General features: G+C 64.7%; 104 protein-coding genes and 1 pseudogene (1 of these 105 cut by a window edge). 55 read left to right on the forward strand and 50 right to left on the reverse strand.

Annotated elements, in window-relative coordinates; all coding sequences use genetic code 11:
• On the forward strand, positions 1–236 hold the 3' portion of the coding sequence (locus G8O24_RS11210; RefSeq protein WP_188099138.1) for a VanZ family protein. The gene continues 148 nt to the left of window position 1, outside the view; 236 of the gene's 384 nt are visible here — the last part of the coding sequence; its start codon lies beyond the left edge, outside the window; the stop codon is at positions 234–236.
• 55 nt (positions 237–291) lie between these two features.
• Here the strand turns inward: G8O24_RS11210 and G8O24_RS11215 are convergent, their stop codons facing one another.
• The 5 genes from G8O24_RS11215 to G8O24_RS11235 all read right to left on the reverse strand — a co-directional run bounded on the left by G8O24_RS11215 (position 292) and on the right by G8O24_RS11235 (position 6,423).
• Entirely contained in the window at positions 292–675 is a 384-nt protein-coding gene (locus G8O24_RS11215) for a DUF1236 domain-containing protein (RefSeq protein WP_188099140.1), read from the reverse strand.
• Between the two features lie 114 nt (positions 676–789).
• Entirely contained in the window at positions 790–1,677 is an 888-nt protein-coding gene (locus tag G8O24_RS11220) for a 2-hydroxy-3-oxopropionate reductase (protein WP_188099142.1), read from the reverse strand.
• A gap of 209 nt (positions 1,678–1,886) precedes the next feature.
• Positions 1,887–2,672, reverse strand: coding sequence for a hydroxypyruvate isomerase (gene hyi, locus G8O24_RS11225; RefSeq protein WP_188099144.1), 786 nt, complete (start codon positions 2,670–2,672; stop codon positions 1,887–1,889).
• A gap of 11 nt (positions 2,673–2,683) precedes the next feature.
• Complete coding sequence (gene gcl, locus G8O24_RS11230; RefSeq protein WP_188099146.1) at positions 2,684–4,468, reverse strand: glyoxylate carboligase; 1,785 nt, start codon at positions 4,466–4,468, stop codon at positions 2,684–2,686.
• Between the two features lie 152 nt (positions 4,469–4,620).
• Positions 4,621–6,423 carry an adenine deaminase C-terminal domain-containing protein gene (locus G8O24_RS11235; RefSeq protein WP_188099148.1) on the reverse strand — a complete coding sequence of 601 codons (1,803 nt, stop codon included), beginning with the start codon at positions 6,421–6,423 and terminating at the stop codon, positions 4,621–4,623.
• Positions 6,424–6,655: 232 nt separating this feature from the next.
• On the opposite strand from G8O24_RS11235, the gene G8O24_RS11240 reads away from it, so the two are divergent.
• A complete protein-coding gene (locus G8O24_RS11240) occupies positions 6,656–7,867 on the forward strand; it encodes a metalloprotease (RefSeq protein WP_188099150.1) in 1,212 nt (403 codons plus the stop codon).
• Here the strand turns inward: G8O24_RS11240 and G8O24_RS11245 are convergent.
• A complete protein-coding gene (locus G8O24_RS11245) occupies positions 7,848–8,711 on the reverse strand; it encodes an IclR family transcriptional regulator (protein ID WP_188099152.1) in 864 nt (287 codons plus the stop codon). The genes G8O24_RS11240 and G8O24_RS11245 overlap by 20 nt on opposite strands.
• A 130-nt stretch (positions 8,712–8,841) precedes the next feature.
• The gene (locus G8O24_RS11250; protein WP_188099154.1) at positions 8,842–10,971 is read right to left on the reverse strand and encodes an acetate--CoA ligase family protein; all 2,130 of its coding nucleotides are present in this window, start codon (positions 10,969–10,971) and stop codon (positions 8,842–8,844) included.
• Positions 10,972–11,317: 346 nt separating this feature from the next.
• On the opposite strand from G8O24_RS11250, the gene G8O24_RS11255 reads away from it, so the two are divergent.
• The 4 genes from G8O24_RS11255 (at position 11,318) to G8O24_RS11270 (ending at position 15,786) form a co-directional block, all read left to right on the forward strand.
• Positions 11,318–12,013 carry a GntR family transcriptional regulator gene (locus G8O24_RS11255; protein WP_188099312.1) on the forward strand — a complete coding sequence of 232 codons (696 nt, stop codon included), beginning with the start codon at positions 11,318–11,320 and terminating at the stop codon, positions 12,011–12,013.
• Positions 12,014–12,074: 61 nt separating this feature from the next.
• Positions 12,075–13,808 (forward strand): oxalyl-CoA decarboxylase, encoded by a 1,734-nt coding sequence (gene oxc, locus G8O24_RS11260; RefSeq protein WP_188099156.1) that lies wholly within the window; start codon positions 12,075–12,077, stop codon positions 13,806–13,808.
• Between the two features lie 64 nt (positions 13,809–13,872).
• Positions 13,873–15,150 carry a formyl-CoA transferase gene (frc, locus tag G8O24_RS11265; RefSeq protein ID WP_188099158.1) on the forward strand — a complete coding sequence of 426 codons (1,278 nt, stop codon included), beginning with the start codon at positions 13,873–13,875 and terminating at the stop codon, positions 15,148–15,150.
• 453 nt (positions 15,151–15,603) lie between these two features.
• On the forward strand, positions 15,604–15,786 hold the full coding sequence (locus tag G8O24_RS11270; protein WP_188099314.1) for a hypothetical protein: 183 nt from the start codon (positions 15,604–15,606) through the stop codon (positions 15,784–15,786).
• A gap of 14 nt (positions 15,787–15,800) precedes the next feature.
• Here the strand turns inward: G8O24_RS11270 and G8O24_RS11275 are convergent, their stop codons facing one another.
• The 6 genes from G8O24_RS11275 to G8O24_RS11300 form a co-directional block, all read right to left on the reverse strand.
• On the reverse strand, positions 15,801–16,025 hold the full coding sequence (locus G8O24_RS11275) for a hypothetical protein (protein WP_188099160.1): 225 nt from the start codon (positions 16,023–16,025) through the stop codon (positions 15,801–15,803).
• A 39-nt stretch (positions 16,026–16,064) separates the two neighbouring features.
• Entirely contained in the window at positions 16,065–16,307 is a 243-nt protein-coding gene (locus G8O24_RS11280) for a transcriptional regulator (RefSeq protein WP_188099162.1), read from the reverse strand.
• A 98-nt stretch (positions 16,308–16,405) separates the two neighbouring features.
• Positions 16,406–16,615, reverse strand: coding sequence for a cold-shock protein (locus tag G8O24_RS11285; protein WP_188099164.1), 210 nt, complete (start codon positions 16,613–16,615; stop codon positions 16,406–16,408).
• A 293-nt stretch (positions 16,616–16,908) separates the two neighbouring features.
• Positions 16,909–18,033, reverse strand: a complete 1,125-nt coding sequence (locus tag G8O24_RS11290) for an alpha/beta hydrolase family protein (RefSeq protein ID WP_188099166.1) — start codon at positions 18,031–18,033, stop codon at positions 16,909–16,911.
• A gap of 278 nt (positions 18,034–18,311) precedes the next feature.
• Positions 18,312–18,551, reverse strand: a complete 240-nt coding sequence (locus G8O24_RS11295; RefSeq protein WP_188099316.1) for a helix-turn-helix domain-containing protein — start codon at positions 18,549–18,551, stop codon at positions 18,312–18,314.
• An 11-nt stretch (positions 18,552–18,562) separates the two neighbouring features.
• Positions 18,563–19,129, reverse strand: a complete 567-nt coding sequence (locus G8O24_RS11300; RefSeq protein WP_188099167.1) for a DUF2975 domain-containing protein — start codon at positions 19,127–19,129, stop codon at positions 18,563–18,565.
• Between the two features lie 138 nt (positions 19,130–19,267).
• Here G8O24_RS11300 and G8O24_RS11305 point away from each other — a divergent pair, with 138 nt between their 5' ends.
• Positions 19,268–19,705 carry a DUF2147 domain-containing protein gene (locus G8O24_RS11305; protein WP_188099169.1) on the forward strand — a complete coding sequence of 146 codons (438 nt, stop codon included), beginning with the start codon at positions 19,268–19,270 and terminating at the stop codon, positions 19,703–19,705.
• A gap of 152 nt (positions 19,706–19,857) precedes the next feature.
• Positions 19,858–20,301, forward strand: a complete 444-nt coding sequence (locus tag G8O24_RS11310) for an SRPBCC family protein (RefSeq protein WP_188099170.1) — start codon at positions 19,858–19,860, stop codon at positions 20,299–20,301.
• A 253-nt stretch (positions 20,302–20,554) separates the two neighbouring features.
• On the opposite strand, the gene G8O24_RS11315 is transcribed toward G8O24_RS11310, so the two are convergent.
• Positions 20,555–21,880: an Hsp70 family protein gene (locus G8O24_RS11315; RefSeq protein ID WP_188099172.1), complete on the reverse strand. Its 1,326-nt coding sequence runs from the start codon at positions 21,878–21,880 to the stop codon at positions 20,555–20,557.
• Positions 21,881–22,161: 281 nt separating this feature from the next.
• Here G8O24_RS11315 and G8O24_RS11320 point away from each other — a divergent pair, with 281 nt between their 5' ends.
• Positions 22,162–22,299 (forward strand): hypothetical protein, encoded by a 138-nt coding sequence (locus G8O24_RS11320; protein ID WP_188099173.1) that lies wholly within the window; start codon positions 22,162–22,164, stop codon positions 22,297–22,299.
• 247 nt (positions 22,300–22,546) lie between these two features.
• A complete protein-coding gene (oxlT, locus tag G8O24_RS11325; protein ID WP_188099175.1) occupies positions 22,547–23,836 on the forward strand; it encodes an oxalate/formate MFS antiporter in 1,290 nt (429 codons plus the stop codon).
• Between the two features lie 6 nt (positions 23,837–23,842).
• Here oxlT (G8O24_RS11325) and G8O24_RS11330 read toward each other — a convergent pair whose 3' ends face one another.
• Positions 23,843–24,031: a hypothetical protein gene (locus G8O24_RS11330; protein ID WP_188099177.1), complete on the reverse strand. Its 189-nt coding sequence runs from the start codon at positions 24,029–24,031 to the stop codon at positions 23,843–23,845.
• Positions 24,032–24,097: 66 nt separating this feature from the next.
• Between G8O24_RS11330 and oxlT (G8O24_RS11335) the strand changes: the two genes are divergently transcribed.
• The 12 genes from oxlT (G8O24_RS11335) (at position 24,098) to G8O24_RS11390 (ending at position 37,802) form a co-directional block, all read left to right on the forward strand.
• Positions 24,098–25,432 (forward strand): oxalate/formate MFS antiporter, encoded by a 1,335-nt coding sequence (gene oxlT / locus G8O24_RS11335; RefSeq protein ID WP_188099178.1) that lies wholly within the window; start codon positions 24,098–24,100, stop codon positions 25,430–25,432.
• A 179-nt stretch (positions 25,433–25,611) separates the two neighbouring features.
• Complete coding sequence (locus G8O24_RS11340) at positions 25,612–26,040, forward strand: CBS domain-containing protein (RefSeq protein WP_188099180.1); 429 nt, start codon at positions 25,612–25,614, stop codon at positions 26,038–26,040.
• A 102-nt stretch (positions 26,041–26,142) separates the two neighbouring features.
• Positions 26,143–27,162, forward strand: a complete 1,020-nt coding sequence (locus G8O24_RS11345; RefSeq protein WP_188099182.1) for a 2-dehydropantoate 2-reductase — start codon at positions 26,143–26,145, stop codon at positions 27,160–27,162.
• Positions 27,162–27,947: a fumarylacetoacetate hydrolase family protein gene (locus G8O24_RS11350; protein ID WP_188099184.1), complete on the forward strand. Its 786-nt coding sequence runs from the start codon at positions 27,162–27,164 to the stop codon at positions 27,945–27,947. Before G8O24_RS11345 ends, G8O24_RS11350 begins: the two co-directional genes overlap by 1 nt.
• A 138-nt stretch (positions 27,948–28,085) precedes the next feature.
• Positions 28,086–29,492: a coiled-coil domain-containing protein gene (locus G8O24_RS11355; protein WP_188099185.1), complete on the forward strand. Its 1,407-nt coding sequence runs from the start codon at positions 28,086–28,088 to the stop codon at positions 29,490–29,492.
• 56 nt (positions 29,493–29,548) lie between these two features.
• Positions 29,549–30,265: a hypothetical protein gene (locus tag G8O24_RS11360; protein ID WP_188099187.1), complete on the forward strand. Its 717-nt coding sequence runs from the start codon at positions 29,549–29,551 to the stop codon at positions 30,263–30,265.
• Positions 30,266–30,432: 167 nt separating this feature from the next.
• Positions 30,433–30,636: a hypothetical protein gene (locus G8O24_RS11365; RefSeq protein ID WP_018647766.1), complete on the forward strand. Its 204-nt coding sequence runs from the start codon at positions 30,433–30,435 to the stop codon at positions 30,634–30,636.
• A gap of 40 nt (positions 30,637–30,676) precedes the next feature.
• The gene (locus G8O24_RS11370; RefSeq protein WP_188099189.1) at positions 30,677–31,327 is read left to right on the forward strand and encodes a hypothetical protein; all 651 of its coding nucleotides are present in this window, start codon (positions 30,677–30,679) and stop codon (positions 31,325–31,327) included.
• Between the two features lie 326 nt (positions 31,328–31,653).
• Positions 31,654–32,649, forward strand: a complete 996-nt coding sequence (locus G8O24_RS11375; RefSeq protein ID WP_188099191.1) for an NAD(P)H-dependent flavin oxidoreductase — start codon at positions 31,654–31,656, stop codon at positions 32,647–32,649.
• A 25-nt stretch (positions 32,650–32,674) separates the two neighbouring features.
• Positions 32,675–33,646, forward strand: a complete 972-nt coding sequence (locus tag G8O24_RS11380; RefSeq protein ID WP_188099193.1) for a zinc-binding dehydrogenase — start codon at positions 32,675–32,677, stop codon at positions 33,644–33,646.
• A 239-nt stretch (positions 33,647–33,885) separates the two neighbouring features.
• Positions 33,886–35,259, forward strand: coding sequence for a cation-efflux pump (locus G8O24_RS11385; RefSeq protein WP_188099195.1), 1,374 nt, complete (start codon positions 33,886–33,888; stop codon positions 35,257–35,259).
• Between the two features lie 227 nt (positions 35,260–35,486).
• Complete coding sequence (locus G8O24_RS11390; protein WP_188099197.1) at positions 35,487–37,802, forward strand: PAS domain-containing sensor histidine kinase; 2,316 nt, start codon at positions 35,487–35,489, stop codon at positions 37,800–37,802.
• Between the two features lie 3 nt (positions 37,803–37,805).
• Here G8O24_RS11390 and G8O24_RS11395 read toward each other — a convergent pair whose 3' ends face one another.
• Positions 37,806–38,699: a LysR family transcriptional regulator gene (locus G8O24_RS11395; protein ID WP_188099199.1), complete on the reverse strand. Its 894-nt coding sequence runs from the start codon at positions 38,697–38,699 to the stop codon at positions 37,806–37,808.
• A 224-nt stretch (positions 38,700–38,923) separates the two neighbouring features.
• Here G8O24_RS11395 and G8O24_RS11400 point away from each other — a divergent pair, with 224 nt between their 5' ends.
• From G8O24_RS11400 to G8O24_RS11420, 5 genes are read left to right on the forward strand one after another with little or no spacing between them, the layout of a single operon-like run.
• Entirely contained in the window at positions 38,924–39,400 is a 477-nt protein-coding gene (locus tag G8O24_RS11400; protein ID WP_188099201.1) for a formate dehydrogenase subunit gamma, read from the forward strand.
• Positions 39,397–40,953 (forward strand): formate dehydrogenase beta subunit, encoded by a 1,557-nt coding sequence (locus G8O24_RS11405; protein ID WP_188099203.1) that lies wholly within the window; start codon positions 39,397–39,399, stop codon positions 40,951–40,953. The genes G8O24_RS11400 and G8O24_RS11405 overlap by 4 nt, the downstream gene beginning before the upstream one ends.
• A 10-nt stretch (positions 40,954–40,963) precedes the next feature.
• Positions 40,964–43,837, forward strand: coding sequence for a formate dehydrogenase subunit alpha (gene fdhF / locus G8O24_RS11410; RefSeq protein WP_188099205.1), 2,874 nt, complete (start codon positions 40,964–40,966; stop codon positions 43,835–43,837).
• Positions 43,838–43,841: 4 nt separating this feature from the next.
• On the forward strand, positions 43,842–44,672 hold the full coding sequence (gene fdhD, locus G8O24_RS11415; protein ID WP_188099207.1) for a formate dehydrogenase accessory sulfurtransferase FdhD: 831 nt from the start codon (positions 43,842–43,844) through the stop codon (positions 44,670–44,672).
• The gene (locus tag G8O24_RS11420; RefSeq protein ID WP_188099209.1) at positions 44,659–44,895 is read left to right on the forward strand and encodes a formate dehydrogenase subunit delta; all 237 of its coding nucleotides are present in this window, start codon (positions 44,659–44,661) and stop codon (positions 44,893–44,895) included. The genes fdhD and G8O24_RS11420 overlap by 14 nt, the downstream gene beginning before the upstream one ends.
• On the opposite strand, the gene G8O24_RS11425 is transcribed toward G8O24_RS11420, so the two are convergent.
• The 14 genes from G8O24_RS11425 to G8O24_RS11490 all read right to left on the reverse strand — a co-directional run bounded on the left by G8O24_RS11425 (position 44,861) and on the right by G8O24_RS11490 (position 62,271).
• Entirely contained in the window at positions 44,861–47,839 is a 2,979-nt protein-coding gene (locus G8O24_RS11425) for a bifunctional [glutamine synthetase] adenylyltransferase/[glutamine synthetase]-adenylyl-L-tyrosine phosphorylase (protein ID WP_188099212.1), read from the reverse strand. The genes G8O24_RS11420 and G8O24_RS11425 overlap by 35 nt on opposite strands.
• Positions 47,836–49,296, reverse strand: a complete 1,461-nt coding sequence (locus G8O24_RS11430) for a sensor histidine kinase (RefSeq protein ID WP_188099214.1) — start codon at positions 49,294–49,296, stop codon at positions 47,836–47,838. The genes G8O24_RS11425 and G8O24_RS11430 overlap by 4 nt, the downstream gene beginning before the upstream one ends.
• Positions 49,280–49,960, reverse strand: coding sequence for a response regulator transcription factor (locus tag G8O24_RS11435; RefSeq protein WP_188099318.1), 681 nt, complete (start codon positions 49,958–49,960; stop codon positions 49,280–49,282). Before G8O24_RS11435 ends, G8O24_RS11430 begins: the two co-directional genes overlap by 17 nt.
• Positions 49,961–50,248: 288 nt before the next feature.
• Positions 50,249–51,826 carry a Do family serine endopeptidase gene (locus G8O24_RS11440; RefSeq protein ID WP_188099216.1) on the reverse strand — a complete coding sequence of 526 codons (1,578 nt, stop codon included), beginning with the start codon at positions 51,824–51,826 and terminating at the stop codon, positions 50,249–50,251.
• A 223-nt stretch (positions 51,827–52,049) separates the two neighbouring features.
• Positions 52,050–53,393 carry a methyl-accepting chemotaxis protein gene (locus G8O24_RS11445; protein ID WP_188099218.1) on the reverse strand — a complete coding sequence of 448 codons (1,344 nt, stop codon included), beginning with the start codon at positions 53,391–53,393 and terminating at the stop codon, positions 52,050–52,052.
• Positions 53,394–53,542: 149 nt separating this feature from the next.
• Positions 53,543–54,025 (reverse strand): cytochrome c-type biogenesis protein, encoded by a 483-nt coding sequence (locus G8O24_RS11450; protein WP_188099220.1) that lies wholly within the window; start codon positions 54,023–54,025, stop codon positions 53,543–53,545.
• 4 nt (positions 54,026–54,029) lie between these two features.
• On the reverse strand, positions 54,030–56,012 hold the full coding sequence (locus tag G8O24_RS11455) for a heme lyase CcmF/NrfE family subunit (protein WP_188099221.1): 1,983 nt from the start codon (positions 56,010–56,012) through the stop codon (positions 54,030–54,032).
• The gene (ccmE, locus tag G8O24_RS11460) at positions 56,009–56,530 is read right to left on the reverse strand and encodes a cytochrome c maturation protein CcmE (RefSeq protein ID WP_188099223.1); all 522 of its coding nucleotides are present in this window, start codon (positions 56,528–56,530) and stop codon (positions 56,009–56,011) included. Before ccmE ends, G8O24_RS11455 begins: the two co-directional genes overlap by 4 nt.
• 37 nt (positions 56,531–56,567) lie before the next feature.
• Positions 56,568–57,683, reverse strand: coding sequence for a c-type cytochrome biogenesis protein CcmI (ccmI, locus tag G8O24_RS11465; protein WP_188099225.1), 1,116 nt, complete (start codon positions 57,681–57,683; stop codon positions 56,568–56,570).
• Positions 57,684–57,813: 130 nt separating this feature from the next.
• Positions 57,814–58,083, reverse strand: coding sequence for a hypothetical protein (locus G8O24_RS11470; protein WP_188099320.1), 270 nt, complete (start codon positions 58,081–58,083; stop codon positions 57,814–57,816).
• 100 nt (positions 58,084–58,183) lie between these two features.
• A complete protein-coding gene (locus G8O24_RS11475; protein WP_188099227.1) occupies positions 58,184–59,587 on the reverse strand; it encodes a hypothetical protein in 1,404 nt (467 codons plus the stop codon).
• 149 nt (positions 59,588–59,736) lie between these two features.
• The gene (locus G8O24_RS11480; RefSeq protein ID WP_188099229.1) at positions 59,737–61,113 is read right to left on the reverse strand and encodes an ATP-binding protein; all 1,377 of its coding nucleotides are present in this window, start codon (positions 61,111–61,113) and stop codon (positions 59,737–59,739) included.
• Between the two features lie 106 nt (positions 61,114–61,219).
• Positions 61,220–61,885, reverse strand: coding sequence for a response regulator transcription factor (locus G8O24_RS11485; protein ID WP_063195961.1), 666 nt, complete (start codon positions 61,883–61,885; stop codon positions 61,220–61,222).
• Between the two features lie 230 nt (positions 61,886–62,115).
• Positions 62,116–62,271, reverse strand: a complete 156-nt coding sequence (locus G8O24_RS11490) for a hypothetical protein (RefSeq protein WP_188099231.1) — start codon at positions 62,269–62,271, stop codon at positions 62,116–62,118.
• 235 nt (positions 62,272–62,506) lie between these two features.
• On the opposite strand from G8O24_RS11490, the gene ku reads away from it, so the two are divergent.
• The 10 genes from ku to G8O24_RS11540 all read left to right on the forward strand — a co-directional run bounded on the left by ku (position 62,507) and on the right by G8O24_RS11540 (position 73,062).
• A complete protein-coding gene (ku, locus tag G8O24_RS11495; protein ID WP_188099233.1) occupies positions 62,507–63,493 on the forward strand; it encodes a non-homologous end joining protein Ku in 987 nt (328 codons plus the stop codon).
• A 58-nt stretch (positions 63,494–63,551) separates the two neighbouring features.
• The gene (locus G8O24_RS11500; RefSeq protein ID WP_188099235.1) at positions 63,552–63,788 is read left to right on the forward strand and encodes a hypothetical protein; all 237 of its coding nucleotides are present in this window, start codon (positions 63,552–63,554) and stop codon (positions 63,786–63,788) included.
• 141 nt (positions 63,789–63,929) lie between these two features.
• The gene (locus G8O24_RS11505) at positions 63,930–64,160 is read left to right on the forward strand and encodes a hypothetical protein (RefSeq protein ID WP_191093141.1); all 231 of its coding nucleotides are present in this window, start codon (positions 63,930–63,932) and stop codon (positions 64,158–64,160) included.
• A 185-nt stretch (positions 64,161–64,345) separates the two neighbouring features.
• Positions 64,346–64,510, forward strand: coding sequence for a Flp family type IVb pilin (locus G8O24_RS11510; protein ID WP_188099324.1), 165 nt, complete (start codon positions 64,346–64,348; stop codon positions 64,508–64,510).
• A gap of 105 nt (positions 64,511–64,615) precedes the next feature.
• Positions 64,616–66,157, forward strand: coding sequence for a thymidine phosphorylase family protein (locus G8O24_RS11515; protein ID WP_188099237.1), 1,542 nt, complete (start codon positions 64,616–64,618; stop codon positions 66,155–66,157).
• Positions 66,154–67,074, forward strand: coding sequence for a ribose-phosphate pyrophosphokinase (locus tag G8O24_RS11520; protein ID WP_188099239.1), 921 nt, complete (start codon positions 66,154–66,156; stop codon positions 67,072–67,074). Before G8O24_RS11515 ends, G8O24_RS11520 begins: the two co-directional genes overlap by 4 nt.
• The gene (locus G8O24_RS11525; RefSeq protein ID WP_188099241.1) at positions 67,071–68,666 is read left to right on the forward strand and encodes an MBL fold metallo-hydrolase; all 1,596 of its coding nucleotides are present in this window, start codon (positions 67,071–67,073) and stop codon (positions 68,664–68,666) included. The genes G8O24_RS11520 and G8O24_RS11525 overlap by 4 nt, the downstream gene beginning before the upstream one ends.
• 166 nt (positions 68,667–68,832) lie before the next feature.
• Complete coding sequence (locus tag G8O24_RS11530; RefSeq protein WP_188099243.1) at positions 68,833–69,261, forward strand: hypothetical protein; 429 nt, start codon at positions 68,833–68,835, stop codon at positions 69,259–69,261.
• Between the two features lie 123 nt (positions 69,262–69,384).
• On the forward strand, positions 69,385–71,019 hold the full coding sequence (locus G8O24_RS11535; RefSeq protein ID WP_188099245.1) for a thiamine pyrophosphate-requiring protein: 1,635 nt from the start codon (positions 69,385–69,387) through the stop codon (positions 71,017–71,019).
• Positions 71,020–71,100: 81 nt separating this feature from the next.
• Positions 71,101–73,062, forward strand: a complete 1,962-nt coding sequence (locus G8O24_RS11540; RefSeq protein ID WP_188099247.1) for a GAF domain-containing sensor histidine kinase — start codon at positions 71,101–71,103, stop codon at positions 73,060–73,062.
• A gap of 104 nt (positions 73,063–73,166) precedes the next feature.
• Here G8O24_RS11540 and G8O24_RS11545 read toward each other — a convergent pair whose 3' ends face one another.
• Positions 73,167–74,756, reverse strand: coding sequence for an MDR family MFS transporter (locus G8O24_RS11545; protein WP_188099249.1), 1,590 nt, complete (start codon positions 74,754–74,756; stop codon positions 73,167–73,169).
• Positions 74,757–74,917: 161 nt separating this feature from the next.
• The gene (locus G8O24_RS11550) at positions 74,918–75,433 is read right to left on the reverse strand and encodes a YcgN family cysteine cluster protein (protein WP_188099251.1); all 516 of its coding nucleotides are present in this window, start codon (positions 75,431–75,433) and stop codon (positions 74,918–74,920) included.
• Positions 75,434–75,728: 295 nt separating this feature from the next.
• On the opposite strand from G8O24_RS11550, the gene G8O24_RS11555 reads away from it, so the two are divergent.
• From G8O24_RS11555 to G8O24_RS11565, 3 genes are read left to right on the forward strand one after another with little or no spacing between them, the layout of a single operon-like run.
• Positions 75,729–78,023: a transglycosylase domain-containing protein gene (locus G8O24_RS11555; RefSeq protein WP_188099253.1), complete on the forward strand. Its 2,295-nt coding sequence runs from the start codon at positions 75,729–75,731 to the stop codon at positions 78,021–78,023.
• 9 nt (positions 78,024–78,032) lie between these two features.
• The gene (locus G8O24_RS11560) at positions 78,033–78,611 is read left to right on the forward strand and encodes a DUF1214 domain-containing protein (RefSeq protein WP_188099255.1); all 579 of its coding nucleotides are present in this window, start codon (positions 78,033–78,035) and stop codon (positions 78,609–78,611) included.
• On the forward strand, positions 78,608–79,192 hold the full coding sequence (locus tag G8O24_RS11565; RefSeq protein ID WP_188099257.1) for a DUF1254 domain-containing protein: 585 nt from the start codon (positions 78,608–78,610) through the stop codon (positions 79,190–79,192). The genes G8O24_RS11560 and G8O24_RS11565 overlap by 4 nt, the downstream gene beginning before the upstream one ends.
• Positions 79,193–79,545: 353 nt before the next feature.
• Here the strand turns inward: G8O24_RS11565 and G8O24_RS11570 are convergent, their stop codons facing one another.
• Entirely contained in the window at positions 79,546–80,292 is a 747-nt protein-coding gene (locus G8O24_RS11570) for an alpha/beta fold hydrolase (protein ID WP_188099259.1), read from the reverse strand.
• A 311-nt stretch (positions 80,293–80,603) separates the two neighbouring features.
• On the opposite strand from G8O24_RS11570, the gene G8O24_RS11575 reads away from it, so the two are divergent.
• The gene (locus tag G8O24_RS11575; RefSeq protein ID WP_188099261.1) at positions 80,604–81,833 is read left to right on the forward strand and encodes an NAD(P)/FAD-dependent oxidoreductase; all 1,230 of its coding nucleotides are present in this window, start codon (positions 80,604–80,606) and stop codon (positions 81,831–81,833) included.
• A gap of 381 nt (positions 81,834–82,214) precedes the next feature.
• On the forward strand, positions 82,215–82,544 hold the full coding sequence (locus tag G8O24_RS11580) for a phage integrase N-terminal SAM-like domain-containing protein (RefSeq protein ID WP_311972240.1): 330 nt from the start codon (positions 82,215–82,217) through the stop codon (positions 82,542–82,544).
• Positions 82,545–82,719: 175 nt separating this feature from the next.
• Here the strand turns inward: G8O24_RS11580 and G8O24_RS11585 are convergent, their stop codons facing one another.
• Positions 82,720–84,324 carry a winged helix-turn-helix domain-containing protein gene (locus G8O24_RS11585; protein ID WP_188099263.1) on the reverse strand — a complete coding sequence of 535 codons (1,605 nt, stop codon included), beginning with the start codon at positions 84,322–84,324 and terminating at the stop codon, positions 82,720–82,722.
• Positions 84,325–84,545: 221 nt separating this feature from the next.
• Here G8O24_RS11585 and G8O24_RS11590 point away from each other — a divergent pair, with 221 nt between their 5' ends.
• Positions 84,546–85,292: an SDR family NAD(P)-dependent oxidoreductase gene (locus G8O24_RS11590; protein ID WP_188099265.1), complete on the forward strand. Its 747-nt coding sequence runs from the start codon at positions 84,546–84,548 to the stop codon at positions 85,290–85,292.
• Positions 85,293–85,338: 46 nt separating this feature from the next.
• Positions 85,339–86,082 (forward strand): 3-oxoacyl-ACP reductase family protein, encoded by a 744-nt coding sequence (locus G8O24_RS11595; RefSeq protein WP_188099267.1) that lies wholly within the window; start codon positions 85,339–85,341, stop codon positions 86,080–86,082.
• 38 nt (positions 86,083–86,120) lie between these two features.
• Here the strand turns inward: G8O24_RS11595 and G8O24_RS11600 are convergent, their stop codons facing one another.
• From G8O24_RS11600 to G8O24_RS11610, 3 genes are all read right to left on the reverse strand, one after another.
• Complete coding sequence (locus tag G8O24_RS11600; protein WP_188099326.1) at positions 86,121–87,299, reverse strand: MFS transporter; 1,179 nt, start codon at positions 87,297–87,299, stop codon at positions 86,121–86,123.
• A 77-nt stretch (positions 87,300–87,376) separates the two neighbouring features.
• Positions 87,377–88,732, reverse strand: a complete 1,356-nt coding sequence (locus G8O24_RS11605; protein ID WP_188099269.1) for an NAD(P)-binding domain-containing protein — start codon at positions 88,730–88,732, stop codon at positions 87,377–87,379.
• Between the two features lie 50 nt (positions 88,733–88,782).
• Complete coding sequence (locus G8O24_RS11610) at positions 88,783–89,100, reverse strand: ArsR/SmtB family transcription factor (RefSeq protein WP_188099270.1); 318 nt, start codon at positions 89,098–89,100, stop codon at positions 88,783–88,785.
• A gap of 125 nt (positions 89,101–89,225) precedes the next feature.
• Here G8O24_RS11610 and G8O24_RS11615 point away from each other — a divergent pair, with 125 nt between their 5' ends.
• The 3 genes from G8O24_RS11615 to arsC are packed head-to-tail and all read left to right on the forward strand — an operon-like array spanning position 89,226 to position 90,732.
• Complete coding sequence (locus tag G8O24_RS11615; RefSeq protein ID WP_188099272.1) at positions 89,226–89,633, forward strand: ArsR/SmtB family transcription factor; 408 nt, start codon at positions 89,226–89,228, stop codon at positions 89,631–89,633.
• Positions 89,633–90,334 carry an aquaporin gene (locus tag G8O24_RS11620; protein WP_188099274.1) on the forward strand — a complete coding sequence of 234 codons (702 nt, stop codon included), beginning with the start codon at positions 89,633–89,635 and terminating at the stop codon, positions 90,332–90,334. Before G8O24_RS11615 ends, G8O24_RS11620 begins: the two co-directional genes overlap by 1 nt.
• Entirely contained in the window at positions 90,331–90,732 is a 402-nt protein-coding gene (arsC, locus tag G8O24_RS11625; RefSeq protein WP_188099276.1) for an arsenate reductase (glutaredoxin), read from the forward strand. Before G8O24_RS11620 ends, arsC begins: the two co-directional genes overlap by 4 nt.
• Before the next feature lie 35 nt (positions 90,733–90,767).
• Here arsC and chrA read toward each other — a convergent pair whose 3' ends face one another.
• The 4 genes from chrA to G8O24_RS11645 form a co-directional block, all read right to left on the reverse strand.
• A complete protein-coding gene (gene chrA, locus G8O24_RS11630; RefSeq protein ID WP_188099277.1) occupies positions 90,768–91,952 on the reverse strand; it encodes a chromate efflux transporter in 1,185 nt (394 codons plus the stop codon).
• Between the two features lie 64 nt (positions 91,953–92,016).
• Complete coding sequence (locus G8O24_RS11635; RefSeq protein ID WP_188099328.1) at positions 92,017–92,202, reverse strand: hypothetical protein; 186 nt, start codon at positions 92,200–92,202, stop codon at positions 92,017–92,019.
• Positions 92,203–92,346: 144 nt separating this feature from the next.
• Positions 92,347–92,601 carry a hypothetical protein gene (locus tag G8O24_RS11640; RefSeq protein WP_188099279.1) on the reverse strand — a complete coding sequence of 85 codons (255 nt, stop codon included), beginning with the start codon at positions 92,599–92,601 and terminating at the stop codon, positions 92,347–92,349.
• 62 nt (positions 92,602–92,663) lie between these two features.
• Positions 92,664–93,290 carry a LysR family transcriptional regulator gene (locus G8O24_RS11645; protein WP_188099280.1) on the reverse strand — a complete coding sequence of 209 codons (627 nt, stop codon included), beginning with the start codon at positions 93,288–93,290 and terminating at the stop codon, positions 92,664–92,666.
• A gap of 130 nt (positions 93,291–93,420) precedes the next feature.
• Between G8O24_RS11645 and G8O24_RS11650 the strand changes: the two genes are divergently transcribed.
• Together G8O24_RS11650 and G8O24_RS11655 are read left to right on the forward strand one after the other, a co-directional pair.
• Complete coding sequence (locus G8O24_RS11650; RefSeq protein ID WP_188099282.1) at positions 93,421–94,113, forward strand: L-2-amino-thiazoline-4-carboxylic acid hydrolase; 693 nt, start codon at positions 93,421–93,423, stop codon at positions 94,111–94,113.
• A 60-nt stretch (positions 94,114–94,173) separates the two neighbouring features.
• Positions 94,174–94,617 carry a GFA family protein gene (locus G8O24_RS11655; RefSeq protein ID WP_188099284.1) on the forward strand — a complete coding sequence of 148 codons (444 nt, stop codon included), beginning with the start codon at positions 94,174–94,176 and terminating at the stop codon, positions 94,615–94,617.
• Here the strand turns inward: G8O24_RS11655 and G8O24_RS11660 are convergent.
• A complete protein-coding gene (locus tag G8O24_RS11660) occupies positions 94,614–95,375 on the reverse strand; it encodes a hypothetical protein (RefSeq protein WP_188099286.1) in 762 nt (253 codons plus the stop codon). The genes G8O24_RS11655 and G8O24_RS11660 overlap by 4 nt on opposite strands.
• Positions 95,376–95,391: 16 nt before the next feature.
• On the reverse strand, positions 95,392–95,580 hold the full coding sequence (locus G8O24_RS11665; protein WP_188099288.1) for a hypothetical protein: 189 nt from the start codon (positions 95,578–95,580) through the stop codon (positions 95,392–95,394).
• Between the two features lie 253 nt (positions 95,581–95,833).
• Here G8O24_RS11665 and G8O24_RS11670 point away from each other — a divergent pair, with 253 nt between their 5' ends.
• On the forward strand, positions 95,834–96,811 hold the full coding sequence (locus G8O24_RS11670) for a DUF2336 domain-containing protein (protein WP_188099290.1): 978 nt from the start codon (positions 95,834–95,836) through the stop codon (positions 96,809–96,811).
• A 109-nt stretch (positions 96,812–96,920) separates the two neighbouring features.
• Here the strand turns inward: G8O24_RS11670 and G8O24_RS11675 are convergent, their stop codons facing one another.
• The 3 genes from G8O24_RS11675 to G8O24_RS11685 all read right to left on the reverse strand — a co-directional run bounded on the left by G8O24_RS11675 (position 96,921) and on the right by G8O24_RS11685 (position 99,913).
• Complete coding sequence (locus G8O24_RS11675) at positions 96,921–97,265, reverse strand: DUF1491 family protein (protein ID WP_188099293.1); 345 nt, start codon at positions 97,263–97,265, stop codon at positions 96,921–96,923.
• Between the two features lie 64 nt (positions 97,266–97,329).
• Positions 97,330–98,064, reverse strand: coding sequence for a peptidoglycan-binding protein (locus G8O24_RS11680; RefSeq protein WP_188099295.1), 735 nt, complete (start codon positions 98,062–98,064; stop codon positions 97,330–97,332).
• Complete coding sequence (locus tag G8O24_RS11685) at positions 98,057–99,913, reverse strand: ATP-binding protein (RefSeq protein ID WP_188099297.1); 1,857 nt, start codon at positions 99,911–99,913, stop codon at positions 98,057–98,059. The genes G8O24_RS11680 and G8O24_RS11685 overlap by 8 nt, the downstream gene beginning before the upstream one ends.
• Before the next feature lie 409 nt (positions 99,914–100,322).
• On the opposite strand from G8O24_RS11685, the gene G8O24_RS11690 reads away from it, so the two are divergent.
• The 3 genes from G8O24_RS11690 to G8O24_RS11700 all read left to right on the forward strand — a co-directional run bounded on the left by G8O24_RS11690 (position 100,323) and on the right by G8O24_RS11700 (position 102,571).
• The gene (locus G8O24_RS11690; RefSeq protein ID WP_188099299.1) at positions 100,323–100,766 is read left to right on the forward strand and encodes a DUF5330 domain-containing protein; all 444 of its coding nucleotides are present in this window, start codon (positions 100,323–100,325) and stop codon (positions 100,764–100,766) included.
• 200 nt (positions 100,767–100,966) lie between these two features.
• Positions 100,967–102,052, forward strand: a complete 1,086-nt coding sequence (locus G8O24_RS11695; RefSeq protein ID WP_188099301.1) for an outer membrane protein — start codon at positions 100,967–100,969, stop codon at positions 102,050–102,052.
• Positions 102,053–102,142: 90 nt separating this feature from the next.
• Positions 102,143–102,571, forward strand: a complete 429-nt coding sequence (locus tag G8O24_RS11700; RefSeq protein WP_188099303.1) for a SufE family protein — start codon at positions 102,143–102,145, stop codon at positions 102,569–102,571.
• Positions 102,572–102,698: 127 nt separating this feature from the next.
• Here G8O24_RS11700 and G8O24_RS11705 read toward each other — a convergent pair whose 3' ends face one another.
• Both G8O24_RS11705 and G8O24_RS44020 read right to left on the reverse strand, forming a co-directional pair.
• Positions 102,699–103,118 (reverse strand): Ros/MucR family transcriptional regulator, encoded by a 420-nt coding sequence (locus tag G8O24_RS11705; protein WP_188099305.1) that lies wholly within the window; start codon positions 103,116–103,118, stop codon positions 102,699–102,701.
• Positions 103,119–103,278: 160 nt separating this feature from the next.
• Positions 103,279–104,121 (reverse strand): DUF308 domain-containing protein, encoded by an 843-nt coding sequence (locus G8O24_RS44020; protein WP_188099307.1) that lies wholly within the window; start codon positions 104,119–104,121, stop codon positions 103,279–103,281.
• Positions 104,122–104,433: 312 nt separating this feature from the next.
• On the opposite strand from G8O24_RS44020, the gene G8O24_RS11715 reads away from it, so the two are divergent.
• Positions 104,434–106,083, forward strand: a complete 1,650-nt coding sequence (locus G8O24_RS11715; protein WP_188099309.1) for a glycosyltransferase family 39 protein — start codon at positions 104,434–104,436, stop codon at positions 106,081–106,083.
• A 193-nt stretch (positions 106,084–106,276) separates the two neighbouring features.
• A complete protein-coding gene (locus G8O24_RS11720) occupies positions 106,277–107,056 on the forward strand; it encodes a class II aldolase/adducin family protein (RefSeq protein ID WP_128967330.1) in 780 nt (259 codons plus the stop codon).
• Positions 107,057–107,264: 208 nt separating this feature from the next.
• Here the strand turns inward: G8O24_RS11720 and G8O24_RS11725 are convergent, their stop codons facing one another.
• Both G8O24_RS11725 and G8O24_RS11730 read right to left on the reverse strand, forming a co-directional pair.
• Complete coding sequence (locus tag G8O24_RS11725) at positions 107,265–108,659, reverse strand: M20/M25/M40 family metallo-hydrolase (RefSeq protein WP_188099310.1); 1,395 nt, start codon at positions 108,657–108,659, stop codon at positions 107,265–107,267.
• 43 nt (positions 108,660–108,702) lie between these two features.
• Positions 108,703–109,056: pseudogene (locus G8O24_RS11730) on the reverse strand (hypothetical protein); the annotation flags it as partial.

Raw genomic sequence — 109,056 nt, forward strand, 5'->3', positions numbered from 1 at the left:
TCCTGGTCGGGCTGGCTTTCGGCCTCGCCTATCGGCGGCGCCGCCTGTCGGTGACCGCCGTCGCGATCGTGCTGATTGGCCTGCTCGAACTGATGCAGCTCTGGGTGCCCGGACGCCATGCGCGGCTGGAGGATTTTCTCGTCGATGCCGGCACTGCCTGCATCGGCTTCGCGTGCGCGGCCGTTATTGATTGGGTCATGACCCGGTCTCGAGCAAGCTCGGCCCTGACAAGTTGAGGCCCTGCGCAGCGATGCTCCGCAGGGCCCTTTTCTTCAAAGCCAGTGACGCCGATCAGTCGATGATCTTGATCACGCGGCGCGTACGCGGCTCGACGATGACGCGGCGATCATTCACGACGGCATAGCGATACTGGGTGTAGTTCGGGACCGGACGCAGCACCACGGTATCGGGCAGCGGTTCGCCGACCACGACGCGCTCATGCACAACGACGGAGTCGTCGCGCGGGATGCCGCCCAGAATCGCATTCGGAATCTCCAAACCGGCGCCGACGGCTGCACCGACGGTGCCGCCGACCATTGCGCCAACAGGGCCTCCGATATCGCCGCCCGCACGCGCGCCATTCGCGGCGCCCTCGGCGGTCGTCGACTGAGCAAAGGCTGCACTCGACGCCAGCAGCGACGCAGCAGCCAACGAAATCGCAAGACGGGTTCTCATGTCCTGATGTCTCCAGTGATTGTTGTGCGCCATCAACTGCGGAGCTGGAGCAATGTTCCGGTTCCCGTGCTGATACGCACATTCCCCCCTGGAAGAGTGTTACCGCGTAACAGTTCAACCGGCCGCGATCTCGTGGCCTGCCATCAGTTCCAGCGCCCGCACCATCGCCGAATGATCCCAGCCCTTGCCGCCATGCGCCGTGCAGGACGAGAACAATTGCTGCGCCACCGCCGTGCTCGGTAACGACAGGCCGAGGGAACGTGCGCCTTCCAGTGCGAGGTTGAGATCCTTCTGGTGCAGCTCGATGCGGAAGCCGGGATCGAAATTACGCTTCACCATGCGCTCGCCATGCACCTCGAGAATCCGCGACGAGGCAAACCCACCCATCAGCGCCTTGCGCACCAGCGCCGGGTTCGCGCCGGCCTTGGAAGCGAACAGCAGCGCCTCGCTGACCGCCTCGATGGTCAGCGCGACGATGATCTGATTGGCGACCTTTGTCGTCTGGCCGTCGCCGTTGCCACCGACATGGGTGACGTTCTTGCCCATCTTGTCGAAGACGGGCTTCATGGTGCCAAAGGCCCGCTCGGGACCACCGACCATGATGGTAAGGCTCGCAGCTTTCGCGCCGACCTCGCCGCCCGACACCGGCGCATCGAGATAGTCTGCGCCCAGAGCCTCGATCTTCCTGGCGAACTCCTTGGTCGCCAGCGGCGAGATCGAGCTCATGTCGACCACGATCTTGCCTTTGGAGAGGCCGCTCGCGACACCGTCCTTGCCGAACAGCACGGCTTCGACATGCGGCGTGTCAGGCACCATGATGATGACAGCATCGGCCTCCTCCGCGACCTCCTTGGCCGATTTGCAGGCGACACCGCCAGCCGCGATCAGCTCCGGCGCGACCGGCGCCACGTCATGCAGGAAAACGCGGTGGCCCGCGGCCAGGAGATGGCCGGCCATCGGCCGTCCCATGGTGCCGAGCCCGATGAAGCCGATGTCGATCATGTCTGACTTTCTTTCAGTTGGATTAGCGAAATTTCGGCCGCGAGCTTGGTGCACCTCTCCCGCTTGCGGGAGAGGTCGGCACGCAGTGCCGGGTGAGGGTTCTGTCCGCGTTGGGATTGTCTCCTCGAAACTCCCATTGCGGAGATACCCTCTCCCCAGCCCTCTCCCGCAAGCGGGAGAGGGAGCCCACCGACGCTGTGGCTAGGTTCTCAGGTCTCAAAGGTCTGCGCGGCGTGCCAGGCGAGGCCTTCCAGCGTCGTGGTGCGCGGCTTGTATTCGCAGCCGACCCAGCCGCGATAGCCAATCGCGTCGAGATGGCGGAACAGGAAGGGATAATTGATCTCGCCGGTGCCGGGCTCGTGACGGCCCGGATTGTCGGCGAGCTGGATATGGGCGATCTCAGGTAGATATTCCTGCATGGTGCGGGCAAGATCGCCCTCCATGATCTGCATGTGATAGATGTCGTACTGGATGAACAGATTGTTCGACCGCACTTCCGAGATCAGCTGCACCGCCTGCTCGGTGCCGTTGAGAAAGAAGCCGGGAATGTCGAGCGTGTTGATCGGCTCGACGAGCAGCTTGATGTTTTCCCTTGCCAGCGTCGAGGCGGCGAACCGCAAATTGCCCACCAGCGTCTCCTGCAGTTCGCGCGGTTCGGCGTCGGCAGGCGCAATGCCGACCAGGCAGTTGAGCTGCTCGCAATCGAGCGCCTTGGCGTAATCGATGGCGCGGAACACGCCGTCGCGGAATTCGGCAGTGCGATCGGGCAGGATCGCGATGCCGCGCTCGCCCGCGGCCCAGTTGCCGGCGGGCAGATTGTGCAGCACCTGCGTCAGCCCGTGGGCCTCGAGCTGCTCGCGCAGCTGCGCCTTGTCGAAATCATAGGGGAAGAGATATTCGACCCCGGCAAAGCCGGCTGCTTTCGCAGCACTGAAGCGATCGAGGAACGGTATCTCGTTGAAGAGCATGGTGAGGTTGGCGGCGAATTTCGGCATGCTACTCTCCCCTATTCCGCCGGCTGTAGCACGCGCTTGGTTCCGAGCTCGTCGAGCGGCAGATCCAGCACCTCCTCGAACTCGACGATATTGTCGATCTCCGTGCCCATCGCGATGTTGGTGACGCGTTCGAGGATGAACTCGACCACCACGGGCACGCGGTGTTTCGCCATCAACTCGCGTGCGGTTGCGAACGCGGCTTGCGTATCCTCAGGGCGGGTGACGCGGATTGCCTTGCAGCCGAGGCCTTCAGCGACCGCAACATGGTCGACGCCATAGACGCCGATCTCCGGCGCGTTGATGTTCTCGAAGGAGAGCTGGACGTGATAGTCCATCTCGAAGCCGCGCTGCGCCTGACGGATCAGGCCGAGATAGGAATTGTTCACGACGACGTGGATGTAGGGCAGATTGAACTGGGCCCCGACCGCGAGCTCCTCGATCAGGAACTGGAAGTCGTAATCGCCCGACAGCGCGACGATGTCGCGGTCTGGACACGCCGCGCGCACGCCGAGCGCTGCCGGCAGCGTCCAGCCGAGCGGACCCGCCTGCCCCGCATTGATCCAGTTGCGCGGCTTGTAGACACCGAGGAACTGGGCGCCTGCGATCTGCGACAGGCCGATCACCGTGACGTAGGTGGTGTCGCGGCCGAACGCTTTGTTCATCTCCTCGTAGACGCGCTGCGGCTTGATCGGCACGTTGTCGAAATGGCTCTTGCGCAGCATGGTCTTTTTGCGATCGCGACAGGACGCCGGCCACGCCTGGCGCTCGCGCAGCCTGCCGGAGCGTCGCCATTCCCTGGCGACGGTCACGAAGAGTTCGAGCGCGGCCTTGGCGTCCGAGACGATGCCGAGATCAGGATTGAACACGCGCCCGATCTGGGTCGGTTCGATGTCGACATGCACGAAGGTGCGGCCCTTGGTGTAGGTCTCGACCGAGCCGGTGTGACGGTTGGCCCAGCGGTTGCCGATGCCGAGCACGAAATCGGATTCCAGCAGCGTGGCATTGCCGTAGCGGTGGCTAGTCTGCAGACCCACCATGCCGGCCATCAGCACGTGGTCGTCGGGGATCGCACCCCACCCCATCAGCGTCGGCACCACGGGCACGTTGGCAAGCTCGGCAAACTCGACCAGCAGGTCCGAGGCATCGGCATTGATGATGCCGCCGCCCGCCACGATCAGCGGCCGCTCGGCCGCGTTGAGCATGTCCAACGCCTTCTCGACCTGCTTGCGCGTCGCGGCCGGCTTGTAGACTGGCAAGGGTTCGTAGGTCTCGTCGTCGAACTCGATCTCGGCGAGCTGCACGTCGAGCGGCATGTCGATCAACACCGGGCCCGGACGGCCCGAACGCATCACGTGAAAGGCCTGGCTGAACACGCGCGGCACCAGCGCCGGCTCGCGCACCGTCACCGCCCATTTGGTCACGGGCTTTGCGATCGACTCGATGTCGACGGCCTGAAAATCCTCCTTGTAGAGTCGCGCGCGCGGGGCCTGGCCGGTGATGCAGAGGATCGGAATGGAATCGGCGATCGCCGAATAGAGCCCGGTGATCATGTCCGTGCCTGCTGGACCCGAGGTGCCGATGCAGACGCCAATATTGCCGGCCTTCGCCCTTGTATAGCCCTCGGCCATGTGCGAGGCGCCCTCGACATGGCGGGCCAGGATGTGGCGGATCGAGCCGCGCTTCTTCAGCGCCGAATAGAGCGGATTGATCGCCGCGCCGGGAACGCCGAAGGCAGTCGAGATGCCTTCCTTCTCCAGGATACGCACGGCAGCATCGACAGCTCGCATCTTCGCCATATCGGACCTCGCTCAAATTGCGTCAGCGAGCGAGATCATCGGGCGCATGGACGCCGATCTCAACGAGATCGATTTTATTTTCCACGATGCGGCAGCCGCAAAAAAAATCGCGGCCGCTTCAATCGGTTAGATTGAGATGCGGGTGAAAGCGGTCACTCGAACAACGGCGCCAATTCCATCTGCGGCACCAGCACGAGACCCTTGTCGGTGATGCGAATTTCCGGAATGACCGATAGGGGAATCAAATTGAAGCCCATGTAGGGAATGGTGCAGCCGGCGTCCGTCCATTCCTTCTTCAGCGCCTTGACTTCTTCAGCCACCTCGGTGACGCGCTTGTCGGAAAGCAGGCCCGCGATCGGCAGCGGCACCAGCGCCCTCACCCTGCCGTCGGCGACGACGCAGACGCCGCCTTGCTGCGCCTTGATCGCTGAGATCGCCACCTGCATGTCCGCTTCGTTCGTACCGGCGACGATGATGTTGTGGCTGTCGTGGCCGACGCTGGAGGCGACTGCTCCGCGCTTCAGGCCGAAATCCTTCAGAAGACCATAGGCGATATTGCCGGCTGACTTGCCGTGGCGCTCGACCACGGTAACGAAGCACAGGCCGTAGCGCGCGAACAATTCCGGCCAGTCCTTCGCCGGCTCGATCGCGACTTTCTCGTGGATCAGCGTGATGCCGGGCAACGCGGTCTTGATCGCATTGACGGTGCAGGCCTTCGCCGGCAGCTCCGGCGTCAGCTTCATCGTCTCCGGCAGCTTGACGGTGACATAGGCCGCATCAGGATATTGATAGCGCTGAGACAGCGCCCGATCGAGACGCGACGTGATCTTGCGGTTCTCGACCATCAGCTCGCCGCCATACCAGGTCGATTGCGGCTTGAGCTGGTCGTCCATCAGCACGAGGTCGGCGCGGCGGCCGCCGCCGAGCCCGCCGATATCGCCTTCCATGCCGAAGCGCGTTGCGCCGTGCAGCGAGCCCATCGACCAGGCCTGCTCCGGCGACATCCCCGCCTTCACGGCTTCGCGCACCACCCAATCGAGGCCAAACAGCAGAAGGTCATCGGCGTCGCGATCGTCCGTGCACACCGCGGTGCGCTTGTGCGAGGCGCCGAGTTCGGTGATGGTCCGGATCGCCTGCGGCAGCGAATGCCACGGTGTCGTTGGCGGGCCGCCGCGCAGGAAGACCCAGACGCCGGCGTCGAGCAAATCGTCGGCGATATCGCGGTCGATCGCTTCATGGGTATCGGTGACGCCTGATGCCGCGTAGGCCGCGACGAATTCGCGGCCGTAGACATGGCCGGACACCGGCCGCCCGCGCTTCAAGGCCGCGGCCAGGATGGCGTGGCTGCGCTCGTCGCCCATGGTGACAGGCACGAAATCCATTTTCTCGCCGAGCGCCACTGCTTCCGGCCAGCGGTCGAACAGCCCGGCGATCTTGTCGGGCGTAAGATCGCCGCCGGCGGTCTCCAATTCCGCGGAGGTCGCGGGCACCGTCGAAGGCACCGTCAGGAAGATCGAGAGCGGCGCCTCGCGGGCATCCTCCAGCATTGCCTCGACGCCGGCGACGTCCATCACGTTGCCGATCTCGTGGCTGTCGCAGAAGATCGTGGTGGTGCCGTTGAGCAGTGCGGCTTCCGCATAGGCGCAGGCCGTCACCATCGAGGATTCGATATGGATATGCGGATCGACCAGCCCCGGCGCGATGATGCCGCCGGCGGCATCATACAGCGGCACGTCTCTCCATGCCTTCTTCGCCGTGCCTGACGGCTTCACCGCGGCGATGCGGCCGCCTGATATCCAGACCTCCCGTCCCGGATGGATCCGCTCCGAATAGGTCGAAAGCACCCGGGCGCCCGTGATGACGAGGTCGGGCGCGAGGCGCGCGGATGCGACATCGGCAAGACGGCGCGTCATCGCATGCAGCGGCGCGACGGAGAAACGGGTGAGTTTAGTCATCGGAACTCCCGGCTGGCAGGGGGTCGTCCGGCAATGGTTGCGCCCTCGGACGGCAGGGGCAACTCAATTAAAACGGCACTTCTGCTTACGCATTGGGCATGACCTGCAACCGGCGTGCGCGACCGCCACGGCCCATCGACGGCCGCGGAAGCTTAGCACAGTACCTCCGCCTTCCCAGATCCGATACAGCTTCAAATGAACTTCCCCCTGACAGCTGCGACCAACTCAGGCCATGCTGAGACTCCTCGCCCTTCCCATCGAGATATTGCGGATCGCCTTTTATGCGTTGCAGGGTCTTGTCGACGCGCTGCGGGCGCGCAACCGGCTGAATCTGGAATTCAACGTCCTCGTCAACGCGCCGCGCGATGCGGTGTGGCAGTTCAGCACCGCTGATCGCATGGTGCTGGATGGCCCGCCCGTGCTCGAAATCTCGCGCGAACCCGTCCCCGACAGCGACGGTCTTTGGCTGACGCGCCTCCTTGTCAGCGGCCAGCCCCGGACCCAGGGCGTTTCGCGCGAGCTCGTACGTGACGAAGCCAAGGGCGTCATTGTCGCGCAAGCGGTGGCGCACGAGCTCTCCGTGCCTCCTGAAGGCGGCCGCAACGTCAAATCGGGGATGCGCATCGAAGCAACGGCGCAGGGTACATCGCTCACCGTTTTCAGCGAGATGACGGTGAGCTCCTTCCGCGACCGCGTCATCTATCCGATTGGGCTGCAGCGAATGGCCATTCTGATCAAGCAGCAGTGTGAGGCCCAGGCCGGCACGCACAGTCGCGCCGCTGCCCTGGCCAATAACGGCCTGGTGCTGTCGCTGCTCGCGCTCTTGAGCTTCTGCTATCTGTTCGGCTGGAAAGAAGGCCTCATGCTGGCGATCGTCGTCGCCATCCATGAGGCGGGACACGTCGCGGCGATGCTGATGGCGGGCGTCGGGGTCCGTGGCATCTACCTCATCCCCTTCTTCGGCGGCGCCGCCGTTCCCAAGACCGCCTACCGCAGCGAGGGCCGGCTCGGCTTCATCGCCCTGATGGGGCCGGGCTTCAGCCTCATTCCGACGCTCGGCCTGTTCGCGATGTATCGCGCCGATGGCGGAGCCGATCTCCTCGAAGCGGCGCAGATGTTCGCGATCATCAACGCCGCCAATCTGCTGCCGATCTATCCCCTCGACGGCGGCTTGATCCTCAACGCATTGATCGGTTCGGTGAGCCGCAGCTTTGCGCAGATCGTGGGCTGGATCGGCGTGCTTGTTGGCCTCGGGCTGGCGCTCTATTTCCAATCCTTCCTGATCGGCATTCCGTTCCTGCTGTTCGCGCTCCAGCGCTCTTTGTCCAACAGCAAGACGTTTCAGCTCGAGAGGCTGTCCGTCGCGGGCGGGTTCGCGCTGGCATGTGCCTCAATCACGACCTTCGGTCTGTATGTCTACGTGATCAGGGCCGTGCTCCATTAGCCCCCTTCGGCTCCGGCGTCACGCCGCCCAGGGCCGCCGTAAGTTCCGCCGCCACCTCGCGCACCATGCGCCCCACCTCCGGCAATCGCACATCGGTGATGCGGCTGGTCATGCCGGACACGGAGATCGCGGCGAGCGGCTCGGCGAGCGCGTTGTAGACCACCGCAGCGACGCAGCGCAGGCCCATCTGCGCTTCCTCATCATCGACCGCAAACCCCTGCTTACGAATGGCCGCGAGCTGCCTGAACAGGTCGCTCGGCCGCACGATGGATTTCTCCGTGAGCCTTGGCATGCCGTGGTGACGGATGACGGCGCCGACATCCTCGTCCGAATAGGTGGCGAGCACCGCCTTGCCGACGCCCGAGGTCACCATCGCGACGCGGCCGCCGACCTTGGTCAACGAGCGCATGATCTCGCGGCTCTCCATGCGGGTCAGCACGATGATGAACTCGTCGTCGACGACCGCGAGATTGGCGGTCTCGCGGGTGAGATCGCGCAGCTTGCGGAGATAGGGAATCGCCTGTGCGGTGAAATTGCGCCGTCGTGCAAAACTCGCGCCCACGGTAAAGCCGCGCACGCCGACGTGCCATTTGGATTCGGCACGGTCGAACTGCACGAAGCGGCGGCTTTCAAGCGTCGCCAGGAGGCGGTGTACGGTCGAGGGCGATAGGCCCGTGCGGACGGCGAGATCGCTCAGGCGATAGCCCTCGTCGTCCTCGGCCAGCGTCTCGAGGATCGACAGCGCGCGATCGACGGACTGCACGCCGCCGTCACGCGCCTCGTGCTCGGTCTCCACCGGCGCGTGAGGTTCGAGCGATTTGCGTCGGATCACGTTCTTGCCCATCGCGTGCGACCGTCATTCCGGGATGGTGCGCCGGGACTGCGCGCAGCGCGGGCCTGGCGTACCAGACCCGGAATCTCGATATCCCGGGTTCGATGCTCCGCATCGTTCCGGGATGACAGGAGAGACAGCCTCAGAGCAACCCTGCCCCACGCGCCCATTTGTACTTCGCGCCGAGCACCTCGACCGGCAGCTCGGTCGAATAGGCATAGGCCGGGATGCCGTTCTGGTAGAGATATTCGGCGGCTTCCTCGACCTCGACGTCGCCGGCGAGCGAGGCGACCATCGGCTTCACGAAGCCCTTGGCCTCCATCTCCTTCTTCACCTCGACCATGTTGCGGGCGAACACCATCGGCGGCGTGACGATCGTGTGCCAGTAGCCGAGAATCAGCGCGTGGATGCGCTCGTCGGAGAGGCCGAGCTTCACGGTGTTGACATAGGTGATCGGCGGCTCGCCACCGGTGATATCCACGGGATTTCCGGCCGCACCGAACGGCGGGATGAACTTGCGGAAGGCCGCATCCAGATCCGGCGGCATCGACATCAGCGACAGACCGTTGTCGACGCAGGAGTCCGACAGCAGCACGCCCGAGCCACCGGCACCGGTGATGATCAGCACGTTCTCGCCCTTCGGCGTCGGCAGCACCGGCACGCCGCGGGCGAATTCGAGCAGCTGGCGCAAGCTGCGCGCGCGGATCACGCCCGACTGCTTGAACACATCCTCGTAGATGCGATCGTTACCGGCGAGCGCGCCGGTGTGCGAGGAGGCCGCCTTGGCGCCGGCCGAGGTGCGGCCGGCCTTGAGCACGACGACCGGCTTCTTCTTCGAGACGCGTTTGGCCGCTTCGGCAAAGGCGCGGCCGTCCTTGAGATCTTCGCAGTGCTGCGCGATCAAATTGGTGTTCGGGTCCTGCTCGAAGAAGGCGAGCAGATCGTCCTCGTCGATGTCGGACTTGTTGCCGAGGCCGACGATCGCGGAGACGCCCATCTTGGCCGAGCGGGAGAAGCCGATGATGGCCATGCCGATGCCGCCCGACTGCGACGACAGCGCCGCGTGGCCCTTGACGTCATAGGCGGTGCAGAAGGTCGCGCAGAGATTGGCGGGCGTATAATAGAAGCCGTAGATGTTCGGCCCCATCAGGCGGATGTCGTACTTCTTGCCGACCTCGACGATCTCGGCCTGCAGTTCCGGCGCGCCGGCCTCCGCAAAGCCCGACGGGATCAGCACGGCGCCCGGGATCTTCTTCTCGCCGCACTCGGTGAGCGCGCCGGCGACGAATTTGGCGGGAATCGCGAACACCGCGACGTCGATCACGCCGGGCGCATCCTTGACGCTCTTGTAGGCCTTGTAGCCGAGGATCTCGGCGGCCTTGGGATGGATCGGGATGATCTCGCCCTTGTAGCCGCCATTGATGAGGTTCTTCATCACGGAGTTGCCGATCTTGCCGTCTTCGGCCGAGGCACCGATCACGGCGACCGCCTTGGGCTGCATGATGCGGTTCATCGCGGCCACGATCTCTTCGGTCGGGCGCGGCTTCGGCTTGGGCTTATAGGCGAAGTCGACGACGATGCGCACGTCGGCGGCAGTTGCATCCTTTGCGGTGGCAAACACTGGATTAAGGTCGAGCTCGACGATTTCAGGAAAGTCGGTGACGAGCTGCGAGACCTTGACGATGACGTCGGCGAGCGCCGCGCGATTGACCGGCTCGCCGCCTCGCACGCCCTTCAGGATCTCATGCGCCTGGATGCCGTCGAGCATCGACAGCGCGTCTTCCTTGGTCGCGGGCGCGAGGCGGAAGGTGATGTCCTTGAGCACTTCGACCAGCACGCCACCGAGGCCGAAGGCGACCAGCTTGCCGAACGAGCCGTCGGTGATCGAGCCGACGATGACCTCCGTGCCGCCGGCCAGCATCTGCTGCACCTGGATGCCCTCGATCTTGGCATCGGCTTTGTACTTCTTGGCATTGCCGAGAATGGTCTCATAGGCCTTCTCGGCATCCTCAGCCGTCTTGACGCCGACGATGACGCCGCCGGCTTCGGTCTTGTGGAGAATGTCCGGCGAGACGATCTTCATCACCACAGGGAAGCCCATCGCGGACGCCATCTTGCCGGCTTCGCCCGCCGACTTGGCCACGCCCTCTTTCGGTACCGGAATGCCGTAGGCGTCGCAGACCACCTTGCCTTCCGGAGCGGTCAGGCTGGCGCGGTTGTCGGCCTTGACCTGGTCAAGGACCTTGCGGACGACGTCTTTGGAATTGGACATATGACTTCTCCCTTGACCTTCAGTTCTTGCTTTGCAAAGCGCGCATGATGCGCCTGCCCGTGATACTGCCATCGCCGCGCCCTGTTCCATCCGGCGGAACGGAGCGGCGAAACGGCCTGGACGACTCCGCCAGCTTGGATCAAAAATGGCTAGCGATGGCATTTGGTATGCCAGAAGCCAACTTGTCAAGCCAGAGCACCATCCAGAAGCGCGCAAAAAATCGCCGCCTTGACATTCTGGCATGTGGTATGCCAAAAACTTTCCGGTAAATATTCCTGTAAAAGACGACTCCCACTGGAGGAGAATCGTCGTGTCACTGCGGAAACCAACCAAGGCGTTGCCGAACATGGCCGAGGCAGACATCGCAATCGTTCGTATTGCCCCGGAGAGCAGCTTCAAGAACAAGGCGTACGACGCCTTGAAGGAAGCCATCCTCAAGATGGACATCTATTCGACGCCCGAGCCGGTCATGCTCGACGAGCGCGCACTGTCCGAACGTCTGGGTGTCAGCCGCACGCCGATCCGCGAAGCCATTGCCATGCTCGAGCAGGACGGTTTCGTGAAGACCGTGCCGCGCCGCGGCATCATGGTGGTGCGCCGGACCAAGAGCGAGATCGTCGACATGATCCGCGCCTGGGCGGCGCTGGAGAGCATGGCGGCCCGCCTGATCACCACCACCGCGCGCAAGAAGGATATCTCGGCACTGCGCGACTTCTTCAAGGATTTCGGCAAGGACCGCCTGCCCGAGGATCACGTCGAGGAATATTCCAGGGCCAACATCGCCTTCCACCAGGCGCTGATCTCGCTGTCGGAATCTCCCGTGCTGGTCGACCTCACCAACGACCTGCTCTTGCATGTGCGCGGCTACCGGCAATTGACCATCGGACGCAAGGACCGCACCGCAACGTCCCTGCCCGAGCATCTCGGCATGATCGAAGCGCTGGAGGCGCGCGACACCGAGCTCGCCGAGAAGCGTGCCCGCGACCATACGCTTGGCCTCGCCGCTTACGTCGAAGCGCACGGCCAGGAATTATTCACCTAGCAACATTCACCAGAAGGGCGAGAAATTCGCCCCGTATCTTGAGACCAGGGAGACAAGGCCCATGCTGAATACCGCGACCAAGTCCGAAGCACCGGGCACCGAGCAGGAACTGACGGATGGCTTCCATCTCGTCATCGACGCGCTCAAGCTGAACGGCATCAACACCATCTATAATGTGCCGGGCATCCCGATCACGGATTTGGGCCGCATGGCGCAGGCCGCCGGCATTCGCGTGATCTCCTTCCGCCACGAGCAGAATGCCGGCTACGCCGCGGGCATCGCCGGTTATCTCACCAAGAAGCCCGGCGTCTGCCTCACGGTGTCCGCGCCCGGCTTCCTCAACGGTCTCACCGCGCTCGCCCATGCCACCACCAATTGCTACCCGATGATCCTGGTCTCGGGCTCCTCCGAGCGCGAGATCGTCGACCTGCAGCAGGGCGACTATGAGGAAATGGACCAGCTGGCGATCGCAAAGCCGCTGTGCAAGGCGGCCTATCGCGTGCTGCACGCCCAGGACATCGGCATCGGCTTTGCCCGCGCCATCCGCGCTGCGGTCTCGGGCCGTCCCGGTGGCGTCTATCTCGACCTGCCGGCAAAACTGTTCGGCCAGGTCATGAACGCCGAGGCCGGCCACAAGTCGCTGGTCAAGGTGATCGACGCTGCGCCCGCGCAGATCCCCTCGCCCGCGTCGGTCAAGCGCGCGCTTGATGTTCTGAAGAACGCAAAACGTCCGCTCATCATCCTCGGCAAGGGCGCGGCCTACGCGCAGGCTGATGAGGAGATCAAGAGCTTCGTCGAGAAGAGCGGCGTGCCGTTCCTGCCCATGAGCATGGCCAAGGGCCTGCTGCCCGACACCCATCCGCAATGCGCCGGCGCTGCCCGCTCGACCGTGCTGAAGGATTCCGACGTCGTCATGCTGATCGGCGCGCGGCTGAACTGGCTGCTCTCGCACGGCAAGGGCAAGAGCTGGGGCGATGCGCCGAAGAAGTTCATCCAGGTCGACATCGAGCCGAAGGAAATGGACTCCAACGTCGAGATTGTCGCCCCCGTCGTCGGCGACATCGGCTCGGTGGTCTCAGCCTTCAACCAGGCGATGGGCGCTGGCTGGACCGCCCCGCCCGCCGACTGGACCAAGGCCGTCTCGACCAAGCGCGAAGAGAACGTCGCCAAGATGGCGCCGAAGCTCATGAACAACAAGTCGCCGATGGACTATCACGGCGCGCTCGGCGTCTTGAAGAACGTCATCAAGGAGAACCCCGAGGCGATCCTCGTCAACGAGGGCGCCAACACGCTCGACCTCGCCCGCGGCGTCATCGACATGTATCGCCCGCGCAAGCGTCTCGACGTCGGCACCTGGGGCGTGATGGGCATCGGCATGGGCCAGGCGATCGCCGCCGCGCTCGAGACCGGCCATCCGGTGCTGGCGGTGGAAGGCGACTCGGCCTTCGGCTTCTCCGGCATGGAGGTCGAGACCATCTGCCGCTACAACCTTCCGATCTGCGTCGTCATCTTCAACAATGACGGCATCTATCGCGGCACCGACGTCAACGGCGCGAACTCCGATCCGGCGACCACCGTGTTCGTCAAGGGCGCGCGCTACGACAAGATGATGGAAGCCTTCGGCGGCGTCGGCGTGAATGCGACCTCGCCGGACGAGCTCAAGCGCGCCGTGAACGAGGCGATGGCCTCGCGCAAGCCGACGCTGATCAACGCGGTGATCGATCCGGCCGCGGGCTCGGAGAGCGGCCGCATCGGCAACCTCAATCCGCAGAGCGTTCTGCAGAAAAAGAAGTAAGTCCACCCCTTCAACCCTTTATCCCTGTGGTTCGCAGGGGCAGACAGAGTACGGAGCAAACACGATGACCAAAGCGCTCGAGGGCGTTCGCATTCTCGACTTCACCCACGTTCAGTCAGGGCCGACCTGCACGCAGCTGCTGGCATGGTTCGGCGCCGACGTGATCAAGGTGGAACGCCCGGGCGTGGGTGACATCACCCGCGGCCAGCTGCAGGACATCCCGAACGTGGACAGCCTGTATTTCACCATGCTCAACCACAACAAGCGCTCGATCACGCTCGACACCAAGAACCCGAAGGGCAAGGAAGTCCTGACCGAGCTGATCAAGAAGTGCGACGTGCTGGTCGAGAATTTCGGCCCCGGCGTGCTCGACCGCATGGGCTTCCCCTGGGAGAAGATCCAGGCGATCAACCCGAAGATGATCGTCGCGTCGATCAAGGGTTTCGGCCCCGGCCCTTACGAAGACTGCAAGGTCTATGAGAACGTCGCGCAGTGCACCGGCGGCGCCGCCTCCACCACCGGCTTCCGCGACGGCCTGCCGCTCGTGACCGGCGCGCAGATCGGCGATAGCGGCACCGGCCTGCACCTGGCGCTCGGCATCGTCACCGCGCTCTACCAGCGCACGCATTCGGGCAAGGGCCAGCGCGTCACCGCTGCGATGCAGGACGGCGTGCTCAACCTCTGCCGCGTCAAGCTGCGCGATCAGCAGCGGCTCGAGCACGGCCCGCTCAAGGAGTACAGCCAGTTCGGCGAAGGCGTGCCGTTCGGCGATGCCGTGCCGCGTGCCGGCAACGATTCCGGCGGCGGCCAGCCCGGCCGCATCCTGAAGTGCAAGGGCTGGGAGACCGATCCCAACGCCTACATCTACTTCATCACCCAGGCTCCGGTCTGGGAGAAGATCTGCGACGTGATCGGCGAGCCGACCTGGAAGACCGATCCAAACTACGCCAAGCCGGCGGCCCGCCTGCCGCGGCTGAACGAGATCTTCGCCCGCATCGAGCAGTGGACGATGACGAAGACGAAGTTCGAGGCGATGGAGATCCTCAACAAGGACGACATCCCCTGCGGCCCGATCCTGTCGATGAAGGAGATCGCCGAGGACCAGTCGCTGCGCGCGACCGGCACCGTGGTCGAAGTCGATCACCCGACCCGCGGCAAGTACATCTCGGTCGGCAACCCGATCAAGCTGTCGGATAGCCCGGCCGACGTCACCCGCTCCCCGCTGCTCGGCGAGCACACCGACGAGATCCTGCGCTCGGTGCTCGGCTTCAGCGACCACCAGGTCGCCGACATCCACAAGTCGGGCGCGCTCGACCCGCCGCAGAAGCAGGCCGCCGAGTAGACGAAGCCGCTTCGATCAAGACAAAGGGCCGCCTTCCGGGCGGCCCTTTTTCATGCGCCAAGCAGTGGGGCCACAGGCTCAAATCGAGACTCGAAAACAACCCCATGCACAGTAGGCACTCCCTTGGCCCGAATGAATATTTTCGTATTTCGCGAATTTTTGTTGACGCGTCGGGCAAAATAGCGGTATTGTGCGATCGTTCGGGAAAGTTGCCGCGATGCCGTGCTCGGCTGCAACGATCGTCTCGTGGCCGCCGCGTGGCTTCGAGGAACCAAAGCGGTTGCGGTCCGTTGTCTCTCCGACGCAAAACGGCGCCTCGCGATCGAGCCGCCTGCCGTCTCAAAGAGATCTCCTTCTCCGCTGCAGCAGAGCGCCGTTTTGTCGGCCCGCGACGATGGGACTGAGCATCAGCGCCTTCGCGGCCCGCACGCTATCAACCACATCGAGGACAACATGTTGAGAGATCAATCATCTGATCGGGCGCGGCGCGACGCAGACAAAGCGTTCAAGTCCCCGCAAACGCCAAAGCCCATAACAGACTATGCGAAGGCCCAGCACTCCTTCAACGAGAACCGCGAGCGGCTGAAGGCGGAGCGATTGGCCCGCGAAGCCGCGCCGAAGGACCGCTCGAAATAGAAGCGACGCGACAGCTACAGCATCGACAGCACGACGACGCCGTCTTCGAGCTCGCCGGTATCCAGCCGGGCCCGCGCCATGCGCTCGAACTCGGTGCGGTATTTGTGAAGATAGCTGAAGGCCTGCTTCTGCGTCTCGAAGGTTGTCGCCAGTCGGCACATCTGCCGGCCCGCACCGAGTGCGAGGAAGAAGGTAATGGTGCCGCCGCCGTCCAATTTGAGTCTGGGCACGATCCGCACTCCTCACCCTCTCGCGTCCGGTGACGATATCGACGTCGGCTATTGCCGCGGCTTTCTCTTGCGCTTCGCCGGGATCGGCGCCGGCAGCGAGGCTTGCAGAGTGGCGTCGTCCGCTTCCCTGGCTTCACGCAACTCTCGAAGCCGCGCCATGTTCTGGCGGATGTCGGCGGCCCGCTTTTCGGCATCGGCCATCGCCCGCGCGCCTTCCTCAGCCGCCAGACGTTGCCGGTTCAGGCGCGCGAAGCCTTCGGGGGACGGTTCGGGCGACTTCTTGGCGCTCATCTTCACCCCTTCTGCAGCGAGCAAAACCCGCTCAATCCCTTACGATCGAGCGGGCCGCACGGCCGTTTCAGTACATCCGTGAAACGGCTCTCCAGAGCTCAAGCCAGCGAGAGATTCTCGGCGCTGACCTTGCCCCGCATCTTGTCGGTCTTGACCTCGAAGTTGACCTTCTGGCCCTCGCCGAGACCCGCAAGGCCAGCCCGCTCGACCGCGCTGATGTGAACGAACACATCGTTGCCGCCGTCGTCGGGCTGAATGAATCCGAAGCCCTTCTGGCCGTTGAACCACTTCACGGTACCTGTCGTCATTTCTCTTCTCCAAAGCGCACACGCGCGCATTCCGCGTGACGCTCACGCAGAACCGATTCAATTCGTCGATGTCTCTGGAAAAAGGAGCCCGCGGGCGCATTCAACAAGGCACAGCGGCTGAACGAACACGTTTACGTTATACCCCATCATGGGCAATAGCAAGGCTCCGCCAGATCGAATTGCGCCCGGCTTGCATGGAACATGTCCGGCTTTGGAGAGCCGAGGCACGCTCGCGCGTCGATCTGAGATGTGCCGTCAGGATCTCAGCCAAGGTCTCAGCCCGGCGCAAGCGCTTAGCCGACTGCGTAGAGCGAACATTCCTTCCAGGCAGCCACGCATTGACGCATCGCCTCGCGCCTGGCGTCATCAACCGTTCGCTGAGCCGCGGTGACCGATGAACAATGCCCGTCGCGATTCCAGGCATAGGCCTTGGCATCGGTCCACGCCTTCACATAAGCATCGAAGTAACCCGCGCACGCCGCGTTGAGCGGCGTCGGCGGCGGGATGGAGGCGCGCGCCGGCAGCTCGACCAGCACTGCCGTCGGCAAGCGCAGTTGATTCAGAAAACCTTCGACCGCCGGCCGCCAGGCGTCGGAAGGGCCCATCGGCACCATGGCATGCCCGTCGACACCGAAGGACGGCAAGATCTGGAATTGCGCCGGCGCACCTGAAGCGGCGTAAGCGTCGAACATGCGACGGCCCAACGCCGGCGGCACACTGCGATCGTTCTCCGAATAAACCCACAACGCCGGAATTCGCGCGGTGCGGCCAAAGATGCCGGCGTCGGCGACCAGATGATCCGGACTGCACGTATGACCCGGGACAGAGCCGTGGGCGCCTTCGAAATTGAGAACGCCGACGACGCCGGCCGGATTGTCCGCAGCGGCGGCCGTGACCGCAAAGCCGCCGGTTGAATGCCCCATCAACAGGACCCGATCGGATTCGACCCATGGCCCGACCGATGGCTCGCCGCGGAGTGCGGCGAGCGCGCCGGTCACGTCCTCGGCGGCGATCCGCGCGACGGCGAGATAGTCGCGGTCGTCGCAAGGTCCGGACAGCGTCTCCGCAAATGGTCCGTCTGAACGACCAAAGCCCCGACGCATGATCGATGCGACGACATAACCACGTTGAGCAAACGCCACAGCCGGATTGAGCAGGCTGGCCGGCGTCTCCTGCGCCAGCGCCGCGCGAAGGGCATCCCCCGTCCCGGGAATTGTACCGTGGACCAGCAGCACCAGCGGAAACCGCCCGGGCCGATCAGGACGCAGGATCATGGTCTCGAGCCTGACCTGATGGCCATCGGCCAGCGTGATCGGCAGCATCAGGTCTTGTCGAACAAGGCCCGGCAGCGAGGGGTCGGCCGCGGCCGGCGACAGCAGGAGCATCAGCAAGCCGATCACGCAGCCAAGTCGCCTCATCCTCGCCTCCTCTTCGAACGTGAAGCTCACCGATCTCCGCCAGCGAGCTGCTCTTGAAAGAACCTGACCATCCGAATCCCCGCGGTCCTGGCGGATGAGCCAAGACAAAGCAGCGCGATGGCGTAAGCCAAAGTCAGCCTGCGCAAAAGACCCCCCCGATTTCGCGTCGGAGTTGAGCGGGCAACGAGAGCGGAATTGTGGCTTCAGACGCGATCAACCGTCGGCGTACCGGCTCTCGCACCCAACATCAAGACGAACAAGCCCCGCACGGCACGGGCTCAGGCCCCCTCGCCGGCATTGCCATCGCTCTCCTCGCCCGCGACATATTCGAGAATGTCGCCGGGCTGGCAGTCGAGCTCGCGGCAGATTGCAGCCAGGGTCGAGAAGCGCATCGCCCGCGCCTTGCCCGTCTTCAGGATCGACAGGTTCTGGATGGAGATGCCGATGGCGTCGGCGAGGTCACCGAGGCGGCGCTTCCGCTTCGCAAGCATGACATCGAGATTCACGACGATCGGCACCAGCATTCACCTCAGATCGTCAATTCGTTTTCGGACTGCAGCAGGATGGCGTGATCGATGACGAATTTCAGCGCCATCAGGAACACCCCGCCCGCGATCGTGCCGATGTCCAGATTGTAGGACGGCAGGAAGAACTTGATGTCGCCGAGTTCATGCAAGGCGTAAGCCACCGCGTTGCTGGTGATCAGATCAATGAACGGCCAGATCACCAGAATGATCCCCATCCACCACACCCCCTGGAGCGTCTCGGACACGAAGATCCGCCCGCGCGCGAATCGATGCACCATGCGGTGAAGGATGGCGGTGAACACGGCAAAGAACGACAGCTGAAACAAGAATAACGTCCAGAACAGCATCTGCCCCTTGCGCGACATGTCGAGCGGGTTGGTGACGATGCCCGCGCATTTCGCCTGCTCGGGACTGAGGCTGGCTGCAATCGACGCGGAGGCGGTCGTGTTGTGGCGATAGGCAAGCCATATCACCACCGGGAATGCCGCCCAGATCATCCAGAACGCAAGATCGAGGCGCCGAAACCAGCGTTGCCGGGCCTCGCGCACCGACGTCCCCACCACAACCATCTCCGCCCACTCCGCAATGCAAGGGTCATCTCTGGGAATCACTATGCCCACTCCTTCTACTTGACTCAACCTAAAGCGAGATATATTGATCGTTTATCATGAAATAATTCATGATAATAACGCCAATCGGGAGCTCCCATGCGTTCCACCCTCGTCCGGCACGTGCTCGCAGCCCTGCTGTCCATCTCGCCGCTTGGAGATGCCAAAGCCGCAACGGCCAGCGATCCCGCCGGGGTCTGGCTGACCCAATCAGGCGATGCGAAGGTGAAGGTTAGCCGTTGCGGCAGCGCGCTGTGCGGCCGGGTGGTCTGGCTGAAGGAGCCGATCGACAAGAAGACGGGCAAGCCGCAGCTCGACGACCACAATTCCGATCCGGCGCTGCGCGGCCGCAAGATCATCGGCATCTCCCTGTTCATCGACATGCAGGCGGCCGGTGCCAACAAATGGTCGGGCCGGATCTACAATGCCGACGACGGCAAGACCTATGTGAGCACGGTGACCTTGCTGCCGTCGGGCCATCTCAGCGTCCAGGGCTGCATGGGAACGCTGTGCGCCGGTGAAGACTGGACGCGGTGAGCGGCAGAACAATCACTCCACGGCATGAGCCGTCGGTTCCGTGGCTGCAAAATCGTCGCAGCCCTGTCGGATCGACGGCGCTCCGTTCGTCCTCGGTGCATGAAGGGGGCAACACGCTAACGTCGAGCCCATCAGTTCATGAGGATACGATCATGCCCAGCACCGTCCGCCTGCACCGCGTTCTCACCACCAGCCCGGAGAAGGTCTATCGCGCCTTCCTCGAGGCGGATGCGCTGGCGAAATGGCTGCCGCCGAACGGCTTCACCTGCTCCGTGCACCATTTCGAGCCCAAGGTCGGCGGCACGTTCAAGATGTCGTTCCGGAATTTTACGACGGGTAACGGCCATTCGTTCGGCGGCGAATTTCTCGAGCTCGTTCCAGGCGAACGTCTCCGCTACACCGACAAGTTCGACGATCCGAACCTGCCGGGCCTGATCGAAGTCACCGTGACCCTGAAGAAAGTCCTTGTCGGCACCGAGGTCGATATCACGCAGGCCGGCATTCCCGACGCAATCCCGCCGGAGGCCTGCTATCTCGGCTGGCAGGAATCGCTGCGCAATTTGGCGCGGCTCGTCGAGCCGGAGATCAATCAGTAGCGGCAACGTTCGTCTCGCAGCGACGTTAATCTCGTAGGGTGGGCAAAGGCGCGCCCTCCGCGCGCCGTGCCCACGAACTTTCCGCTATGACGACGGATTCGTGGGCACGCTCCGCTTTGCCCACCCTACGCACTCGCCACGCAGGGACATTCTCCGCAATCCCCGGCAATCCCGACGCGGAGATACCCTCTCCCCAACCCTCTCCCGCAAGCGGGCGAGGGAGCGCACCTACTGCTTGGCGACAATCGCGCCCCTACCCGCTCTTCTTCAAGCCGCCGTCCGCAGTCCAGCGGTCCGGCTCGGCACTGTGTCCGATCAGCGCGAGACCGTAGGCGATCGATTCGAACTGGTCCCCCGACATCAGCCGCTCGTTGCCGAACCGGTCGGCGAACAGTTGTCGCACCGCCGGCACGAACGAGGTGCCGCCGGTCAGGAACACCTTCTCGATCTCGCGCGCGGTGATGCCGGCCTCGCCCAGCACCTTGTCGACGGTGGCCCCGAGCCGCGCGACGTCGTCGGCGATCCAGGCGTTGAATTTCTTCCGTGTGATGGTCGAGCCGATCTCGACGCCGCCGCCCTTGAAGCGGAAGTCGACCTCCTCGCCGGCCGACAGCGCGACCTTGGCATCGGAGACCGCGCGGTACAGCGCAAAGCCGAGATCGAGATCGACGATGGTGATGAAATCCGCGAGCTGGTCAGGCTTCAGCGCGGTGCGCGCAAGTTCCCTGAGCTCGCGCAGATTGCCATTGCTCTTCATCAACGCGAGCTGATGCCAGCGCGCGAGGTTGGTGTAATGGCTGTTCGGGATCGGCAACACCTTGTCGAACGAGCGGAAGCTCGAGCCCTTGCCGAGCCGCGGCGAGACGACGTGATCGACGATGCGATAGTCGAACGTGTCGCCCGCGATGCCGATGCCGGCGTGACCGAGCGGCTCGGCGCGCAAATGTCCGCCTGATCGCGAGAAGCGCATCACCGAGAAGTCGCTGGTGCCGCCGCCGAAATCCGCCACCAGCACGGTGGCATCGCGCTCGAGCCGACGGGCGAAGGAGAACGCCGCGCCCACCGGCTCATAGACGTAGCGGGCATGACCGGCCCCCAGGCGCTCGAACGCGGCGCGATAGCGCTGCATGGCGAGCCCGTCGTCGGGATTGCCACCGGCAAAGCGCACGGGACGCCCGACCGTGATGTTGGCCGCCTCGAAGCCGAATTTATCGCCGCCATGGCGCGCCAGCGTGCGCAGGAACGCCGCCAGGATGTCCTCGAACTTGAAGCGCTGCCGGAACACCTGCGTGGTGTTGAAGCTCGAACTCGCCGCAAACGTCTTGAACGACTGCAGGAAGCGGTAGACGTGGCGCCCTTCCAGGAACTGCTCGATCGCCCACGGCCCGCCTTCAGCCTGGGCGCCGGCGCCCGGCCGGTCCTCCCAGAAGCACAGCGCCGAGACATAAGTGCTGTGGCGCTGTCCGCCGTGGTCGAACCTGACAGCCTCGACCCGGCGGTCGTCCGCCGCCAGTGCAACGACGGTGTTGCTGGTCCCAAAATCGATACCGATCGAGACGGCGGGCGAGGCGCTCGACATGAACCACTCTGACGGATTGATGGAAGGGGGGCGAACGTCTAGCCGTTTTGCACTGCGGTGCCAAGGGCCGGGCCGACGCTTGTTCCGTACCAGGCCCTTTTGCCGGTTTCAGCCGAAATCGCGGGTTTAGAGCCCCCGGGTCTTTTAACGAAGCGTTATGCTGCAATGCGGCAATTCGCATGCTGCTATGCAATGGCATGCATAGACCTTGGCATCTGGTATACGTAAATTGGCCCCTGAAATGAGACAGCATTGCTGACTGTCCACGAAAGGAAATTCCCATGTCCAAGACCGCTTCCGTCGCGCTCGCGCCCTCCGCTTCGCTGTTCGCCCGCTTCATGGCGGCCCTCGACCGCTTGCTGATGGCCAGCGCCGAGATTTCCAATCACAACGGCGACCTGCCCCGCTTCGGCCTGTAAGTTGGGAGGCGAGGCCCGGCGCGTCGAATTGTCGCGCCGGTTGTAAAAGCAGCGAACTCCTACTTTCGAAGAATGGCCCTGCTCTGCGGGGCCATTTCTATTTGGCATCAGGCACATTCGCGCAACCTCGCAAACGAGGTTGCGTCATAAGCGCACAATGGGCCCGCGCGCGCTTGAAGCTTGGCATAATGAATACAAGAATGCCGCCAACGCTCGCTCAAAAAACAGAAGCGCTATTGGAGGATTCATGACGGACATGGTGCAGACATCTACGGCTGCTGCGGCCGCACGCGTCAGCGACACGTATCGCTGGGCGCAATTGGCGATCGGCGTAGCGGCCATGGTGATGATCGCCAATTACCAATATGGCTGGACCTTCTTCGTCCCCGACATCCAGAAGACGTTCGGTTGGGATCGCGCCTCGATCCAGTGGGCCTTTACTCTGTTTGTTTTGTTCGAGACCTGGCTGGTGCCGGTCGAAGGATGGTTTGTCGATAAATACGGTCCGCGCATCGTCGTGCTGGTCGGCGGCGTGCTCTGCGCGATCGGCTGGGCGATCAACGCACAGGCCACCACGCTCAACGGCTACTATCTCGGCATGATCATCGCAGGTATCGGCGCCGGCGGCGTCTACGGCACCTGCGTCGGCAATGCGCTGAAATGGTTTCCCGACAAGCGCGGTCTGGCTGCCGGCATCACGGCCGCCGGCTTCGGCGCGGGCTCCGCGCTGACCGTCGCGCCGATCCAGGCCATGATCAAGGACTCTGGCTTCCAGACCACCTTCCTCTATTTCGGCCTCGGCCAAGGCCTCATCATCTGCGTTCTCGCCTTCTTCCTGCTGGCGCCGAAGGCGGGCCAGGTGCCGAACGTGGTGGCGAATGCGGCACTGCTGCAGACGCGGCGCAACTACCAGCCGACCGAAGTCCTGCGTCAGCCGATCTTCTGGCTGATGTATTTCATGTTCGTGATCGTCGGCGCCGGCGGCTTGATGGTGACGGCGAACCTGAAGCCGATCGCGGTCGACTGGAAGGTCGACGCCGTGCCGGTCACGCTTGTGGGCATGACCATGACGGCGGTGACGTTCGCGGCAACCATCGACCGCGTGCTCAACGGCCTGACGCGTCCGTTCTTCGGCTGGATCTCCGACATGATCGGCCGCGAGAACACGATGTTCGTCGCCTTCGGCATGGAAGGGTTCGGCATCTGGATGCTCTATCTCTGGGGCCACGATCCGATCTGGTTCGTGATCCTGTCGGGCTTCGTCTTCTTCGCCTGGGGCGAGATCTACTCGCTGTTCCCCTCGACCTGCACCGACACGTTCGGCGCGAAGTTCGCAACCACCAATGCCGGCCTGCTCTACACCGCCAAGGGCACCGCAGCACTTCTTGTTCCACTGGCCAATTATGTGCAGCAGAGTTCGGGCCATTGGGACAACGTGTTCATCCTGGCTGCCGGCGCCAACATTCTCGCTTCGCTGCTGGCGCTGCTGGTGCTCAAACCCTGGCGCAAGGTCGTGGTCGCGCAATCGACCATCTGATCGCGCTCACGCGAAGCCCTCTCGCTGACGACGCCCGGCCTCACCACCGGGCGTTTTCGTTTTGACCGAAAATACCCCGATACCGGAAAGCCGAAAGACCCCTGCACTTTTCTTGAGCGTCGTCTCAAGATAGGGCTTGCATTCTGGAATATGGTATACCAAGCTGCCCGCCGCGCTTGCGACGATAAGCCACAAGATTTGCGACACTCCGTCATATGGGCGGTGCGTGTCGCGACCAGACAGGCGCTTGGGAGGATGTTGATGATTTCCAGCACGGATGGCGCCGTCACAGCTGCGCCTCTTCGCACCGGTTTCCGTTGGCTCCAGCTCGGCATGGGCATCGTCTGCATGGCGATGATCGCCAACCTGCAATATGGCTGGACGCTGTTCGTCGATCCGATCGATCACGCGCACCATTGGGGTCGCGCCGCGATCCAGCTCGCTTTCACCATCTTCGTCGTCACCGAGACCTGGCTGGTGCCGGTCGAGGCGTGGTTCGTCGACAAATATGGCCCGCGCATCGTCATCATGTTCGGCGGCGTGATGATCGCACTGTCCTGGGTGCTCAACTCCTACGCCGACTCGCTGCCCCTGCTCTACACCGCAGCCGTCATCGGCGGGATCGGCGCGGGCGCGGTATACGGCGCCTGCGTCGGCAACGCGCTGAAATGGTTTCCAGATCGTCGCGGCCTCGCCGCCGGCGCAACCGCTGCCGGTTTCGGCGCGGGCGCAGCGCTCACCGTGGTGCCGATCGCGGCCATGATCGCATCGTCCGGCTATCAGCAGGCCTTCCTGACCTTCGGCATCGGCCAAGGCGTGATCGTGTTCGTGCTCGCCTTCTTCATCCAGCCGCCGCGGCTCTCGATCCCGCCGAAGAAGAAGCAGCTCAACCTGCCGCAGACCAAGATCGACTTCACCCCGCCTCAGGTGCTGCGCGCTCCGATCTTCTGGATCATGTACCTCGTCTTCGTGATGGTTGCCTCCGGCGGCCTGATGACCGCGGCGCAGATCGCCCCGATCGCGCACGACTTCAAGATCGCCGATACGCCAGTCTCGCTCGCCGGCTTCCAGATGGCGGCGTTGACCTTTGCGATCTCGCTCGACCGCATCTTCGACGGCTTCGGTCGCCCGTTCTTCGGCTTCGTCTCCGACACGATCGGCCGCGAGAACACCATGTTCATCGCCTTCGGCACCGCCGCCCTGATGCTGCTGACGCTGTCGGCCTACGGCCACGTGCCGCTCGTCTTCGTGCTGGCAACAGCCGTGTATTTCGGCGTGTTCGGCGAAATCTACTCGCTGTTCCCCGCGACCTGCGGCGACACGTTCGGCTCGAAATTCGCGACCACCAATAACGGCATGCTCTACACCGCGAAGGGCACCGCCTCGCTGCTGGTTCCGCTCGCAAGCGTGATCTCGACCGCCTACGGCTGGAAGGCCGTGTTCGTGGTGGCCGTGGCGCTGAACGCGACAGCCGCGCTGATGGCGCTGTTCGTGATCAAGCCGCTGCGCCGCTCGTTCATCCTGGGCAAGGAGGCCGAGAGCGCCAATCCTGCAACCGCCAATGCCGAGACCCGGGCCAAGACCGGGACGGCTTGAGCCATCGGCACGAGGGACAAATCGAAACGGGGCGCAGCGATGCGCCCCTTTTTCTTTGTTCGCTGACGACAAACGTCAGCATCACTGCCGCAAGATTTTTCGGATCAGCCAAATCCAGCGCTTGACGATTGGCATTATGTATACCACACTTCATGCATCGTTCACCCAGGGAGGTTGCCATGCTGGTCGGAGACATTCTGCGCAAGAAGACGCCGCGCGTTGTCACGGTGCGAATGAACGAAACGGTGGGAATCGCCGCCAAGCTGATGCGCGCCAACAACATCAGCGCGCTGGTGGTGAAGGACGTGGTCCGCTCGGAAGGCAACACCGCGGTCGGCATGTTCACCGAGCGCGACGTGGTGCGCGCGGTCGCCGAGCACGGCGCGGGGGCCATCAACGTCAAGGTCTCGCAGCTCGTCTCGGTGCAGCAGCTCGTCTCCTGCACCTCCTCGGATACGATCGAGCACGTCCGGCATCTGATGAACCGGAATCACATCCGGCACCTGCCCGTGATCGACGATTACAGCCTCGTCTCCGTCATCAGCATGCGCGACATCGCCGCTGCCGTCGACGAGGCCCTCAACGGCGCGCCGCAAGCAGCGGCCTGAAGCAAGACGACCCGATCCCCCTGCGACTGTCGGCCGGCTCGAACCTGTTCGAGCCGGACCGGATCCTTCGTCTCAAGATTCCGCTACCCCCGCGAGGATTTCATGAAGATCTGCATCTACGGCGCCGGCGCGATCGGCGGATATCTCGGCGTGCAGCTGGCGCGTGCTGGCGCCGATGTCAGCCTGGTCGCACGCGGCGCCCATCTCGCCGCGATGCGCGAACGCGGCCTGACGCTGCTCGCCGGCGAGGAGACGCATACCGTCTATCCGCGCTGCACCGACAATGCGGCCGAGCTCGGCGAGCAGGACTACGTCATCGTCACGCTGAAGGCGCATTCGATCACCGGCGTGATCGAGAAGATGCAGCCGCTGCTCGGCTCCCACACCCGCATCGTCACCGCCGTCAACGGCATCCCCTATTGGTACTTCCACAAGCACGGCGGCCAATATGAGAACGCGACGCTGGAGAGCATCGATCCCGGCGGGCGGCAATGGCGCGAGCTCGGGCCTGAGCGCGCCATCGGCTGCATCGTCTATCCCGCCACCGAGATCGAGGCGCCCGGCGTGATCCGCCACGTCTACGGCAACAATTTCCCCCTCGGCGAGCCTTCCGGCGAGATCACCGCCGATGTGCAGCGCCTCGCCGATCTCTTCGTCGCCGCCGGCCTGAAGGCGCCGGTGCTCGACCGCATCCGCGACGAGATCTGGCTCAAGCTGTGGGGCAATGTCTGCTTCAACCCGATCAGCGCGCTGACCCATGCAACACTCGACGTGATCTGCACCGATCCGTCCACGCGGGCGCTGTCGCGCGCGATCATGGTGGAGACGCAGGCCATCGCCGAAACCTTCGGGGTCAAGTTCCGCGTCGACGTCGAGCGCCGCATCGAGGGCGCCCGCAAGGTCGGCGCGCACAAGACCTCGATGCTGCAGGACCTCGAGCGCGGCCGCCCGATGGAGATCGACCCGCTGGTCACGGTGGTGCAGGAGATGGGGCGCCTGACCAAGATCCCGACGCCCGCGCTCGACTCGGTGCTGGCGATGGTGACCCAGCGTGCCCGCGTCGCCGGCCTCTATGACGGTGTCTCCGCGCCCACAGATCCTCGCGCCCTGGCGGTGGCGTGATGAGCACCGAAACGACAATATGGCTGCGCTTCCGCCATGCCGGCACCACCGGCTTCGGCACGCTCACCGCTGATGGCATCCGCGTGCACGAGGGCGAGATGTTCGGCCGCAATGCGGCGACCGGCACGATGCTGACGCTGTCGGAGGTCGAGCTGCTGGCGCCTTGCGCGCCCAGCAAGATCGTCGCGCTCTGGAACAATTTTCACGCGCTCGCGGCCAAGCTCAACCAGCCCGAGCCACCAGAGCCGCTCTATCTGCTCAAGGCCACCACCACCATCACGACACCGGGCGCGGTGATCCGCCGTCCCTCCTACTACGACGGCAAGACCACCTATGAGGGCGAGCTCGGCATCGTCATCGGCAAGAGATGCGCGCGCGTCTCGCCTGATGAGGCCGACGGCTTCATCTTCGGCTACACCTGCGTCAACGACATCACCGCCAACGACATCCTGACCAGCGACCCGACCTTCCCGCAATGGGCGCGGGCCAAGGGCATCGACGATTACGGCCCGTTCGGCCCTGTGATCGCGACCGGCCTCGATCCCGCAAAACTCACCGTCCGCACCATCCTCAACGGCGCGGAACGACAGAACTATCCGATCTCCGACATGATCTTTTCCGCGCAAGCCCTGGTGAGCAAGATCTCCCACGACATGACCCTGCTTCCCGGCGACCTGATCGCCGTCGGCACCTCGGTCGGCGTCGGTGTGATGAAGGAGCCGGTGAATAGTGTGACGGTGGCAATCGACGGTATCGGCGAGCTGACCAACGAGTTCAGGCTGTAGGCTCCGCCTCCGGCCGACCCACCCCGGCTGTGGATCGTGCCTTCCGACACCTCCCGCACCGCCACCCGACCCTTGATCTCGGTTCCACTCTCCAATAGCAATCATGGCGAAAATGTGTGCCGGCGTGAGAGCGTCACGATGTGGCTGTTTTTCCTGGTTGCCTGGCTTGTCCTGCTCGCCGCCATCGCGTTTGTCGCCCCGCAGGCGTTTGGCTACGACATCAGCCATTTGCCCACCCTGTTCGCCAGCCTGCCCATGCCGCAGCGGATCGCTGCCGGCACGATCCTGGTGGTGGGGCTGGCCCTGATCGGCGCTTCCGCCTGGCGGCTCTCGCGGCAGGACCGTCGCCTTGAAACGCTGCGCGACCGTCTCAAGAAGACCCGGGAAGACGTCGTCGTCGCCCATGCCCTGCAAAATCACCTCGATACGACCGTCCAGCACCTGATCGAGAGCGATCCAAGGGAGGCCGTCTCCGCGCTGCACGACAAGCTCGCAGAGACCGAGCAGCGCGCGCTGCTTCAGCAGGGCCGCAACCAGTCCACCGACATGCACGACCAGCTCGCCGAGATCCGCCGGCGCCAACAGGCGCTGCGCGAGATGGTCGGCAAGGTCGCCGATCAACGCCGCGCGGTCGAGCCCGTCTTCACCGAGATCCGCGACCGCCAGAACCAGCTCGAACGCGCGCTGCTCGACCTCGAGACCGACGACCGCAAGAACAATCTGGCGGATCGGTTGAAGGACATCAGCCGCGACGTCGCCGCGCTGCTCGGCCGGGTGGGCGCGGTGCAGGCGACGTTTGCGACGCTCAACCAACACAAGGACGATCTGGCGAAAGCTCATGCCGAGCTGGTGCCGCTGCGCTCAGCGGACGGCGGCATCAATGCGCTGATCGCCGAACTGAGCCTGAGCCATGATGGTCTTGCCAAGAACGTCGACGAGATCGAGACCGGCGGCGAGGCGCCGCTCAGCGCGCGCGTCGAGACGCTGTCGCAGAACAGAAACGAGATCGAGCAGCGCCTCGCACGGATCGACGACAACGCCAACATCCTGAAAAGCATCCGGCTCGATTTCGAGGAGCTCGGCCAGCGCAGGGCCCAGCTCGAACGCTCGCTCACCGAGATCGAGACCGACCCTGACGGCAAGTCGCTCGCCGAGCGCCAGAACGCGCTGCACGATTTCGTCCTGCAATCGCGTCAGCGGCTGGCCGGCTTGCAGGAGACGCTGGCGACGCTGAATGCCTTCAAGACCGAACTGTCGAAATCGCAGGCCGACCTCGTGCCGCTGAAGGCGCCGGTGTTCGGCATCGAGGCCATGATCGCCGATGTCAGCTCTATCAGAGATCTGCTCGCCAGGACCGTCGGCGAGATCGAGGCGAGCGGCGATGTCACCCTCACCTCGCGCGTCGATGCGCTGAGCAAAAGCAAGCGCGAGGTCGAAGACCGCCTCGCCCGCATCTTCGAGAATTTCAACGCGCTCGATGCCTTGCGCAAGGACATCGGCGGCATCTTCTCGACCATCCGCAACAGCCTGAACCGGATCGGATGAAGGTCGATCGACCGTCAGTTTCGAACCGCAATTGATCTGCCCGCGACCAACTCCTCATGCGTTTCATCCTCGGCTTCTTCTCCGGTCTGCTCGGCGCGCTCGCCGGCTGGGCCGGCCTGGCCGCGCTGGTGGTCCTGCTGGCGGGGCCGGACCGCGATGGCGGTATCGCCATGGGCGCCTTCTTCAATATCGGCCCGGTCGGCGGCGTGGTCGGCCTGATCGCCGGCCTCTGGCTGCTCATGCGCTTCGGCTTGGTCCGCAACGCCACGCCGGCACCTGCTGGCGTGATCCCGGATGCCACGCCTCGCGGCGTCACCCGGCTGTCCTTCCCCTTCGCCACCACCGTACTGCTCATCGTGGCAGGGCTGACCTATTGGGGATGGTACGAGTTCATCCGCTCGCCCAACCTCAGCCACGGCTTCATGACGCTCCAGATCGAGTTTCGGCTTCCCACCGGCATGAGCTTGCCGGACAAGGAGGAGGACGTGCGCATCGAAGTCGAGGAAGCCACGGGATATGCCAACGCCATGCTGCCTCCTAACTGGCGCGCGCATGACGGTGACCGCAAGGCGATCATTTCCACAGTTGCGCTGATGTACAAGACGCGCCACCGCGCCGTCAGCCTGACGCTGCCCGTCGTCCCCACGCAGCGCTGGTCGATCGACCTTCCCGCCGATCCTGATCCCACGCCCGGCTTCTCGCCCTGGCGCCTCGCGAGCAATGGATCGCCCGCAGGGATCGAGATGCATTTTCGGCTCAGCGCCGACCGCTGAAGAGCGCACCGCGCCCGGAAACATTCCGAAACATCACATCTGCGCGCGCCCAACTGATGCCGCCAACATGTCGCTGATGCGCCGCAACTTGGTCGCATTCGGCCGCCCTTGTGGGGGCGTGTCTGGGGGCACGGCTCAGCCGTGTTTGGACCAAACCTTCTAGGGGTATGACTGTGAAGAAGATTGTATTTGTTCTGGGTGCGACGCTTGCTCTGGTGACGGCTGCGAACGCGGCTGACCTGCCGCGCCGCCAGCCCGTGCCGGTCTATCCGGCCGAACAGGCTCCGATCGGCAAGATGCCCATCGGCAAGAGCCCGGTTGGCAAGGCCCCGATCGGCAAGGCGCCCGGCCCGGTCGCCGCGCGCTACTGAGCGCTCGCGGAAACAAGCGCCTGTAGTCGAGGGGCACAGCGTGACGAACAAAGCTGACCGATCGGGATCCTGCATCCTTGCGGGGCTCGCGCTTGCGACCATGCTCGCATGCATAATGACCTCGGCTTCTGCGGTTGAAGCGAGCAAGCGCATGGCAGACGCCAGTGCGCTTGCCTCGACCGAGACCGCATCGCGCGCCACACCGCAGGCAACGCGGCGCCCGGTCGCGCGGACGGAGAAAGGTCCCTATTACGTCGACTTCCGCGCGCGGACGGCGGCGAGCTGGGGCCATGCGTTCGTCTGGTACGGCAAGACCAGCGAGCGCGCCGTCGAGGTTGCAGGCTTGACGCCTGCTGGCGACACTTGGGCGTATGTGCTGGGGCACCTGACCTGGGTGCCATCCGAGACCGGCGCGAGCTATGGCGATCTCGATCCGGAATATCTGACCGCGAGCTATCGCGTTTACCTCAACGAGGCCGACGCCAAGCGCGTGTTCGCCTACATCAAGAAATTGCAGGCGAGCTCGCCGGTCTGGAACGCCGAGACCACCAACTGCACCGGGTTCATCGGCGACATCGCCGAATATATGGGCCTGAAGGTCCCCTATCGCTGGCAGCGCCCGGAAAACTTCGTCAACAGCCTGAAAGAGATGAACGGCGGCCGGCAGATGGTCAGGCTGTCGGCAGAGTAGCTGCTAAGCCGTCGTTGAAGCCGCGGGGTCACAACTCGACGACCGTCACCCTGAGGTGTGAGCCGCGGTGCGCAGCATGGCGAGCGAGCCTCGAAGGGCGACGGCCCCGCTGCATCTCGGCCGTTCATCCTTCGAGGCTCTCCATGGGACGCGCTGCGTCCCATGTCTCGCACCTCAGGATGACGGGTCTAAATTATCCGCCTCGCGGAAACACGCCCGCCACCCGCATGACTCACCGCACGCCCACGCAATAGACATTTCGCGACCCCAGCGGCATCCTATCAACCGGCAACAGAGCCTGCCACGCAAGGCGAGGGGGAAACATCATGCTGCAGACACGGTTTACAAAACTCGTCGGCGTCGAGCACCCGATCGTCCAGGGCGGCATGCAATGGGTCGGACGGGCGGAGCTGGTCGCGGCCGTTGCCAATGCCGGCGCACTCGGCTTCATCACGGCGCTGACCCAGCCGGCGCCGGAGGATCTCACCCGCGAGATCGCGCGCTGCCGCGACCTCACTGATAAGCCGTTCGGCGTCAACCTCACCATCCTGCCCGCGATCAAGCCGCCGCCTTACGCCGAATACCGCGCCGCCATCATCGAAGCCGGCATCAAGGTGGTCGAGACCGCCGGCAACAAGCCGCAGGAGCATGTCGAGGAGTTCAAAAAGCACGGCGTCAAGGTCGTGCACAAATGCACCAGCGTCCGCCACGCCCTGTCGGCCGAGCGGATGGGTGTCGACGCCATCTCGATCGACGGCTTCGAATGCGCCGGCCATCCCGGCGAGGACGACACGCCCGGCCTGATCCTGATCCCGGCCGCCGCCAACAAGGTCAAGATTCCGATGATCGCCTCCGGCGGCTTTGCCGACGGCCGCGGCCTCGTCGCGGCGCTGGCGCTCGGTGCCGAGGGCATCAACATGGGCACCCGCTTCATGGCGACCAAGGAGAGCCCGATCCACCAGCTCATCAAGGAGAAGATCGTCGCCAATGACGAGCGCGAGACCGAGCTGATCTTCCGCACCATGCGCAACACCTCGCGCGTCGCCAAGAACGAGATCTCGACCAAAGTCGTCGCGATGGAGAAGGAAGGCGCCAAGTTCGAGGACATCCGCGAGCTCGTGGCCGGTGCCCGCGGCAAGATGGTCTACGCGACCGGCAACTCGGACGAAGGCATCTGGTCGGCCGGCCAGGTGCAGGGCCTGATCCAGGACATCCCGAGCTGCGGCGAGCTGATCTCGCGCATCGTGCGCGAGGCGGAGGCGATCATTCGTTCCAGGCTCGAAGGCATGATCGTTCAGCCGCAGCGCGAAGCAGCCGAATAGTCACTGCAAGAAGCGGGAGCAATTCATGAAGGCTTACGTCTACGGCCCTGACGGCGCTCGGATTTCCGACGTCGCTCAACCAAAACCTGAGGGCACGCAGGTGCTGGTGCGCGTCCGCGCCTGCGGCCTCAATCGCGCCGACACCGGCATGCGCAAGGGCCACGCCCATGGCGCGGCCGGCGGCGTCGGCACCGTGCTCGGCATGGAATGGGCCGGCGAAGTGGCCGAGCTCGGACCGGATGCGAAGGGCGTGAAAATCGGCGATCGCATCATGGGATCGGGCGGCGCCGCGTTCGCCGAGTATACGCTCGCCGATCACGGCCGGCTGTTCCGTGCGCCCTCGAACATGAATTTCGAGGAGGCCGCCACCCTTCCCGTCGCGCTGGCGACCATGCACAATGCCGTCGTCACGATCGGCGGCGTGCAGCCGGGCCAGGCCGTGCTGATCCAGGGCGCGAGCTCCGGCGTCGGCCTGATGGCGATGCAAATCGCCAAGCTCAAGGGCGCAAGGCTCGTGATCGGCTCATCCACCGACGCCTATCGCCGCGGACGGCTGAAGGAGTACGGCGCCGACCTCGCGGTGGATTCCTCCGATCCCAAATGGGTCGACGCGGTGTTGGAGGCGACCGGCGGCGAAGGCGTCGACCTCATCGTCGACCAGGTCTCCGGCAAGGTCGCCAACCAGAACCTCGCCGCAACGAAGATCCTGGGCCGCATCGTCAATGTCGGCCGGCTCGGCGGCACCCATGCCGATTTCAACTTCGACCTGCATGCCGCCCGCCGCATCTCCTATGTCGGCGTCACCTTCCGCACCCGCACCATCGCGGAGGTCCGCGCGATCTTCGAGGAGGTCCGGAAGGACATCTGGGGCGCAGTGGAAGCGCGAAAACTCCAGCTGCCGATCGACAAGGTCTATGCGTTCGACCAGATCGACCAGGCGTTCGAGCACATGGAGGCGAACAAGCATCTGGGGAAGATTGTGGTGACGCTGCCGTAGCCGTCGCTCCGACAACGGTCTTGTAGAGTGGGCAAAGCGAAGCGTGCCCACGATCTGCATCTATCGCGGAAGAACGTGGGCACGGCGCTTTGCGCCTTTGCCCAACCTACGAGAGCGGATTCGTGGTATAAGTGCGCCTTCAGTTCAGAAGCATTCGCAACTCGCTCCTGCAACTCACTCGCGACTAGTTCTGTGGATCGTCGCTTGATGTTCACGAATGCCCTGCTAAATCCCCCGCCATGAGCGGACAACACGACAAGACATCGGTCGCGGCGGTCTCGATCCTCGCCAGCGGCGGCATGGCGGCAGCCAAGTTCGCGGTCGGGATCGCGATCGGATCGCTGGCGCTGATCTCCGAAGCCCTGCACTCCTCGATCGACCTGGTCGCAACCATCATCACCTGGGCGGTGGTGCGGGTCTCGGACAAGCCGGCCGACGACGAGCATCATTACGGCCACGGCAAGCTGGAGAGCATCTCGGCGCTCGGCGTCACCGCGCTCCTTTACGTCCTGGCCGGCGGCATCCTGGTCGAATCCTATAGCCGGCTGCGCGAGGGAACCCCGCCGCCGACGATCTCGGCGGTGCCGTTCGTGGTCCTGGTGCTCGACATCGTGGTCAATCTCTGGCGCGCCCGCGCGCTGCACCGGGCCGCGCGCGAGACGCGGAGCCAGGCGCTCGCGGCCGACGCGCTGCATTTTGCCTCCGACGTGATGGGCTCGTTTGCCGTCATCATCGGCCTGATCCTGGCGGCTTTCGGCTTCTGGTGGGGCGACGCCGCGGCCGCAGCCGCGGTCGCGGTGATGATCGCGGCTCTCGGCCTGCGCATGGCGGGGTCGACGGTGCAGACGCTGGTCGACCGCGCGCCGGAAGGGGCTCTGGAAAAGGCTACTGCGGCAATCCGCAGCGTCCCCGGCGTGATCGACGTCGAGCGCCTGCGCGTGCGCATGGTCGGGGCGACCACCTTCATCGACAGCATCGTCAAGGTGCCCAGGACCTACCCGATCGACCGCGTCGAGGAGATCAAGCGCAGCGCACAGGCCGCGGTCGGGAAGGCCTTCGACGATGCCGACCTCACCTTCGCCGCGGTGCCGGTCGCGCGCGACAACGAGACCGTGCGCGACCGCATCATGGTGATCGCGCATAATTCGGGGCTCGCCATCCACCACGTCACGGTGCACGATCTCGTCACCAAGCTGATCGTCAGCATCGACCTCGAGGTCGATGCGAACATGCAGCTCGAGGCCGCCCACGACATCGCCAACAAATTGGAGCGGAGCATCCAGGAGGAGTTCGGCGAGGACGTCGAGGTCGACGTTCATATCGAGCCGCTGGAGCCGGAACTGCCGTTCGGCGTCGATGCGGCGCCTGACAGGGTGCAGGCGATCGCCGCCGCGCTCACCGAATATGCCGCCGGCGGCGAGATCCACGACATCCACAATGTGCGTGTCCGCAACACCGATGCCGGCGAGATCGTCAACTTCCACTGCCGCGCGACGCCGTCGATGAGCGTCATCAAGGTGCACGAGCACGTCGACGCGATCGAGCGCCGGCTCCGCCGCGCGTTCCCCAGCATCAAGCGCGTCATCAGCCACGCCGAACCGCCGCGGGCGTGAAGCGGGAATGCGCGAGCGCTGCCGCGTTCTCGTTTCGGACTCATCACGCACGTGAGTTTGCGGGCTCGCCGCGGCGTAAACTCTCCATTGGATAAGATTTTTTCGCGTTAACGTTTCGTTGACTCTCGACAGCCTGCGCAAACTGGATTCAAATCGCTGTGATTCGAAAGCGTTGTGGGGCTGCTTTCGAACAGTGTTGCAAGACAGGTTTTCAGGGGGCCGAAGGCATGGCGCGTGCAGACGCCGCGAACGCGTGCGTCCAATCCGACTCGATCAAGGGATTGGCGCAATCGATCGCGAAACCTGCCTATCATCGGCTCCTGATCGCGGAGCCGGCGCTGCGACGCGCCGTGCCGACGCTGATCATCGCCTTCCTCGTCACGATCTGCCTCGGCGCATTCGTCCAGGTCGTCGATCAGACGCGCCAGAAGCGCTTGGTGATGCGGCGCGAAATCTCCATGCTTGCCGAGGTGCTTGCCGAGCGCATCGACCGCCTCACCTTGGCGCGGCAGGAGCGGCTGAAGAACATCGAGAACCTGCCGACGCTCCTGCCGGACCTCATTCCGTCCGAAGGGAACGCCTCGGGCCGCCACGTCATCGTCACTTCGGCCGGCGTCGACCGCCGCATCCTTGCCCGCATTCCCATTGATACCGACCCGGCCGGCAACGGCCACCTGCTCGATGCGATCACCACGGCGCAATTGCTCGCCGCGCCGCCGCGCGACACCAACATCTCCGAGATGACCCTGCCGAACGGCAACGCCGCGATGGCGACCTCGCGGCCGATCAAGTCGCTGCCCGGCATCGTTACCGTGATCCAGGAGCGCAACGAGCCGATCTGGGGATCGGACGCGGCGCTCTCGGTGACCCTGTCGGCGACAACGGGCTTCGTCGTCCTGATCCTCGGCTTCGCCTTCCACTGGCAGTCGACCCGCGCCCGCGAAGGCGACCTGATCAACGACGCCGTGCGCGGCCGGATCGACACCGCGCTCAACCGCGGCCGCTGCGGCCTGTGGGATTGGGACCTGTCGCGCGGCCGGATCTTCTGGTCGCAATCGATGTTCTCGATGCTCGGCCTCGACGGCCGCAACGAGCTGCTCACCTTCGGCGAGGTCAACGCGCTGGTGAAGTCCGACGACATCGACCTGTTCGCGATCGCCGACCAGCTCATCTCCGAGAAGATCGACCACATCGACCAGACCTTCCGCATGCAACATGTCGACGGCCACTGGATCTGGCTGCGCGTCCGCTGCGAGCGCACCCGCGGGGCCAGCGATTCCGGCATGCACCTGATCGGCATCGCCGTCGACATCACCGAGCAGAAGAGCCTTGCCGAGCGCTCCGTGGAGGCCGACCTTCGCCTGCGCGACGCGATCGAGACCATTCCGGAAGCCTTCGTGCTGTGGGACGCGAGCGACCGCCTGGTGCTCTGCAATTCGCACTTCCAGCGCCTGCACAAGCTGCCCGACACGGCCGTGATCCCCGGCACCTCCTATGAGACCGTGCTGGAAGTCGGCCGCATGCCGGAGGTGCGCACCCGCCACAACGAGACCGTCAGCCAGGGCCCCGGCGCACGGACCTTCGAAGCGCAGCTCGACGACGGCAGCTGGCTGCACATCAGCGAGCGGCGCACCAAGGACGGCGGCTACGTCTCGGTCGGCACCGACATCACAAGGATCAAGGAGCACGAGCAGAAGCTGGTCGACAATGATCTGCGCCTGCGCGCCACCGTGATCGACCTCAAGCGCTCGCAGGCGGCGCTGGAGCGTCAGACCATCGAGCTCGCCGATCTCGCCGAGAAATACCAGCGCGAGAAGACCCGGGCCGAGGAAGCCAACCAGACCAAGTCGAAGTTCCTCGCCAATATGAGTCACGAGCTGCGCACGCCGCTCAACGCCATCATCGGCTTCTCCGAGATCATGGGCTCGGGCATGTTCGGCGAGCTCGGCTCCGAAAAGTACCAGGAATACTGCCACGACATCCTGACCAGCGGCCATTATCTGCTCGAAGTCATCAACGACATCCTCGACATGTCCAAGATCGAGGCCGGCCGCATGAAGCTCGACATGGAAGAGCTCGACCTGTCACGGGCGCTGGCGGAATCGCTGCGCGTCGTCTCCGGCCGGGCCCAGGACAAGCACCTGACGCTGGATGCCGACATCGAGAAGTCGATCTCGGTCGTCGCCGATCGCCGCGCCACCAAGCAGATCATCGTCAACCTGCTGTCGAACGCGGTGAAGTTCACCCCCGACGGCGGGCGCATCGTGGTGCGCAGCCGGCAGCTCGAGGACAGGATCGTGCTGATGATTGCCGACACCGGCATCGGCATCGCGCCGCACTCGCTGGCGCGGCTGGGGCGCCCCTTCGAACAGGTCGAGAGCCAGCTCACCAAGACCTATCACGGCTCCGGCCTCGGGCTCGCGATCGCCCGCTCGCTGGCACAGCTCCATGGCGGCTCGATGAAGCTGCGCTCCAGGCTGGAAGTCGGCACCGTCGTCCGCGTGACGCTACCGCGCGACGCGGGGATATCGGCCGCGGCGTGATCCCTACGATTGCAGCGTCGGCGCCACTTCGCGCGCGACATTGACCAGCGCTGCGATCAGGGGGGTCATCGGATCGCGCTGCGGGATCACGAGGCCAATGCTGTAGGTGACCTCGGGGTCGACGATCGGGATCGAGCGAACCGTGTCGGAGAGGCCGAGCGTCTCGGCGAGCTTGGCCGGCATCACGCTCGCCCACCGCCCGGTCTTGACGTGGGTGAACAGGACCAGCAGCGAGTTCGACGTGAGTGTCGGCGTCGCCTCCGCACCGACCGATCGCAGCGCGCGGTCGATGATGCGTCGGTTCTGCATGTCAGGCGTCAGCAGGCACAGCGGCACCTCTCCGACCTCCTTCCAGGTCACCGTCTCGCGATCCCCGAACATCCCGTCGGGCGCGGTGAGCAGGCGATAGCTCTCGTTGTAGAGCGGAATGGTGCGCACCTTGCCGATCGGCTCGTTCTCGATATAGGTCAGCCCGGCATCGACCTCGAGATTTTCGAGCAGGCCCAGCACCTCCGACGAGGTCGTCGAGCGGATGCTGAAGCGCACCTCCGGATGCCGCGCGCGGAACGGCGTCGTCAGCGAGGCGACCATGCCGAGCACGGTCGGGATCGCCGCGATCCTGATCTCGCCGGAGAGCTGATGCTTCAGTCCGTTGATCTCCTCGCGCATCGCGCGGGCATCGCCGACGATCCGCCTTGCCCAGTCCAGCGCCCGCTCGCCCTCGGGGGTAAATCCCTGGAAGCGGGATCCGCGCTGCACCAGCATCACGCCGAGGATCTCCTCGAGCTGCTTCAGCCCGGTCGACATGGTCGGCTGGGTCACGCCGCAGGCCTCCGCCGCCCGTCCAAAATGCCGCTCCTTGGCCAGCGCCAGCAGCAGTTCAAGCTTGTCGATCAACCGGTCGTCCCCTCGAAATATCTCGTGGCACGCAAGCTACCACGCCGGGCCTGCAGCAACACGCAAAAACCGGCAGCCGATCCAAGTTTCATTGCCAGCTTCTATCGATCCATTGCGCTTTTCAATCGATCTGAATTCGCAATCGCAGCATGAGACAGCTTTATTGATCTTCGAATGATTCCAAATAGTTTGCATGCAAGGAACGCTCAATTTGAGAATGAAGAATGACAGCGGTTTTCGAGCTTTGGGACGAGACGCGCGGCATGGAGATCATCGCCGAGCACGCAAGCCAGGAGGGCGCGACGCTCGTCATCCTCCACGCGCTCCAGGAGGCGTTCGGCTACGTGCCGGAGGCAGCGATTCCGATGGTGGCGCAGGCGCTCAATCTGTCGCGCGCCGAGGTCCATGGCGTCTTCACCTTTTACCATGACTTCCGCCACAAGCCGGCCGGCCGCCACGTGCTGAAGCTGTGCCGCGCCGAGGCCTGCCAGGCCGCCGGCGGCGATGCGCTGGCGGCGCGCGCCGAGGCGAAGCTTGGCGTCACGCTCGGCAACACCACCGCGGATGATCGTGTCACGCTGGAGCCGATTTACTGCCTCGGATTGTGTGCGACCGCGCCGTCCGCGATGCTCGATGGCCGCCTCATTGGCCGGCTCGACGAGACGCGCATCGATGCATTGGTCGCGGAGGCGCAGCGATGAGCATGAAGATCTTCATTCCCCGTGATGCCGCTGCCCTCGCCGTCGGCGCCGACGAGATTGCCATGGCGTTCGAGCAGGTCGCGGCAAAGCGCGGCCTGCCGGTCGAGATCATCAGGACCGGGTCACGCGGGCTCTGCTGGCTGGAGCCGATGGTCGAGGTCGCGACACCGGGAGGCCGGATCGCATACGGCCCGGTGAGCACGGAGGACGTCGCCTCCGTGCTCGAGTCGATGGCGAGCGACGGGCCGCACGCGCTGCGGCTCGGCGTCGCGGAGGAGATCCCCTGGCTGAAGCGCCAGACCCGTCTCACCTTCGCCCGCTGCGGCGTGATCGACCCGCGCTCGCTCGACGACTACCGCGCTCATGGCGGCTACAAGGGTTTTGAGCGCGCGCTCTCGCTCGGCTCCGAGGCGATCCTGAACGAGGTGACGACATCCGGCCTGCGCGGCCGTGGCGGCGCGGGCTTTCCGACCGGCATCAAGTGGAAGACGGTCACCCAGGCCAAGGCCGACCGCAAGTTCATCGTCTGCAATGCCGACGAAGGCGACAGCGGCACTTTTGCCGACCGCATGATCATGGAAGGCGATCCCTTCCTCGTCATCGAAGGCATGACGATCGCCGGCATCACGGTCGGCGCGACCAAGGGCTACATCTACATCCGCAGCGAATACCCGCACGCGGTCGAAGCGATGAATGCCGCTATCGTCGCGGCGCGGCGCGGCGGCTGTCTCGGCGACAGGATCGGCGGCTCCGCCCATAGCTTCGACATGGAAGTCCGCGTCGGTGCTGGAGCCTACGTCTGCGGCGAAGAGACCTCGCTGCTGGAGAGCCTCGAAGGACGTCGCGGCATCGTGCGCGCCAAGCCGCCGCTGCCGGCGCATCGCGGCCTGTTCGGCAAGCCAACGGTCATCAACAACGTGCTGTCGTTCGCCGCCATTCCCTTCATCCTCGCCGAGGGCGCCAAGACCTATGCGGATTTCGGCATGGGCCGCTCGCGCGGCACGATGCCGATCCAGCTCGCCGGCAATCTCCGCTACGGCGGGCTGTTCGAGACTGCCTTCGGCGTGACGCTCGGCGAGCTCGTCGACGATATCGGCGGCGGCACGTTCACCGGCCGCCCCGTCCGAGCGGTGCAGGTCGGCGGGCCGCTTGGCGCCTACTTCCCGCGCGCACTGTTCGACACCCCGTTCGACTACGAGGCCTTTGCGGCGCGCGACGGCCTGATCGGCCATGGCGGCATCGTCGTGTTCGACGACAGCGTCGACATGCGCCGACAGGCGCGTTTCGCGATGGAGTTCTGCGCGATCGAGTCCTGCGGCAAGTGCACGCCCTGCCGGATCGGCTCGACCCGCGGCGTCGAGACCATCGAGAAGATCATCAATGGCGAACGCGTGAGCGAGAATCTCGCGCTCGTCGAGGACCTCTGCAACACCATGAAACTCGGCTCGCTCTGCGCACTCGGCGGTTTCACGCCCTACCCCGTGCTCAGCGCCTTGAAGCACTTCCGGGAGGATTTCGCCCCCATCCCGACCACGCTTCAGGCCGCGGAATAGGAGAACGACGATGTCTCTGATCGAAGAAATCGACTACGGCACGCCGGCTTCCAAATCGGAAACGATGGTCACGCTGACCATCGACGGCAATCAGGTCACGGTGCCCGAGGGGACCTCGATCATGCGCGCGGCAATGGATGCCGGCCACCAGATCCCGAAGCTCTGCGCCACCGATATGGTCGACGCATTCGGCTCCTGCCGGCTCTGCCTCGTCGAGATCGAAGGCCGCGCCGGCACGCCGGCCTCGTGCACCACGCCCGTGATGAACGGCCTCGTCGTGCACACCCAGACCGAGCGGTTGAAGAAGCTGCGCAAGGGCGTGATGGAGCTTTACATCTCCGACCATCCGCTCGACTGCCTCACCTGCGGCGCCAACGGCGATTGCGAATTGCAGGACATGGCCGGCGCCGTCGGCCTGCGCGACGTCCGCTACGGCTACGAAGGCGAGAACCATGTCTTCGCCAAGACCCATGGCCGCGACAACGACCACTGGATGCCGAAGGACGAGTCCAACCCGTACTTCACCTATGATCCCTCCAAGTGTATCGTCTGCTCGCGCTGCGTCCGCGCCTGCGAGGAGGTGCAGGGCACCTTCGCGCTGACCATCTCCGGCCGCGGCTTCGACAGCCGCGTCTCGCCCGGCATGAACGAGAGCTTCCTGGGTTCCGAATGCGTCTCCTGCGGCGCCTGCGTGCAGGCCTGCCCGACCGCAACGCTGACGGAAAAGTCCGTGATCGAGATCGGCCAGCCCGAGCACTCGGTCGTCACCACCTGCGCCTATTGCGGCGTCGGCTGCGCCTTCAAGGCGGAAATGCGCGGCGAGGAAGTCGTGCGCATGGTGCCCTACAAGGACGGCAAGGCCAATCGCGGCCATTCCTGCGTCAAGGGCCGCTTCGCCTGGGGTTACACCAACCACAAGGAGCGTATCCTTAAACCCATGATCCGCGAGCGGATCGAGGATCCCTGGAAAGAGGTGTCCTGGGACGAAGCGTTCTCGTTTGCCGCCGCCAGGATGCGCGGCATCCAGACAAAGTACGGCCGCGATGCCATCGGCGGCATCACCTCGTCGCGCTGCACCAATGAAGAGACCTACCTGGTGCAGAAGCTGATCCGCGCCGGCTTCGGCAACAACAATGTCGACACCTGCGCCCGCGTCTGCCACTCGCCGACCGGTTACGGCCTTGCCACCACCTTCGGCACCTCCGCCGGCACGCAGGATTTCGACTCGGTCGAGCATACCGACGTCGTCGTCGTCATCGGGGCAAATCCCGCTTCAGCTCACCCCGTGTTTGCTTCGCGCTTGAAGAAGCGGCTGCGCCAAGGTGCAAGACTGATCGTGATCGATCCGCGCCGGACCGAGATGGTGGAATCGCCGCATGTGAAGGCGCTGCACCTGCCCCTGATGCCCGGCACCAATGTCGCGGTCATGACCGCGCTGGCGCATGTCATCGTCACCGAAGGCCTCGTCAATGAGGCCTTCGTGCGCGAACGCTGCGACTGGAGCGAGTTCGAGGAATGGGCGGCGTTCGTCGCCCAGCCGAACAACAGCCCGGAAGCGACCGCGATCCTCACCGGCGTCGATCCCAGCGATCTGCGCGAAGCTGCCCGCGTCTACGCCACCGGCGGCAACGGCGCGATCTATTACGGCCTCGGCGTCACCGAGCACAGCCAGGGCTCGACCACCGTGATCGCGATCGCCAATCTCGCGATGGCGACCGGCAATGTCGGCCGTCCCGGCGTCGGCGTGAACCCGCTCCGCGGTCAGAACAACGTGCAGGGCTCTTGCGACATGGGCTCGTTCCCGCACGAATTGCCCGGCTACCGCCACATCTCGGGCGAGGCCGTCCGCGACCAGTTCGAGGCGCTGTGGAACGTCAAGCTCAACCCCGAGCCCGGCCTGCGCATCCCGAACATGTTCGACGCCGCGGTCGAAGGCACCTTCATGGGTCTCTACGTCCAGGGCGAGGACATCCTCCAGTCCGATCCCAACACCAGCCACGTGGTGGCGGCGCTGTCGGCGATGGAATGCGTCATCGTTCACGACCTCTTCCTGAACGAGACCGCGAACTACGCCCACGTCTTCCTGCCCGGTTCGAGCTTCCTGGAGAAAGACGGCACCTTCACCAATGCCGAGCGCCGCATCCAGCGCGTGCGCAAGGTGATGACGCCGAAGAACGGCCTCGCCGACTGGGAGGTGACCATCGGCCTTGCCAAGGCGATGGGCTTCGAAATGAAGTACAGCCACCCGTCGGAGATCATGGACGAGATCGCGGCACTGACGCCGACCTTCGCCGGCGTCTCCTACGCCAAGCTCGACGAGCTCGGCTCGGTGCAGTGGCCGTGCAACGAGAAGGCGCCCGAGGGCACGCCGGTGATGCATATCGACGGCTTCGTCCGCGGCAAAGGCAAGTTCGTCGTCACCGAATATGTCGCGACCGACGAGCGCACCGGTCCGCGCTATCCGCTGCTGCTCACCACGGGGCGCATCCTCAGCCAGTACAATGTCGGCGCCCAGACGCGGCGGACCGAGAACGTGGTCTGGCATGCCGAGGACAGGCTGGAGATCCACCCACACGATGCCGAGCAGCGCGGCGTGCGCGACGGCGACTGGGTGCGGCTGAAGAGCCGCGCCGGCGAAACCACGCTGCGCGCGGAGATCACCGACCGCGTCGCGCCCGGCGTCGTCTACACCACTTTCCACCACCCGGACACGCAGGCCAACGTCATCACGACCGACTATTCGGACTGGGCGACCAACTGCCCCGAATACAAGGTCACGGCGGTGCAGGTCTCGCCCTCGAACGGTCCCTCAGACTGGCAGAAGGCGTATGACGCGCAGGCGCGGCAATCCCGCCGCATCGCGCCGGCCGAGGCCGCGGAGTAGCGCCATGCACGTGCCGGTGCAGGCCATCGACCGGGAGATCTGGCGCGACGGTGTCGCCTCGGAAGGCGCGCGGCTGATCCCGGAGGAGACGCCGCTGGCGCTGACCTACAATGGCGGCACCTATGCCGTGATGATGGGAACGCCGCAGAATCTGGAAGATTTTGCCGTCGGCTTCAGCCTGGACGAGGGCATTGTCAGATCGGTCGACGACGTCAAGTCGCTCGATGTTGTCAGGCTCGACGACGGCATCGAGCTGCGCATGTGGCTGGCGCCGGATGAGGCCGCGCGCATCAACGAGCGCCGTCGCCATATCGCAGGCCCGACCGGCTGCGGCATCTGCGGGATCGACTCCATTGCCGCGGCCGTGAAGCCGGCGGCGGTCGTCCCGCACGGACAGACCTTCACGGCGCAGCAGGTCATGACGGCGATGCAGGCGATCGCGCCGCTGCAATCGATCAACATGCAGACCCGCGCGGTCCATGCCGCAGCCTTCTGGTCGCCGTCGAATGGCGTTGCCGCCTTGCGCGAAGACGTCGGCCGCCATAACGCCCTCGACAAGCTCGCGGGCGCGCTGGCGCGCAGCCGCACCGACGCAAGCGCCGGCATGGTGCTGCTGACGAGCCGCGTCTCGGTCGAGATGGTGCAGAAGACGGCCGCCATCGGCGCGCCCGTGCTGGTCGCGGTCTCCGCGCCCACCGCGCTCGCGATCCGCACCGCCGCTGCGGCCGGCATCACGCTGATTGCAATTGCCCGCAGCGACGGCTTTGAAATGTTCACGCACCAGGGCCGCATCTCGGCTCATCATGCTCCGGAGATCATCGATGTCGTCGCCTGACCGCCTCGTCTACATGGCCAACCAGATCGGCACGTTCTTCCGCAGCCAGGGCCACGACAAGGCGGTGCCCGGGATCGCCGAGCACATCAAGAAGTTCTGGGATCCCCGGATGAAGCGCGCGATCTTCGCCCATATCGAGGCCGGCGGCGCCGGCCTCGAGCCGAACGTGCTCGAAGCGCTGACCTCGCTCAAGCAGGCGACTTCCCTTCCAGGAGCGCAGTGAACACCCGCCGCACCTCGCTCTGGGTCTCCTTCACCCGCGCCTCCAGCGAGGAGAAGTCCGGCGCATCGCCGGCGCGCGCCATCACGCGCTGGAGATCGGTGCCGGCGGTTTCGGGCTTGAATCGCTCGCTGACGCAAAGACGGAGAATCTGCGTCAAATCGTGATAGAGCCGCGCGGCGGCGCGCAGAATTTCGGTTTCAGGTTGCCCGATCACGCCGAGCCTGCATGCATTTTCCAGCACCTGCAACGTAGAGACGTCGAGAATCTCGGGCTTGTCATGGGCGTAAGCGAGCTGGAGATATTGCGCGATGAAATCGATGTCGACCATGCCGCCCGAGGCATATTTCAGATCCCAATAGTCGGTCTCGCCCTTCTCCTGCGCGATCGCGCGCCGCATGTCGGCGACGTCGCTGGCGATGACGGTGCGGTCGCGACGGCGGGTCAGGACCTCGCGGATGATGCGCTCGATCCGCGCGGCGAATTCGGGCGATGCCGACACCACGCGCGCGCGCGTCAACGCCATATGCTCCCAGGTCCAGGCCTCAACGGCCTGGTAGTCCGCGAAGGAGACGAGGCTCGACGCGACAGGACCTGCGCGCCCCGAAGGCCGCAGCCGCATGTCGATCTCGTAGAGCACGCCGTAATTGGTCCGCGTGGTGAAGGCACTGATCAGGCGCTGGGTGAAGCGCGCGAAGTAATGCGCGCCATGGAGCGACTTCTGACCATCGGAGTCCGGGACGTCGCTGTCGAAATCGTAGAGCAGGATCAGATCGAGATCGGACGACGCCGTCATCTCGCGGCTGCCGAGCCGCCCCATCGCGACGATGGCGGTCTCCTGGCCCTTGATCCGCCCGTGTTGGGCGGCAAAGCGGTCGGCGACGAGGCCGTGCACGGTGTGGACGATGCCCTCGGCGACGTCGGCAAAGGCCGTGCTCGCCTGCTGCGCCGAAACGGTGCCGGACAGGATGCGCGTGCCGATCAGGAACAGGCTCTCCTGCCCGAACAGCCGCAGGCGATCCAGGAACTCCTCGTAGGAGCCCGCGTCCTGCACCGTCGCCGCGAGCCGCGCCGACAATTCCCGACGATCCGGCATGGCACCAAAGAAGCGCGGATCGATCAGGCCATCCATCAGCTGCGGCTGCCGCGCCAGCATCTCGCCGAGCCGGGGGGCCGCGCCAAGCACGAGCGCAACGAGCGCGACGAGATCGCGGTTCTGGCCGAGCAGCGTGATCAGCCGCCCGCCGCGCTGGAGCGCCCTGAGGAAATGGTCGAACGCGACGACGGCGCGATCCGGCTCTTCGGCATGAGCGAGGCCGTCGATCAGGGCCGGCACGAACTCGACGAAGGCGTTGCGCGTGGCCGCGACGCGGAACACGCGATAGTCGCCGGTGATCCAGTCGCGCAAGGTCTGCGCGACGGCGGCAGGCTTCTTGAAGCCGAGCGCCGAAAGGCGCTGGAGCAGGCGCGGATCGTCGGGACCCGCACTGTAGTCGAGCGCCGGCAGGCTTGCCGTGCCGGTCGGATCGTCGCCCTCGAACAGTTTTTCATAGTGGCCCTGGACGATTTCGAGCTGGCGCAGCAGGTCGCGGGCAAAGGCTTCGCGATCGGGATAGCCGAAGAAGCGCGCAAAGCGCTCGACCGCCTCCCTGTCCTCGGGCAGCGCATGGGTCTGCTCGTCGGCGATCATCTGGAGACGGTGCTCGACGCGCCGCAGGAATTCATAGGCCGTGGTCAGCTCGTCGCGCGCCGCAGAGGTGATCCAATTGCTGGAGGCGAGGATGTTCAACGCTGCCAGCGTCGGCCGCACCCGCAATTCCGGATGGCGGCCGCCGGCGATTAGTTGCTGGGTCTGGGCGAAGAATTCGATCTCGCGGATGCCGCCGCGGCCGACCTTGACGTTGTGGCCCTCGACCGCGATCTCGCTCTGGCCGCGATAGGTCTGCATCTGCCGCTTCATGTCGTGCACGTCGGCGAGCGCGGCGAAATCGAGGTGCTTGCGCCAGACGAAGGGCGCGATCTCGGCAAGCAATGCCTCGCCCGCTTTGGCATCGCCGGCGCAAGCACGCGCCTTGATCATCGCGGCCCGCTCCCAGGTGCGCCCTTCCCGCTCGTAGTAATGCAGCGCGGCGTCGCGGGAGATCGCGACCTGCGTCGAGGACGGATCCGGTCGCAGGCGCAGATCGACACGGAAGACATAGCCGTCATAGGTGCGCTGCTGGAGGATGCGCGCCATGCCCTGCGTCACCCGGACGAAGAACGGCTGCGGCTCGATGTCGGGGGCGAGCGTCGTCGCATCGGGATCGAAGAACACGATGAGATCGATGTCGCTGGAATAATTCAACTCGCCCGCGCCCATCTTGCCCATGGCGAGCACGATCAGGCCGCAGCCTTGTTCGGGCGCCTCGGGATTGGGCGGGGAGAGCTTGCCGCGTGCGGCTTCCTGCCGCAGCAGATATTGCAGCGCCGCCTGCACCGAGGACACCGCGACGTCGGTCAGCGCCGCCGTCACCCGCATCACCGGCCAGACGCCGCCGATGTCGCAGAGCGCGGTCAGGAGCGCGGCCTCCGCCTTCATGCGGCGAAGCAGGCGCATCACCTCGGCTTCGTCAGTTGCCGCGAGCACCGCGCCCCGCGCCTCGGCGATCAGCGCCGCCAGATGCGCATCCGGATCGCATTCGAGCAGCCGGATCAGGCGCTGCGGATCGGCGCGCGCCAGGTCGAACAAATAAGGCGAGAATTCCGCGATCCCGGCGAGAATGTCGCGGGCAAAAGGATGCACCAGCAGGGTTTCCAGACGGGCCTGATGTGCCGGCTCGAGCTCGGCCAGCCAGCCCTCGAAACGTCGTTCGTCTGATCTGGAAGCGACAATATGGGGAGCCTCCGCGAAGCGCGCGGCGAGGCTCTCACCATGCTTGCCCGCGTTTCCCGGCGCGGATTGGTTCATGCCACCTTCTGTGGCACATCCGGCGTTGGCGGAGCAACCCTGTCGCCGGCGGCGGCCCGGGCCGGTAGCACCAGCGTGGCGACAAGACCGGGCTGGGCATCGCCCAGCCGCAATTCGCCACCATGCAATGTCGCAACCGCCGAGGCGAGACTGAGGCCGAGGCCGGAGCCCGGCAGCGTGCGGCTGGCTTCCAGGCGCACGAATCGCTCGACCGCATGCTTGCGGTCGGCTTCGGGGATGCCGGGACCGCGATCGGTGACGCTGAGCAGCACCTGATCGCCCTCCCGCTTCGCCTCGATCGTGATCTGCCTGGAGTCCATGCTGACCACGGTTCCGCCCGTCTGTGCGACCGGCTTGCCGTACTTGATCGCATTCTCGACGAGATTGGCCAGCGCCTGGCTGATCAATTCGCGATTGGCGTGAACCGGCGTGGGCTCGCACCTGACCTTCAAGGTCATGCCGTCTTCTTCCGCGAGCGGCTCGTAGAGTTCGTGGATGCCGCCTGCGACCTCGGCTGCATCGAAATCATCCATGTTGCCGCGCGCCTGGCCGGACTCGGCACGCGCGATCATCAACAGCGCGTTGAAGGTGCGGATCAGCCCGTCGGATTCCTCGATGGTCCGCTCCAGCGCGGCGCGATAGTCAGCCTCGCAACCGGATTTCGCCAGCGCCTCCTCGGCACGGTTGCGCAGGCGCGTCAGCGGCGTCTTGAGGTCGTGGGCGATGTTGTCGGAGACCTCCTTCAGCCCCGCCATCAGCGCCTCGATCCGCTCCAGCATGGCGTTGAGGTTCTCGGCGAGACGATCGAGCTCGTCACCGCTGCGGCCAACCGGCAGGCGCTCGCTGAGGTCGCCGGTCATGATCCGATGTGCGGTGCCGCTCATCGCATCGATGCGCGTCAGCACCCTGCGCGCGACGAAGACGCCGCCGCCGAGGCCGAGCACGACCACGATCAGGATCGACCATTGCGCGGCCTTGGCGACGATGACGAACAGGCGCCGCCGCTCGGCGAGATCGCGGCCGATCAAGAGGCGGAAGCCATTTTCCAATTCGGTGACGCGAACGAGCGCACGATGGTCGCGGTCATCCGTATCCTCGATCCGCCGATAGGCGGTCTCGGACCAGCCAATGGTCGCCATCACGCCCGGTGCCAGCGAGCCGACATTGCCCGCGATCGCCTGGCCCGTGGGCGAGGTGACGAGGTAGAGATTGGCGCCAGGCCGCAATGACCGGTACTCGATCGTGCGTGCGAGGCCGACCAAGCCGCGGCGATCATAGATCACGTTGATCTCCGAGGTCTCCGCGTTCACCGTCTGGGTGATTTCCTCGGTGATCAGCCGCCGCGTATTCCAGGCGAAATAGCCGAGCAGCGAGGCCGCGAACATCGCGAACAGCAGCAGATAGACCAGCGTCAGCCGGAACGCCGTGGTGCGGACGAGTTTACCGAATGCCGTCACGGATCATGTACCCGGCGCCGCGGATCGTGTGCAGCAGCGGCCGCTCGAATCCCTTGTCGATCTTGGAGCGCAGCCGCGAAATGTGCACGTCGATCACGTTGGTCTGCGGATCGAAATGGTAGTCCCAGACGTTCTCCAGCAGCATGGTGCGCGTCACCACCTGGCCTGCGTGCTTCATGAGGTATTCGAGCAGACGGAATTCGCGCGGCTGCAGCGTCAGCTCGTCCTTGCCGCGGGCGACGCGGTGCGAGAGCCGGTCGAGCTCGAGGTCGCCGACACGGTAGAGCGTGTCCTCGGCAGGTCCGCCCCGGCGCCGCGACAGCACCTCGACGCGGGCGAGAAGCTCGGCAAAGGAATAGGGTTTTGGCAGATAATCGTCGCCGCCGGCGCGCAGGCCCTTGATGCGGTCGTCGACCTGCCCGAGCGCGGAGAGAATCAGCACCGGCGTCGTGTCGCCCTTGTCGCGCAGCGCGCCGATCAGCGACAGGCCGTCGCGCTTGGGCAGCATGCGATCGACCACCAGCACGTCGTAATCGCCACTCTCGGCCATGGCGAGACCCTCCTCGCCGTCGGCGGCGTGGTCGGCAATGTGTCCGACCTCGCGAAACGCCTTCACGAGATAGTCGGCGGATTCGCGGTCGTCTTCGATGATGAGCAGGCGCATCGTGCGTTCAGCGGCGGTCAAGGAGGTCAACCTTCTCTAAACATGGCGCGAGCGGCAATCGCATGCAAGCCAAGCGAATGGGACTCTGGGCGGGGAAAAAGGCGGGCGGTGAAGCTGGGGGGACCTCACCGCCCTAGGCCTTCCGACGGAGGGGGGCGTATTTCCACCGGAAGGTAGGTGTGGGGAGCGAGCGTTGCGCTGCTCCCCGGAAGGGCGCCGTCGGCGGGGGCGACTGATGCCGGCGACACCCTTCATCTCGTTCGTCTCCTGCGGGCTCAGCCCTTGACGTCAGCCTTTGGCGATGGGCACCGCGACGAAGCGCGACTGGCCGCCGCTCTTCACGCGCATCAGGACACTGTTCTTGTTGTCGGTCCGCGCCGTATTGATGGCGTCGCGGACGTCGCCGGCGGTGCTCACGCTCTTGCCGCCGACCTCGAGAATCACGTCGCCCTCCTTGAAGCCGCGCTCGGCAGCAGCGCTTTTCGGGTCGACTTCGGTGACGACGACGCCGTCCTTGCCGGCGCCGGCCACCGAATTGGCGGGCGCAACGGTCATGCCGAGCTTCGGCACATCGGTGCCCTTGCTCGCGCTCTTGCCGCTGTCGTTGTCGATGTCGGCCTTGGCCTCGACCGTGTTTGGCAGCTGGCCGAGGGTGAGGTTCAAGACCTTGTCCTGGCCCTTGTGCAGGACGTTGAGCTTGACGGACGCGCCGGGTGCCATGCCGCCGATGGTGCGGGCAAGCTCGCGGGCGTCCTTGACCGATTCACCGTTGACCGAGGTGATCACGTCGCCCGACTCGATGCCGGCCTTCGCCGCCGGACCATCCTTCTGCGGCTCCGCCACCAGCGCACCTTCGGCCTTCTTCATGCCGAGGCTGTCGGCGATGTCTGACGTCACCGGCTGGATCTGGACGCCGATCCAACCGCGGCTGACCGAGCCCTTGTCCTTGAGCTGGGCGACCACGCTCTTCACGGTGTTCGCAGGAATCGAGAACGCGATGCCGACGCTGCCGCCCGAGGGCGAGTAGATCGCGGTGTTGACGCCCATTACCTCGCCGTCGGTGTTGAAGGCCGGACCGCCGGAATTGCCCTTGTTCACGGGCGCGTCGATCTGGATGAAATCGTCATACGGGCCGTTGCCGATGTCGCGGCCGCTGGCCGAGACGATGCCGGCGGTCACGGTGCCGCCGAGGCCGAACGGGTTGCCGACCGCAAGCACCCAATCACCGATCCGCGGCTTGCCGTCGGCAAGCTTGGCAAACGGGAAGCTGGAGCCGCCCTCGACCTTGATCAGCGCGAGGTCGGTGCGCTGGTCGGTGCCGATCACCTTGGCGCTGTAGGTCTTGCCGTCGTCGGTGGTGACCTCGACCTTGTCGGCGCCGTCGACCACGTGGTTGTTGGTCACGGCATAGCCGTCGGCGGAAATGAAGAAGCCGGAGCCCTGGCCCTGCACGACGCGGCCACGACCGCCCCGCTGGCCCGGGAAGCCATCAGGACCGCCGAAGCGGCGGAAGAAGCGCTCCATCGGCGAGCCCGGCTGGAAGGGCGACGCGGAATCATCGCCGTCGTCGTTGCTCGCGGTCTTCTCCTTGATGTTGACCTTGACCGAGATCACCGAGGGCTTCACCCGTTCGACGATGTCGGCGAAACCGATCGGACGCTCGACCTTCTTGACCTCGTTGTTGACCTGCGCATGCGCCGGGCTGGAGAACAGGTCGGCCGGCGAGGTCGACGGGCTGAAGCCATGGACGGCGATACCAAGGCCGGCGACGACCGACGCCAGCAGCGCGATTTTGCGGGCTGAGAACACCGACCGGCGGGGCTGCCGGTAGGACGGAAGGTTCGTGAGATCGGGACGGTCGGTCATGCAGAGGTCTCCAGGGCCTTGAATTCTTTCGGTGCCCGATGGCGGCACCTTACGGACCTGAAGATGGGGACTGCCGCCTTACCGCGCGCTGACGGCGGGGTTAAACTTTCGTAATAAAGAGCGCGTCGCTATGCGGCGGTTTATCGCAGGCCAAAAGCCACGCTCTTGCAGGAACTTAACGGGGTTCCGGCGATACGCAAAAAAGCGCGCCCTTTCCGCCCCGTCAGCTCGCCCTGACGCTGATGATGAATTCGTCGACTTCGCGCTTGAGGGTCTCGGCCTGTTGCGACAGCTCGACGGCGGAGTCCCGCGCTTCTGCCGCCATGCGGCCGGTCTCGGCCGAGGTCGAGGTGATCTGGACGATGTGGTTGGACACGTCGAGCGTCCCGCGCGCGGCGTCCTGGACGCTGCGGCTGATGTCCTGCGTGGCGGTGCGCTGTTGGGCGGTGTCGACCTCGATGCCGGACATGATCGACGAGATCTCCGACAGCGTCTTCGAGATGGCGTCGATCGCCCCGCGCGTCTCCGCGGTGATGCCCTGGATGCTGGCGACGTGCGAGGTGATTTCCTCCGTTGCCTTGCTGGTCTGATGCGCCAGGCTCTTCACTTCGGAGGCGACGACGGCAAAACCCTTGCCCGCCTCCCCTGCCCGCGCCGCCTCGATCGTGGCGTTGAGCGCCAGAAGGTTGGTCTGCGATGCGATCGCCTGAACCAGCTGCACGACCTCACCGATCTTGTCCGCGGCATCCGACAGCGTGTGGATGGTATCGCGGCTCTTCTCGGCCTGCGTCGCCGCGCCCTCGGCCCGCTGGGTCGCATCCGTGACGCGGCGGCTGATCGTCCCGATCGAGGTCGTCATCTCCTCCGCCGACCCTGCCACCGTCTGCACGCTGGCGCTGGCCTGGCTGGCGCCGCTCGCAACCGCCTTGGCCTTGGTGCTGGTGTCGTTGGCGGTCTGCGACAGCGTCTCGGCGTTGCGCTTCAAATGCACCGCCGACGACGCCACGCTGTCGACGACGCTGGCGACGAGCTCGTTGAAACTCCTGATCCGGGCGTCGAGATATTTCGATCGCTCGGCCTGGTGCTGCGCTTCGTGCAGCTGCTGCTCGGTCAGACGGCGCCGCTCGATCCCGCCCGTCTTGAATATTTCCAGCGCACCGGCGAGCAGGCCGATCTCGTTGGTCCCGCCAAGGCCCGGCACGACCGTCTCGAATTTCTGGTCGGCGACCTCGCGCATGGCATGCACGATCGCCGCCAGCGGATGGAGGATGCCATTGCGCACGGCAAACCAGGTGGTGAGGCAGATCGCGAAGGCGACAACCGCGATCACGCCACAAGCGACCAGGAAGTAGGAGAACGCCGTTTGTGCCTGCTGGTAGACCTGCATTGCGTGCTCGCGCGCAGGACCGCTCAGCGCGGCAAAGTCGGACGACAGGCTGGTGATCTCGTTGTTGAGATACAGCACCGCAACGAAGCCGGTACCGCCTCCGATGCCCAGCAGGAACAATAATGCAGCGACGACGGCGCCGACCAGAAAGCGGATCGTCAGATTGCTGTTCGTGAACATGGAGACTCAGCGCCTGGAATGAAATCTTGCGACAAGCTTCCAGACAAAGGTCAATATAGCATGAAATGGGCAACCGCGCCTGGCGGGGTACGTATCACTACGTAGACTGACGCGGTTTGGGTCGCCAGAACTTCACTAGGAGGACTTGCCTAGGAAGACTTGGCTTCGTCCGTCATCAACGCGGCAAGCCGGGCCTCTTCGTCCGACGTCAGCGGCGGCATCGGTACCTCTGCACCGCTTTGGGAGCGGCGGCGATTTTGCCGCCAGAGCGCAAAGCCGCCGGCGGCAAGCAGCAGCGGCGCGAGCAACCACAACAGGATGGTCTGGCGTTCGAAGCGCGGCTTCAGCAGGACGAACTCGCCGTACCGCGCGACCAGGAAGTCGAGCACCTCGCCATTGCTGTCGCCGGCCGCGATCCGCTCCCGCACCAGAAGCCGCAGATCACGCGCGAGCGGCGCGTCGGAATCGTCGATCGATTGGTTCTGACAGACCATGCAGCGCAGCTCACGCGACAATTCGCGCGCGCGCGCTTCCTTCGCCGGGTCGGACATGATCTCGTCGGGCTGCACGGCGTGCACCGCAGGCAAAGACAGCAGCATCAGCGCGACGATCGCGGCCATCATCCGGCGCATCGGCTCACTCCGCCGGCTGCAGGCGTTGCTTGGCCCGCGCGGGCTTGGGCGCACCCACCCGCAGCCTTCGGTCGGACAGCGACAGCATGCCGCCGAACGCCATCAGCACCGGCCCCCACCAGATCATCAGCACCATCGGCTTGTGATAGATGCGCACGGCGATGCCGCCCTCGGCCGTGACGTCACCGAGCGAGATGTAGAGCTGGCTGGCGCCACGTGTCAGCAGCGCGGCCTCGGTCGTCGAGGACCCGCGCGTGGTGAAACTGCGCTTCGACGGCGTCATGACGCTGAGCGCTTCGCCGCCCCTGCTAACGTTGAACTGCGCGATCATCTCGCGGTAGTTCGGTCCCTGGCGCTCGAGCAGACCGTCGAGCTTCAGATCATAGCCGGCGACCTGCGCGACGTCGTTCGGCTTCATGGTCGCGATATATTCGCTGTTCCAGGTGGTCTCGCAGACGATCCCGATCAGCGCCACCCCGAGACCGGCATGGGCAAACGCGGTGCCCCAGGCCGAACGCGGCAGGCCGCGGGCGCGGTGCACCACCGTTGCGAAAGGCAGCCGAGCGAGACCGGTCCGCTCGACGATGTCGGTGACGGCGCCGGCGATGACGAAGACGCCAAGTCCGATCGCGAGCGGCGCCAGCGCGCTGCCACCACGTGTCCAGGCCCAGACGAGGGCGACAATGACGAGACCTGCGACGCCCGCCGCGAGCAGGCGCTGCGTCACGCCGAGCAGGTCGCCGCGCTTCCACGCCAGCATCGGGCCGAATGGCACGGCGAGCAGCAGCAGGGCAAACAGCGGGGCGAAAGTGAGGTTGTAGAAGGGTGCGCCGACCGACATCTTGAAGTCGGCGAGCATCTCCATCGCCAGCGGATAGAGCGTTCCGAACAGCACGACCGCACAGGCCACCGTGAGCAGCAGATTGTTCAGCACCAGCGCGCCCTCGCGCGAGATCGGCGCGAACAGGCCGCCCTGCTTCAACGAGGTCGCACGCCCCGCGAACAGCGACAGGCTGCCGCCGATGAAAAGGCAGAGGATCAGCAGGATGAAGACGCCGCGGGTCGGATCATTGGCGAAGGCGTGCACGGAGGTGATGACACCCGAGCGCACCAGGAAGGTGCCGAGCAGCGACAGCGAGAAGGTCAGGATCGAGAGCAGGATGGTCCAGACCTTCAACGCGTTGCGTTTCTCCATCACCAGCGCCGAATGCAGCAGCGCGGTGCCTGCGAGCCACGGCATCAGGGAGGCGTTCTCGACCGGGTCCCAGAACCACCAGCCGCCCCAGCCGAGCTCGTAATAGGCCCAGTAGGATCCCATCGCGATGCCGAGCGTCAGGAAGATCCAGGCCACCAGCGTCCACGGCCGCACCCAGCGCGCCCAGGCCGCATCGATCCGCCCCTCGATCAGCGCCGCGATCGCAAAGGAGAACGAGATCGAGAAACCGACATAGCCGAGATAGAGCATCGGCGGATGCACGGCGAGGCCGATGTCCTGAAGCACCGGATTGAGATCGCGCCCCTCGATCGGCGGATTGACGATGCGCAGGAACGGATTCGAGGTGACCAGGATGAAGAGATAGAACGCGCTCGCGATCCAGGCCTGGACGGCGAGCACATGCGCGCGCAGCGACAGCGGCAGATTGTTGCCGAAGGCCGCGACCAGCCCGCCGAACAGCGCCAGGATCGACACCCAGAGCAGCATCGAGCCTTCATGATTTCCCCACACGCCGGTGATCTTGTAGATCAGCGGCTTCATGGAATGCGAATTCTCGTAGACATTGGCGACGGAGAAATCCGAGTTCACATGCAATGTCACGAGCGCGATGAACGACGCGCCGACGAACAGCAGCTGCGCCAGCGCGGTGGAGCGCGCCACGTTCATCAGCGCGGGATCGCGCAGGCGCGCGCCGATCACCGGTACGAAGGACTGGATCAGCGCCAGCGCGAGCGCCAGCACCAGCGCATAATGTCCGGCTTCCGCGATCACCGCACCGCTCCCTGCGAACTACCCTGCGCCGTCGTCGCCGCCGGCTTGGGGCCGCCCGATGCTTTGTCAGCTGCCTGGGCGCCGTAATCGTCCTTCCAGTGCCCCTGCTTCTTGAGGGCATCGGCGACATCCTTGGGCATGTAGGTCTCGTCGTGCTTGGCAAGCACCGTGTCGGCCTTGAACACGCCGGCGGCATCGAGGGCGCCTTCGGCGACGACGCCCTGCCCCTCCCGGAACAGATCGGGCAGGATGCCCTTGTAGGCCACGGGCAGCTTGGCGCCGCCGTCGGCGACTTCAAACGTCACCGCGAGATTGTCGCCGCGCTGGAGCGAGCCGGGCTGCACCAGGCCGCCGAGGCGAAAGCGCTTGCCGGGCGGAACGTGCTTCTCGGCAACCATGGTCGGGGTCGAGAAGAACACAATGGAGTCGCGCAAGGCATTGAGCACCAGCGCGGCGGCAAGCGCGAGAACGGCGAGCGAGCCGCCGATGATGGTCATACGTCGCTGCTTGCGCGTCATGGCGTATCCGTTCTCCGCTCCTCCCGGGCTGCGACAATCATCCGTCGAGCCCGAGAGTCTTGAGGCCTTCGTTGAGCTGGCGCAGCCGCTCGGAATCCCTGGCGACCGCCTGACGGGCGTCGGTCGAGGCGCCAACCGCCTTGTCGCGATCGCCCATCACCAGATAGGCGCGCACCAGGCGCAACCAACCCTCGACATCGTCGCCGTTCTGCTTGAGCCGCGTGGCGAGACGCTCGACCATGCCGCGGATCATCGCATTGCGATCGCCCTCGTTCATGTCCTTGGAGGCCGCGATCGTCTGGTCCGACAGGGCCGGCATCGTCACGCCGCCACCGCCGACCCGCGCGAGCGAGGTCTGCACCAGCGGTCGCCACGGTGCATCGGCCGGTGCCTTTGCCAGCAGCGCGCGCCAGATGTTGGCAGCGTCATCCTTGCGGCCGTCCTGCTCGGCGGCGAGCCCGAGAAAGTAGTTCGCCTTCGGATCGTCGGCGTTCAGCGCGTGGGCACGCTCGAACTCGGTCTTGGCTTCCGCCGTCACCACGCCACCGGCAGCCGCTGCGATCGCTTCTCCGAGATCGGACCTGCGTTCCGCGCTCTCGCCGTTATAGGTGATCGAATTGCGGTAGGCGCGCACGGCCTCATCGAAGCGGCCGAGCCGCTCCAACACCGGCGCAAGCACGTTCCAGCCGCGGCCATCGGCCGGATTCTTCTCGAGGTGTTGCTGGACCTGAACGACGAGGTTCTCGAGCGATTGGGCCATGCCCGAGCCCGCCCCGCGCTCGCGCTCGGCCAGCGGAAAGTCACGAAGCGCCGGCGATCCGAGCGGAACGTAGACCGCAATCGCCACCAGCGGCAGGCCGACCAGCGCCAGCACCGCAGCTGTACGGCGCCATTTGAGATTGGATGCCGGCGCCAGCACCGGCTCGCTGCTATCGGCGGCAAGCAGCCGACGGCCGATCTCGACACGGGCGGCTTCGGCCTCCGGTGCCGCGATCAGCCCTGCGGTGAGATCACGCTCGATCTCGGCCAGTTGGTCCTTGTAGACCGCGACCTCGCTGCCCTGACTTTGATCGCGCCCGCCACGGCCGAGCGGCCAGAGCACGGCGAATATCGCCGCGACGGTCATCAGCGCGAACACGAACCATATCGTCATCTGGCAAACTTCCGGCGGCGCCTGAACCGCGCCCATCGGTGGCTTTACACCACGGCCGGACGATGCGGCAATTGACAATTGTCAATTCAGCGCGAGCGCAGCGGGTCCGAAACGGTGGAAATCCAACGGCTTAGCTGATCTCGAAGTCCGCGCTTTGAGCGGCATCCTCGCCGTGCCCGTTGAGAGCCCTCAAGAAGTACGTTCCCGGCCGGATGGCGTCAGGCAATCTGATGCGCAACGCCCCGACGGGAACCGGCGATGCGACCCTCGTGGTGGTCTCCGGCAGCTGCCGACCGCTCGCTTTCTCGACCAGCATCACCTTCGCACCGACCATCAGCCTTTGGTACTTGGCAACGATGACGCGGTTTTCGATTTCAATGGAGCTGATAACGGGTTTCATGCGCCTACAGATAGAAATTCCAAAAGCTTGCACCGTGACCGTAGGCCCCACAACCGGCGCGGTCAATCATAAATTGTACTCGTAAAGAGATGCGCTTGAATCAGCCCGCGCGCGTCGATTTGCGCTCGCCTGTCGCCGCGTTCTCCGCGGCACGGCTCATCAGCGAGGCATAGTCGTCGCCGAACAGCACTTGGCAGAAGCGGATCGCGGCCTGCACCTGCTGCTGCCGATAGGTTCGGACCTTGTGATCGGCGGCACGCAGCGACTGCACCAGCTGCTCGGTCGATCGTTCGACATATTGCTGGAGATCGGAATAGGTGCGCAGCGTTACCTCGTTGATCGCGAGCTCGCTGGCATAATTGCGGCAGGTGGCGACGAAGTCGATCAGCGCGACGGTTTCCTCGACCTCGGTGGTGTCGATCCGCGCGCCCGGCGGAATGTCCTTCTCGGGACGTTGGCGCAGGATGCGGCGGACGCGGCCCGGAACGCTGTCGATCTCCGATTGCAGGGCGTTGGAGATGTCGGCCCGGATCGAGGTCAGCTGCTTGCCCCAGGCGGAATCGTTGCGCAGATCGAGTTCCGTGCGCAGGCCGCGGACGCCGTCATGCAGCGCCTTGAGATTGTCGGCGACGGTTTCGAAATGACCGCGTTTGATGTCCATGCGCAAATTGGCGGCAACGCGGGACAGATCGTGCAAGGCCATCGTGACTGCGACGCCATAGGGCGTGGCCGCGACGCGGATCTCGTCGTCGGACGCCGCGATCTTGATCGCAAGGCGAATGATCTGCCACGGCGCGGTCATGCGCTGGACCACCACCGACAGCGCAAAGGGCAGCATCTGGGGGGTCTGGAGCACGGGAATATTGAGTGCTGAAGTCACCGAGGCGATCTGCGGATCGCCGAACTGGCGCAGGAAGCGCGGCAGCTTTTCATTGAGCGTGCCGAGGGCCTCGCGAACGGCGAGCACCGCGCCGATCGAATAGAGGTCCTCGATCACGTTGGGCGGACCGACGCGGGCGAGCGCGCGCGACTTGTCACCGCCGCCCGGCCCCGTCAGCTCGGCGATGGCATCGGCGGCCACCGCCTGGAGCTTGAGCGCCAGCGCCTCGACCTGCCCCGCATTGTCCGAAGCCGGCATGCGCGCCAGCGCCGTCTCGAATTCGGCGACCTTGTCCGGGGCACCGTCGCGGCCGAGCCATTGCCAGATCGGCTGCAGCGAGGATCGGCGAATCTGTCCGACCCGGATCGGCGCGCCGGCCTCGACCAGGAACGGTTCCACGACCTGGAACAGCAGCCGCGACAGATCATCGGTTCGCGGCGCAGGAGCGTCCTCGGCCTCGGTCTTGCGCACGATCTTGCGCAGCTGTTCGAGCACGAGGGTCGCCACGGCCGTGTCCTGGCCGCGCTCGAGCGCGCGCTCGAACTCCCGCATCAGCAGCGCCTGCGCCTGCGGCGGGAGCTGCGCGAGATATTCCCTCAGCCGCTCGATCGATGTCTGGCTCATGCGCCCGGGTAATGCACGGTAAAATGGCGGACGAAAGGATGCGTCCCCACCGATCATAGGTGGCGGCGCCTTAAGAAGCCGTTGAGGAAGTCGCTCCGAAATCCCAGGGTTTCGCCCGGAAGCCCAAATAATCGTTTGGGATCAGAGGATTATATTCCCGGCAGCACCAGCTCGGCGCGCAGGCCCCCGATCGGCGCACGGCCGAGGGTGAGGCTGCCGCCGTAGAGCGCGGCAAGGTCGGTCACGATCGATAGCCCGAGCCCCGAGCCCGGCTTGGACTCGTCGAGGCGCTGGCCGCGCCGGGAGACCTGGGCCCGCTCGGCTTCCGAGAGACCCCGCCCATCGTCATCGACGATGAGCCGCAGCCTGGGGCCTGCCCCCGCCTGCTGCGGGGCTTCCACCAGGACCTCGATGAAGACGCGGGAGGCCGCCCATTTGCAGGCATTGTCGACGAGATTGCCGACCATCTCCTCGAGATCCTGCTGCTCGCCCCGGAATTTCGCCGAGGGATCCGCCTTGGCCTCAACGGCGATGCCGCGACCGCGGTAAATCTTCTCCATGGTCCGCCGCAGCCCTTCGATGGCGGGGGCAACCTCCGTCACGGTGCCGACGATCGAGACCCTGGCCGCGATGCGGGCGCGCTCCAGATGATGGGCGAGCTGGTTGCGCATCACGTCCGCCTGCTCCATCACCTTGGCTGCGAACGGATCGGCCGCGTGCGTTCCGGCCTCGTTGACGATGACGGACAGCGGCGTCTTGATCGCGTGGGCGAGATTGCCGACATGGGTGCGGGCGCGCTCGACGATCTCCCTGTTGGCATCGATCAGCGCATTGGTCTCGCGCGCAAGCGGCGCGATCTCGACCGGGAATTCGCCCTCGAGCCGCTCGGCCCGCCCGGAGCGGATGTCTGCGATGGCTTCCGAGATCCGCTTGAGCGGCGCGAGGCCGAAGCGGACCTGAAACACCGTCGTCAGCAGCAGAACGATGCCGAGCGCGGTGAAGGTGCCGCCAAGATAATAGTCGAAACTGCGCGTTTCATCGAAGATCTCGGTGTCGTCGCCGGCGACGCTGACCAGGTATTTGCCATCGCCGCCGAGATCGACCGGGCGTTCGACCATGCGCAGGTTCTGGCCTTCCGGCCCGTCGACATAAGCGAGGCGAATGCCGGCGGCGGTGAGCTCGGTGCCCAAATCTTCCAGCTTCGGCAGCTTCTTGTCCCAGAGCGAGCGCGAGGATCGCACCTCCGGCTTCTCGGTGTCGGTGCGCGTGATCTGCCAGTACCAGCCGGACAGCGGCAGCTCGAACAAGGGTTCGCCGAGCGACTGGAACTGGCGGTCCGGCGGCTCGTCGGGCGTCGCAACCTCGGCGATCAGGGTGCGCAGATAAAGGTTCAGCCGGCGGTCGAAGGCGCGCTCGGTCGCGTTCTTGTAGACCGACGACAGCACCACGCCCGTTATGGCCAGGATCACCACGAGCCAGGCGGTCGCCGACAGGAACAGGCGGTTCGCGAGCGAGCTGGCGGGCATCGGAATGATCCCGGGGGCGCGAGGAGGTGGCATGGCGTCGGCGGTCATATCAGGACCAAGGCCCGTGTCGGGCCGCCCGTCAAGCCGGGATCCTTCGGAAGGCGCCTCAGGCCGCCGGCGGGGTCAGGAGATAGCCGAGGCCGCGGACGGTCTGGATGATGTCGACGTCGAGCTTCTTGCGGATACGGCCGACGAAGACTTCAATCGTGTTGGAGTCGCGGTCAAAGTCCTGGTCGTAGAGATGCTCGACCAGCTCGGTGCGCGACACCACGCGGCCCGAATGGTGCATGAGGTAGGCGAGAAGCCGATATTCGTGCGAGGTCATCTTGACGGGATTGCCTGAGACGCTGACCCGTCCGGTGCGGGTGTCGAGCGTCACGGGGCCGCAAGACAGCTCGCTCTGAGCGTGGCCTGTGGAGCGGCGCAGCAGCGCGCGGATGCGCGCCAGCACCTCCTCGAGATGGAACGGCTTTGGCACGTAATCGTCGGCGCCGGCATCGAAGCCCTGGACCTTGTCGCTCCAGCGGTCACGCGCGGTGAGAATCAAGACCGGCATGGTGCGGCCGTTGCGGCGCCAGGCCTCCAGCACCGAGATGCCGTCCTTCTTCGGCAGGCCGATATCGAGCACCACGGCGTCATACGGTTCGTTGTCGCCGAGATAGTGCCCCTCCTCTCCGTCGAAGGCGCGGTCGACGACGTAGCCGGCGTCCGTCAGCGCCTTGGTGAGCTGGCGATTGAGATCGGGGTCGTCCTCAACAACAAGCAGGCGCACGCTTCTCTCCAGAAATAGGTCGCATGAACACCACACCAGAAGAGCAATTGCGGCGTGAACTGAATATGAACGCGGGGAACTGCCTGCGTTACTTTTTAGTCATATACGATGTCTCGCGCACAGATGCGACTGCGCCCGCCAGACCACCGGACGGGCCGGAGGCATGGCGGGCGCAATGGTGCCGCGCGTGACGCGAGTCGGAAGGTCCGCCCTTCCCGTCTGTTCGCCCGTCAGGTTCGGAAGAACACGAACCAGATGACGGCAAGGATCAGGATGGCAAGCCCGGTCGAGATGGCGAGCAGCGCGGCCACCGACGGCCCCGGTTCGGCCTGGCGCGCCTCGGTCGCGGTTTCGACGATCTGATGGTCCTCGCGCGTGGTTGCCATGGTGACCTCAATCTCTGGATGTCGCCTCCCAAGGCCGCGACCTTATCGCAGCCCCTATGTCGTGGGCCAACGCCCGATCCGATTTGATGTTCCGACTTTTGGCACTGGACCGGGCCGAACCGGGTGGTCAGCGACTGGTTAACGCAGTTGCAAGATTCTGCGCGAACCTGTGTATGATTCGGTGTTCCCCGATGGTATTCTCATAAGTCTGTCCCCGTTGCGTTTGGAGTAGCCCATGGCCCCCCGCGCCAATTGGAAGGGTTTTCTGCGTCTGTCGCTCGTGACCTGTCCGGTCGCGCTGTATCCGGCCACATCGGATACCGAGAAGGTCTCGTTCAACCAGATCAACCGCAAGACCGGCCACCGGATCAAATATCTGAAGGTCGACGCCGAGACCGGCGACGAGGTGACCTCCGAGGACATCGTCAAGGGCTACAAGGTCGACACCGACACTTACATCGAGGTCACCAAGGACGAACTCGACGATATCGCCCTAGACTCGACGCACACGATCGAGATCGACGAGTTCGTGCCGAAGGCCGACATCGACAACCGCTACCTCATCCGCCCCTATTATCTCGTGCCGGACGGCAAGGTCGGCCACGACGCCTATGCTGTGATCCGCGAGACCATCCGCAGCATGGACAAGGTCGCGATCGGCCGCGTGGTGCTGACCAATCGCGAGCACATCATCGCGCTCGAGCCGCTCGAGAGCGGCCTGATGGGCACGCTGCTGCGCTACCCTTACGAGGTCCGCAGCGAGAAAGAATACTTCGACGACATCCAGGACGTGAAGCTGACGAAGGACATGCTCGACCTCGCCAAGCACATCGTCGAGAAAAAGTCCGGCGCATTCGAGCCCGAGCTGTTCGAGGATCATTACGAGACCGCGCTGATCGATCTCATCAACAAGAAACGCGCGGGCACGCCGATCGCCGCGAAGGCGACGCCGAAGAGCGGCGGCAACGTCATCAATCTGATGGACGCGCTGAAAAAGAGCCTCGCGAGCGAGAAGGACACGGCTCCCGCGGCGAAGGTCGCCAAGGAGACCGTCAAGGAGACCGTCAAGGCCAAGAAGCCGAAGAAGCGCGTCGAAGGCCAGCGCGAGATGCTGCTGCCGATCTCCGGCAAGGGCGGCAAGGACGCAGCAGCCAAGGAAGCGACACCGAAGAAGGCCGACAAGCCGGTGCGCGCAACGACACGAACCAAGAAGGCCGGCTGACGGCATCGCATCGCCGGTCACGCCGTGACGTCCCCCCTCACCGACCGCGCGGCCTGACATGCCCTGGTCGACGCTGTTCGACGATCCGATCGGATTGCGCGGCGGCGCCAAGTTGCGCACGCTGCAAGAGGCCGCCGACTTCATCATGCGGCTGCCCGAGACCGAGCAGCAGGAGCCGCGCTGGCAGATCGCAATCGAGATGCTGATCAATGCGGCCGAGACCGGCGGCGGCTGGTTGATGTTCGCCCGCATCGGCATGCTGCGCGCGTTGAGCGCGAATGCCCGAAATCGCTGAGCCACGATCGGCTTGCTTGCCGATCGGTTGGGCGAACAGCCTCAACAATTCCTTAAGCGGCCGGGTCGCTTTCAGGACCGGGATGCGATCTTGCCGCACCCGGGTATTCCTACGGGACCGCAAGTTAACCGTTGATTGCCCTTGCGCGCACCATGGTTCGGGTACCGAACAATCAGGGTTCGCACGACCGTGCCGCAGCAGAACGCGACAAAGAACTACATCGGCATCGTGAACGACAGGGCCGAGGAAGAGCGCATCGCCAGTACGGCCGTCCGGGTGCAGCCGCATGTCGTCAGCTATCTGGTCGGGTGCCTCGCGGCCGCGCTGGGGCGGCCGCGCAAGGGCGCGCCGGGACCGACCACCACGGGCTGAGCGCGGCCGGTTCGGTTCATTTCAATTGGATCGTGAAACCTCCGATTAACGGCTATTCCGTTAAGACATGTCAGGCCGGCTCGACCGCACCCGCCTTTATTGATGCGCGCAAGCGCCTCGTCGATCACTTTACGACTTTGATAACGCCGCGCGCCTACATTGGACCGGATGAAGAGGAGTTGGCGATGATTTTGCTTAGATCTTTTCTTGCCGATGAGAGTGCCGCCACCGCGATCGAATACGGTCTCATCGCCGCCGGCATCGCGCTCGCCATCGTCACCATCGTGACCAACACCGGCAGCGTCCTCCTCACCAACAAGTTCGAGTCGATCAGCACGGCCACGAAGTAGCGCCATCTCGCAATCGGCCGCCGGTCTCGCCGACCATGATCTGAGTCAAGCGCGCCGGAACGGCGACAGCTAAGCATAACGGACCCAGCCTCCTGCGGTCCGTTCATGCATCCAGATCCCTCACGCTCCCAGCTCAAAATACGCCGTGTCCATCTCGATACGGGCCGCGAGAACGTCGTCGTCGTTTCCAGGCGGTCAAAGGCGCTGCGCGCGGACATCTTTCGCGGCTTCAGCCGCGTCGAGCTGCGTCTCGACGACAAGACGCTGCTGGCGACGCTCCTGATCACCGATGACGATGCATTGGCGGCACCCGACGAGATCGGCCTCTCCGAGCCTGCCTTCCGCCGCTTCGCCAAGCCGGTCGGCACCCCGGTCACGGTCGCGCCGGCCTCGCCTCCGGAAAGTCTCGAAGCCGTACGCGCCAAGATCCGCGGCCAAACACTCGACCAGGCGCAGATCGGCGCGATCATCAACGACCTCGCACATTTTCGCTATTCCGACATGGAGATCGCCGCCTTCCTGATCGGCTCGGCGAGCTTCATCACCAGTGACGAGCTCCTCGCGCTGACCGGCGCCATGGCCCAGGCCGGCACCCAGCTGGTGTGGCCGGACCCGGTCGTGGTCGACAAGCACTGCATCGGCGGCATTCCCGGCAACCGCACCTCGATGGTCGTGGTACCGATCGTCGCCGCTCATGGTTTGCCGATCCCGAAGACCTCCTCGCGCGCCATCACCTCGCCGGCCGGAACGGCCGACACGATGGAGGTGCTGGCGCGGGTGAATGTCGGCGTGGAGGAGATGAAGTCGATCGTCTCGTCCTGCAACGGGTGCCTGATCTGGGGCGGGCATGTGAACCTGTCGCCCGCCGACGACGTCCTGATCTCGGTCGAGCGCCCGCTCAGCCTGGACACCCGCGAGCAGATGGTCGCCTCGATCATGTCGAAGAAGATCGCCGCGGGCTCGACGCACCTGTTGATCGACATCCCGGTCGGACCGACCGCGAAAGTCACCACGGCCGTCGAGGCGATGCGGCTGCGCAAGCTGTTCGAATTCGTCGGCGACCGGTTCGGCCGCGCGGTCGAGGTGATCACCACCGACGGCCGCCAGCCGATCGGCAACGGCATCGGCCCCGTGCTCGAGGCCAACGACGTCATGGCCGTGCTCGGCAACGAAACGGATGCGCCGCGCGATCTGCGCGAGAAGTCGCTGCGGCTCGCCGCGCATTTGCTCGAATACGACCCGAAGCTGCGCGGCGACGCCGGCTATGCACGCGCCCGCGAGCTGCTCGAGAGCGGCGCCGCTTTGAAACAGATGCAGAAGATCATCGACGCCCAGGGGCCATCGAAATGCAGCACCGAGCTCGGACCCAGCAGTTTCGACGTCAAGGCGGCGCATGACGGGGTGGTGTCCGCGATCGACTGCCTGCGCCTGAACCGCCTCGCCCGCACCGCCGGTGCTCCGCTCGACAAGGGCGCCGGCATTCGCCTGTTCAAGAAGATCGGCGACCGCGTCGAGCAGGGCGAGCCGCTCTATCGCGTCTACACGTTCGACGGCCCGGAGCATGATCTGGCCGCGTCTGCCGCCCAGCGGGAGACCGGCTACGTCCTCAACGGTCATGAGGTTCTCCAGACCAGGGCGCAGTCGTGAAGACCATCGCGCTTCAAACCCTGCCCTCCGGCGCCACTGCCGCGAAACGGCTGGCGGCACGGCTTGAGCTCCCCTGCGACGAGATCGCCCTGAACCGCTTTCCGGACGGCGAACTCCGCGTGACCGTCGCGCCTCCTGCAGACACCACCATCCTCTATGCGCCGCTCGATCACCCCAACGACAAGCTGATCGCCCTGCTGTTCGCCGCGGAGGCGCTGCGGCGCGGCGGCGCCCGGCGGTTGGTGCTGGTTGCCCCCTATCTCTGCTACATGCGGCAGGACACCGCGTTTCATCCAGGCGAAGCCATCAGCCAGCGCGCCATGGGCCGTCTGCTTACGACGCTCGTGGACCGAATCGTCACGGTGGACGCCCACTTGCACCGTTCTCCCGACATAAAGTCCGTGTTTCCAGGCATCGAGGCGGAGAACCTGTCCGCGATGCCGGCGATCGCGGATGCGCTTGCCGCCGGCGGCATCGATTCCGAAACCGTCGCGATCGGTCCCGACGCGGAGTCCGAGCCCTGGGTCAGGGACCTCGCGGCGCGGCTCGGCCTGCAGCACACCGTCGCGCGCAAGGCGCGGCATGGCGATCGCGCCGTGGAGATTGAGTTTGCCGATCCCACGCTGCTGCGGGGCCGGCCGGCGCTGATGATCGACGACATCGTGTCGTCGGGGACCACGCTGATGGTCGCCGCGAGGACGCTGCGGGCGATCGGCGCCACCGCCGTCGATGCCGTCGTGACGCATGCGCTGTTTCCTGCCGCAATGGTTGCCGCATTCACCGACGCCGGCATCCGTTCAATCCGTTCGACCGACAGCGTGCCGCATCCAACCAACGCGATCACGCTCGAAGAGACGCTCGCGATGGCCTTGTGGCCCGAGCTCAGCACGACACATTCGCCGGAGACGACAAGATGAGCATCACCGTTCGCTTCTGCGGGGCCGCCCGCACCGTGACCGGCTCCAGCTATCTGTTCCAGACTGCCGCCGGCGCCTTCCTGGTCGATTGCGGCCTGTTCCAGGGGCCGAAGACGCTCAAGGAGCTCAATTACGGCGCCTTCCCTTTCCGTCCCGCCAACATCCGGGCAGTCTTGCTCACGCACGCCCATATCGACCACAGCGGATTGCTGCCGAAGCTCGTGCGCGAAGGATTTGCGGGGCCGATCCTGGCGACGCGGGGCACGATCGACCTCTGCTCCTACATGCTGCCGGACGCGGGCAGCATCCAGGAGTCCGAAGTCGCCCAGCTCAACCGGCGCAACAAGGCACGCGGCCGCCAGGAGGTGCAGCCGATCTACACGCAGGCCGACGCGGTGGCATCGCTGCAATCGTTTCGCCCGGTCGACTACGAGCGCTGGACGCCCGTGATTCCGGGGGTCCGCGCGCGCTACTGGAACGCCGGCCATTTGCTCGGCTCCGCCTCGATCGAGCTCGAGATCGCCGAGCAAGGCGCGCCGCGTCCGCTTCGCGTGCTGCTGTCCGGCGACGTCGGACCCGAGGCAAAGCTGCTGCAGCCCGACCCCGAAGCGCCTGTTGACCTCGACTATGTGATCTCCGAATCCACTTATGGCGACCGCGTCCGCGCCGCCACGACGCCTGCTCTGCGCCGGCAGCACCTCGCCGCCGAGGTGCGCGATGCGGCGGCGGCCGGGGGCGCGCTGCTGATCCCCGCCTTTGCGGTCGAGCGTACGCAGGAGCTGATCGTCGATCTCGTCGATCTGATGGAGCATGGCGAGATTCCGACCGCGCCGATCTTCCTCGATTCCCCGCTGGCGATCCGCGCCACCGAAGTGTTTCGCCGGCACGCCGCGAGCCTCGACCCCTCGGTCGACGCCGAACGCCTGCTCAACTCCCCACATCTCAAATTCACCGAGACCGCGGAGGAGAGCAAGGCGATCATGCGCCTCAGTGGATTCCACATCATCATCGCGGCAAGCGGCATGTGCGATGCCGGCCGCATCCGCCATCACCTGAAACGCTGGCTGTGGAACGAGCGCGCGACCGTGCTGCTCGCCGGCTTCCAGGCCAACGGCACGCTCGGCCGTTTCCTGCAGAACGGCGCCAAGGCGGTGCGGATCCAGGGCGAGGAAATCAGGGTCGCCGCGCGAATCCGCATGATCGACGAATATTCCGGTCACGCCGACGGCGCCGGCATGGCTGGCTGGATCGCGGCGCGCCGCCCCATCGCCCGCGGGCTGTTCCTGGCCCACGGCGAGGAGAACGCCATCGCGGGCCTTGCCGAACGCGTCGCCGAACGCATCATTCCGGCGGCGAAGGTCTACCAGCCGATGCTGGACGACATCTATGAGCTCGCGGCTGCCGAACCGCGGATGATCGATGTCGATCATCGTCGGCGGCTCGCGCCTGAGGCCGTGACGCATCTTGACTGGCACAACGAGATGTCCGAGCTGACGCTCGACATCAACGACAGGCTTGCTGCGGCCGCCGACGATCGTGCCCGCGGCGTCATCATTCGGAGACTGCAGCGGGCGTTGCAGGAGAATGGATAGAGGCCGCTCGACGCATTGAGAGCCGCGAACTCCTCCTCGATCGTGGTCGCGAGCGGTCGCCCCTATTTTCGTCAACTTTGACGGCCATGTCAGTATTGATATTCTCCACCTCTGGCGTGAAAAGCCTTACTGTCAATCGTTGACCAAAACCGCTTGATGGACGCCGATGAGACGCGCGACGCTGTTAGCTCTTGGCCTCATGTTGATTGGCACCTCCTTGCCGGACGACGCGCGAGCTCAGAATTCCGCCACGCCGCCGGTCTCGCTCGCCCCACCCAATGCAGCTGCGCCGCATGCGAACGCCAAGAAATCCAAGCCCAAGGGTCAACCGGCCCTGGTGACCAGCGATAGAGCGCCGGCAGCCGGCATGGAGCCGTCGCCGCCTGTGATCGGTGCCCCTGCGGCGATGCCGAACCCGGCCGCCGACTACGACGGCTTCAGCGCCAGTACGGACGACAATGACGCACCCAGCCAGGTGACGCCGCCTGCAAGGTCCCGCGCCGCGAAGGACTCCGGCCTCGATGCGCAGACATTGGTCGATCAGGAAGACGAGGCGCTGAAGCGCAAGCTGACGATCTGCAAGAGCTGCAAATAGGAAGCCCGGCAGCTCGCTGCATAGCTGACTGTCACTTGCTCACGCTTTACCCTTCCCCAATTTCCTGATCCTCTCTCCTTCAATCGGCCGGACCAACCGGCCTGCCTCAGGGAGAGAGACGCCATGAAGCTCGGCACCGCCATTGCGGAAATCATGCGGCGCGAGGGTATCGAGATCCTCTGCGGTTATCCCGTCAATCATCTGATCGAGCATGCGGCAAAGGCCGAGATCCGGCCCGTGATGGTGCGGCAGGAGCGCGTCGGCCTGCACATGGCGGACGCGATCTCGCGGGTGACGTCGGGACGCACGATCGGCGCGTTCTGCATGCAGCACGGCCCCGGGGCGGAGAACGCGATGGGCGGCGTCGCGCAGTGCTTTGGCGAGTCCGTGCCGGTCCTGGTGCTGCCGATGGGCTATCAGCGCAGGCTTGCCCATATCGAGCCGAACTTCAATTCCAGCGAGGCGATGAAGCCGTTTGCGAAATCGTCCGAGCCGATCATCCTCGCCGCCGAGGTCGCCAACATCTTTCGACGCGCCTTCACCAGGTTGAAGAATGGCCGCGGCGGGCCCGTCATCGTCGAGATCCCCTCCGACATGTGGAACGAGGAGGTGCCGGAACCGCTGAGCTACACGCCGGTGCTGCGCACCCGCTATGGCGCCGACCCGGTGCATGTGAAAGAAGCGGCGAGCCTGCTCGTCAGCGCGAAGCGTCCGGTGATCTATGCCGGCCAGGGCGTGCATTATGCGCAGGCCTGGCCGCAGTTGAAGCGGCTTGCGGAGCGGCTCGCCATCCCTGTCGCCACCAGTCTCGGCGGCAAATCGTCATTCCCGGAGACGCATCCGCTGTCGCTCGGCTCCGGCGGCCTCGCAGTGCCGCGCGCGGTGCCGAAATTCCTTGAAGAGGCCGACGTCATCTTTGGCATCGGCTGCTCCTTCACCGAGACCAGCTTCGGCATCGCAATGCCAAAGGGCAAGGCCATCATCCACTCGACGCTCGATCCGAACCATCTCAACAAGGATGTCGAGGTTGGAATCGGCCTCGTCGGCGACGCCGGCCTCGTGCTCGATGCCCTGCTGGAGGAGGTCAACAAGACCGTCACCGCCGATCGCGATGCGTCGGCCGTGGCTGCCGAAATCGCGGCCTCGCACAAGGAGTGGCTGGCGAAATGGATGCCGAAACTCACCAGCAAAGATGCGCCGCTCAATCCCTATCGCGTGCTGTGGGATCTCCAGCACACCGTCGACATCGACAACACCATCATCACCCATGATGCCGGCAGCCCGCGCGATCAGCTCTCGCCGTTCTGGAAGGCGGTGACGCCGCTCTCCTATCTCGGCTGGGGCAAGACAACGCAGCTCGGTTATGGCTTGGGGCTTGCAATGGGTGCCAAGCTCGCCAAACCAGACAAGCTCTGCATCAATGTCTGGGGCGATGCGGCGATCGGATTCACCGGCATGGATTTCGAGACCGCGGTGCGCGAGCGCATCCCGATCATGTCGATCCTGCTCAACAATTTCTCGATGGCGATCGAATTGAAGGTGATGCCGATCTCGACCGAGAAATATCGTTCAACCGATATCTCGGGCGACTATGCCGCGATGGCACGCGCTTTCGGCGGCTATGGCGAGCGGGTGACGAGGCCTGAGGACATCGTTCCCGCCATCAAGCGCGGCATCCAGAAGACCAGGGAAGGCGTGCCGGTGCTGCTGGAATTCATCACCAGCAAGGAGACCGAGGTGTCGCGCCCGGGCACCTGAGGCGGGCGCTGGCTCCGCCCGCAGAAGATGTGATAATCCGGCCCGGGGCCGCGCCTGCCGCGGCACTCAGCCGGATCGCGAATGACCATCCCATCCAACGACATCGCCGGGATCGACGAGCTCAAGCGGCAATTGCAGGCGGCGGTCGCCGAGAACGCGCGGCTGCGCGACCGGCAAAATGCCAGCGCCGAGATCTTGCGCACGATCGCCGCGTCCCCGTCGGACGCCCGGCCGGTCTTCGCGGCGATCGCGTCCAGCTCGAAGCGCCTGCTCGGCGGCTTCTCGGCCACCGTGCTCCAGTTCATCGGTGATGAGTTGCATCTCGTGGCGTTCACGCCGACCAGCCCGGAAGCGGACGAAGGGCTGAAGGCGTCATTCCCGAGGCGGATCGAGGATTTTCCGACCTTCGCGCTGGTTCGCGGCGGCGAGACGATCCAGTTTCCCGACACTGAAGCCGCTGACGTCCCGGAGCTGAACCGCGATCTCGCGCGCCTGCGCGGCTTCCGCAGCGTGCTGTTCATGCCGCTGATGAGCCACGGCGCCGCGGTCGGCATGATCAGCGTCACGCGCGTTGAACCCGGCGCGTTCGCGCCCGACCTGGTGCAGCTGCTTCACACCTTTGCCGACCAGGCCGTGATCGCGATCGAGAATGCGAACCTGTTCAAAGAAACGAAGGAGACGCTGGAGCGCCAGATCGCCACGGCGGACATCTTGAAGGTGATGGCGGCCTCGCCCTCCGACATGCAGCCGGTGTTCGACGCCATCGCCGCCAATGCCAACCGGCTGATCGGCGGCTACTCCACCGCGGTGCTGCGCTACATCGACGGCGCCGCGCACCTTGCGGCCTTCACGCCTGGAGATCGCGAGGGCGACCGCGTGCTGCAAGCGTCGTTCCCGATGCCGTTCGCACAGTTTCCGGCCTACCAACTCACCGCCAACGGTGAATCGGCGCAACTGCCCGATACCGAGCTCGAACCGGCCGCGCGCGACATCGCCCGCGCCCGCGGCTTCCGAAGCATGCTGTTCACGCCTTTGATGAGCGAAGGCGAGGTCAAAGGCGTCATCATCGCGACGCGGCGGACGACGGGAAGCTTCGCCGAGCATCATGTGCGGCTGCTGCAGACGTTCGCCGACCAGGCCGTGATCGCGGTCAAGAATGTCAGCCTGTTCAATCAGGTGCAGGCCCGCACCATCGAACTCGCCAGATCGCTCGACGACTTACGGGCGGCGCAGGACCGGTTGGTCCAGACAGAGAAGCTGGCCTCGCTCGGCCAGCTCACCGCCGGCATCGCGCATGAGATCAAGAACCCGCTGAACTTCGTCAACAATTTCGCCGCGCTCTCCACCGAGCTGACGGACGAGCTGAACGAGACACTTGCACCCGTCCCGCTCACCGACGATGTCCGCAGTGAGGTCAACGAGCTGACCGGGATGCTGAGGGACAATCTGCAAAAGGTCGTGCAGCAGGGCAGACGCGCCGATTCCATCGTCAGGAACATGCTGCTGCATTCGCGCGAGGGCGGCGGCGAGCATCGCTTGAGCGACATCAACGTGCTGGTCGAGGAGAGCCTCAACCTCGCCTATCACGGCGTGCTCGCCGAGCAGCCGCAATTCGACGTCACGCTGGCACGCGCCTTCGATCCGGCGGCCGGTTTGGCCGAACTATTTCCGCAGGAAATCACCCGGGTGCTGCTGAACCTGGTCTCGAACGGGTTTTACGCGGTGGCCGAACGCAAGGCGGGTGCGGACGCCAGTTACGAGCCGGTCGTGACCGCGGCGACCCACGATCGCGGCAATGCCATTGAAATCCGCATCCGCGACAACGGCACCGGTATTCCGGACGAGGTGAAGGCGAAGATGTTCAATCCATTCTTCACCACCAAGCCGGCGGGCAAAGGCACCGGCCTCGGGCTGTCGATGAGCCACGACATCGTCGTGAAGCAGCACGGCGGCACGATCGACGTGGAGACGCGTCCGGGCGAATTCAGCGAATTCATCATCTGCCTGCCGCGCAAGAGCAGCTTCTCGCATGGAGGCGGCTAGAGCGTTTTCGAGCAAAGTGGCTACCGGTTCGCGTGAAGAAAACGCGTCAAAACAAGAATCCAGGGCCCCGTTCCGATTCCATCGGAACGGAAACGGCTCCAGGCCTACTCCGCCATCTCGACAGGTTGCGACGTGGAGGGACCGGCCAGCGGCCGCTCCTCCATCATGATCAGACAGAGCGAGGCGGTGGCCATAAGCGCCGTCGCGGCGGCGAAGACGTAGCGGAAGGCATGCCGCATGTCTTCAACGGGAATCGCGGGGATGCTGCCTGCAGCGTGATGCTCGCCGGCCAGCGGAATGTCGGCGCCGAGCGCGATCAACAGGATGGCGGCGAAGGCGGCGACCGTGAACGAGGACATCAGCGAGCGGAAGAAATTCATCGCGCCGGTGATGGTACCGACCTGCGGCCGCGCCACCGAATTCTGCAGCGAGACCACGCAGACCGGGAAGGTCGTGCCGAGGCCGAGCGCGAATGCAGCCATCAGGGTCAGCAGCCCCCACAACGGCAGCGTGGTGACGGTGAGACCGAGCGCGCACAGTGCCGCCCACGACGTGCCGACAATGGCGACGCGCTTGTAGTGCTTGGCGCGCGCCATGGTGCGGCCGGCGACGGCCGCGCCGACGGTCGACACGGCTGCGAGCGGAATCAAGGCCAGCCCCGCCTCGCTGGCGGTGAGGTGATAGACCGACTCGTAATACAGCGGCAGCTGCACGGTGAGGCCGGTGATGGCGCCGAGGCCGCAGCCGCCGGCAGTCAGCGCGAACGGCGCAACCGACCCTGATAGCAACGGCAACGGCAGGAACGGCTCCTCAGTGCGGCGCGCATGCCAGACGAAGGTCAGCGCCAGGGCGACGGCGCCGCCAATCATCGCAAGAACGGTCGGCGACAGCCAAGGATAACGTGTACCGCCCCAGGTCAGCACCAGCATGAAGACGACGGCGGAGGCCATCAGCAGCACGCCACCGAGCCAGTCGACCTTGCGATGGCGATGGAACACCGGGATCTTCTTCATCTTGGGCAACAGCAGCGCGAGCGCTGCGGCCGCGAGCGGCAAATTGATCCAGAAGATCATCGACCAGTGTAGATGTTCGGCGAACACGCCGCCGATGACCGGGCCCAGGATGCCGCCGACCATCCAGACGCTGGAGAAATAGGCCTGGTACTGGCCACGCTCGCGGGGCGAGACGACGTCGGAGATCACGGTCTGCACGACTGGCATGATGCCGCCGCCGCCGAGCCCCTGCAGGCCACGCGCCAGAATCAGCATCGGCATGCTCGGCGCGACCGCGCACAGGACCGAGCCGGCGATGAACAGGCTGAGCGAGGTGATGATCATGGCCTTGCGGCCATAGATGTCGCTCAGCGTCCCGAACACCGGCGCAACCGCGGTCGAGGCGAGCAGGTAGGCGGTGATGACCCAGGACAGGTTCGAGACGTCCTGGAACTGGCGGCCAATGGTCGGCAGCGCCGTCGCCACGATGGTCTGGTCGAGGGCGGCCAGGAACATCGTCAGCATCAGGCTGATGACGATGGTGCGGACCTCGTCCTGGGACAGCGGCGCCGGTGGCGAGATCGGGGGGGCGTCGCTGACGCTGATGACCTCGCCCGGAAGGCGGGTCAGCTCCTCGGCGATGTCGTCAGGCAATGTTTGGAAATCGGCAGACTCGCTGCTCTGCCGTGTGAACTGGTTCATCTCGGGCTGTCAGATCGGGCGTGTTGCGGTGCAAAGCCGCGAAAGATTCGTTCTATGAAGCCAATTTAGACAGCAATTTTGTGCTCGGGCAGGCACCGCGGCGCATGGGTGCATCCCGCCCTCGGGTCATCCCGAAGGCGTGATGAGAGGTGGCCGGCCGATCAGCCCTTGGGACGTCGCTTCAGGCGTGCCCGCTTCGGCACCTGCCCCGGCCATTGCACGAGGTAATGCTCGAGCTCGCTGTCCGGGATGTCGGCCTCGCTCCCTGCGACCCGGCCGCGCACGGAGACGCCGGCCTCGTGGACCGTATTGGGATCGCCGGAGACCAGAGGATGCCACCAATAGAGATCGCGGCCCTCGGCGACCAGCTTGTAGCCGCAGCTCGGCGGCAGCCAGGACAGGGTGCGGACCTTCTCCGGCGTCATGACCACGCAATCTGGAACGTGGTCGAAGCGATTCGCGTAGTCCTTGCAGCCGGCCGTGCAGGAATCGAGCATCTTGCAGCTGACATCGGTGAAGTAGATCTCGCCGGTATCCTCATCTTCGAGCTTGTTCAGGCAGCAGCGGCCGCAGCCGTCGCACAGGCTCTCCCATTCGGCCCGCGACATATCCTCCATCTTCTTGGTTTTCCAGAAGAATTCGTCCTGGTCCGACGGTGATTTGCGAGCTGCGGTCATGCGCCTGTTACTGATCCAAAGAGCTGCGGCCAGCACCATCTAGGGCGGGCCGCCCGAAAGCTGCAAGCAACGCCCCCGAAAGACCCGTAATGAACCGGGGTTCAATGAGGTCTGTTGTTCAAAATTGCGAGCCTGACCATTGGTTTATAGGCCCCGCTCGGCTAGAAGAACAGCAAGTCCCCGCTAGGTGCGCGAAACGGGCGCCTTGGGTTTGCCGCAACAATCCCACAAGACGTCTCGATGCCGCCCCGGCCGGGTGCTTGAACGCTGTCGAAGCGAGCCTCAAGGGTTCTAGGTGGTCCAGATCTCGCCATCCAACTGGAAGAGTCGTATCAGGAACTTCTTCCTGGACCTCGATGCGCGCATCGACTCCTCGCTGTTCTCTTCCGCCAAAGGCATCCGCGAGCTCTACGAGCGCTACTCGACCTTCATGGACCGCTTCTATGTCGGGCGGTGGAAGCGCTGGGTGTTCATCGAGCCGCTGTCGGAGGCCGCAACCATCGGCCTCGGCGGCATGGTGCTGATGCTGATCCTCGCCATCCCCGCGTTCCGCGAGACCGCGGACGAGGACTGGTTGAAGAAGTCCGACCTCGCGGTGACGTTCCTCGACCGCTATGGCAACCCGATCGGCAGCCGCGGCATCAAGCACAACGACTCGATCCCGCTGGAAGATTTTCCCGACGTGCTGATCAAGGCGACGCTCGCCACCGAAGACCGCCGCTTCTACGAGCATTTCGGCATCGATATCGCCGGTACCGCGCGCGCACTCGTCACCAACGCGCAAGCCGGCGGCGTCCGCCAGGGCGGCTCCTCGATCACCCAGCAGCTCGCCAAGAATCTGTTCCTGAGCAACGAGCGCACCATCGAGCGCAAGATCAACGAGGCCTTCCTCGCGGTCTGGCTGGAATGGCGCCTGACCAAAAACGAGATCCTCAAACTCTACCTCGACCGCGCCTATATGGGCGGCGGCACATTCGGCGTCGACGGCGCGGCGCATTTCTACTTCAACAAGTCCGCGCGCGACGTGACGCTGGCCGAGGCCGCGATGCTCGCCGGCCTGTTCAAGGCGCCGACCAAATACGCCCCGCACATCAACCTGCCGGCCGCGCGTGCCCGCGCCAACGTCGTGCTCGACAACCTCGTCGATGCCGGCTTCATGACGGAGGGCCAGGTGTTCGGCGCCCGCCGCAATCCCGCCTTCGCCGTCGACCGCCGCGACGAGGCCTCGCCGAACTACTATCTCGACTACGCCTTCGACGAAATGCGCAAGCTGGTCGACACCTTCCCGAAATCCTACACCGAGCGCGTCTTCGTCGTGCGCCTCGCGATCGACACCAACGTGCAGAAGGCGGCGGAAGACGCGATCGAGAACCAGCTGCGCCAGTTCGGCCGCGACTATCACGCAACGCAGGCCGCAACCGTCGTGTCCGATCTCGACGGCGGCATCCGCGCCATGGTCGGCGGCCGCGATTACGGCGCGAGCCAGTTCAACCGCGCCACCGACGCCTATCGCCAGCCCGGCTCGTCGTTCAAGCCTTACGTCTACACCACGGCCCTCCTCAACGGCTTCACGCCGAACTCGGTCGTGGTCGACGGCCCGGTTTGCATCGGCAATTGGTGTCCGCAGAACTATGGCCATTCCTATTCGGGCTCGGTGACGCTGACGCAGGCGATCACGCGCTCGATCAACGTCGTGCCCGTGAAGCTTTCGATCGCGATCGGCCAGAAGGAGCAGCCGAAGGCGCCGAACCCGGCCAAGATCGGCCGCGCCAAGATCGTCGAGGTCGCGCGCCGCTTCGGTATCAAGGCGCCGCTGCCCGACACGCCGTCGCTGCCGATCGGCTCGGACGAAGTCACCGTGCTCGAGCACGCGGTCGCCTATGCGACCTTCCCGAACCGCGGCAAGGCGGTGACGCCGCATTCGGTGCTGGAGGTGCGCACCGGCGCCGGCGATCTGGTCTGGCGCTGGGACCGCGACGGCCCGAAGCCGAGGCAGGCGATTCCTGCGAATATCGCCGCCGACATGGCCGGCATGATGAGCCACGTCGTCAGCGAAGGTACCGCGCGCCGCGCCGCGCTCGACGGCATTCCGACCGCCGGCAAGACCGGCACGACCAATGCGTACCGCGACGCCTGGTTCGTCGGCTATACCGGCAATTTCACCTGCGCGGTCTGGTACGGCAATGACGACTACTCGCCAACCAACCGCATGACCGGCGGCTCGCTGCCGGCGCAGACCTGGCACGACATCATGGTCGCGGCGCATCAGGGCGTCGAGATCAGGGAAATCCCCGGCATCGGCATGGGCCAGAAGCTGCCGCCGCAACCGAGGGACGCGAACGCGCAGGCCAGCGCGGCACCGAAGGTGCTGGAGACCAAGCCCGGTCCGCCGCCGGTGCTGACCAAGCGCGGCGCCGACATCCTGGTGCGCGTCGAGAAGCTGCTCGACGACGCGGCGAAAACTGCGACCAAATCGACAGCCAACGACAGCCAGCCGGCCAAGCCGGCGTCGTCGACCAGCGCGCTCGCCTTCCCGCAGAATTATGCGGCGGAGGAGAATGCCGGCGCATCCACCCCGCGCAAGAACTGATCTGATCCCGTGCGGCTGATCCTGATCACATTGACGGCCCTCCTGCTCGCGACCGTGGTCGGCGTCGGCGCCACCTGGATCACGACGACCCGCGGCACCGAGATCGGCGCGCTGACCATCGGCGCCTGGACCGCGCGCCCCCGCACCGGCACCGCCGACGTCGATCCCTATTCGCGCGCCACCATCGTGCGCAACGGCGAGCTGCCGATCGGCACCGGCGACGGCGTCGCCTTCACCGCGACCACCGACGACAAGAAGAAGGCGCTCGACGGCCGCTGCGACGTCGTCGTGTCGGGCGTGACGCCACCGGCACGGTTCTGGACGCTGACGCTGTACGACCGCAAGGGCCACCTCGTCGCCAACTCGCTGCAGCGCTACGGCTTCACCAGCCAGGAGATCGTGCGCGCCTCGGACGGCTCGTTCGAGATCCACATCGCCGCGCGCTCGCGCGCCGGCAACTGGCTGCCGACCGGCGGCATCGAGCGCTACGCGCTGATGTTCCGCCTCTACGACACGCCGGTCGGGGTTGCGACGCGCACCCAGCGCGACGCGCCGATGCCGACGATTGCGACGGTGGGCTGCTCATGATCCGCCTGGCGTTCACCATTGTTGCCGGCGTGGTGCTGGGCCTCGTGGTCCATCTCGTCAGCGTGCTGGCGCTGCCGCGGATCGCAACGCAAGACGCCTATTCGCGGCTGACGCCGATGACCAAGCTGAACGGCGTCACGCAGCTGCCGCTCGCCGACCCGCAGACCTCGCCGATGCCGTTCATGGACCCGGCCTTCGCGCTGGCGATCTGCCGCTATGACCTCACGGGCGGGCCGATCAAGCTCACCGTGCCGGTGAGCCAGGCGTATACGTCGGTGTCGTTCTACACCCGCAACGAGATCGCCTATTACGCCATCAACGACCGCTCGGCCGGCAAGAAGGTGATCGAGCTCGATTTGATGACGGAAGCGCAGCACAACGCCCTGCCCGAGGACGAAGAAGTCACCGCGGCCGATCGCCTGATCATCGACTCCCCGACGAGCACCGGCCTGATCGTCATGAAGGCACTCGCCGCCGAGCCGGGCCTGATGCCGCAGGCGCAGGCCAGTTTGCAAGCTGCAACCTGCGCGCCGCAAACAGAAGCGCCCGCAAAGGCCGAGGCGCCGCGCGGCCGGCGCTGAGGCGCCCTCAAAGCCAAGCCGGCGAAAACAACCCCATGCACAGTAGCGGGGGCATTGAAGCGATTGGCGATTTTGGCTTCGTGCCGAAGCAAGCGCTTCAGAGAGCCGACGCACCCTGTTCGCTCGAAATTTTCCGCTTTGACTCGTCGGGCAAAACACTGGCAGAATGGCATCATCGACAGATCGCAGCACCCGCTCGGAGCAATCCGTTGCGGGTGCTTTCATGTTGGTGCTCGCCCTCATGGGACGTTCGCATGTTGAAGCCTTGCACCACTCGGCGATCGAAGCTTGCAATTCCCTGACGCAACACGGTGTCCGCGTCGTGTCCTGCTTGGCCGCCGGACGCGGCTTATCTAGTCCAGCTCTGCCAGGAACGAGTTGATCGCGTCAGCACCTTGCTTTGGTTGCTGGCACATCCACCAATGACCCGCCCCTTGCAAAATAGCGACCTGTGCACCCGCGCGCTCGGCACAATTTCGCGCGAGCCTCTCCCCGCCGCAGTAATGGTCTTCGGTCGCGATCAGCGCGAGACCGGGTCTAGCGGCTGCGCGCGGCAAACCCGCTCCAAGATTGCGCATCGCCGGTTGCGCGGCCGATCGGTACAGCGCCAGGATTGCTCTTCCCAATTCTGCATTCGCACCAGCAGCAACCTTTCGGGCGATCGCCTCGCTCATGCCCAGGCTTTCGAACCGCTGGGCTCGCTCCTCGACCCCCATGCTGCGCCCCTGCGCAACCGCTTGTTCGCCGGCTTGCGGCGTTTGCCAAACCCGCGCCATCTCGTGCCAGACATAATCGGGGTCGAAGATCCCGAGAATATCGACCGCCCACGATCGTATCAGGCCGGGATATTCCATTGCGATCCGCATAACATGCCCGCCGCCCCAGTCGTGCCCGACGAGATCGGTCGGTTGTGCCAACTTGCCGAGTTCGGCTGCGAGCCAGTCACGGTATGCATCAGTGGTACAGTCAAACCCTGAAGGGATGGCTGTCCCAAACCCGGGTGGAGACAGACGGACGATATCTTGGTCGCGCAGATGCGGGACGAGATCGTCCCATATCGCCTCGGTCTCAGGATTCCCGTGCACAAGAACGATTGTCATCGCGGTTTGCTCCCCAATATCGTTCAGTCATTAGCATGGTCGCCATTTGCATCAGGGCGTGGCGACCGCCTATGAGACACCAGCCGACAGCGATCAGCAATGGCGCTCGCAGGCTCACCATCACCGGCGGAGTTGCACAAAAGTTCGGCTCCGCTTTCGGTTGACTCTGTTTTGAACAGACATTTCAATCTTGGTCGTGGCGAGCTCTATTCAGGCGACCCTGTTTTTTTGTCGCCAAGGTCATCTCGCACTCTGATTTTGTCATCGCGACTGATTGCTCTGGTTTTATTTTTTGATCGATTGGAGAACACATGGCTGATTTGGCGCCGGATGTCGCCATTGTTGGCGGAGGAATTGCGGGTGGCGTTTTGGCCACCATGTTGGCCAAAAATGGTCTGGACGTCGTCGTTCTGGAACGTGAAACGACTTATCCTGATCGGGTCCGCGGCGAATACATGCCGCCTTGGGGAGTCCTGGAGTTCAAACGTCTGGGGCTTCTCGACATTCTTTACGAGAACGGCGGGCTGCACGTTGAGCGCAACATTCCCTATGATGAAAACTGGTCACCCGAGGTGGCCGAGGCTCGGGCACTCGACGTCTCCAAGCTGTTGCCTGACGTCGCTGGCCCTCTGTGTATCGGTCATCCGACGATGTGTAACGCCTTCTCCATCTCGGCAAGGGCGGCCGGCGCGAAAGTCCTGAACGACATCAAGAACGTCGAAGTCACGGCAGGTAATCGGCCGACCGTATCATTTGTGTCAGATGGATCACCGATCCAACTCAAGCCGCGCCTCGTCATTGGCGCCGACGGGCGCAACTCCACTGTGAGAAAGCAGCTCGGCTTGCCGGTTCTCGCCGACGAACCGCACAATCTCATCGGCGGAATGCTCGTTGCGAACGTTCCGGATTTCCCGCGAAACATACAGACAATGGGGACTGAGGGCAGGCTCCACTATCTGATCTTTCCGCAAGGCAACGATCTCGTCAGGCTTTACGCGGCCTACGACTTTTCCGATCGAGCGAGTTTTGCCGGGCCGGATCGAGAGGCGAGGCTCCTGCAGGCCTTCCGGTTGAAATGCCTGCCCTATGCGCAGGCTGTCCTTGCCGGCACCCCGATCGGCCCCTTCCATTCGTTCTCTAACGAAGATCATTGGGTGGACGATCCGACCGCACCTGGCGTGGTTCTCGTCGGCGATGCCGCCGGGCATAACGATCCCATTACTGGCCAGGGAGTATCCATTGCCGCACGAGATGCCAGGATCGTAAGCGACATCCTTATCTCGAACAAGAATTGGAATCAGGCTGACTTCTTGCCTTATGTCGAGGAAAGACGAGAGCGGATGCGCCGGTTGCGAATTGCGGCACGTCTCGCAACAAAGCTGAGGGTGGAGTTCGGCGAAGAAGCCAGAGCCCGAAGGGCGCGGGTTGCCGAACGTATGCGCGATCGCCAGTTGTCTCCTCTTCCGGTGTCACTGGTCGGGCCAGAGCGCTTGCCCAACGAGGCTTTTTTACCGGAGACGATCGAGAAGCTCATAGCGTGAGCGTTGCGCAGCCCGCCCTGCCCCCATAAGATTACCGACATCGAGAGGCAGCCTTGGAAAGAGACGAGCTCGAGCACCTCGCCGGGTGCCCGTTGCAGCTGAACTTGGAGGACAGTTCGTGCATTTCCGGTCGTGCCGCGCGGCGGATGGCCTTGGCACTGCCGATCGCGGCCGGGCACTCGCGCGGTAGGGCACGACAGCCGGCAGCACGGCTAAGAGGATAGCGCGACGGGCGTCCTGTCTTGAGATGAGGGTTCGCAACCTTCATCCAAGACAAGACAGGAGCATCCCCATGACCGACCAGGCCATGAGCCCGTTGCGCCGGCGCATGATCGAAAACATGACGATCCGCAGTTCGCGCCCAAGACCCAACATGACCATGTGCAGCGGATCAAGCACTTCGCTGCCTTCCTCGGACGATCGCCGGATACGGCCAGCTTCGAGGACGTACGCCGCTATCAACTCCGTCTGGCATCGAGCGGCGTCGGCGAGCCGACCATCAACCAGACCGCCTTGACGCTGCGGTTCTTCTTCAAGGTCACGCTGAAGCGCCACGAGATCGTCGAGCATACCCATGTCATTCACGAGCCGCGCAAGCTGCCGGTGGTGCTGAGCCCAGAGGAAGTGGCGCGCCTGCTCGATGCCCCGGTTCGAAATCTATCAACCAGCTGCCTGCAGCGCTCAAATCCCCAAAGCGCCTGCCGCGCCTGACGTCCCCGAAGCGCGGTTTCCTCCCTTGGAGGCTTTCGGGCGCCGACCGCCCGAATACGCCGCGCTGTCACCGCTGCAGCCGGCATCCGAAACCCTTCACACAAGCGGATGTCAGGCCGATCGCAGCCGAGCGTCCGTTGCGGACCATCAGCAGATGCTCCGGATCGATTGTGGCCTATTCAGAAAGTCCAGCCATCCGCAGAGCCTGACACATCTTCTCGCGGTACGACGGTGCGAAGCACCACATCTTGTAATAGGCATCCGCTTCCCGGATCGTGAATCCCGGCCTCATCCTGAGCAGCGTCGTGACGTGAGCCGCCGCTTCCTTCGCCCGGTCGAGAAAGGGCAATGTGTAGGCCATATGCAGGTGGCTGATCCACAATTGCTCGACATAGGATTGTCGGAAGGCGTCGAATGCGCCAGCGTAGTCCTCATATGCAAAGGCCCGTTTCGCGGTCGCCCACCACCACCAGCGAGGGGTCGTGGGCGCCGTCAAGGCTATCCCCTTCTCGGCCAGAGCGACGCCCTCATCCCAAAATCCGGCATAGGCCATCAGATTGCCGAGGGGGCCTAGGGTTTGTGGATCGTTCGGATTGAGCTCTATGGCTCTCATGGCCTCGATCCGCAGCAGATCGGGTTGGCACGCCATCCATGCAGCGCGGGCGACCAAGCCGCGAACAAACGCATCGTTCGGCGCGATCTCGACGGCGCGGTTGGCGGCCTCAACGGCCAAATCGGCGAGATACAAGCGCTCGGTGACGCTTCCCACACGTCCGGTCGGTGACGGAAAGCCCCAGGTCCTCTGATTGTTGAAGACCAGAACGAGAGCCGCCCAGGCGGCAGCGTTTCGCGGGTCCTCGCGGGTCAGACGCTCCAGACACTCGCGTGCTTTCGAAACCGGTTCGAGAATGGCTGCGTCGGTCGGGATTCCGATCACGCCTTGAACGATGCATTCATAAGGCGTGAGCTCCTCGCTCGGCTTGTTCTGAATGCGCTTGTATTCGGCGGCGCCGATGGCACCCCAGTAGCTGCCGATCATTGCGGCGGCCTGGCCGGAAATCTCGTCCTGAACTGCGAGCAGGTTTGGAGCCGCCATGTCAGCTTTGAACGTCTTGCTCCAGACCTGGGTGCCGGTTCGTGCGTCGGTCAGGTGGATGTCGATGCGGGTCGAACTGCTGTCCTGACGCAGATTGCCTTCAACCAAGTAGTCGATGCCAAGCGCGCGACCGAATTCGTCGGCGCTGTCGAACCGGTCCTTGTAGGATTTCGTCACGCTGCGCGCCAGAACGCGCAATTCGCCGAAGCGTCCAAGCGCGGAGACGATCTGCTGAGTGAGACCATCGGCGACCTGGCCGAGATTGGCGCTGTTGTCTGCTTCAAACGGCCAGACCGCGACGGTCGGCCCGCCCGAGAGATTCCGCACGACCTTGGTCGATGGCTGCGGCAACACGATCATATAGCCGCGCCGGGGGATCGTGCGAACGAGTTCGCGCCCGCGCTCTCCGAGCACGCGGCGGATATCGGAGATACACTGAGTCAGCGAATCCTCGGTGACGGTCAGACCTGGCCAATTTGCGGCCAACAAATCATCCTTGGAGACGACACTCCCTGCATTCGCCAACAAATGGCGCAGCACGCCGAAAGACCGATGCCGGAGATCGACCCGGCTGCCGGCGCCGTCGCGCAATTCGTCCTGCTTCGGATCGAACGTCAGGCCCGCAATCTGGATGGGTGCGGCACTCAAGTCGCCCGACTGGGCCTCTCGAGGGCGGATGCTCACGACGTGCTCCAATATCAACCGTGATGGTCGCCGGAACACTGCACGCAGCGAGCCGACCTTGCAAGACGAGAGCCCGGACAAGATCGTTCAAATTTCAAAGCGATTTCAGATCTATTCACCCGGATTTCAGGACGCCTCGCCCCTCACCGCCTATCAATTCGGACGTCCCGATCGGCGGGAAGCGCCGAACAGACCGGGCAAGCAAGGGCGAGGATTTCATCATGGTGGGATGGGTCGTTCTGATCACCGGCGGGCTGACGGGCATAGGACGCGCGACAGCGCTGGCTTTCGCGCGGGAAGGCGCGATGGTGTCCGTCACCGGACGCCGCGCCGAAGCCGGAGCCGAGCTCGTTAGGGAGCTTCGCGCCCTCGGGGCCGAGGCTGAGTTCATCGGTGCAGACGTTCGCAACGAAAACGACGTCCGCGCGATGGTCGACAACACCGTCGCGCGGTTCGGCCGCCTCGACGTGGCGGTCAACAACGCCGGCACGGAGGGCGTGCCCGGCCCGCTGACGGAACAAACGCCGGAAACGTACGCGGCAACCTTCGACACCAACGTCCTGGGCGTGCTGCTCTGCCTGAAGCACGAGCTTCGGGTGATGGAGGCGCAGGGCTTCGGCAGCATCGTCAACGTGTCGTCCACGATGGGCAGCCGCGGTGCGCCAAATGCCTCCCTTTACGTCGCCAGCAAGCATGCGGTGGAAGGCCTGACCAAATCAGGTGCCCTTGAAGCCGCCATTTTCGGCGTCCGCGTCAATGCCATCGCGCCAGGGCCCGTCGACACCGCAATGCTCGACCGGTTCACCGGCTCGAGCGAGCGCAAGGCGGGATTGATCGCGGGCATTCCGTTGCGGCGGGCAGGCAAGCCTGAAGAACTTGCCGATTCAATTCTGTTCCTGGCCTCGGACAAAGCCTCATTCATCACGGGCCAGATCATCAGCGTCAATGGCGGCAAGACCGCAAGCTGATGGCCGCGCCGATCCCCTTTCATACTCGCAACAAAGGATAGACAACATGTCGAGAAACCTCGAGGGCAAGACAGCACTCGTGACCGGAGCCTCGCGAGGCATCGGTGCGGCCATCGCCAAGCGCTTGGCCGCCGACGGCGCCAAGGTCGCCATCACCTACAGCAGAGGCGCCGATGCCGCCGCCGCCGTCATCAAGGCCATCGAGGGTGCCGGTGGCACTGCGCTCGCGATCCAGGCCGATGCCACCGATCCAAAGGCCGTCCAGGCCGCCGTCGAGAAGACCGTTGCAGCATTCGGAAAGCTCGACGTGCTCGTAAACAATGCCGGCACCGCAATCCCGAAAAAATTCGAAGAGACCACCCTGGAGGAGTTGGACCAGGTCATCAACCTGAACGTCCGGGGCGTATTTGTCATGACGCAAGCCGCGCTGAAGCACATGAACAATGGCGGGCGGATCATCTCGATCGGCTCGTGTGTGGGCGAGCGAATGATGACACCGGGCCTCGTGCCGTACTCGGCCACCAAGAGCGCGATCCGGATGTTCACACAAGGCCTGTCACGCGAAGTCGGTGACCGCGCCATCACGGTCAACAACGTGCAGCCCGGACCGATCGATACTCATTTGAACCCGGCATCCGGAGATTGGGCCACGCCACAGAAAGCGGTGACCGCCCTCAACCGCTACGGAAAAGTGGGCGAGGTGGCAGCCCTGGTCGCCTTCATCGCCAGCCCCGAAGCGTCCTACATCACAGGGGCGAACCTGACGGTCGATGGTGGTACCAACGCCTGATTGCGGGCCATCACCCGCACCGGAGAGATCCGGTGCGCTCACGATGGCTGCTTTTGCAGACGCACCATTCGCGCCCACAGCAGCGCCAATGGTCCGAGCAGGATTCCACCCGCAAGGACGATGAAGACCAGCAGCCAGCCGCGCGCGCTCTGCGGGCCGCCCGCGGCGTCGAGCGCGAGGCCTGTTCCCCAGGCTCCGAGGGCGGACAGTCCGAAGCCGACGGTGGAATGCAGAGCCAGCGTTGCGCCACGATGCTCGGAGACGGCGGCCGCGGACATTCCGGCCGTCAGCGCGCCGGAATCCGCCGGCACCGTCAGGCCATAGATCATCAGCAACGCCGCAACCACCCATGCAGGCGCTGACGCGTTGAAACCGATGACGATCGCGACGCAGGCCGAGGCCATCATCACGACCGTGATGGCGCGATGTCGTCCGAATTTCAATGCCGCCTCATTGCCGAGGATGCTGGCCGGCATCGAGATCACCGCGAAGCAGAAGCTCATCAGCACGGGCGTCAGCCACGAGGGCGCGCCTTGATGCGCAACGACAAAGGTCCAGAACCCCACCAGCCAGGTACGGATGCCGTAGAGCTCGAAGCAGTGCGCGCCGTAGCCGAAGATGTAACCGAGCGCCTCGCGGTTGGCGAAGACAGGTGCAAAATTCAGAAGCCGCCCGGTCTTCGGGACCGGCCGACGCCCCTCGACCAGAAGACACGCGATCACCATCGCGATGGGACCGACGCCGGTGACGCCGAACGCGGCCCGCCAGCCCCAGCGATCCGCAAGAACTTGCGCAACGAGGAACGAAAGTCCGACGCCGACCGAAAAGCTCGAGGTGTACAGCGTGACGGCCCGCGAGGTGTCGCCGGCGGGCAACCGGTCGGTCAGAGCCTTGAGCCCCGGCATGTAAGCGCCGGCGAATCCGAGACCCGCAACCGACCAGATGATCGTCCCCGACCAGAAGCCTTGCGCGAAAAGGCCGAATGCCACGGTCGCAAGGCCGCTGACGATCGAACCGCACAGCAGCACGATCCGCGCATCGATGCGATCGGTCAACGTCGTCAGCACGGGCACGGCCAGCATGTAGCCGAATGCGTAACCGCTCGCCATCAACCCGCCTTCGGCGGCCGAAAGCCCCCAGGCCGGCATCAGATGCTGCGCCAGGTTCGCGGACAGAGTCACATGTGGCAACAAATTGCCGACCTGGCCGATGCACATGACCGCGATCAGCGGCCAGCCGCTCAAGCTACGAATGCGTTCCTCCCCTGTGGCTCACCTTGCTCGGCGGCCCCACCTCATGAGCAACCGCACCCCGCTTTAACTGCCTTCTTCGCTGTTTGGTCCGGGGCGCAGCAGACCGAGGCTGCTTCCTTTGCCGGCCCGCCGCAGCATCCCGCCGCGGTGTCCAACTCGACGCCGCCGCGCGTGCAAACGCCGGTTTCCGGCAGCACCAGTTCGACCCGCGCCGCGGCTTCCTTGTCGCCGGCGATGTCGGCGACGATGGAGCGGACTTGCTCATATCCGGTCATCATCAGGAACGTCGGCGCACGGCCGTAGGACTTCATGCCGGCGAGATAGAAGCCCGGTTCGTCATGCGCGAGTTCGCGGGCGCCATGGGGGCGGACCGTCCCGCAGCTGTGTTCGTTGGGATCGATCAGCGGCGCGAGCGCAGCGGGGGCCTCGATGGCGGGATCGAGCCGAAGTCGCAGTTCGGAGAGGAAGGATAGATCGGGGCGAAAACCAGTCGAGACGATCAGCTCATCCACATCGACACTCCGCGCCCCGCCGGCCGACACCGCGAGCCGGCCTTCGACGTCCGACAGATGCGTGACACCAAATCCGGTCTCGACCCTGATCCTTCCGGCAGCCACCAGCGCGGCAAAGGCAGAACCCAGCTCGCCGCGCGCGGCCAGCTTGTCGTTGCGGCCGCCGCCAAACGCCGCTGAGGGGTCAGCACCGCGCAACAGCCAGATGGCTTGCGTACCCGGCACCTCGTCCGCTAGCCGCACCAGATCGATCAGCGTACCCACGGCGGAATGGCCGGCGCCCAGTACGGCAACGGTCTTGCCGGCATATCGGGCGCGATCGGCGCCGCGTACATCGGGCATGCCATAGGCGATGCGGTGAACACGCTCGCGCTCGCCGATCGCAGGCAAGCCGTTGCTGCCGGCGGGATTGGGAGAAAACCACGTGCCTGACACGTCGATGACGGCATCGGCGCGCAGCACTTCGGGGCCCTTGCCGTTCTGATATCGGATTTCGAACGGCGCCTGTTCCCGGCCCTTTGTCTTCGCCTTGTCGAAGCCGGCGCGGCTGATCGCCGTCACGCGACTGTTGGTCCGGATCGCCTCGCGCAGCGGCGTGCGCGTTGCGAGCGGATCGAGATATCGGTCGATCAACTCGCCGCCGGTCGGATAGGACTGCGGGTCCGGCGAATTCCATCCGGTCGGCGCAAGCAGGCGCGCCGCCGCCTTGTCGACATTGTATTCCCATGGCGAGAACAGCTGAACGTGCTGCCACTGGCGGATGGCGTGCGCGGCTTGCGGCCCGGCTTCCAGCACGATCGGCGACATGCCGCGTTCGAGCACTTGCGCTGCGGCGGCGAGGCCGACCGGCCCAGCTCCGATGATGGCTACCGTCCCGTCGCTCATTCCACTTCTCCGATCATTCTAGAATCATCGAATAATGTCGGCCAAAAAAATCAAGCCGCCGTTTGCGCACCCTTACAACCGACTTCGTCCGCGCAGCACTCCGATGCCAGGAAATCCACCAGTCCCCGCATGGCCTCGAAATTCGCGTGACAAACGAGCGTCGTCGATTCCCTGACCTGACTGACCAGGCCAACCGAGACCAACGTCTTGATATGATGAGACAGTGTCGAAGCCGGAACCTTGAGCTTTTCCTGCAAGCGACCAACCGGCATGCCGGGATGCCCTGCCCGGACCAAGGCCCGGTAGATCTGCAGTCGTGTCCGATTGCCCAGGGCTTCGAGGCGTGCTGCCGCGTCGTCGATCTTCATGTCCGCCACCATGCATCGGCGCCCCCTGGTTGTCAAACCGTATTTCTAGAAGATTCGAAATACCTTCCGATTGGGGCTGGAATTCCGGATTGACGGGATCCTAATAGTTCCGTAAATCTGGATATATGGAAACTAACGATGCCGTACTGGCGCTTGCCGCCTTGTCGCAGTCGACACGCCTGGAGGCGTTCCGGACGCTGGTGAAACACGAGCCTGACGGGCTTGCGGCCGGCGACCTCGCGCGCCTGCTGGAAGTCCCGCAAAACACGCTGTCGGCTCATCTGTCGATCCTCACGCGCGCGCGGCTCGTGACCTCCGAGCGGCAGAGCCGATCGATCGTCTACCGCGCCAATCTCGCAGAATTTCGCGATGTTGCGGTTTTCCTGCTGCAGGATTGCTGCGGTGGACTCCCGGAAGTTTGCGGGCCCGTGGTTCAAACCCTGCAATCCTGCTGTTCGCCGAAGCGAAAGGAGCGAAGCCGTGCCATCGGTCGCTCCGGCGGCGCGACACATTCGGCACCGAAGGCTGGCTGATGGATACCTTCGACCTCTCCCGGCGCCTTGCCGCCGAAGCGCTCGGCACGGGCATTCTCGTCGCCACCGTGGTCGGCTCCGGCATCATGGCGGAGACGCTGACCAGGGACGTCGCGCTCGCGCTGCTCTGCAACACCCTGCCGACAGGCGCCATTCTGGTCGTCCTGATCACGGTGCTCGGTCCGATCTCCGGCGCGCATTTCAATCCGGCGGTCACGCTCGTTTTCGCCGGCAAGCGCGAGCTGCCGGCGAATGAGGCCGCTCTCTACGTGATTGCGCAGATTGGCGGCGGCATCGCGGGCACGATGGCGGCGCATCTGATGTTCGGATTGCCGCTGCTCGATGTCTCGACAAAAGTTCGAACCGGCGGAGCGCAATGGCTTGCCGAGGCGGTCGCAGCTTTCGGGCTCGTCACGACGATCCTGGCCGGTATCCGCTTTCAGCGCACCGCGGTCCCCTGGCTGGTCGGGCTCTACATCACGGCGGCGTATTGGTTCACGGCCTCGACCTCGTTCGCCAATCCCGCCGTGGCGATTGCGCGGTCGTTGACGAACACATTCTCCGGCATTCGTCCCGCCGACCTGCCCGGATTCATTCTTGCGGAACTCTGCGGAGCGTTCGTAGGCCTCCTGTTGATGAACTGGCTGCTCGGACACGCCCATGCACGCGGCCCCGTCCCAATCGCGGAAACAAACCGATGAGCGTCACGATCTATCACAACCCCGACTGCGGCACCTCGCGCAATACGCTGGCGATGATCCGCCAGAGCGGCGTCGAGCCCACCGTCATCGAATACCTCAAGACACCACCGTCGCGCGAGACGCTGAAGCAGCTGATCGCGGCGATGGGCATATCGGTCCGCGAATTGCTGCGCGAGAAGGGAACGCCCTACAAGGAGCTCGGGCTCGCCGATCCCAAATGGTCCGATGACGAGCTGATCGACCAGATGCTCGCGCATCCGATTCTGATCAACCGTCCAATCGTGGTGACCGCGAAGGGCACGCGCTTGTGCAGGCCTTCGGAAGCGGTCGTCGATCTCCTCGATAATCCTGTCGGCCGGTTCGTGAAAGAGGACGGCGAGGTGGTCGAAGCGCGATAGAGGCGACAGGCTACCTCCCGCAAATTCCGAACACGCTACTTCAATCCGCTCAGCACCCATGCCGGCTGCAGGATCGGATAGGCGATCAGCCCGACCACGGCCGTGACCGCGATCAGCATGGGATTGCTGACCTTCCAGCGGAACAGCACCGCGAGTGAGACAATGCCGACAAGCGCGGTCAGCCAGTCGCCGATCGCGATTCTGCCGAGCAGGTAGCAGGCGCCCAGAATGGTGCCGATCGCCGCCGCATAGGCGCCCTTCACGAAGCCCTGCACGTTCGGATTCTTGCGATGCCGCGCCAGCAGGGGCGCAGCGATCAGGATGAACAGGAACGACGGCAGGAAGATGCCGATCGTGGCCGTGAGCGAGCCCCAGAAACCCGCCACCAGATAGCCGACAAAGGTCGCCGTGATCACCACCGGCCCCGGGCTCATCATGCCGATCGCGACGGCCACCAGGAATTCGCGCTCGTTGAGCCAGCCATATTGCTGCACCAGCCCCTGCTCCAGGAAGGGAACGATGACGAGGCCGCTGCCGAAGGTCAGCGATCCCGCCTTGAGGAAGAACAGCAGCAGCTTGCCCAATGTCGAGCCGGTCGCAACCGGCGCCGCCGCGGGCGCGGCCGCCGGTATCACGGCGAGCTGGAGCGCGACCGGAGGCCGCTTGATGTTGCCGTAATAGATGATGCCGACGATGCCGGCGCCGATGAAGAGATAGGCGACCTCGGCCTGCAGGATGATCGTCACGGCCAGACAGACCGCCGCGATCGCCCATTGCAGCCAGTCCTCCATGCCGAGCTTGGCGAGCCGGTAGCAGGAATGCAGGATCAGCGCGATCACGGCGGGACTGACGCCGTAAAATATGGCGGTGACCGGCTGGAGATCGCCGAGATGAACGAACAGCGCGCCAAGCGCGGCGACGATGAGGAAGTTCGGCAGGATGAAGGCCCAGCCGCCGGCCCACGCGCCCCAGAAGCCGCAACGCAGATAGGCGATGTAAATGCCGACCTGGATCGCCAGCGGCCCCGGCAGCGACTGGCAGATCGCGATGGCCTCGCGCATCTGCTCCTTGGTGAGCCACTTCTTGCCATCGACCAGCTCGCGTTCCATCTGGCCGACCAGCGCCACCGGCCCGCCGAAGCCGAGAAACCCCAGCCGCAGGAAGTAGCGCACGAGCTCGCCCATTCCGCCGCGCTCACTCGTCGTCGTTGTCGTCGTCATCGATCATCCCCCGTTGCCCTATCATGCCGCCGCAACAAACCCGTCTGTCGTTGCGCCCCTCGCCTCAACTCTTCGTGCTGGCCGTCTTGTCGAGCGCCGCCCGCAGGCCTTCGGCGAGCTTGACGGCGTCGTCGCCGCGTGGATCGCCGGGGCGAACTCGAATGGATGCCCACGCGTGGACGCCGCCGCTGGCGGTGCCGATCGGTCCGGATAATTTGTCGGAGGAGATTGAAGCGTAGGATGCCGACATGCTGCGCCCTTGGTGATCAGGACGCGATTCTTGGGCATGTCGCCTCGCGGGGAGATCGCAATTCCCCGTCGCGCGAATAGAGGCCCGGATGGCGGGGCTGTCAACCCGCTTGCGCCACAGGACCCAAAGATTTCATCGGTGAATTCACACAAATAGACGCCACGAAAATTCCCATTCGAACGGAACGAACTCGCGAGCCGGAGCCTGCGAGTTCCACATGGCCTCATCATCCGGCCGTGCCGTGCGCGAAGAACGGTGGGCTGCTCGGAACTTCTTGATGTTTGTTAAGTTGGCCTGTCGCCGGCGCAGCGAGGGTCGCACGATGCCCAAGGACGACTTATCGATCAAGACGGAGCGTGCGCTCGTCACCGTGGGGCTGAGCACCGTGATGCTCATCATGTGCCTCGGATCGCTGCTGTACAGATAGTCCTTGATCTTCCACGCCGGGGCAGACGACCGCCTCAACGTCCGACGCCGCCGACCAGGCGTGGACGGCGAGCTGCGCGCAGGCTCTCGGTTGCCTGAGCCCGCAGCCATGCGCGTAAACAGACGATCTCGGGGCAATCCGCGGTCCCTTCGGGCGCCAGCAGCCAATCACCCAAACCGGATCCTGCATCGACCCGGTCGCAGCGATAGCCGGGATGATGGCCGAGGCCGCGCGCGATCAGCACGTCGACCTTGCCTTCGACCAGCTCGTGCAGGCCGGCCGGCTGCAGCACGCGCAGGCCAATCTCCGCATGCGCCTTGCGAAACGCCGCCAGGTCGAGACGGCGCAGATCGAAGCTGGCGTGGACGCCCAATTGCAGCAGCACCGCACCCGCAGGCTTCAATTGCCATGTCGCATCCGCGATGCGGCGAAAGCCATCGGATATCCCGGGCAGATAGGCCTGCCCTGCCGCGGTCAGGATCAGCTGCTTGTGCAGCCGCTCGAACAGCTGCACGCCGAGGCGCGCCTCCAGCGCCTTCACCTGCTGCCCGACGGCGGCGGGCGTCACGTGCAGTTCGTGCGCGGCCAGCTTGAAGCTGAGATGGCGTGCGGCGGCCTCGAAGGCGCGCAGCGCGTTGAGTGGCGGAAGGGCGTAGGTCATCGCGGCGCGAGTTTGACACCGATGGGGGCCGGTCTTGCAATAGATTTTCTTGCGCTGAGCCGCAGGAATGATGCTTTGCGCAGTCGTGATATCGCCGGATAGGGTCAGCGCGCACCATCAGGAGATCGCAATGGCCGAGACCGTACATCCCTTCTACGCGCAGCATCGCGACGCCATTGAGGCGGCGATGCGCCAGCGCCTCACCCTTGCAGAGCCGATGTTGCGCGAGCGCGCGCATCTCACCGACATCGACGGGTTCAGGCGGGAGGTGATGGACGAATTCGCCATCGTGCTCCCCCAGATGCCCTATGTCGGCGGTGCCGCGAGCCGCATGAGCGAGGTCTTCATGCGTCTCACCGGCTTCATGGCCACCAGCCGCGTGCTGCGGCGACACGGCGTGCCGCTGGCTGACATCCGCGACATCGAGCGCGAGACCCACAAGGCGCAGTTGCTCACCGTGCCGGAGGCGGAGCGCCTCGCCGCGGGAGATCAATTCATGTCGCCGGAAAACCAGACCTTGCTGCGCGAGCAAGCGGCGAAAAGCGTAACTGCAAGCCATCAGGCGGAATGTCCTGAGGATTTCGTCTACGATTTCGTCGAGCCCGGCCCGAATGACAGTTTTGAATTCGGCATCAACTACCGGGCATGCGGCTTCTGCAAATTCGCCGGCCGTCACGGCGACAAGGAGATCCTGCCCAATATTTGCGGACTTGATTTCGATGCCTATGCGACGCGCGGCATCCGTCTGCAACGGACGCAGACGCTGGCCGGCGGTGCCAGCCATTGCAATTTCCGCTTCTCGCGGTTGCAACGCGAGGATTGACTTCGCGCCACCGCGCGCTCACCAAATCCGTAAGCGATCTGAACGGGAGTTCGAGGCGACATGGTGGATGATATGAATGTTCGAACCGGCGGGTGCCATTGCGGCACTGTGCGTTTCGAGGTGACGCTATGCGACGGCTTCGACTCGATCCGCCGCTGCACCTGCTCCTACTGCCGCATGCGCGGCGCCGTCGTGGCGATGGCGAAGATGGGAGGCATCAGCTTCCTGCAAGGCGAGGATGCGCTGACCAGCTACCGCTTCCACACCGGAACGGCGCAGCACTTCTTCTGCTCCAAATGCGGAATCTACACCCATCATCAAAGGCGCTCGGACACGACCCTCTACGCGGTCAATGTCGCGTGCCTCGACGGCGTGAGCCCGTTCGATTTCACCGAGGTGCCCGTCATGGACGGCGTCAATCACACCAACGACACCGGCAAGCCGACGCGCCGGGCCGGCACGCTCCGCTTCATCCCGGCCGATGAGCCGCGGCGCGAGTCCTAGCCCTTCGAGACGACCGCGCGGCCGTAGGGCGGCTGCGACTGAACCGGCGGATTGGCCGTCTGGGCTGCGAGTTCGCCGATCAGGCGATCGGCGTCGGCGGCCATGCCGTCCGGCGCCTGGATCACCAGCCGCTCCAGCGCCCAGCGGTAGGACGAGACGCGCTGCTCGAGCGATTGCTGCACCCACTGGACGATCAGCGCGTTCTCCTGCATGCGCGCCACGGCATCCGCCTTCTCCTGCGGCGAGAGCGCGGAGACGCGCGCCATGCTGGCGTCACGCTTCCTGTCGAGATCGATGACGCGGATCGCGCAGCCAAAGAACGGCTCGAAGCGGGTGATGTCGTTGCGTACGTCCTCGATCAGCTGCGCATAGCGCGAGGAATGCGAGCGGTGCGGCTCGTCGATCAGCGTGCGTCCATACATGGTGCGGTCGAACACGATCTTCTGGTGCCAGGGCGAAGGTATCGCCTTGTAGTCGCCGAACACGCTCTTCCAGGCCGGGCGCGACAATGGCGGCTCGATCATGGGATAGGCGAGATCGCGAAGCTGGCGCTCTTCGTCGGTGAGCTGGAATTGCGAGGCCTTCAGGCCGAGGCTGCCGGTGGCCTCGATGCCGAGCCAGCGATGCATGTCGTCGCTACGCATGTCGGCGCGGGTGCGGCCGAAATCGCCGCCGCTGCAGGCCGCGAGCGAGGTGCCCATGGCTGCGAGCAGGACGGCCGATAGGAAGGGCCTGATCTGGCTGATAGCTTCCGGCATTGCAAAAGCCGCAAGCCTAGCGGCGACGACGACGGCGCCCCGGCGCTGTGCCCGCTTCCGGTCCGCGATCGCCGCTGGTTTCGTCCGCCTCGCGCTCGATGCGGATGACGGGAAGAATCAGAATCGTCCCCCGATCCGCGCGCGGCGTGACATCCCCGGACGAGCCCACCCGGCGACCGGCCGGAAATTCGATGATGGTCCCCATGTCAGCTCTCTCGATTGCCGCGCGACCAAACGCGCCCCTGCAACATGGCCAGCATTAGGATCAGTTTATGGTTAACGGGGTGTAAACAGGCCGTTTGGACCGTAACCGCACGGGCCGGTCGCGTCGTCCCGCGGCGGGACGAGATCAGGCGAATTCAGCGGGTTTGCTTCACACCTCGTTTTCCTTAACGAGGCTTTAAAGGAACCCTTGATAGGCTGCCGGCAACAGTTTCTTCCGAGTTGCGTACGCCTCCATGACCAAGTCGCTGTTTCCCGGATTCGACGGGCTGATGACCCTCTCCCGTCGCGAAGGCGTCGATGTACGCCCCACGCTCCTGCGCGTGCTGACCGATCTGTATGTCCAGGCGAGCACGCACAGCGAGGACGAGCAGCGGCAATTCATCGAACTCGCGACGCGGCTGATCGACCAGGTCGACGATGCGACGCGCGCGGCCGTCAAGGCGCGGCTTGCGGTCTATCCGCAGACGCCCGTCCCGGTGCTGCAGAAGCTCGGACTGGTCGCGGCCGAGGAAGGCCGCAGGGTGCCGCTCGCGCGCGAAATCCCGCATCCCGCGTCCACTCCCTCGGCTGCCCGCACGCCGACCGACGCAGACGCGCGCATCGCCGCCAGCATGGCGATGCAGCCGAAGGAAGCGGCCGAGATCCACGACATGTTCTTCCGCGCCGATGCGAACCAGCGCGCGCTGATCCTGCACAATCTGGCGCAGACCCCGCTGAAGGCCGCACCGCGGATTCCGACCGTGCGCGCCAAGCGCGCGATCCAGATCCTGGAGATGGCGGCGATCGCCGGCGACGTCGACAATTTTACCCTCGAGCTCGGCGACAGCCTGATCCTGCCCTCGCGCGTTGCAGCCGAGATCGTCGATGACGCCGGCGGCGAGGCGCTCGCCGTCGCCGCACGCGCGCTCGACATGCCGAGCCCGAACTTCCAGCGCATCCTGTTGTTCTTCAAGCCCGCGATCGGCAATTCCGTCAACGAGGTCTACCGGCTGTCGCGGCTCTATGACCGTCTCGGCGACCGCTCCGCGCTGGTGATGCTCGCCGCTTGGCGCGGCTCGACGCTGGCCGTCACCCGCGCGAAATATCAACCGTCGCTGCACGACAGCGACCGCCAGCGCGCACGCAGCACAGCCGGCCAGTCGCGGCCGAGCGTGCAGCCGGGGTCGAGCCCGGCCGTGCGCACGGGCTCAGGTGGATCGTCGGAGCGCTGAAGTTTCTACGTCGTCATTGCGAGCGAAGCGAAGCAATCCAGAGTCCCTCCGCGGATACGGTCTGGATTGCTTCGTCGCAAGGGCTCCTCGCAATGACCGTGACGGTGGGCTAGCTCTTCGCCAGATCGAGAAAGTGCCGTCCGGCGCGGTCCTCGGTCTCGACGATCCAGGCATCGGGGTCGAAGCGAAGCTCCTTGGTCAGTCGCTCTTCCACCGCGGCTTCCGGCATTGGCTGCGGCGCGGCGGGCACGAAGAAGCGATCGACGGGACGGCCATCGTCATAAGAGGTCTGTGGCGCCGGCACGTAGAGCATGGCGTTGCCGTCCAGTAGCGACACCTTGACGAACACCGCACCAGCCTCCTCGGCGCCACGATGGCGCACGGCGCCGAACACGCCTTCGGTTTGGCACCGGCGCAAATAGGCTGAGACCCAGATATTCGATTTCAAACGCATGGGCGCAGGATAAGCCAGCGGTGCAAGCAGCACCAGCCTTTCAGCCTTTGTTAGATGATGCTGATTACTCGACGGGATGGCCGATCGCGGCGGCGAGTTCGCGCAGCAGGCGATCCGACACCTGGCCGGTGACGGGCATCTTGTGCTGGCGCTCGAAGGTCTGGATCGCCGTCTGGGTCTCGCCGCTCATCGTGCCCGTGATCTTCAAATTCCCATAGCCGTATTCGGACAGCGCGCGCTGCACGCCGGCGAGACGACGCGCCGCGGGGCTTTGCTGCACCGGGACCGGCGCCGGAGGCCGTGCAACGGCCACCGCCGACGGTGCCGCCGTCGGCGTCGTGGCCTTGATCACCAGATTGGTCATGGGGTCGCCGGAGCGCGGCGTCGAGGCGGTCGTTTCGGCGGGCTTCTCCGCCAATTTGTCCTGCGGCTTCTCGGCCGGTTTCGGCTCGACGCGAAACTCGGTCGCCTTCGGCTCCAGCGGCGAGGTATCGGCGCCGACGGGCCGCGGGCGCGGCATGGGATTGGACAACGCCACGGGCGACGGCGCCGGAAGATTGATCACGGTGCCGAACATCGGCGCCGGATGCCGGCCGGTCTGGAGGAACAGAGCATTCGCAACGATGGCGCTGACGGCCGCGGCAGCGACGAGGCCGGCCAGCGTGTCTTTCGGGCTGTGCAGCAGCACGCGCATCACGAGATTGCGCTCGGTCTCGACATCGACGACCGCGGCCTTGGCGCCACCCTTGCCACCACGACGTCGCGGAGCAGCTTCGTCCTTTGCAGACTTCTTAGGCACTTTTTTTCACCAGAGCAGGTTGGTCCTGAACGTCATGACGGAGCACCGGCGTCAACGTCGCGATCTTGTTCTCCGCCGGCTTCACCTGGGGCGGCGTGTAGACGAGCGGCAGCTTGACCGTGACGGCGGTGCCCTCGCCGAGCTTGCTTTGTACCGTCAATTCGCCGAGATGCAACGCCACAAGGCTCTTCACGATCGAAAGGCCAAGGCCGGTTCCTTCGTGGCGGCGCTCATAGGTCTTGCCGCACTGGAAGAACGGCGCGCCGATGCGCTTGAGATCGTCGGGCGCGATGCCGACCCCGGTGTCGCTGATACGCAGCGTCAGCTGCGAGCTGGACGCTGCTGCAGACACCGTGACCTGACCGCCGCGCTCGGTGAACTTTATGGCGTTGGCGACCAGATTGAGCACGATCTGCTTGAAGGCGCGCGGATCGCCCGTCATCACAGGCAAATCCTGCGGCGCGTCGGTGATGAGATCGACGCCGTTCTCGCGCGCCTTCAGCGCCAGCAGATTGCAGCAATGCATCAGCGAGGCGCGCGGCGCGAACGGCTCCGAGGCGATCTCGAAATTGCCCGATTCCATCTTCGACATGTCGAGGATGCCGTTGACGACCGACAACAGATGCTGGCCGGAGGCGTTGATCAGCTCGGCATATTCCTTGCGCTGGCTTGCGGCCAGCATCAGGGTCTGCTCCTGCGCGATCATCTCGGAGAAGCCGATGATGGCGTTGAGCGGCGTGCGCAGCTCGTGACTCATGGTGGCGAGGAAGCGCGTCTTGGCGGCGTCGGCGGCCTCTGCCGCGCTCCTGGCCTGGTCGAGCGCCTGCTCGGACAGCTTGCGATCGGTGACGTCGCGCATCACCGCGACGACTTCAAGCCCGGCGGTGACGTCACTGTCAGGATTCTGGCGGCGCTGATCCTGGTCGAGCGGCCGGCAGCGCATCTCGACCCAGATGAAGTCGACCTGATAATTTCCCTGGCCGCGCTCGGAACCGGTGGGCTCGCGCCGCACCCGGAATTCGACACTGCGCACGTGGCCGCGCGCGGCATCGGAGAGTGCGGTGAGATAGGCCGGACGATCGGCGACATGGACACGATCGAACAGGCCATGGCCGAGCAATTGGGCGACCGGCATGCCGAGCATGGCTTCCGCTGCCGGCGAGATGAACTGCACCGCGCCGTTGCGCTGATGCCGCGAGATGACATCGCTCATGTTGCGCGCCAGGAGACGGTAGCGCTCCTCCTCGCGCGACAGCAGCGTGACGCTGGTGCGCGCGAGCGACTCGGCGCCGAAAGCAAGGCCTGCGGCATAGAGCGTCGCCGAGGCGACGCCGAACGCCATCATCACGCCACGCCCGGTCGCGCTCATCTCTCCAACCGGCAGCCAGCCGAGCTGGCCGAACAGGATCAAAAGGCCCGCGCAAGAGAGCGCGAGCAGCGAGGCAAAGGCCGCAACGCGGCGCGAGGCCGAAAGCGCAGCCTCGAGGGGAACCACGACCAGCCAGATCGCGGCGAAGGATTCAATGCCCCCGGTCGTGACGGCGACCGCCATGATCAGGCCCGCGAGCGCCAGCGACGACAGCACATGGGCGCCTTCATAGCGGCCGGTGCGCGACAGGAACCAGGACAACAGGATCGGCGCGATCAGCCAGGCGAAGGCCGCGACCTCGACCGCGCTCGGCGCGCCGCGCAGCACGAGATAAACCGGAAAGGCGGCAAAGGCAGCCAGGCTTCCGAGAAGCCGCGGCGCCATGAAGGCCCGATGACGTGCACGCGTCAGCGCATCGTAACGCGCGGAGGGATGCAGCAGTGCATCGAGACAATCGCGGATGATACTCAAAACTGTCACGGGTCTCGCGCTTCGGCTCAATCGTCTGAGAAGACGCGCCGGAACGCCTCCTTGTCGTTGAGCCACCGTGTCAGAGCGACCTTAAACGAGTGCTAAGGCGGATCGGGCCGCCGCCGAACACCGTGACATCGCGGAGATTTTTAGGCGAATTGGGATGGTCATCATCGGATGATGGTGAACACAGGGTTTCACCGTCCACCTCATGGTTTCGAATTGGTGGATAGGCGGGGCCGGGCGACCACAGGCGCCCGCGTCAATCGAATATTTACGAGATCTCTGTCCGCGAAGATTTTTGCGTCAATTTTCCGCGAATTAAGCTCAAGGCAATGACTTGCGATTTATCGAGAGTTGCTAGGTCGAAACGCGCGCGGACATCGCCGCGGCGGGATCTAACATACAGGTCGATAAGATGCGCTTTCTGCTTCGCATCACATTCTGGCTCGGGCTGGTGCTGGTGCTCCTGCCACGGGACAAGACGCCCGAATCGGAGAAAGTGCCGCAGATCGGCGCCGCCGACGCGGTGCAGGCTGCGACCGCGGCAGTTTCCGACATGAGCCAGTTCTGCAAGCGGCAGCCGGCGGCCTGCGAGGTCGGCGGCCAGGCCGCAACCATCATCGGCCAGCGGGCCCAGGACGGCGCGCGCAAGATCTACCAGATCATCAACGAGAAGAAAGAGCAGATCACCGACGAGAAGAACGAAAAGACCAACAGGAACGACAAGAAGGCGCCCGACCATACCGGCTCGATCGCGATGGCCGGCGAAGGCGATATCGAAGCTGGCCAAGCGCCGCGCGATACGCTGACCCAGGACGACCTCGCGCTGGAATGGCGCGGACCGGAAGCGGCGAATTAGAGCGCAGACTCTTCGCCGCACAGCCACAGCTCCGATTGATGCATGCGGGACGTATGACGTTTGTCGTATGGCGCTTCCGCAACTCCGAAACAGAAAAGGAAAGCTGAGGCCAGGTTGGCCTTGTTGGAGCGGCGACGTTCCCGAATGATGCCGCGCGTCAGGACGTCGCATCCTCCTCGAACGCAACCAGGCGGGCTCCCGTGAAGAACATTCTCAAATGCGCTTTTGCTGTGGCAATGATTGCAGGCTGCAATGCGGCCTCCGCGCAGTCACCATCCTCATCCGAGGCGATCCTGCAGCGTCTCGATGCCATCGATAAACGCAACGCGAAACTCGAAAGCGAAAACGCTGCCCTTCGCGACCGCGTGCGCGTACTCGAGCAGGGACATGGCAACGCCGCGGCCGATGCACGACGCCTGGGCCCAGGGCCCGCACGCGCGCAACCCAGGGACGGGACCAAGGAAGCGACCTCCGCGATGGCCATGATGCCGAAGTCTACCGGCCCTGCCTATAAGGCTCCGCCCGCTGTCGCCGCAGCTTACAGCTGGACGGGATTCTACGTCGGCGCAAATGCCGGCGGGGCAATTGGAGATCGTCAGTGGAGCGATCCAACTCTGGCGCCACCTGAGCTCGGCTCTCACAAGATGACAGGCTGGCTCGGCGGCTTTCAAGCCGGCTACAACTGGCAGACCGGACACCTCGTGCTTGGCGCCGAAGGGACGTATCAATTCTCCGATTTGCGAGGCGATCACCAGAACGTAACGGTGGCGGCTCTCGGACCGCCCCTTGCGCTTCCGCAATTCGGCACCTCGACGGATCGATTTTCGACGAGGATCGATGGCATCGCGACACTCGCTGGCCGCATCGGCTTCGCATCCGATTCGTTGGACCGAACGTTGTTCTACGCCAAAGGCGGCGCGGCTTACGCCAGCGGAAGCGCTGCGCAGGCGACCAACGCTGGCGTCTTGTTCTTCGGCGGCGGTGCCGCCCCTCAGGTCATCACCTTTACCGGCACCCGGACGGTAACGGACGATCGTTGGGGCTGGATGGCTGGCCTTGGCCTGGAACAGGGCTTGACGGAAAACTGGTCGGCCAAGATCGAATATGACTATTTGGACTTCGGCACGAAGTCTCTCCGCCTGACCGGCGCCGGCTGCCTTGCCTCTGGTGGTCTTCAGGCTTGCGGACCCGCCACGTCGAGCTTCGATGTTCGGCAGAATGCCCAGCTCCTGATGCTCGGCATCAACTATCGCTTCAACAACGGCCCCGCCGTGGCCAAGTATTGATTTGGACGAGGGCCAAGATTGGGCCCCGAGCCTATCGATTTCGACCCGCCGCGCCCCTATATTGGCTCAGAGAGTGAATTTGGGCCATCAATGACTTCGATCGACGACATCAGGGACAATTTCGAGCTTCTGGACGATTGGGACGACCGCTACCGGTACGTCATCGAGCTCGGCCGTACCCTGGAACCGATGCCTGAGGCGGAACATTCCGCCGAGAACAAGGTGAACGGCTGCGTCAGCCAGGTCTGGCTGCAGAAGCTGATCGATCGCAGCAATGGCGCGCCGATCCTGAAATATCGTGGCGACAGCGATGCGCATATCGTGCGCGGACTGGTCGCGATCGTGCTCGCGCTCTATTCCGGCCGCACGCCGCAGCAGATCCTCGAGACCGATGCGATCTCGGTGTTCGACGAATTCGGCTTCCGCGATCATCTGACGCCGCAGCGTTCGAACGGCCTGCGCTCGATGGTCGAGCGCATCAAGACGGATGCGAGAGAGGCGCTGGCGGAAGCGTCTTAGCGCCTCATTGCGAGCTGCCGTAGGGTGGGCAAAGCGGAGCGTGCCCACGTTCTGTGTGTGATCGATGAAAAATGGTGGGCACGGCGCAAGTGCGCCTTTGCCCACCCTACGAGAGCAGAGACTTGGACTACTTCCCCTTCTTCCGCTGCTGCTGTCCCAACCCCATCTTCTTCGCCAGTTGCGAACGAGCCACCGCGTAGTTCGGCGCGACCATGGGATAGTCGGCGGGCAGGCCCCATTTCTCGCGATATTGCTCGGGCGTCATGTTGTACTGCGTGCGCAAATGGCGCTTCAGCGACTTGAAGCGCTTGCCGTCCTCCAGACAGACCAGATAGTCCGGCGCAATCGACTTCTTCAGCGAGACCGCCGGCTTTGCCGGCTCGAGCGGCGCGGTCTCGGTGCGGCCAGACGACACCCGGGTCAAGGCGCTATGCACCTGGCTGATCAGGTTCGGAATCTCGGCGGCCGGCGTCGGGTTGTTGCCGACATAGGCCGACACGATGCTCGCAGTCAGCTCGATGAAATTCTTGGGCCCGGCATCCGACATGGGCGCGACCTCTTTCCAATCTACTTCATCGCGGCATTGGCGACGCTGAAGTAATTCCTGTCAACAATACGTTTGGCCGAAATACGACAACTGGGGAATATGAGCCGATTACTGGTCTCGCGACAAGAACTGCGAGACTTTACTTCAGCGCGCGAGGTGTTCAGCCACCACGCTGGTCGAGATGGGCGCGCAACTCGTCGATTGAGGCGAAGCGCATCATGCCTTCGGGCATCTGCGCCTCGATCGAGCCGTCGGAATAGAGCGAATAGGCCATGCCGTCGACGACGCCGGATTTCAACACCGTCACCGCCGGCTGTTCGGCCGGCGGCGGCTCGGGCGCCGGCGGAGGTGTTGCCGGCGGTGGCACGGCAGGCTCGAAGGTCGAGGACGGGCGCGGCGGCGGACGACGCGTCGCGGGCGGTTCGGGCGGGCGGGCGCGGTCCAGTTTCGGCCAGGCATCATCAAAGCTCGCGTGCGGAGCTTCCGGCGCGGCCGGCTCCGTATGCGCTGGCGACGGCGCGCTTTCGACAGCTTTCGCCTCGGAACGCTCGCGTTCCTTGCGTGAGCTCGAAGCGAACATCAGATTGCGCCGGCGCGGGGGTTCCGGCGCGGCGGGTGCTGGTGGCGGTGCTTCCGCCTCAGCCGGTGCTTCGGCGCGCGGCCGCGCGGGTGCCGGCGTTTCGGCCTGCCATGGCGGCTGCGAATCGCCCCGCATGGCGGGAGCGGGCTCAGGCGCACCTGGCGCGGCAACACCTGGCGGCAACACGGGCCTGACGCGAACCTCCGAAGCTGCGGCGGTCCCGGCCAGACGGCGGGCGATGCCTTGCAGCTCGAGCAGCACGAGATAGAGGCCGACCAGTAGCATTCCGGAGCAGACGCCAATCGATCCGCTCGTTATGAGCGTGCTGCCGAGGCTGAAATCCCTGATCGAATAGCCGAACGCGACCGCAAGGAGGCCCGCCAAGACGGCGAATATCCCTGCGATCAACAATGCCAAGCTCATCGAACACACCCCCGGCCGCGCCTCATCACGCGACCCCGTTACGCCACGATACCGTCTTCCGGTGTTCCTCGCCAACGACCAATTGCCGCCGCCGTTCCTAAAGGGAAGGATATCAGGGACTTATTCACATTCCCTTCAGCAACGGTCCGCTACCTGTCATGGGCTTCCAAAGGGTTGGAAATTGCTGCGTCGCATCAGGAATTTAGCCATAATGCCCAATTACTTGGTAATGGAACTGCGCTATAGGGATTCCGGGGAAGTGGCCCGCGCGCACCAGCAGGGCCAAGAGGGGATTCCGGGTCACCAATAGCCATGACATCCATCACGACTTCGGCGATCGACACGCCTCTCGGGCGCTCGGTTGAGCGGACTTGCGACGACCTCGCCATGCTGGTGCTGGCAGCCGTCGCCGTCATCGCCGGCCTGACCTTCCGCGACTACGGGCTCGGCTGGGACGACTACACCCATGCCGAATATGCCGACCTGCTGCTGCGCATGTACGGTTCCGGCTTCAGGGATACGGCCGCCCTCTCCTTCGCCAACCTCTATATGTATGGCGGCGGCTTCGACATGGTCGCGGCGCTGCTGCACAAGATCCTTCCGCTCGAGCTGTTCGAGACCCGGCGCCTGCTCGGCGCGATCGTCGGCGTGATCGGACTTGCGGTGACCTGGCGCCTCGGCCGCCGCATCGGCGGACCGCTTGCCGGTCTTGCCGCACTGTTGCTGCTCGCGCTCTGCCCGATCTTCTACGGCCACATGTTCATGAACCCGAAGGATGCGCCCTTCGCGGTGGCGATGATCATCCTGATGCTCGGTCTCGTCCGGCTCGCCGAGGAATATCCGCAGCCGTCGCCGCGCACGATCCTGATCGTCGGCCTGGGGGCCGGCCTCTCGATCGGCTGCCGCATCCTCGGCGGACTGGCGCTGGTGTACGCCATGATCGGTTTCATGCCACTGTTGCTGGAAGAGCTGCGCACCGAAGGCACGCGCGAGGCGGTGAGGCGTTTCGCCCATGTCGTCTACGTGCTGCTCCCGGGCCTCGCCTTTGGCTATCTCGTGATGGGCCTGATCTGGCCATGGTCGATCATGGAGCCCGGCAATCCCTTCGAGGCCCTGACCTACTTCTCGCACTTCTTCGAGAAGCCGTGGAAGGAGATGTTCGACGGCGCGATCGTGTCCGTGCCCGACATGCCGTGGTCGTATCTGCCGACGCTGTTCGCGCTGCAGCTGCCCGAAGTGATGCTGGTGCTGATGGCCGGCGCGGTGTTCAGCACAATCGCCATGCTGCCACGCCGCGAGGTTCCGGCGCGCCGCAAGACCATCCTCCTGATGCTGACGCTGGCGGCCACCTTGCCGCTCGCGATCGCAATGGTGAAGCGTCCGGCGCTCTACAACGGCATCCGCCACTTCGTGTTCGTGATCCCGCCGATGGCGGTGCTCGGCGGCGTTGCCTTCGCCTGGACCATGGAGCGCCTGCGCACCAACCACCGCGCCTGGCAGCCGGCCGTGCTCGCCCTGTTCTGCTTCGGCCTTGCACTGCCGCTCGCCGAGATGATCCGGCTGCATCCCTATCAGTACACCCACTTCAATCACATCGCCGGCACGGTACGCGGCGCCGACGACCGCTTCATGCTGGATTATTGGGGCCTTGCGCTGAAACAGGCCTCCGACGGACTGCGCGAGCAGCTCGTCGAGCGCCAGGAAGTGCCGCCGCGCAATCGCAAATGGAAGGTCGCGGTCTGCGGTCCGCAGCGCCCGGCCCAGGTCGCGCTCGGCCCCGACTTCACCATCGGCTGGGATTCCAACGCGGCCGATTTCGCCATGACGCTCGGCGAATTCTACTGCAAGGGCCTCACCGCGCCCGTGATGGTCGAGATCAAGCGCGACGACGTGGTGTTCGCGCGCGTCTACGACATCCGCGGCCGCAGCATTTCCAGCCTGCTATCGATCCCGGCGCCGTAACAACCGTTGCTTGATCGGCCGGCCGGGTCGCCAAAACGTCATCCGGCCGCGCATGACCGGTTCTGAAATCCGGAACCTCGCGGCACGCCTCCATGCGGGCGACGCTGAACTGCCGCGCTTGGCGCGCCTTGCGGCCAGCCCCTTGCAAGACTAGGCTCCCGTCCCGCAACAACGAGGTTCGGAGAGATTTGCCATGTCGCCAGCGGAAGCGCGCCTGAAGGAAGTGCCGTCCAACATGACGGAGGCCGAGTGGCAGCAACGGGTCAATCTCGCCGCCTGCTATCGCCTCGTCGCGCTGTATGGCTGGGACGATCTGGTCGACACCCACATCTCCGCGCGCGTGCCCGGCCCCGACCATCACTTCCTGATCAATCCCTATGGGCTGATGTTCGACGAGATCACCGCCTCGAGCCTGGTCAAGGTCGATCTGCACGGCAACCAGCTCTCCGAGAGCGAGTACAGCATCAACCCGGCCGGCTTCACCATCCATTCGGCGATCCACGAGGTGCGCGAGGACGCGATCTGCGTGCTGCATCTCCACACGCTGGACGGCACCGCGGTGTCGAGCAGCGCCGAAGGCCTCCTGCCGCTCAATCAGACCGCCCAGCTCGTCACCCACGATCTCGCCTATCACGACTATGAAGGCATCGCGCTCGATCACGACGAGCGGCCGCGGCTGCAGAAGGATCTCGGCGACCACAACCACATGCTCCTGCGCAACCACGGCACGCTGACCGTCGGCCGCTCGGTCGCCTCCGCTTTCGAGCGCATGTATCACCTCGAGCGCGCCTGCTCGATGCAGGTGCGCACCCGCGCGCTGGGCACGCCGGTCTACCCGGTCGAGCCGATCGCGATCGAGAAGAACACCGAGCTGCTCGCCAACCGCGACCGCGCCGAGCTGCGCGCGACCAACCTCGTCTGGCCGCCACTGCTGCGCAAGCTTGACCGCGAGCTGCCGGGCTACCGGTCTTGAGATTTTCGGGATTTCGTGTAAGGTAGGCCTCACCTACCTCTGCACGTTCTGGAATGAAACGCCGCCCAATTCCGGGCGGCGTTTTTGTTTTGGGGCGCTTCGTAGGGTGGGCAAAGCAAAGCGTGCCCACGCCTTTGTGGCCGTATGAGACAGTTGGTGGGCACGGCGCTTTGCGCCTTTGCCCACCCTTTGGCAGCTCGTAAGGTAGTTACTTCACCTCCGCCAGCGCCGCGAGGATGCGGGCCCAGGAGCGGATGCCTTTCTGGAAGCTGCGCAGATCGTACTTCTCGTTCGGCGAGTGGATGTTGTCGTCGTCGAGGCCGAAACCGACCAGCAGCGAGTCGAGGCCGAGGGCGCGCTTGAAATCGGCGACGATCGGGATCGAGGCGCCGGAGCCCATCAGCACGGTCTCCCTGCCCCATTCCTCGGTCAGGGCCTTTCTCGCCGCCGCAAGCGGCTTCATGTTCCAGTCGAGCGCCACGGCCGGTGCGGCGGAATGGTCGCCGAACTCGACCTTGCAGTCGCCGGGAATCCGGGCGGTGACGTAGTCCCGAAAGGCTTTGCGGATCTTCTGGGGATCCTGTCCCTGCACCAGCCGGAACGACACCTTTGCCGAGGCATGCGAGGGGATCACCGTCTTGGAGCCTTCGCCGATATAGCCGCCCCAGATGCCGTTGACGTCGCAGGTCGGACGCGTGGAGGCCTGTTCGACCATGAGGCGCCCCTTCTCGCCGGCTGGAATCGACAGCCCGACCGGCTTGAGGAAGGATTCCGGTGTGAAGTTGAGCTTCTTCCACTGCTCCAGGATCTCCGGCGGCGTGTCCTTCACGCCGTCATAGAAGCCGGGAATGGTGATGCGGTTGTCGTCGTCGAACAGGCCGCCGAGAATCCTGGTCAGCACCCGGATCGGATTCATCGCCGTGCCGCCGTACACGCCGGAATGAAGGTCACGGCTGGCCGCAATGATCTTGACCTCTTCATAGAGCAGGCCGCGCAGCGCCGTGGTGATCGCCGGCGTTTCCGGGTCCCACATGCCGGTGTCGCAGACCAGCACGTAGTCGGCCTTGAACTCGTCCTTGTTGGCCTCGACGAAGGGCACGAAGTTCTTGGAGCCGACCTCCTCCTCGCCTTCGATCAGGAAGGTGACGTCGATCGGCAGCGAGCCGGTCACCTTCTTCCAGGCGCGGCAGGCTTCGACGAAGGTCATCACCTGGCCCTTGTCGTCCTCGGCGCCGCGCGCGACGATGATCTTGCGGCCGTCGGCATGATCGGCCACGGCAGGCTCGAACGGCGGACGATGCCAGAGCTCGAGCGGATCGACCGGCTGCACGTCGTAATGGCCGTAGAAGATCACATGCGGCCGTCCGCCCATGCCGGTCTTGCCGACGACGGCGGGATGGCCGGCGGTCGGCCGCACCTCAGCCGCGACGCCGAGGCTCGCGATGTCCTTGGCCAGATGCTCGGCCGCCGCCTTGCAGTCCCCGGCATAGGCCGGATCGGCGGAAATCGACTTGATCCGCAGCAGCGAGAACAGGCGCTCGAGGCTGTTGTCAAAGTCCTTGTCGATGTGGTCGAGCACGGATTGAAGCTGCGCGTTGGCCATGGTCGGAGTTCCTGACTTTTGAAGTCTCAAGCTGCCTCGGTTTTCAGGCTGCTTTGGCTTTTAGCCCTGCCGCGGCGTCGGAGCTAGCCGCATCGGGCGGATGCCGGATGTGCCAGCCGAGCGTAACGGCGAGGATCGCGGTGGCGACAAGGTTGTTGCCCCAGGCCTGGATGACGTTGGGAAACCACGGCAGCGACAGCAGCATGAGGATGCCGGTCGCGGCGAGCGCAAGCCAGGTTCCCAGCCGCACCCTCGGCCGGGCATCGAAGGCCGCCCGATGCATCAGCACGGTGAACGGCAGGAACAGCCACATGAAGTAATATTGCCGCGCCAGCGGCGAGGCCACCGTCATCAGGCAGAACAGGATGCCGAGCTCCTCGGCATCCGAGCGCGCGGT

Source organism: Bradyrhizobium campsiandrae (genome assembly GCF_014529705.1).
In the GTDB taxonomy this organism is placed as follows: Bacteria; Pseudomonadota; Alphaproteobacteria; order Rhizobiales; family Xanthobacteraceae; genus Bradyrhizobium; species Bradyrhizobium campsiandrae.

Bases quoted from the DNA above. Each gene is read 5' to 3' on its own strand.
- G8O24_RS11215 (WP_188099140.1), bottom strand. From the start codon at position 675: ATGAGAACCCGTCTTGCGATTTCGTTGGCTGCTGCGTCGCTGCTGGCG.
- G8O24_RS11220 (WP_188099142.1), bottom strand. From the start codon at position 1,677: ATGATCGACATCGGCTTCATCGGGCTCGGCACCATGGGACGGCCGATG.
- hyi (WP_188099144.1), bottom strand. From the start codon at position 2,672: ATGCCGAAATTCGCCGCCAACCTCACCATGCTCTTCAACGAGATACCG.
- gcl (WP_188099146.1), bottom strand. From the start codon at position 4,468: ATGGCGAAGATGCGAGCTGTCGATGCTGCCGTGCGTATCCTGGAGAAG.
- G8O24_RS11235 (WP_188099148.1), bottom strand. From the start codon at position 6,423: ATGACTAAACTCACCCGTTTCTCCGTCGCGCCGCTGCATGCGATGACG.
- G8O24_RS11240 (WP_188099150.1), top strand. From the start codon at position 6,656: ATGCTGAGACTCCTCGCCCTTCCCATCGAGATATTGCGGATCGCCTTT.
- G8O24_RS11245 (WP_188099152.1), bottom strand. From the start codon at position 8,711: ATGGGCAAGAACGTGATCCGACGCAAATCGCTCGAACCTCACGCGCCG.
- G8O24_RS11250 (WP_188099154.1), bottom strand. From the start codon at position 10,971: ATGTCCAATTCCAAAGACGTCGTCCGCAAGGTCCTTGACCAGGTCAAG.
- G8O24_RS11255 (WP_188099312.1), top strand. From the start codon at position 11,318: ATGGCCGAGGCAGACATCGCAATCGTTCGTATTGCCCCGGAGAGCAGC.
- oxc (WP_188099156.1), top strand. From the start codon at position 12,075: ATGCTGAATACCGCGACCAAGTCCGAAGCACCGGGCACCGAGCAGGAA.
- frc (WP_188099158.1), top strand. From the start codon at position 13,873: ATGACCAAAGCGCTCGAGGGCGTTCGCATTCTCGACTTCACCCACGTT.
- G8O24_RS11270 (WP_188099314.1), top strand. From the start codon at position 15,604: ATGTTGAGAGATCAATCATCTGATCGGGCGCGGCGCGACGCAGACAAA.
- G8O24_RS11280 (WP_188099162.1), bottom strand. From the start codon at position 16,307: ATGAGCGCCAAGAAGTCGCCCGAACCGTCCCCCGAAGGCTTCGCGCGC.
- G8O24_RS11285 (WP_188099164.1), bottom strand. From the start codon at position 16,615: ATGACGACAGGTACCGTGAAGTGGTTCAACGGCCAGAAGGGCTTCGGA.
- G8O24_RS11290 (WP_188099166.1), bottom strand. From the start codon at position 18,033: ATGAGGCGACTTGGCTGCGTGATCGGCTTGCTGATGCTCCTGCTGTCG.
- G8O24_RS11300 (WP_188099167.1), bottom strand. From the start codon at position 19,129: ATGGTTGTGGTGGGGACGTCGGTGCGCGAGGCCCGGCAACGCTGGTTT.
- G8O24_RS11305 (WP_188099169.1), top strand. From the start codon at position 19,268: ATGCGTTCCACCCTCGTCCGGCACGTGCTCGCAGCCCTGCTGTCCATC.
- G8O24_RS11310 (WP_188099170.1), top strand. From the start codon at position 19,858: ATGCCCAGCACCGTCCGCCTGCACCGCGTTCTCACCACCAGCCCGGAG.
- G8O24_RS11315 (WP_188099172.1), bottom strand. From the start codon at position 21,880: ATGTCGAGCGCCTCGCCCGCCGTCTCGATCGGTATCGATTTTGGGACC.
- G8O24_RS11320 (WP_188099173.1), top strand. From the start codon at position 22,162: ATGTCCAAGACCGCTTCCGTCGCGCTCGCGCCCTCCGCTTCGCTGTTC.
- oxlT (WP_188099175.1), top strand. From the start codon at position 22,547: ATGACGGACATGGTGCAGACATCTACGGCTGCTGCGGCCGCACGCGTC.
- oxlT (WP_188099178.1), top strand. From the start codon at position 24,098: ATGATTTCCAGCACGGATGGCGCCGTCACAGCTGCGCCTCTTCGCACC.
- G8O24_RS11340 (WP_188099180.1), top strand. From the start codon at position 25,612: ATGCTGGTCGGAGACATTCTGCGCAAGAAGACGCCGCGCGTTGTCACG.
- G8O24_RS11345 (WP_188099182.1), top strand. From the start codon at position 26,143: ATGAAGATCTGCATCTACGGCGCCGGCGCGATCGGCGGATATCTCGGC.
- G8O24_RS11350 (WP_188099184.1), top strand. From the start codon at position 27,162: ATGAGCACCGAAACGACAATATGGCTGCGCTTCCGCCATGCCGGCACC.
- G8O24_RS11355 (WP_188099185.1), top strand. From the start codon at position 28,086: ATGTGGCTGTTTTTCCTGGTTGCCTGGCTTGTCCTGCTCGCCGCCATC.
- G8O24_RS11360 (WP_188099187.1), top strand. From the start codon at position 29,549: ATGCGTTTCATCCTCGGCTTCTTCTCCGGTCTGCTCGGCGCGCTCGCC.
- G8O24_RS11365 (WP_018647766.1), top strand. From the start codon at position 30,433: ATGACTGTGAAGAAGATTGTATTTGTTCTGGGTGCGACGCTTGCTCTG.
- G8O24_RS11375 (WP_188099191.1), top strand. From the start codon at position 31,654: ATGCTGCAGACACGGTTTACAAAACTCGTCGGCGTCGAGCACCCGATC.
- G8O24_RS11380 (WP_188099193.1), top strand. From the start codon at position 32,675: ATGAAGGCTTACGTCTACGGCCCTGACGGCGCTCGGATTTCCGACGTC.
- G8O24_RS11385 (WP_188099195.1), top strand. From the start codon at position 33,886: ATGAGCGGACAACACGACAAGACATCGGTCGCGGCGGTCTCGATCCTC.
- G8O24_RS11390 (WP_188099197.1), top strand. From the start codon at position 35,487: ATGGCGCGTGCAGACGCCGCGAACGCGTGCGTCCAATCCGACTCGATC.
- G8O24_RS11400 (WP_188099201.1), top strand. From the start codon at position 38,924: ATGACAGCGGTTTTCGAGCTTTGGGACGAGACGCGCGGCATGGAGATC.
- G8O24_RS11405 (WP_188099203.1), top strand. From the start codon at position 39,397: ATGAGCATGAAGATCTTCATTCCCCGTGATGCCGCTGCCCTCGCCGTC.
- fdhF (WP_188099205.1), top strand. From the start codon at position 40,964: ATGTCTCTGATCGAAGAAATCGACTACGGCACGCCGGCTTCCAAATCG.
- fdhD (WP_188099207.1), top strand. From the start codon at position 43,842: ATGCACGTGCCGGTGCAGGCCATCGACCGGGAGATCTGGCGCGACGGT.
- G8O24_RS11420 (WP_188099209.1), top strand. From the start codon at position 44,659: ATGTCGTCGCCTGACCGCCTCGTCTACATGGCCAACCAGATCGGCACG.
- G8O24_RS11425 (WP_188099212.1), bottom strand. From the start codon at position 47,839: ATGAACCAATCCGCGCCGGGAAACGCGGGCAAGCATGGTGAGAGCCTC.
- G8O24_RS11435 (WP_188099318.1), bottom strand. From the start codon at position 49,960: ATGCGCCTGCTCATCATCGAAGACGACCGCGAATCCGCCGACTATCTC.
- G8O24_RS11440 (WP_188099216.1), bottom strand. From the start codon at position 51,826: ATGACCGACCGTCCCGATCTCACGAACCTTCCGTCCTACCGGCAGCCC.
- G8O24_RS11445 (WP_188099218.1), bottom strand. From the start codon at position 53,393: ATGTTCACGAACAGCAATCTGACGATCCGCTTTCTGGTCGGCGCCGTC.
- G8O24_RS11450 (WP_188099220.1), bottom strand. From the start codon at position 54,025: ATGCGCCGGATGATGGCCGCGATCGTCGCGCTGATGCTGCTGTCTTTG.
- ccmE (WP_188099223.1), bottom strand. From the start codon at position 56,530: ATGACGCGCAAGCAGCGACGTATGACCATCATCGGCGGCTCGCTCGCC.
- ccmI (WP_188099225.1), bottom strand. From the start codon at position 57,683: ATGACGATATGGTTCGTGTTCGCGCTGATGACCGTCGCGGCGATATTC.
- G8O24_RS11470 (WP_188099320.1), bottom strand. From the start codon at position 58,083: ATGAAACCCGTTATCAGCTCCATTGAAATCGAAAACCGCGTCATCGTT.
- G8O24_RS11475 (WP_188099227.1), bottom strand. From the start codon at position 59,587: ATGAGCCAGACATCGATCGAGCGGCTGAGGGAATATCTCGCGCAGCTC.
- G8O24_RS11480 (WP_188099229.1), bottom strand. From the start codon at position 61,113: ATGCCCGCCAGCTCGCTCGCGAACCGCCTGTTCCTGTCGGCGACCGCC.
- G8O24_RS11490 (WP_188099231.1), bottom strand. From the start codon at position 62,271: ATGGCAACCACGCGCGAGGACCATCAGATCGTCGAAACCGCGACCGAG.
- ku (WP_188099233.1), top strand. From the start codon at position 62,507: ATGGCCCCCCGCGCCAATTGGAAGGGTTTTCTGCGTCTGTCGCTCGTG.
- G8O24_RS11500 (WP_188099235.1), top strand. From the start codon at position 63,552: ATGCCCTGGTCGACGCTGTTCGACGATCCGATCGGATTGCGCGGCGGC.
- G8O24_RS11510 (WP_188099324.1), top strand. From the start codon at position 64,346: ATGATTTTGCTTAGATCTTTTCTTGCCGATGAGAGTGCCGCCACCGCG.
- G8O24_RS11515 (WP_188099237.1), top strand. From the start codon at position 64,616: ATGCATCCAGATCCCTCACGCTCCCAGCTCAAAATACGCCGTGTCCAT.
- G8O24_RS11525 (WP_188099241.1), top strand. From the start codon at position 67,071: ATGAGCATCACCGTTCGCTTCTGCGGGGCCGCCCGCACCGTGACCGGC.
- G8O24_RS11530 (WP_188099243.1), top strand. From the start codon at position 68,833: ATGAGACGCGCGACGCTGTTAGCTCTTGGCCTCATGTTGATTGGCACC.
- G8O24_RS11535 (WP_188099245.1), top strand. From the start codon at position 69,385: ATGAAGCTCGGCACCGCCATTGCGGAAATCATGCGGCGCGAGGGTATC.
- G8O24_RS11540 (WP_188099247.1), top strand. From the start codon at position 71,101: ATGACCATCCCATCCAACGACATCGCCGGGATCGACGAGCTCAAGCGG.
- G8O24_RS11545 (WP_188099249.1), bottom strand. From the start codon at position 74,756: ATGAACCAGTTCACACGGCAGAGCAGCGAGTCTGCCGATTTCCAAACA.
- G8O24_RS11550 (WP_188099251.1), bottom strand. From the start codon at position 75,433: ATGACCGCAGCTCGCAAATCACCGTCGGACCAGGACGAATTCTTCTGG.
- G8O24_RS11565 (WP_188099257.1), top strand. From the start codon at position 78,608: ATGATCCGCCTGGCGTTCACCATTGTTGCCGGCGTGGTGCTGGGCCTC.
- G8O24_RS11570 (WP_188099259.1), bottom strand. From the start codon at position 80,292: ATGACAATCGTTCTTGTGCACGGGAATCCTGAGACCGAGGCGATATGG.
- G8O24_RS11575 (WP_188099261.1), top strand. From the start codon at position 80,604: ATGGCTGATTTGGCGCCGGATGTCGCCATTGTTGGCGGAGGAATTGCG.
- G8O24_RS11590 (WP_188099265.1), top strand. From the start codon at position 84,546: ATGGTGGGATGGGTCGTTCTGATCACCGGCGGGCTGACGGGCATAGGA.
- G8O24_RS11595 (WP_188099267.1), top strand. From the start codon at position 85,339: ATGTCGAGAAACCTCGAGGGCAAGACAGCACTCGTGACCGGAGCCTCG.
- G8O24_RS11600 (WP_188099326.1), bottom strand. From the start codon at position 87,299: ATGTGCATCGGCCAGGTCGGCAATTTGTTGCCACATGTGACTCTGTCC.
- G8O24_RS11605 (WP_188099269.1), bottom strand. From the start codon at position 88,732: ATGAGCGACGGGACGGTAGCCATCATCGGAGCTGGGCCGGTCGGCCTC.
- G8O24_RS11610 (WP_188099270.1), bottom strand. From the start codon at position 89,100: ATGAAGATCGACGACGCGGCAGCACGCCTCGAAGCCCTGGGCAATCGG.
- G8O24_RS11615 (WP_188099272.1), top strand. From the start codon at position 89,226: ATGGAAACTAACGATGCCGTACTGGCGCTTGCCGCCTTGTCGCAGTCG.
- G8O24_RS11620 (WP_188099274.1), top strand. From the start codon at position 89,633: ATGGATACCTTCGACCTCTCCCGGCGCCTTGCCGCCGAAGCGCTCGGC.
- arsC (WP_188099276.1), top strand. From the start codon at position 90,331: ATGAGCGTCACGATCTATCACAACCCCGACTGCGGCACCTCGCGCAAT.
- chrA (WP_188099277.1), bottom strand. From the start codon at position 91,952: ATGACGACGACAACGACGACGAGTGAGCGCGGCGGAATGGGCGAGCTC.
- G8O24_RS11635 (WP_188099328.1), bottom strand. From the start codon at position 92,202: ATGTCGGCATCCTACGCTTCAATCTCCTCCGACAAATTATCCGGACCG.
- G8O24_RS11640 (WP_188099279.1), bottom strand. From the start codon at position 92,601: ATGATGAGCATCACGGTGCTCAGCCCCACGGTGACGAGCGCACGCTCC.
- G8O24_RS11645 (WP_188099280.1), bottom strand. From the start codon at position 93,290: ATGACCTACGCCCTTCCGCCACTCAACGCGCTGCGCGCCTTCGAGGCC.
- G8O24_RS11650 (WP_188099282.1), top strand. From the start codon at position 93,421: ATGGCCGAGACCGTACATCCCTTCTACGCGCAGCATCGCGACGCCATT.
- G8O24_RS11655 (WP_188099284.1), top strand. From the start codon at position 94,174: ATGGTGGATGATATGAATGTTCGAACCGGCGGGTGCCATTGCGGCACT.
- G8O24_RS11660 (WP_188099286.1), bottom strand. From the start codon at position 95,375: ATGCCGGAAGCTATCAGCCAGATCAGGCCCTTCCTATCGGCCGTCCTG.
- G8O24_RS11665 (WP_188099288.1), bottom strand. From the start codon at position 95,580: ATGGGGACCATCATCGAATTTCCGGCCGGTCGCCGGGTGGGCTCGTCC.
- G8O24_RS11670 (WP_188099290.1), top strand. From the start codon at position 95,834: ATGACCAAGTCGCTGTTTCCCGGATTCGACGGGCTGATGACCCTCTCC.
- G8O24_RS11675 (WP_188099293.1), bottom strand. From the start codon at position 97,265: ATGCGTTTGAAATCGAATATCTGGGTCTCAGCCTATTTGCGCCGGTGC.
- G8O24_RS11690 (WP_188099299.1), top strand. From the start codon at position 100,323: ATGCGCTTTCTGCTTCGCATCACATTCTGGCTCGGGCTGGTGCTGGTG.
- G8O24_RS11700 (WP_188099303.1), top strand. From the start codon at position 102,143: ATGACTTCGATCGACGACATCAGGGACAATTTCGAGCTTCTGGACGAT.
- G8O24_RS11705 (WP_188099305.1), bottom strand. From the start codon at position 103,118: ATGTCGGATGCCGGGCCCAAGAATTTCATCGAGCTGACTGCGAGCATC.
- G8O24_RS44020 (WP_188099307.1), bottom strand. From the start codon at position 104,121: ATGAGCTTGGCATTGTTGATCGCAGGGATATTCGCCGTCTTGGCGGGC.
- G8O24_RS11715 (WP_188099309.1), top strand. From the start codon at position 104,434: ATGACATCCATCACGACTTCGGCGATCGACACGCCTCTCGGGCGCTCG.
- G8O24_RS11720 (WP_128967330.1), top strand. From the start codon at position 106,277: ATGTCGCCAGCGGAAGCGCGCCTGAAGGAAGTGCCGTCCAACATGACG.
- G8O24_RS11725 (WP_188099310.1), bottom strand. From the start codon at position 108,659: ATGGCCAACGCGCAGCTTCAATCCGTGCTCGACCACATCGACAAGGAC.